Source organism: Candidatus Saccharimonadales bacterium, assembly GCA_040903985.1.
In the GTDB taxonomy this organism is placed as follows: domain Bacteria; phylum Patescibacteriota; class Saccharimonadia; order QS-5-54-17; family QS-5-54-17; genus JBBDUI01.
This window is the reverse complement of sequence record JBBDUI010000002.1, coordinates 634,388-747,367: the sequence shown is the minus strand read 5'-3', so window position 1 is coordinate 747,367 and position 112,980 is coordinate 634,388. Positions and strand designations below refer to the sequence as shown.

Sequence of the window (112,980 nt, the reverse complement as noted above, 5' to 3'; positions counted from 1 at the left end):
AAAGTAAAACAGCTTCCGCTGTTTTAGAGGAAGCTGTAGGTTTAGTCTGACGTGGAGCCGCCCGCGGGAATTGAACCCGCGACCTCTTCCTTACCATGGAAGCGCTCTACCCCTGAGCTAGGGCGGCATAATAATTCTAAAAACTATTGTTATTTAGTAAGCTTCTAAGCTGTTAAAGCAACTAAAATAGTAGCAGATATACGACGCTTAAACAATTTAGAGACCAGCACGGGCGGAGTCTAAGCCACCTCTCCAGTATCATCTCCATCCGGACTCGAGATTATGGCCTCACCTCGCAACCGTTGACGTACCTCTTCTGCTTTCTTATACTGTTTAGCCGCTTCGTAGCTCTCAGCTAAGTACTCAAGATTGCGACGACTGGGCTCCTCATCGACCACCCGCTGCAAAATGTCGACCACCTTTTTATGGTTACCGAGCTGCTGATGTACCCGGGCGAAAACCAGTAAACGCTTACTAGTCGGTTCTAAGTCGATAACTCGCTCTAAAGCTGAAGCAGCCTGGGTGAGGTTACCGCTCTGAAGCTCGACGATGCCTAGGTTATACAGACTTGCTACAGATGGGGCTAAGCTAGAAGCAATATCGAAGCAGGAAACTGCATCCTTAGCTCGATCCATTCGCACATAGAGTAGCCCGAGTCGGTTGTAGGCTGCCGTATTCTTAGGGTCATTTTTTAATATCTTCAGTAGCGCTTTCTCTGCTAACTCGTAGCGCTGCTTGCCGATAGCGGTCTCTGCATACTCCCATAATCGTTTAATGATTTGCGACTGCTTTGGGGTAGTGACATCGTGCAGACTCTGCTGACGATAGCGGAAGAGAATAACTACTACTGGTATGAAGGCTAGAACGATTAAGCCGATTTCTACCATGCCGGCCTCAAGCTAAGGGCGATAGCGTCTAGAATATAACGCTTGTTGGCGTTAACGGAGAGTAGATCCTGAGCATAACGGCAAGACTGGATGGCATCTTCCCAATAGCGCCCGGATTGCAAACGGAGCTGCTGACGGGCATAGGCAATACAGTCCTCTAGCACTTCGATCGTTTCTGGCTGCAAGATTCGAGCAGATCGCAGCGCCTCATAGTGATTGGTACTAAATAGTTTTTCGATCAACTCATAGCGTCGTTTAGTAGCTGCTAGAACTTCCGGATCGGCAAGTAAATTGGTTACTCGCGCCGGCAGGTTGCGGGCGAACAGTGCAATCTCTTCGCTATTTAAACCATGTTCCTGCTCGGCAAGCCAGGCGGCCACCTGGTCTGAAGTAGGGGCCTGAAAATAAATCTGATGACAGCGCGAACGAATGGTCGGAAGTAAACGACCAAGCTCATCGGCTATCAGGACTATCTGGGCTTGAGCCGGAACTTCTTCTAGGGTCTTAAGGAGTGCATTCTGCGCCGCCACGGTCATGGTATCGGCCCTATCTATCACAATAATGCGACGTTCGCTCACACGACCTTTTAAATGAAAATGAGATGATAGCTCACGAACTGCTGCCAGCTTAATCGCAGTCGGCTCAGGAACAATAACCTGAGGACGGTGAGGCACCAACCTCTCTAGTACAGCAGTAGTCTTTCCTACACCAGCAGGACCATGAACAACAAACGCCCCAGTTGTATCGAGTAGGGCCAGCTCTTTAACGGTTTTGGGATGTAGAAGTAGTTGCATCTTGCGCCTTATTATACCAAAACTGCTGTAAATCCCGAGATAGATCGGCCATGAACGTTCTCTTCTCCCCATTCTGGGCAATGGTAAAAGTAAGCTCTAGGGAGTGGAGGAACTGTCGGGCTAATAGGGTCTCGCTGCTACCATAAAGTCGATCTCCCACTACCGGATGGCCGAGGTGCTGAAGATGGGCTCTAATCTGGTGGGTGCGGCCGGTCATAATCATAACCCGCAACAAACTATAGCCAGGCAGCTCCTCTACGACTTGGTATTCGCTAACGGCCATACGTCCGTCTGGACGTACTGTACGTTTCATCGGATTCTTATAGTGTCGCCCAAGTGGCCACTCTAGCCGCGCCTGTGGGTGCTTTAAGTGGCCATGTACGGCGGCTAGGTAGACCTTAGTGACCTGTCTTTGCTTGAACTGAGCCTGCAAGTAGTCCCGAGTAGCCGCTGTACGAGCTACTACCATTACTCCGGAAGTGTCTTTATCTAGACGATGTACTATTCCTGGTCGCTCACTACCGGGGTCATCAATCAACTCTGCTAGTTCGCTCATTACAGTAGGTTCACTATCTGGAGTGCCGTTACCTGGGTGTACCAGCATACCGGCCGGTTTGTTTACGACTAGTAGATCATCATTTTGATAGATTATAGCTACGGACATGTTAGCCCCTGGTTAGGTTGAGGGCGTTCCCGCCTGAAGTTAAGAATAGCTAACGCTTGGTAAACTGCGGTGCCTTACGGGCGCGTTTAAGACCGTACTTCTTACGCTCCTTAACTCGAGCATCGCGCTTCAGGTAGCCGGCTCGCTTGAGGGTTGGTCGTAGGTCTTCACTCGACTCAACTAAAGCATTCGCTATAGCTAATTTAGCAGCATCAGCCTGACCGCTGAGACCACCACCTTTAATATGCAATGAGATTCGATAGCTGCTACGTTTATCGAGTAGTGTGAGCGGCTGCACCACCCGCTCTTGCTGCTCCGGGTGATTGAAGTGCACTTCGAGCGGTTGATCGTTTACACTCACCTCACCATCACCGCCGCTATAGAGACGGGCAGTCGCAATTGACTCCTTGCGTCTTCCGACGCCGTAATAGTACTTATCTACTGCCATTAGTTAACTCCTAACTTCTTCGGTTGTTGTGGATCATGCGGATGCTCAGTACCACTATAGATCTTTAATCGTAACATCCGATCTGACTTCAAGCGGTTATCCGGTAGCATGCCATTTACAGCCGATTTGATAACCTCCCGCGAGTCTTGCTGCATCTGCTGCTCCAACGTCTTGCTGTAGATACCGCCCGGGTAACCGCTATGACGGTAGTAACGCTTCTGCAGAAGCTTATTACCGGTAATCTTAATCTTATCGGCATTAATAACGATAATAGTATCTCCTCCATCTATGTGGGGCGTGTAGGTCGGCTTATGCTTACCGAGCAGATAGCGAGCAGCCTGGTTAGCCAGTCGGCCCAACGGTACGCCCTCAGCATCGATCACATACCAGTTACGAACTACTTCAACCGGTTTTTGAGAATAAGTTTTCATGCCAATGCCTCCTTAGGCTTCTTAGCAGCGGATTTAGCTGCTGGCTTAGGCGCGGCCTTTTTAGTAGCGGACTTCTTGGTCGCAGCTGGTTTAGCCGGTGCCGGTTTAACTGCTGGCTCTACGGGATCGGTAGTAGCTGGAACACCAACTGTACTCTGGCTTTCTTCCGTGTCGGTCGAGACAAAACTAATTCGGGCCATAGGGGCATCATCGCCACGCCGCCAGCCAGCGGCTTCGATACGAGTATAACCACCGGCCCGATCTGCAAAACGAGGGCCGATCGTTTCAAATAGCTTGCGCAAGCTATCATCGGTTGATATCCGACTGCGTACTAGGCGACGAGCGTGCTGATTATCTACTCTAGCCTTAGTCACAAGCTTTTCTACATACGGTCGTAATGCCCGAGCCTTAGGCTTAGTAGTAAGAATACTCTCATGAATAATCAGAGATTCAGCCATCCCTTTAAGCAGAGCGCGTCGTTGGTCGCGAGTACGTGATAGTTTGTGGCGTTGCGCAGGACGTGACATTACTTTAGCTCCAGCTCCTTTAACTTACCAATAACTTCCTCGAACGCCTTACTGCCGAAGCCCTTAAGGTTCTTAAGTTCGGACTCACTCATTCCGATCAGTTGCTTAACAGTAGTAATATCGTTCTTCTCTAGCGCGTTAAGGGTGCGCTGAGATAGCTCCATGTCGGCTACGCTAATATTTAGCTCGTCACTTTCTTCTACCGGTACATCGCTTGCAGAGTTAGCTTCGCCACCGGCGATGGTGTTGAATTGGTTAACGAGAATAGTGGCTGCACTACGTAGAGCCTCGCTAGCTAATACTGTACCGTCGGTTTCGATATCAATAATCAGCTTATCAAGGTCAGTAACCTGCGCCACACGAGTGTTCTCTACCTTGTAACGTACCCGCTCAACCGGAGAGAATAGAGCGTCTAGACCGATCATGCCGATCGGTAGTTGGTTGCCCCGGTCTTCTACCGGGGAGTAACCGCGACCTTTCTCGACCTGGATAGTCATGTCGATACTGGCCTTGTCGTTGTCTAGGGTTGCGATAGTTTGCTCGGGGTTGGCTATCTCAACATCGGCATTAGTGGTAATGTCGGCAGCTGTGACTATACCCTTCCCCTTTTTCTTCAAAGTAATAGTCTGGGGCGCATCGGAGAAGACGCGTAAGCGCAGACGCTTTAGGTTAAGCGTAATTGTGACGACATCTTCCTTAACACCCTCTAGGGTAGTGAACTCGTGACTAGCCCCTGCAACGCTAAAAGCCGTAACGGCAGCTCCGCCCAGCGATGAGAGTAGAACTCGTCGCAGTGAGTTGCCGATAGTTACACCGAAACCACGGTGCAAAGGTTCGATTACGAAAGAGCCTTTGTGTGGATCTTCGCTGGTAGTGATAATATCTGGTAAGTGAATGTTGTGCATGAATGTGCTCCCTTTATCTTGAATAGAATTCAATTATTAACTGCTCGCTGATCTCTGGTTCGGCCTCTTCCCGCTGTGGTATCCCGGTCACCTTTGCCGTCATCTTACTCTTATTAAGTGACAACCAACTAAGGTTAGGTTCCTCATCGATCTCGAGGGCTTCAAAATAAGCGTTCTTAGCGCTTTTAGGCCTGACCGCGATCTCATCTCCCGGCTTCACTCGAATCGATGGAATGTCGACCCGACGTCCGTTAAGCATAATGTGGCCGTGTGTCACGAGCTGTCGGGCAGCTGTACGGCTAGGTGCTAGATGTAGTCGATAGACGGTATTGTCCAGACGGCGTTCTAGGTACTCAAGCAGGAGCTCTCCGGTCACGCCATCACGCCGTTCGGCCTCTTGGACTAGACGGCGGAACTGCTTTTCGAGTAGTCCGTACATACGCTTAACCTTCTGCTTCTCACGTAACTGCTGGGCGTATTGGGTTACCTTGCCGCGACGGGCGCCGGCCCGTTCACCAGGTAGAGCCTTACGCCGCGCCATAATCTTATGAGCCTTCGGGTGTAGGGCGACGCCTTCACGGCGACTGCGTTTTACGATTGGGGTTAAATCTCGTGCCATTAGACTCTCCTTGCCTTCCGTGGGCGGCAACCGTTATGAGGGACGCCGGTTACATCCTTGATGCTAGTTACCATAATCTCGGTATTCATCAAAGCTCGAATAGCGGCTTCGCGCCCTTGACCGATGCCACGGACGAAAACCTCTACTTGTTTAACGCCATAGTCTTTCACCTTCTCGGCAGCAGTCTCGCTAGCTAACTGAGCGGCGTAGGCCGTACCCTTGCGTGAGCCTTTGAAACCGTTAGCTCCAGCACTAGACCAGCCCAACACATTACCTTTAGGGTCGGTAAAACTGATGATCGTATTATTAAAACTAGCTTGAATATGAACCTGTCCGTTCGGTACTGAACGTTTGCGGCTCTTCTTAACGGTAGTCTTCTTAGTAGCTTGGGCCATATTATTCCTTATACCTTCTTATTTCCACCGACAGTTGCACGACGACCACGCCGAGTTCGGGCGTTAGTCTTAGTGCGTTGTCCGCGAACCGGTAGATTAGCTTTGTGGCGTAACCCGCGGTAACTGTTAATCTCACGCAGGCGGTTGATGCTGACGCGACGACGCTGGGCTAGATCACCCTCTACCTCATAGTCAGCATCGATGGTCTCTCGAATCTTAGTTAGCTCAGTCTCGGTTAAGTCCTTGATGCGAGTATCGTGATTCACTCCGACCTTATCTAAAATCTTTTTCGAGCTGGTCAGCCCGATACCTAGCACGTAAGTCAGGGCGATTACCGCCCTTTTGTCGTCTGGAATGTTTACCCCTGCTACACGCGCCATCTATCCCTGCCTCTGCTTATGTTTCGGTTTCGAGCAAATGACTCTTACCACGCCTTCGCGGCGGATAATCTTGCAGTCAACACACATTCTTTTGACACTTGCTTGAACCTTCATTGATAATCCTTATTTATGCCGATAAGTTATTCGACCCTTGGTCAGGTCGTAAGGGGTCATCTCGACCGTCACCTTATCTCCTGGGACGATCTTAATGTAGTGCATGCGCATCTTACCGGCGATGATGCCAGTAATCTCGTGGTCGTTGTCTAAACGCACACGAAACATAGCATTGGGAAGGGTCTCTAGGATCGTTCCCTCAAATTCAATGACCTGCTTATTGCTCGCCATAAACTACAAGCTCCTATTATAAGTAGTGATGACAGGCTTGTAAACCCCCCCAACACTAAATCGAGTTAGAAAATTATATATCATATGCATTCTAGCACCCATATCTGTTTTTAGCCACGCCACTATTGGTATGAAGCGTTAATGATTTGCGAGTCGAGCTGGCGCAAGGTTTCGATGCCGACGCTGACAACAATCAGCAACCCGGTACCACCAAAGGTTAGAGCCTGGCTACCGGTAATCGCCTCCCCGATAAACGGTAAAACAGCGATAATACCGAGGCTGATCGAACCAAACAGAGTGATACGATTAACGATTTTGCGTAGATACTGTTCAGTCTGCTGACCTGGACGTATACCTGGGATAAAACCACCCTGTTTCTGTAGGTTCTCAGCTATATCCTTAGGGTTAAAGACTACACCGGTATAGAAGTAGGTAAAGGCAACCACAAGAGCGAAGTATACAAAAGCATAGACTAGATTCGATGGATCAAACCATACCGTCAAGTTAGTAGATAGATTTGCTAACCATGCTGCCTCAGCGTTAGCAAACACCTGGCCTAAGAAGGTAGGAACGGACAAGAAGGCGACAGCGAAAATAATCGGGATAACCCCGGCCGTTAAGATTCGGATCGGCAACTCGGACTCCACACCGCCGTAGCCACTGGACTGCATCCGCTTAGCATAAGAGACCTTAACTGTGCGCCGGGCCTCATTAAGCTTCACTATGAAATAGGTGATTAGGAGTGAGGCAAGAACAAAGACTACTATCTGCATTATCTCGGTGGGAGAGGCTTGAATGATCGATAACGCCTGGCCGAAGATTCCCGGTAGTTGAGCGATAATACTAGCCGCGATTAAAATTGAGATACCATTACCAATACCCTTCTCACTGATTAGCTCTCCCATCCACATCAGCAACATACTACCGGCCGTCATTACGGTAATCATTAAGGCCCACTCTCCTAAGGAAGGTGAACCGATAATATCGGTTTGACCGACCTGAATAGCTAACTGGCGGATAAAGAAAACGGTGCCGATCGACTGACCGATAGCCAGTGGCAGGGTCAGATAACGGGTATACTGGTTAATCTTACGACTACCCTCTTCACCCTCCTTCTTAAGCTCGGCAAATTTCGGCACTACCTGGGTTAAGAGCTGCATGATAATCGAGGCATTAATGTAGGGTCCTAGGCCCATAAGGGCGATCGAGAAGTTAGCTACCGCACCACCGGAGAATAGATCGACCAGGCCGAAGAGTCGGTTAGAAGAGAGGAGGTTCTGCAGAAAATTACTTAAGGTCGTCGTATCACTGATCGGAATCGGTACATGGGTCATAATCCGGTAAAGGAAGATCATAAAAAAGACACTCAGAACCTTAGTCCTAATGTCTTTGTTACGAAGGATGTGTCGCCAGCGCGATTGCTGCATAAAGCTTATTCGTCCTTCTTGAAACTACCGCCGGCGGCCTCTAGGGCAGCAATGGCGGCGGCTGAAGCGTAATCTACCGAAACGGTTATGGCCTTACCGACTTCGCCCCGATGCAGCAATTTAACTACTTTAGTTGGCTTAGAGATAAGTCCGGCACTATGAAGCTGTTCTTTCCCGATGGTGCTATTAGCCCGAAAGTCATTCAACTGGTCAGTATGAACCAGGGCGATTTTCTTATTAGGTGCCTTAAATCCACGAACTTTAGGTAACCGCTTTAACAGCGGATTCTGGCCACCCTCAAAACCTGGGCGCACGCCACCGCCAGTACGAGAATTCTGTCCCTTCGTACCGCGACCGGCAGTCTTACCGCGACCACTACCGATACCACGACCGACTCGCTTCTTGGTCTTGCTACTAGTTATATCTAACTCGTGGTATTTCATGCTTCCACCTTCTTAACTTTTACTAGCTGTTCTAGGGCCGCAAAAGTGGCATAAGTACAGTTTATCTTATTAGAAGAACCGAGTGACTTAGATAGAATATCGGTCACACCGGCTACTTCCAGTACATCACGTACTGCACCACCGGCAATTACTCCCGTACCTGGTCCGGCTGGCTTAAGTAATACCTTGCCTCCGGAGTGTTTTGCATAAGCTTCGTGCGGAATAGTACCGTTAACAACCGGAATTTTGACCATGCGTTTCTGAGCCTGTAGCGCGGCCTTGCTAATAGCGGTAGTTACATCAGCACCTTTAGAAATACCCATGCCGATCTTTCCCTTCCCGTCACCGATAACTACTAAAGCACGGAAGCGGAAACGCCGACCACCCTTTACCACACGGGCAACCCGGTCGATATTTATTACGCGTTCATTAAACTCAGATTGGTTTTCGTTACGTCGATCCATCTAGAACTCCAGTCCTTCTTTACGGGCAGCTTCAGCTAAGATCTTGACTCGACCGTGATACAGTCGGCCGCCACGATCGAATAGCACCTGGCTTACTTTAGCTTTCTTAGCCTTCTTAGCGATGTCGGCTCCGACCCAAGCGGCCTTCTCGCTTAAGCTTCCCTTGACCGCGGCAGCAGCCGAGGAGCTGTAAGCCAGAGTTGTACCGTCAATATCATTAATCACTTGGGCTATAACATGGCGATTGCTGACATATGTGCTTAAGCGAGGACGCTCAGCTGTACCGGTCATACGAATCTTTCGAATAGTCTTACTCATTTTCCTGCTCCTGCTGCTTTTCCGGCCTTACGGATTATCCGCTCACCAACATACTTAATTCCCTTGCCCTTATACGGCTCCGGTTTTCGAAGCTCGCGAATGTTGGCTGCGATCTGACCGACTAGCTGTTTATCGATACCACTTAGAGTTAGGCGATTACCTTCGAATTTGGCCTCAATCCCTTCCGGTAGTGTCACTACTTGAGGATGTGAATAGCCGAGATTCAAGGTAATCTTGTTACCGCTCACGGCTACCTTGTATCCGACACCGTTGACCTCGAGTTCTTTACTAAAACCTTCGCTCACACCTTGAACGGCGTTAGCAATCAATGTGCGCTGTAAACCATGCTGCTCCCGGGCAGGACGAGATTCATTCTTACGACTCACCACAATGCCCTCATCAGTTGAATCGACAGCCACATCGGGTAACTGAGTCACCTTGAGTTCACCCTTGCTGCTGCGAACGATAATCTCCGTAGCAGTAATATCAACGGTGGTACCGCTAGGAATTGTGACCGGTAGGATACCTATTCGACTCATACTACTACCAAACTTTACAGATTAATTCGCCGCCGATGCCCTTTTTGCGAGCTTCGCCACCACTCATAATACCACTCGACGTAGAGATGACAACGATACCGCGTCCCCGTAAGACAGTTGGAATTTCGCCGGCCGTAACGAATACTCGCCGACCAGGCTTAGAGATACGATGGATTTCGGTTATACCGACTCCTTTACCGCCCTCTACTAGCTGCAGCTGTAAGGTCCTCTTGGCTTCTTTATCGGCCTTAACGCCAGCTAGAAAGCCGTACTGCGACAGTACATCGGCTACTGCCTGCTTGGTTTTCGAGTGCGGCAGGCTTACCTCGGTCTTATTGACCGCTAGAGCGTTTCTAATTCGAGTTAACATATCAGCTATCGGATCTACCATTACCAACTCGCTTTCGTGACCCCAGGGATCTTACCGTCGCTTGCTAACTCACGGAAACAGATACGGCACAGACCAAACTGGCGCATAAAGGCTCGAGGACGGCCACACTTATTACAGCGATTGACCTGCCGAGTACTGAACTTCGGAGTGCGTTTTGCTTTTGCGATCATTGATTTCTTAGCCATTTTCACTCCTTTCAAAGGGTAGTCCCAGTGCGTGCAGTAAAGCTTGGGCTTGGGCTGGATTACTGTTAGTTACTACGTTAATTTGTAGACCGTGTAAGACATTGGCATCTTCGTAAGACAGTTCAGGAAAGACGCTCTGATCGGTTAAGCCTAGGCTGTAGTTGCCGTGCGGATCAAACGCTTTTACCGACAGGCCACGAAAATCACGCGTACGGGGTAGAACGATACTAATCAGGCGGTCGAGAAACTCGTACATATTCTGTCCACGTAGTGTCACCTTGGTGCCGATAGCTTGACCCTCGCGCAATTTAAACCCAGCGATGCTCTTACTGGCAGTAGTCACAACTGGCTGCTGACCGGTAATCTTACATAGAGTATTCTTAGCAGTCTCGAGAATTCGACTGTCATTAAGAGAACGACCAGCACCCACGTTGATCACCACCTTCTCGATGCGTGGAACTTGATGGACGTTGGACAGCTTCAGCTCTTTCTGGAGCTGACTGACTAACTCATTCTGATATTTAGCTTGGAGACGGTTCACTTAACTTCCTTATCATTAGACTGGCGATAGACGCGTACTTTCTTATCACCTTTAATTACATAGCCGATCCGGCTGGCTCGTTGCTTATCGTCCGGATGGACCAAACCGACGTTACTCACATCTAGTGGTGCTGGCGATTCAACGATGCCACCCTTGGGGTGCTTCTGTGTCGGCTTCAGGGCACGCTTTACTATATTTATACCATCCACCACTACCTTATTCAACTGAGGCAACACCTCGGTCACGGTACCGGTCTTGCCCTTGTCGCGGCCAGAGCGAATGATAACAGTATCGCCTTTTTTGATTTTCATGCTTGTACCTCATATCCATTAGGGGCTTTGGTGGCTAATTTGCAGGGAACAGCAGGAGATATTACTTCCATTACGCTAAAACCTAAAACCTTGAATTTTGCTGCTGGCATTACAGTACCTCCGGAGCTAAGGATATAATTCGGGTAAACTGCTTATCACGTAGCTCACGAGCGATCGGACCAAACACACGAGTACCGCGGGGATTGTTACCGGCATCGATGATAACGGCAGCATTATCGTCAAACCGAATAGTGGAACCGTCTGGGCGGCGATTAATTCGTACCGAACGGACTAGTACGGCCCGAACTACTTCTTTCTTCTTCACAGTAGCACCCGGCGTAGCCGATTTAACACTAGCTACAAAGACATCGCCCAATTTAGCATAACGACGACCGGTACCGCCGAGCACTCGAATACACTGAATCTGTTTAGCGCCGCTATTATCGGCCACTTTAAGTTTTGTCTCTTGCTGAATCATACGTTCGGGCCCTTTTCTACAATCTTACTGACACTCCAACGCTTACGCTTACTAGTCGGTCTAGTCTCCTGTAGCTCGACGACATCACCGATATTGCAAGCATTAGCCTCATCGTGAGCGAGGAACTTCTTGGTTATCTTGTACTGTTTACGATAGAGAGGATGATTACGCAGGCGCGTCACCGCGACGTTAACGGTCTTATCCATCTTGTTTGAAACTACCGTTCCGATTAGTGTGCGTGCCATTAGTTTAGCTCCTTTTCCCGAATGACCGTTTTAATACGAGCAATATCCCGGCGCAATTTACGGCCCCGACGATTATCACTCACTTCCTTAGTACGGACATCAGTCATAAATTCTAACCATTCCCCCTGGGTCTTGGCAAGCAGTTTCTCTAATTCCGTAGTCGATTCTTTACGTAGATCGGCCAACATCATTCACTCTCCCCAGGTACGTGACGAACTAAAAAGCGCGTCTTAACCGGTAACTTATGGCTCGCCAGACGCATTGCTTCCCGCGCGATCTCTTCCGTCACACCAGACATTTCAAACAGCATAGTACCGGGACGGACACGAGCCACAAAGAACTCTGGCGCGCCCTTACCCTTACCCATTGCGGTCTCGTTCGGCTTGCGACTGACAGGCAGATCCGGAAAGATCCGAATCCAGATCTTACCACCCCGCTTAATATAGCGAGTCATAGCCCGACGGGCGGCCTCGATTTGGCGAGAGGTTACCCGGTCGGTGCCGAGCGACTGTAGGCCATAACTACCGAAACTGATAGCATTGCCTCGCTGAGCTACACCATTAATCCGTCCCTTCATCGCCTTTCTATATTTGGTCTTCTTCGGTAATAACATTACTTACTCCTCGCCCTGGTAAACCCATACTTTAACGCCGATAACGCCGTAAGTGGTGACCGCAGTAACCTTAGCGTAGTCGATATTAGCTCGGATAGTGTGTAGCGGAATCGATCCGAGTACTTCTTTCTCGGTGCGCGCCATCTCTGACCCGTTCAGACGGCCAGACACGATAATCTTCACCCCTTTAGCACCGGAACGCATAGTGGCATCGGCTGTAGACTTAATCGCCCGACGGAAAGAGATACGCCGCTCGAGCTGGGAAGCGATATTATCAGCCACTAGTTTGGCGTGTAGTTCCGGCTTCTTAACCTCTTCGATGTTAAGAGTGATAGGAGAGTCGATCAGCTTGGCCAGCTTTTGCTTTAAGGCATCGACATTTTCGCCCCCGCGGCCAATTACTACCCCGGGACGAGCAGTGAAGAGATTAACGGCTATGGCGTTTGGTGAACGCTCGATCTCAACTCGATCTACAGCGGCGCGGCGGTCAAGCTGGCGCTCAATTAGATCACGAATCTTAATATCTTCATGTAGTGCACTGGCATAATCGCGTTTGTTAGCAAACCACTTGGACTTCCAGTCCTTATTCACTTGCAGACGCATGCTGATGGGATTAACTTTATGACCCATTACTTATCTCCTTTCGTCTGCAGTGAGACGGTTACATTACTTAGGCGGTGACGATAGGGACGAACGCTGAGACGCGCATTGGGCCGCATCCGCTTAATCATACCGCCGGTACCGACGTTTATAGCGGCGATCTCTAACTTGGATGGGTCGACCTTATCGTTGTGTTCGGCATTAGCGGCGGCACTCTTGATAACTTCACGTAAAGCCTGAGCGGCCCGACGGGGGGTATGGTCCAGAATAACTAAAGCGTCCGTCACGTCGCGCTTACGCACCAATGCAGCTACCATATTCATCTTGCGTGGTGGAACCCGGAGACCGTTAGCAATAGCTTTCACGACTACTCTCCCTTGGCGAGTTTGCCGCCATGACGTTTAAATTTACGCGTAGGGGAGAACTCACCAAGTTTGTGACCTACCATGTTCTCACTGACAAAGACCGGCACGTGGACCTTACCGTTGTGCACGGCTATAGTCTTACCGACCATCTCTGGCGTAATGGTACTGGCTCGCGCCCAAGTCTTAATAATGGTACGGTCGCCCGTATCCATCGCCTCAATCTTGCGCTGCAAGCGCTCATCTATATATGGTCCCTTTTTCAGTGAACGACTCATCTATCTCCTCTTCTTGCTGCGTGAGCGAATAATCATATCATCGCCACGTTTACGACGGCGGGTTTTACGGCCAATGGCTTTCTTGCCCCAAGGTGTAACAGGGTGGCGACCAGGACTTGACTGGCCTTCTCCACCGCCCATACCGTGATCGGCTGGGTTCATTGCTTTACCACGTACACTCGGACGTTTGCCTTTACGGCGATTACGACCAGCACTACCAATCTTTATATTTTGGTGCTGCTCGTTACCAACGCTGCCTAGTGTAGCGTAACAGTTCTGGTGAATCAAGCGCACCTCACCACTGGGCAGGCGGACGTAGGCCCAGTCGCCTTCCTTTGAAGTTAGTTGGGCTCGCGCCCCGGCACTACGAACGAGCTGGCCGCCGCGACCGATCGTCAACTCGATGTTATGAATCGTACTTCCGAGCGGGATGCTGCCAAGTGGTAAACGGTTGCCGGCCGTAATGGCTACTTCAGGTCCAACCTCGATCTTATCGCCGACTCCCATCTTACTAGTGGCTAAGACATAGGCGTAGGCATCATCAGCACTCTTCACTAAGGCGACGTGAGCGCTACGATTAGGGTCATACTCGATCGATTCGACCGTAGCTACCACACCATCGTTCAGCTTGAAATCTAGCTTGCGGTAGCGCCGTTTAGCACCTCCACCGCGGTGACGGGTAGTAATCTTTCCGGTGTTATTCCGCCCTGACTGCTGTTTCTTGGCCACGGTCAGTGACTTCTTGGGCCGCTGCGCCGTAACGGCGGCGGTATCGTGCGTAGTCATGCCGCGTCGGGCTGGCGAGGTGGGTTTATAACTCTTAATAGCCATTATTCACTCCCCTCAAATATAGTGATACTGTCGCCTTCCTTCAGTGTGACATAGGCCTTCTTCTGGTCACTGCGACGACCGGTAATGACGAGTCGTCCCCTTTTCACCGGCATCTGTTTCGACTTGCCCTTAACTACACTGGTACGCACTAGCTCAACTCCAACGCCGTAACGCTCCTCGATAGCCTGCTTAATAGTGATTTTGTTAGCTGTCTTGGGCACGAAGAAAGCATAAGTATTGTCGTTATCAGTTAAGGTGATTGCTTTCTCAGAGATTACTGGGCGTAAAATCATTACTTCTTCTCCATCTGTGTAGCTAAAACTTCCATAGCCTTACCAACAAATAACAGTCCGTCGGCATCGAGCACAGTCTTTACGTTAAGATAACTAGCCTGCATCAAAGAGACTTCTGGTAAGTTATTTGCAGCACGGGTTAGTTCCGGTGTCTTGTTCTCGACGACAACGATGATCCGACGACCCATATCTAGCTTGGCCAGCAGCTGGGCTAGCTCTTTTGTCTTGTTCTCCTTCAGCTCGATCGTCTCGATGGTATATACCGACTTAGCCGCGGCTTTAAGCGATAAAGCCTGTGTTAAAGCCCGACGTTTAGCGGTAGTATTGAGTTTCTTGGTGTAGTTCTCCTCACCGGTAGGTCCGAACGTAATACCACCACCACGCCAGATAGGGCTACGAATCGATCCAGCCCGCGCATTACCAGTACCTTTCTGGCGCCATGGTTTACGGCCACCACCCCGAACTTCACCGCGAGTCTTAACCCGAGCAGTACTGCTGCGGCCATTGTGCTCATAAGCTTCGTAGGCTTGACGTAGCAAAGTATAGCTCTTCACCTCATGGTCAAATAGCTCTTTCGGCAGAGTAGTCTGCTTGGTCGCCTTAGCCCCGGTTTTAGTAAATGTAATCGCCTGAGCCATTAGTTCTGCCCCTTCACTAAGAGTAAGCTACCCCGGCGACCCGGAACAGCGCCGGCAATAGCTAAAATATGATTTTCACTATCCACCACCTCGATAGACAGGTTCTTAAGGGTGACGTTTTCATTACCCATCCGCCCAGCCATCTTCTTACCTTTAAAGATTTTCTGCGGATACATCGAGCCGATACTACCGGGACGGCGCTTGTTACGAGAGCCGTGGCTCATTGGGCCGCGGCTAAAATTATGGCGCTTTATTGTGCCGGCGAAACCTTTTCCCTTACTGACCCCACTCACTGTCAGCTTCTCCCCAGGTACAAAGGTATTTACATCGAGAGTGTCGCCAACAGCGCACTCGAACTCACCGCGAATTTCGCGCAAGACAGCCGAGTTAGCTCCACTTTTAGCTAAGTGTCCGCTCTGGGCTTGGTTGAGCCGCTTGGCCTCTCCGTAGCCGATCTGTACCGCCTGATAACCGTCCTTGAGTTGATCACGAACAGCAGTTACCACACAGGGGCCGGCCTGGATTAAAGTCACGGCCTTAGCCTCACCGTTAGCCGTGAATATCTGCGTCATACCGAGTTTACGCCCGAGTAGCGCCTTTACCCCATTAGCTGCTGGCTGGGCGGCGGTAGTAGTTGAGCTTTTGGTCTCAGCTGAATTGTCTAACTGGTCTGCCATAGCAAATAGTTCCTTAGTTGCAGCAAGCAAGCTGCTTACGGGGCTCATTTAAGTCCACTTTACATAAAAATACTGCTACGAATTATACCCCTTGAATAGCTGCAGGATATCTTCTAGCAGTTTTCGCAAGATTACATAGCGAATACGTACCGATTAATTGTACCAGCGCTCCCTAAGGGGTGTCAACTTAAATTGCAGCTAGTTCGAACGGCAACGGCCAGGGGTTAAACTTACAGCCATCTAAATCGATCGACTGCTGTTGCATCACAGGGGCGCGAGCACCTGGAGCTGGGCAGCCATAATGACCATGACCTAAGAAATGTCCCACCTCATGGTTAATTACCATATGACGGTAGTCACGCAAACTACCACCAGCCGAGTTCCAAGCCGACGTAGCGTTTTGCCATCGTGCATCGTTAATTACCACGTTCTGCCCCACCCGACAGCTGTATTCGGCCGAACAGGCGGATGAGAAGCTAGTCATAGTATCTGGTGCAGCTAACCATAAAATGAAATCGCCACCGCTCGATACAGCTGTAGTTGAAACCCCGGCCTGTGCCCAACCACGTGCATCATTCAAGGTAGCGGCCGCTTGAGCCTTAAACTGGCTCAAATCAGACTCCGTCTCACCCCGGGTATTAACACTATAGGTAAAGTGTGTTGCGAGTGATGCTGGTGAGGTAGGTTCAGGATCCGGCGGAGTAATGCAGTAGTCAAATCCAGTTATAGATCGATTTTCCGTAACACCAGTAAGAGCTAACTGTAGCTGGTAGCAGGCTCCGCGCTCAGCAGTTGGAGCAATAGTGACCGGAAATGTAAGTTTAAGCACATCGGTTTGATTTAAGGTCGCTAACTCTGTGGCTGTTAACACCCGGGTTGAGGCCGGGGAGTCGGCAGGTTGTTCGGCTGTCTCTAGCTGGAGCTGTCCCTCCGTAACAAGAGGTCCTACCTTAGAGATATGAGCGGTGAGGTCGAAACTAGCACCTGGATCGAACGTATCACTCTCAGCATTCAAGGCTACATCTAACTCTACTTCGGTAGGGTAGGCAAAGACCAACAACATTTCAGTCCCGATAGTCGGGGCCCAGGTTGAAACAGCCGAGAGTCGAAGATCGAAAGGTGCTACTGGGGTAGCCTCAGCTGTAGTGAGGCGGGAAAGAATAGTGGCATCGTACCATTCAGCGTTACAGCTAATTGCCGCCGGACAGTTATCGGTCACAAACTGATAGCCCTGCCCTTTCGCTGGATACGGAGCGGCCTCATGGTCGATAATATCGTGACAGTCTGAACCATTAATGCACCAGAGCGGTGTCGCCTCGGCCTCTATTAGTATCTCGGCACTCCCTCCATCATCAACCCAAACTGCGGCCGCTGTAGGATGAGTGGCATAAACCGGAACGCTTAAATCAGCCCTACTCTCTGCTCGGCTGATCGGACGGAAAAACCTGCCACCCGTATTGGTATCACCCAGATCGGGCACACCGAAGCGAATAGCCTGAGTGCGGGCTCCGTTGTAGCGATAGAACTCGGCCGTCGTATCTATAGTTTCGTCGAACTCCTCGATACAGCCATCCCCTCCTCCGGTACTAAGTCGGGACGGTACGGCCTCAATTGTATTGGGCCGAGCCACATCAGGTGCATGCGCCTGGAGTGAGAAACGGCGCACTTGATAGTGCACACCGGAACGATCCCACTCGCTATCCTCGCTACCACTCCATTCACCTACCACCTCACCATAGCTAATATCACAGGCGGTGTAGTCGACTTCGGCTCGCACCGGTTGGTAGTAAACCCATGTCAAGGCTAAAGCTGCTATGAGTAAAGCTACTGCCGCTAGGACAAGCCGAGTCGATCGTCGGCTTAAATAATTGGTAAACAGCCGCCCGATTCGTTTCATAGAGCTGTAGCGTCGAGTACAATCCCTATCGGAGCTACCAGACTTAAGATAGCAGCTACCAATAATATGGCATATTCGATTTTCCGATCCACCTGGAAGTGGTCATGACGGGCAAACAGCACTCCCAGCACAAAACCGATCGGAAGCGGGACGGAGGTGAAAGGTAGGTAGAGCCAGATAGCCCCCAAGATAAAGAAGAGTAGTAATTTTAAGAAGTAGACACTGTCCGCTTCACTTGGTTGAACTCTACTAGGCGTTTTCATTACTCCTATTTAAGCAAAGACCTGGCGATTATGCGAGCATGGACTAGCCAGAAAAGTAAAAAGGAGAGCTAGCGCTCTCCTTTTTACTTAAACAACTTAAGACTACATCTTGATTTCGGTGTCGACCCCGCCGGGCAAACTTAGACTCATCAATGAATCGATAGTCTTGTTTGTCGGGTCAGTGATGTCGATCAAACGTTTGTGAACGCGCATCTCGAACTGTTCGCGCGAATCTTTAAAGATGTGCGGGCTCTTAATCACCGTGTAACTACTACGATCGGTCGGCAGCGGTACTGGACCGGCTACCGTCGCACCGGTCCGTAGTGCCGTCTCGATAATCTGCTTAGCAGACTGATCTATCAACTTATGATCGTAGGCTTTAAGCCTAATACGAATGCGCTGTTTGTTAGGTGTATCAGCTGCCATTGATGCTACTTATTGATCTTCGTTACCACACCGGCCCCAACCGTCTTACCACCCTCACGGATAGCAAAGCGGAGACCCTCTTCCATGGCAATCGGCTGGATCAGTTTAACCTTAAAGGTAATGGTGTCACCCGGCATCACCATCTCAGTGCCCTCTGGGAGCTCTACTTCGCCAGTAACGTCTGTGGTACGGAAGTAAAACTGTGGCTTGTAGCCTTTGAAGAATGGAGTGTGGCGTCCGCCTTCATCTTTGTTAAGAATGTAGACTTCCGCATCGAACTCGGTGTGTGGAGTAATCGAACCAGGCTTAGACAGCACTTGGCCCCGCTCGATATCGTCGCGTTCAATACCACGAAGCAAGATACCGACATTATCGCCGGCCTGTCCCTGATCAAGGGATTTATTAAACATCTCAACCCCAGTAACGGTCGACTTGGTGGTGTCGCGTAAACCGACAATCTCGATCTCGTCACCAACGTTAACGATTCCCTGCTCGATTCGTCCGGTAGCAACAGTTCCACGGCCCTTGATTGAGAAAACATCCTCAACTGGCATTAAATAGTCTTTCTCGATTTCGCGCTTCGGCTCGGGAAAGAATTCATCCATTGCCTTAACCAGCTCCATGATTGACTCTTGAGCATCAGCGTCACCTTCGATAGCCTTCAGGGCAGACCCCTTCACAATTGGTGCGTCGGCGTCGTATTCGTACTTCTCAAGGAGTTCACGGACTTCCATCTCGACTAATTCGACAAGATCTGGGTCGGCAAGATCGGTCTTATTCAGGTAGACCACGATACTTGGCACACCAACCTGGCGAGCCAATAGAACGTGCTCTCGAGTCTGTGGCATTGGGCCATCAGCAGCCGATACTACTAGGACGGCACCATCAATCTGGGCAGCTCCAGTAATCATGTTCTTGACGTAGTCGGCGTGACCCGGCATATCGACGTGGGCATAGTGTCGGTTTTCACTTTCGTACTCCTGGTGTGAAGTAGCGATAGTAATTCCCCGCTCTCGCTCTTCCGGTGCCTTGTCGATCGCATCATAGGCGACCATCTTGTTGATGTCGCTAGGAACTTTCTCTGCTAAAACTGTGGTAATGGCAGCGGTTAGAGTAGTTTTACCGTGGTCGACGTGACCCATAGTACCTACATTAATGTGCGGCTTATCGCGCTTAAAATCAGCCATCTGCTAACTCCTTAAAATTTACTTATATTAAAGTGTGCCCTAGGCACACCGAATTATCATCAGCTTTTGATTATACTGATCCTACATCTGTTTGGCAAGCCCTCTTAACTGGCAAATGTATGTGGTAACGAATCGAGGTGTCGATCAGAGATCACGACACCCCACTCAGTCGCTACTTCGATCCGCGTTCGCCGATAACTGCCTCGGCCACCTGGGAAGGGACCGGCTCGTAGTGGGATAGCTCCATTGAGCTGGCAGCTCGCCCCTGAGTCATAGAGCGTAGGTCCGTAGTGTAGCCAAACATCTCAGCTAACGGCACATAGGCTTCGATGATCTTGGCCTTAGCACGGTCCTCCATCTTCTCTACCCGGCCTCGACGTGAATTCACATCTCCCATTACATCTCCCATGAACTCTTCCGGAGTGATGATTTCAATCTTCATCACCGGTTCAAGCAGAACCGGTCCGGCTCGCTTCACGGCATCTTGGATAGCCATAGAGCCGGCGATCTTAAAGGCTACTTCCGAAGAGTCGACATCATGGTATGAACCATCATGTAGCTTAACGCCCACGTCTACTACTGGGTAGCCCGCAATGATACCACTGGCTAAGGCCTCTTTGATGCCTTCTTCCACTGGTTTGATGTACTCGCGGGGAATTGAACCACCGACGATAGCGTTCTCGAAGTCGAAGCCCTCCCCACGTTCACGTGGTTCGACATCGATGATGACGTGCCCGTACTGACCCCTACCACCCGTCTGACGAATAAATTTAGTCTCGACGTTAGCTATCGGCTTAGTGATAGCCTCCCGGTAAGCTACCTGAGGCTTACCGACGTCAGCTTCGACTTTAAATTCACGCTTCATTCGATCGATGATGATCTCAAGGTGTAATTCACCCATACCTTCAATAATCGTCTGGCCGGTCTCTTCATCGGTGTGGACCCTAAAGGTCGGATCCTCTTCCGCTAGGCGCTGCAAGGCGGTCGACATCTTCTCCTGATCAGCCTTAGTCTTTGGTTCGATCGCTACGGCTACCGGCGGGTCTGGGAAAGTAATGTTCTCTAACATTACCGGGTTATCAACATCGGACAGGGTGTCCCCGGTAGTTGTACCTTTCAAGCCGACGGCGGCTGCGATATCACCGGCAAAAACCTTGTCTACATCTTCGCGAGTGTTAGCATGCAGACGAACGATACGGCCTAAACGCTCTTTACTGCCGGTATTAGCATTTAGGACATAGGAGCCGGCCTCCATGGTACCGGAATAAACCCGGAAGAAAGTTAGTTTTCCGACGAACGGATCGGTGGCGACCTTAAAAGCTAGGGCCGTAAACGGCTCATCATCAGAAGTCTTCCGCGTAATCTCTTCACCGGTTTTCGGTGATTCACCCTTGGCAGGTGGAACATCTAACGGGCTAGGTAGGTAGTCAACTACGGCATCGAGGACTTTCTCCATGATGACACCGCGACCGTCACCGCCAGATACGGCATAGAACTTACCGGTTAGTACCGATTCCCGCACGGCAGACTTAATCTCTGCTTCACTTAGCTCTCCGGTCTCCAAGTACTTCTCCATTAGCTCGTCGTGGTGCTCCAATGCACCTTCGATCAAGTGCTGGCGGTAGCGCTCTACCTTCTCCAGCATATCTTCCGGTACTTCACTAACTTTTAGTTCCTTATCGGTAAAATCATCGTAAGTGTAAGCCTTCATCTCGATGAGATCGACGATACCGGAGACCGACTGCTCGAAGCCTATCGGTAAATGAATCGGATAGGCATGTTTGCCTAGACGCTCATGTATCGTCTCTAGACTCGAATAGAAATCGCCACCGGTCTGGTTGATCTTATTGATAAAGCAGATGCGCGGCACCTTGTATTTATCAGCTTGGCGCCAGACGGTCTCTGACTGAGGCTCAACCCCCATCTTGCCGTCGAAAATCACCAAGGCACCATCAAGTACACGTAAACTGCGCTCAACCTCGACGGTAAAGTCGATGTGGCCCGGAGTGTCGATAATGTTAATCCGATGATCCTTCCAGAAACAGGTCGTTGCAGCTGAGGTAATCGTAATACCTCGCTCCTGCTCCTGCTCCATCCAGTCCATGGTAGCTTCACCTTCATGCACGGCCCCGATCTTATGGGTTAAACCAGTGCGATAAAGTATGCCCTCAGTGACGGTAGTTTTCCCGGCATCGATGTGGGCGATAGTGCCGATATTTCTAGTTGATTCTAATGCATGCTCACGTTTAGTCATATTTAATTCCTTATCAAATCTATTAGCTTAAATTTATAAATATTGTCCTGGATGATGCGGTATCCTAGATTTTGATCCAGTAGACCCTGATTCATCCATGATATCCCGGCCTATCTTCATTCAGGTCAACTTGCAGATCCCATTTACCTAAACCGTAGTTACGAGCACCGAGGGCGGAGTCCCGCAAGGGGCAGTCGAGCTGATCTTTGGTAATCGGTCCCGGGCAGTTCAATCGCTTAGCTACCCGCTCTAAGCTACTCGCGGTAACCGCTATACCACCCAGAGACTGCTCCTGAGTCGGATGCACATCTTCTGGATAGTGCTCGACCAGTTCCTGAGCGCTATCCAGCGTAGCCTGCAAGGGGCGCTCTTCGCAAATACCACTCATGCTTGAACCCTAGAACCGCGCAAGGTGGGCGAAAGCACGGTTGGCCTCTGCCATCTTATGAGCATCTTCCTTCTTCTTGAAGGTTTCACCGGCATTGTTATAGGCGTCTACCAGCTCATCGGCTAGACGCAGGCTCATCGGCTTACCCTTCTTCTTTCGTGTCGCCTGCACCATCCACATCAGTGTAAGGTGTATCTGGCGACTACCTTTAACCTCGTAAGGAATCTGATAGTTAGCACCGCCGACGCGACGCGATTTAACCTCAACCTGAGGGTAGACGTTCCTTAAAGCCGCTTCAAAAACCTCGAGTGCCGGCTGCTTAGTGCGGCGCTCCACTTCCTCTAAGGCATCATAGACTACTCGTTCGGCTTTAAGCTTCTTGCCATCCAGCATGACCTTGTTAATCAAACGGGCTACCAGTACGCTATTGTACTTGCGATCCGGCTGGATATTACGTTGGAGGGATTTAGTCTTCTTGCGTGGCATTAGCTTTCCTTCTTAGTTCCATATTTAGAGCGCGACGTAGACCGTCCGCTGACACCACCAGTATCGAAAGTGCCGCGCACGATGTGGTAACGCACTCCCGGAAGGTCCTTAACCCGACCACCGCGAACGAGAACTACGGAGTGCTCCTGCAAGTTATGCCCTTCACCAGGAATATAGGCTGTGATTTCCTTGCCGTTAGTTAACCGAACTCGGGCAATCTTACGCAAAGCCGAGTTAGGCTTTTTCGGTGTTTGAGTCGTCACCCGCAAACACACACCGCGCTTAAACGGCGATGGTTTAGTGTAGTTCTTGTTACCAAGCTGATTGTTTACATGGTGCAGGGCGGCCGATTTGGATTTCGACTTGCTCTTCTTACGCGGCTTGGTGATGAGCTGGTTAATTGTAGGCACAGAAACTCTCTTTCAAATATTCAAACAGTAGTTAGTTAATCAGATTGACTCTCGTCAGTCAAATCCGCTTCGGGAGTGTAGCCGGTTCCGACTGGAATCTTACGACCGATGATCACGTTCTCTTTCAGGCCGTAGAGTTTATCGACGCTACCGGAAGTAGCAGCGGCAATAAGAATCCGGGTCGTGTCCTGGAAAGATGCAGCCGATAGCCAGGAGTCGGTACTGAGCGAGGACTTACTGATTCCTAGCAGTAGCTGCTTATAGGTAATGGGCTGCTTGCCTTCGCTACTTAAGCGCTGGTTTTCTTCGACGATGGTAGCCCGGCTAACCACGTCGCCGGTTACAAATAGACTATCGCCGGGGTCTTCGATGTGTACGCGAGAGGTCATCTGCTGCACTACGGTTTCGAGGTGTTTGTCAGCAATTCCCGCACCCTGCAGACTAAATACCCGTTGAACTTCGTTCATCACGTAGCGTTGCACCTCGGCGGTACCGGCCAGTTTAAGCAGATCCTGCAGGTTGACCGAACCAGTCGTTAGCTGCGCTCCGGCAGTGACCTGATCTCCGTCCTTAACTAACAGATTACGATAGCGCGGGATGGTGTACTCTTGGACGCCAACTTTCTCGGCCTTGATAGTAATCTTGGTTTTATTGACCTTAGCAGTACCGTCCAAAGTAGCAGTAATGGTGTGCTTGTGGTCCTCACTGGTAGCGAGAACGTCACCAGCTTTAACAGATTGGTTAGTCTTGATCGTCGGCTTCAGCCCTTTCAGCGGATAGCTCTTCTCATTGCTACCTTCCGGTGAGAGTCGGACTACATAGCGCGACTCTTCCTCGGTAATAGAGATGGTGCCAGTAGCATCGGCCAGTTGAGCCTGTCCTTTCGGGTTACGCGCCTCAAACAGCTCATCGACACGAGGTAGGCCCTGAGTAATGTCATCGCCGGCAACTCCACCTTTATGGAAGGTGTCGAGGGTAAGTTGCGTACCGGGCTCACCGATAGCTTGAGCGGCCATAACTCCCACCGGAACTCGTAAGTCGACCATACGGCCGGTCGAAAGATCGACACCGTAGCAGTGTTGGCAGACACCGCGAATCGATTGACAGCTTAGTAAGCTACGGATCCGGAAGCGTTCGATCTCAGTCTCGGCTGCTATAGCCTCGGCCTTATCTCGCGTAATCAGCTCACCGACCTTGATCTGACCCTTTAGAGCCTCAGCCGCTACTCGACCGGTAAGACGATCGGCGAAACTAACACCCAACTCTTCACTCTCATGACGATCAACTATCAGACCGATGTTATCACCACAATCCTCTTCGATCGTGAAGGTGTCCTGGGAAACATCAACCAAACGGCGCGTCAGATAACCGGAATCGGCGGTCTTCAGGGCGGTGTCGACTAGACCCTTACGTGAACCGCGAGCAGCTGAGAAGTATTCTAGAGCGTTTAAGCCCTCCTTATAGTTACTCTTAACCGGTAGTTCGATGGTGTTACCGTAAACATCGATCACACTACCTAGCATACCTATGATCTGGCTGACAGCACTTAGCTTAGCTCGAGCCCCAGAGACTACAGTAACGGTGGTCGAGTTATCTTGCTCAGCAAAACGTTCTTTTACCACTGCCTGAAGTTCTTCGTTAATATTACGCCAAGACTCGATGGTTAAGCGGTAGCGCTCCTCCTCCGTGATCAGACCTTGATCGTACTGCTCACTAATCTCACTCACCCGTTCGTCACCGCGTTCTAGAATCGCCCCTTTCTCACTTGGTACGATGTAGTCGTCCATTCCAGTGGAAAGACCGGAAACTGTAGCGTACTCGAAACCTAGCGTCTTAATGGCGTCGGCCACTTCAGCCAGAATCTCCATGCCGTAAAGCTCAAAGATTTTAGTTGATAGTCCGGCTAGCTCACCTTTATCGAAAGTCATGTTCTGGAATGGTAGATCCACCGGTAGAATATCATTGAAAATAATCCGCCCGATAGTAGTAGTGGTAAGCTCACCCTCGATCTCGACTTGAATCGGAGTATGTAAGGTAATAGTCTCATTGTCATAGGCGTGCATAGCTTCGGCTGCGCCAGTATAGATATAGGCTGGATTATCCATACCTAATCTCTCGTAGGTCATATAGTAAGCACCCAGCACCATATCCTGCGCGATGTATACGTAAACCTCACCACTAGAGGGGTAAAGTAAGTTTTTACTAGCAGCCATGATGTTCTTAGCCTCAGCCTGAGCCTCATCACCCAACGGCAAGTGAACGGCCATCTGGTCACCATCGAAATCAGCGTTAAAGCCGATACAGACCAACGGGTGTAGCTGGATGGCCTTACCCTCAATTAGTTTCGGACGGAAAGCCTGAACTCCGAGACGGTGCAAGGTAGGCGCACGGTTAAGTAGAACGTATTTGCCTTCAATCACTTTGTCCAGTGCATCCCAGACTACAGGTTCACCACTCTCAATCATCTGGCCGGCAGCTTTAACGTTATGAGCCGCCTCCTCTTCAATTAGCTTACCGATTACGAAAGGTTTGAATAGCTCGAGAGCCATCATCTTCGGTAGGCCACACTCGTCTAAGCCCAGAGTAGGGCCAGAAACGATAACGCTACGTCCCGAGTAGTCGACCCGCTTACCTAGCAGGTTCTGTCGGAAGCGACCCTGCTTACCGCGCAGCTGATCACTCAGACTTTTTAACTTGCGTCTTCCACCGGTAGCACTGACCGAACGGCCGCCACGTGCATGAGAGTTATCGATTAAAGCGTCGACTGCTTCTTGGAGCATCCGCATCTCGTTACGACGAATAACTTCCGGCGCATTAAGGTCGACCAGCTTCTTCAAGCGGTTGTTACGGTTGATAACCCGACGATATAGATCGTTGAGATCCGAAGTAGCAAAACGTCCACCGGTCAACTGCACCATTGGTCGTAGTTCCGGTGGGATGACTGGAATGTGGCGCATCACCATCCAAGAAGGAGTGATGTTGGCTTTTTGCATACCCTCAAACTTTTTCAAGCGCTTAATTAGCTTACGACGTCGTTGACCTTGTGATTCTTCAGTAGCGACCTTTAGCTCGGCTACGGTAGCGTCGACATCGATCTGACTTAGTAAGTGTTCGACCGCCTCAGCCCCGATCATAGCGGTGAATATATTGCCATGCTCGCGCTTAATATCGCGGTACTCGCCCTCAGTTAGGAGAGCTTTAACTACTAATGCTTCGATCCGAGCCCGTTTGGTGGTGTACTCATCCTCCAATTGATCGGTCTCAGCCGTCTGCTGAGCAGCCAACTGTTTGATGTCGGACTCCTCCTGCTCGGCTAAAGCCTCAAACTTTTGTTTCAATGCCGCTCTGTTGTTCTCGAAAGTCGACTCCAGCTCGTGCAGCAGCTCTTCCTTCTTGTCCTCATTAACTTCAGTGACAACGTAGTTGGCGAAGTATACAACCTTCTCTAAATTCTTGGCGGTCATGTTAAGAATGAGTCCAATACTCGAAGGGGCACCGCGTAAGAACCAAGTGTGTGTCACTGGTACGGCTAGACTGATGTGGCCCATGCGTTCTCGGCGGACGATCGAACGTGCAACCAACACGCCACAACGATCACAGGTAACGCCACGATAGTGAGAGCCTTTGTATTTACCACAGTAGCACTCAAAGTCTTTACTCGGTCCGAAGATTCGCTCATCGAACAAGCCATCCTTCTCCGGTTTTTGGGTACGGTAGTTAATAGTTTCCGGCTTAGTAACCTCACCATGAGACCAGTCTAGGATGTTCTCTGGGCTGGCAACACTGAGACGGATAGCGTCAAAGTCGGTAGCGGTCTTCTCGTATAGGTTGTTGTTCATATTCTACTCCTCGTCCTTATCGTCGCTACTTACGCTCACTGACTCCTGCTCTTCACTCGCTTCCTCTTCATCTAGCACCGCTTCTTCATCAGCCGCAGCGGCATCTTCGGTAACATCCACGGTTGGGCCGGGGTCATCACTAATGATAGGCGCAGTCGAGTCTTCATTCTTGTACTCCCGCTCCAACATCTCCTCGGCATCGATCAATTTGTCATCCTGAACTAGGTCGACGTCTAAGCCTAAGCTCTGCAGTTCTTTGACCAGCACATTAAATGACTCTGGCAAACGTGGACCGTGAATCTCTTCATTCTTAATGATAGACTCATAGGCTTTAGAGCGGCCGATCACATCGTCGGACTTAATCGTCAGCATCTCTTGGAGGATATTAGCAACACCGTAAGCTTCCAGCGCCCAGACCTCCATCTCACCGAAGCGCTGACCACCGTTTTGGGCCTTTCCGCCCAGCGGTTGCTGGGTAACCATCGTGTAAGGTCCGGTCGAACGAGCATGTATCTTGTCATCGATCATGTGCTTGAGTTTGTTGATGTAGATGTAACCGACAGTAGTGCGCTCTTTGAAGGACTCACCGGTGCGACCGTCGAAAAGCTGGGTCTTGCCGTCTTCCGGTAGGCCGGCCCGCTTAAGTTCTGACTTAATCTTGTCGATTGAAACACCATCGAATGGTGCGCTAGCTACAGTATAGCCAAGGGCTTGAGCCGCCCAACCCAAGTGAGTTTCAAAGATCTGTCCGATGTTCATTCGCTGTGCCACTCCAAGTGGGTTAAGCAAGATGTCAACTGGAGTACCGTCGGCCATGAAAGGCATGTCCTCTACCGGTAGTATCCGGGCGATTACACCCTTGTTGCCGTGACGACCACCGAGCTTATCTCCCACTGAAACCTTGCGCATCTGAGCCACATAAACGTGGATCTGCTGTAAGATACCGGCTTTCAGATCGTGACCACCTTCGCGGCTAAATATCTTCACTCCGACCACTTTACCGTGCTTGCCGTTCGGCATCCGGCGAGAAGAATCACGCACGTCTTTAGCCTTCTCACCAAAGATAGCTCTGAGGAGTCTCTCTTCGCTGGACAGCTCCTGTTCACCCTTTGGAGTAATCTTTCCAACCAGTACGTCGCCAGGATGAACTTCAGCACCAACCTGAATGATACCGTCCTCATCCAAGTTAGCTAAGGCCTCTTCGGAAACGTTAGGAATATCTCGAGTAATCTGCTCCGGTCCTAATTTAGTCTCCCGTACTTCAAGGCTGTACTCTTCGATATGAATCGAGGTTAACGTATCGTCCTGCACTAACCGGCGCGAGATGATAATAGCGTCCTCAAAGTTGTATCCGCCCCAAGGCATGAAACCGACCAGCAGGTTAGCGCCGAGCGCTAGCTCACCATGATCAGTACTCATTCCGTCGGCCAGTACGTCCCCACGCTTTACCTTCTGTCCAGACTCAACGATCACCCGGTGTGTTAGTGAGGTGCCTTCGTTGCTACGTACAAATGACTGTAGCGGGTAGGTCTTCTGAATCTTATCTTTGTAGTCCACTGTGACTTCTCGAGCGGTAGCACTGCGTACTACACCATTGTGTTCGGCCACTATCATGTGACCGGAGTTATGGGCCGCCGGGGCCTCCATGCCAGTTCCGACAATCGGAGCCTCTGGACGAAGCAGGGGAACAGCTTGGCGCTGCTGGTTTGCACCGGTTAGGGCACGGGTTACGTTGTCTTTCTCCATAAAAGGAATCAAACCGGCTGAGATACCGATCGTCTGCTGAGCCGAAATATCCATATGAGTCACTCGCTCCACCTCGTCTTCGCCGGGTCGTCCGTTACGTCGGACGGCGACACGATCTTCAACAAAGAACCCATTCTCATCCAGCTCATTACCGATAGAGGCGATAACCGTATTGTCTTCATCCTGAGCGTCGAGATAAACGACATCGGTTGTTGCCCGAGGCTTGACCGGAACGGCTTCGACGTTAGCTGTTCGTAATTTGGCGACATCTGCCTTAGCGACCTTAGTACCGTTCTTTAGCAAAATCTTGCCCTTGTCGTCAGTTAAGTCGCCCCTGACAGCACTACCGATCGCCTCTTCTAGAGGGAGCTCGGTAATCACCCGTCGGTACGGTGTTTCTATAAAGCCATACTCGTTAACGCGCGAGTAACAGGTCAGGGTCAACACTAAACCAATGTTCGATCCTTCTGGTGTCTCCACCACACAAGCTCGACCGTAATGAGTTCGGTGTACATCACGAACCTCGAAACCGGCTCGCTCACGACTCAGTCCACCTGGTCCGGTAGCGCTAAGCCGCCGCTTATGCGTTAGCTCAGCCAATGGGTTTACCTGATCCATAAACTGACTAAGCTGGGAAGAGGCGAAGAACTCCCGAACACTAGCAACCACTGGTCGGGCATTAAGTAGCTGCTGGGCAGTTACTTCCTCGATATCGTACACACTCATACGATCTTTTACGTTCCGCTCCATGCGCAGTAGTCCGATTCGAAAGGCCCGCTGCATCAGCTCACCGACCTGCTTCAGGCGGCGGTTAGCAAATGAGTCCATCTCATCAGGATCATCCTGAGTATTATTGAGACGAATAATTTCTTTCATTACAGCAGCGACATCCTCGACCCGCATCACACGGTGCGCAGTATCGTTCGGCACGTCCATTCCTAGCCGACGGTTAAGTTTGTAGCGGCCGACTTTAGAAAAATCGAAACGCTTATAGTCGAAAAAGGTGTTATCAATCAGGCTTTTAGCGTTCTCAACAGTTGCTAAATCGCCCGGGCGGAGGCGACGGTAGACCTCAATTAAGGCGTCGGAAGTATTTTTAGCAGTATCTTTAGCGATAGTGTTCTTGATGTAATCGACATCATTCGCCTCGACCTCGGCAAAGGCTGCCTCAATCTGCTTATTAGTACTCATGCCTAGTGCCCGTAGAAGCGTAGTGGCAGGTAATTTACGCCGACGGTCAATCTTTACGAAGATCTCACCGTTAGCCGAAGTCTCAAATTCTAGCCAGGCACCGCGAGCCGGGTTGACCTTAGCTCCATATAGATTACGGTCACCGCCACGGTCGGCCGTAAAGATTACGCCCGGACTGCGAATTAGTTGAGAGACTACCGCTCGTTCAGAACCGTTAATGATAAACGTGGCCCGTTCGGTCATCATCGGATAGTCACCCAAGTAGATCTCCTGTTCCTTGACCTCGCCGGTGACCTTGTTAATCAACTCAACCGTTGCATACAGAGGGGCGTCATAGGAGATGTTGTTTTCCTTAGCTTCGGCTTCTGTGACCTTCGGGTCATCAAAACGGTGACCCTTGAAAGATAGTTCCAGTTTAGTACCGGTGTAATCATCGATAGGATTGATTTCAGTAAAGAGCTCGCTCAGACCCTCTTCAAGGAACCACTGGAATGAACGGTGTTGACTCTCCAGTAGATTCGGCAGTTCGATTAGCGGCGTTTGGTTCGAGAATGAGACACGATTGGCATTTGCACTCATAGACAGAGCTACTCCTTATATAATCCTTAGGTTGATTTCCCAATCCATAAAGCAATAGTGCTTATTTTTTTGGGTATGGTTGAACGTTTTCTTGAGGAACTACTAAGGCCCGGCTACATGCAGGAATAAACGCTTATTCTGCCTCATTTAATCCCATTATCACGGCTCAGCGTCAAAGAGTCAACCCCCATACCACCTAAATTAAGGCCGCGGTCGACAGCAAATACGAGCTACTGGGACTAATCTTAAAGCTTAAGCTATCTGATTCTGCCACTCAAAATCGGTGCTGTTTCGCTTTCATTCCTAAGTTATTTAATGATCGTGTCGATAGCCCCGTACTTAAGCGCTTCATCGGCTGTCATCCATTTGTCACGATCCATATCGCGCTCAACGGTCTTTACTGTCTTTTTAGTATCCTTAGCAAACAGCTTAATCAGCTCTTCCTTAATGCGGATAGTCTCCCGAGCGCTGATCTCTATATCGGAAGCTGTGCCTTCGAAACCATGTGAAGGTTGGTGAATCATCACCCGCGAGTGTGGTAAAGCTAAGCGCTTACCACGCGCACCACCAGCTAGCAAAATCGCCGCCATACTAGCCGCCATACCGACGTTAATAGTAGATACGGCCGGTTTAATAAACTGCATCGTGTCGTAAATCGCCATCCCAGCACTGACGCTACCGCCCGGGCTGTTAATATAAAGCTTAATGTCTTTCTTCGGGTTCTCATGAGATAAGTGCAGCAGTTGCGCTACCACTAGGTTAGCGACATGATCATCGATTGCAGTACCAAGAAAGATGATGCTGTCTTTTAGTAGGCGCGAGTAAATATCATAGGCTCGCTCGCCGTTGTGCGTTTTCTCTAGCACTGTGGGTATTAGAATCTGGTTAGTGGGCATAATCATAGTATTAATTGTAGCTACCTTAGCACTCCAGAGTCAAGAGTGCTAAAACTACCCACTCCTTACCTCTACTTGGTCTTAGGCGAGGTAGATTTATCCGCTTGGTCAGACTCGGGTACGCCGGTAGCATATTCTACTAGCTTAGCTACCGTCTTCTCGGCTAGCATCTGGTTAGCAATCTCACGACGGACTTCCGGCTTCTGTAGCTCGGCTTGAACTTTCTCGTCTTGATACTGACCGGCTAACACTTGCAATCTGATCTCCAACTCTTCCGGGGTGATCTCGATAGCTTCAGCATCAGCTACAGTAGTTAGTACTAGGGCAGTCTTAACCCGCCGCTCGGCTTGCTCATCCAAAGCAGACTGATGTTGCTTCTCAGTCTGTTTGGTTTGCTTGAGGTACTCATCCTCAGTTAGACCTTGCTCGGTAAGGCTACGGTCGAAATCGGCGGCGATGCGTTCGCGTTCAGCAGCCAACATGCTCTGAGGTAACTCGACTTTGGCTGATTCAACCACGGCCTCAATCACTGTGTTCTCAAACTCTCGTTGCAACCCTTGCTCCTTCTCACTCTTCAAGTGAGCAGTTACATCGTCACGAAGCTGCGCTAAGCTCTCAAACGGACCGGCATTTTTAGCTAGCTCGTCATTAACTTCTGGCGCTATGAGTTCAGTTACCTTATGTAGCTTAATACTGAACTCGACTTCCTGACCCGCTAATGAAGCTTCACCGTATTCGACCGGAAACTTAATCTTAAACACTTTCTCTTCACCCGATTTAAGCCCAACTAATTCGGTCTCAAAACCCGGTATAAAACGATTACTACCTAGCAGCAAGGGGTAATCCTGAGCCTGAGCCCCGGCTACATCGGCTCCGTCCTTACGACCATGAAAGTCAATTACGACCTCATCGCCCTCGCGGGCGGCCCGCTCGACTTCTTGACGTTCGGCCAATCGATCGCGAATGGTAGTTACAACTTCGTCAACCTCGACGCTACTCACCTCGGCCTCGGGCGGTTTCTTCGAAATACTCTTATAATCACCTAGCTTAACCTCAGGCATGACAGCTACTTTTACTTCCAGCTCCAGTTCGGTGTAGGGAACAAATTTTTTCACATCGACATGCGGATTAGCAATGGGACGGATATCGTGTTCGACCAAAGCCTGACGGTAAAACTTCTCCGCTGCAGCATCGATTACTTCGGCCTGAACCTGTTCGGCGCCTAGCTCGCGTTCGATGATGTTATTTGGGGCCTTGCCCGGGCGAAATCCTTTAGCAGAAACACTGCCGCGGAGTCGGTTAAAGGTAGATTTAACCGTCGGAGCTAACTCATCGGTGTTAGCGGTAATATTAATGACAACTTCGTCTTTGGTGCGATTTACTTTAACATTCACAGTTGCTTACTCTAACATACCTTAACTTAGTCGGGCAATTACCTGCTCTAAACTACCGTTAAACTCATCACCTGTCTTAAGTTCTTTCAAACTATAACGCTGATTAGCCACTTCCTCTGGACCCAGCACTAGCACATAGGGAATTGCCTGCTTATCGGCCACTTTAATCTTAGTCCCCACTTTGCGTTCAGTCGTATCGACTGCCACCGCGATCTGCGCCTGACGCAGTTGATCAGCAAGAACCAGTGCATCCTCATTATGCTCCGGCTCTAGAGCAACGATCGCTACCTTTGTAGCCGAATCAAGCTGAGGCACTAGCTGATGCACTTGCAGGAAATCAGCCATTGTCACATCACCCACCCCGAAACCGACGGCAGGAACGCGTGGTGATTTAAAGATCTGTAGTAAATCATCGTAGCGACCGCCACCAAAAAGTGAGCGCTGGTTCTCTGGACTGGTGTCGAATATCTCGAATACGATCCCGGTATAGTAATCAAAACCGCGCTGAATAGTGAGATCAAAGCTAATGTTGCTCACTCCGCGACGGTGTAGGGCCCGGGCCAGTTCAGCCAGCTCAGTAGCTGCCTGACTGTTACGCACCTCATCCGGTAGGTCGTGTAGCTTGCTGGATTGAATTAAATCTAGAAATAGTTCCAGCTTTGCACCTAGTATGGCATCGGCCTGATTGATAAAAGCCTCATCACTCATTTTGCTCTTCCGATCGAGCAGTTTACCGACCCGATGAGCTGCGTCTACCTGCAGAGAGAGGTACTCACCTAAGATATAGCTCATCAGTTCCCGGCTGTTCAGCTTAATCGAAAACATATCCTCAGTCGCTCCAAACTCTAGCAACAGAGCATGGGCTAGGCTAATTATCTCTAGTTCAGCAGACGTATCATCTAATCCAAAGATATCGGCGTTCAACTGCCAGTGTTCACGGAGCCGACCGTGCTGAGGGCGTTCGTAACGCCACAGATTCGGAATTGAGTACCAACGGAGCGGGAAGCTAAGTTCCTGCTGTCGGGCCGCCACCATGCGAGCCACTGAAGGTGTCATCTCGGGCCGAATCGTCACATCACGGCCGCCCCGGTCCTTAAAACTGTAAGTCTGCTCACTCACAATCTCCTCTCCGGTCTTGGCCCGATAGAGATCGGTAAACTCTAAGATCGGAGCCATCACTTCAGCATAACCGTAGCGCTCACTAACCCGACGCCAGGTGGTGAAAATATAGTGCTGCAGGCGCATCTCTTCCGGATAAAAGTCCCGGGCGCCCTTATAATTTTGAGTAGATATAGCTGTCATTGCCTCTATATTACCAGATGAGCCTATGGTAAGGAATTTTCGCTGGCATCGATTGGCCATCCAGATGGTGCCGCGGGAGAGACTCGAACTCTCACGAGTGTAACCTCACTAGGTCCTAAACCTAGCGCGTCTACCAATTCCGCCACCGCGGCATCAGCTGGATAGTTTCTGTGCAGTGTCTTAATTGAGAACTGCTTTAAAGTTAAGTTGCAACCTGTATTCTACTACCTAGCCAATATTTTACCAACGCTGGGGAGTAAATCATAACTGAAGCTTGATACCCGATCACTTCTTTAGCGGTAGAAGGAGAGTACACTATCACCGTATCGGCGACTACGCACTAACTCACGCTCGGGGATATCGATAGGTCGAGTACGACGGGCATGCTTATAAATAAATAGTTGCTCTGCCCGTTCTGCTAGTCGCAGCAACACCACCTCATCGACCGCCTGAAAGGGAGGATCGGCAAAGACGATATCAAACCGTCGCGCGTCAGCCGCTAGCCAAGACTCAACTGCAAGTTGCCGCACCTCTAGCTGGTTAGCCACTCCCAGGTGCTGGGCGTTAACCTGAATAGTTGCAACTGCTTCTCGACCGCTCTCAACCGCTACCACTGGTTCGGCAGCACGGCTGATAGCCTCCAGACCCACACTACCGCTGCCGGCATAGGCGTCGACAAAACTGAGCCCTGCTATATCTCCTAGCATATTAAACAGTGATTCCTTAGCTCGATCCGAGATGGGCCGCGTAGCAGCGGTCTTCGGACCCTGAATCTTGTAACCGCCGTATTGTCCACCGATGATCCGCACTACTTACCGATCCCGGCCTCTTCAGCCGCCAGTATCCACTCGATAGCTACTGTCTGAATAATGGCTGGGGCTAACTGATGCCGCACCAGCCGAGCCAAGCCGATCGTCCAGCTGGTCCTATAGAACTTATCGTAAAGCTTCAAGCGATGGATAGCTGCAGCTTCACCCTTAAAGAAAGCGAGTGGACCCTGCAACCGCGCCTGTTTTAGTTTCATGGGGTTAATCGCCTCCGGAAACTTACCGGTTAAAACCGCCGCCGCTACGCCAGCTTCAAAGTGCAGGTGAGTTGAGAGTAAACCCTTGCTCCCCCACATCTGCCAGTTATTACGCATGGCCTGGCGGCGGTTGTCACCTTGAATAACTACCTTATGTCTACGCTTACTAAACTCCTGTTTTCCGGCGGCATACATCACATGGAGCTCTTCCTCATAGGGATAATGATGGGCCGGAGTGAGACCATCTACGACGGCATGTGCCAGCCAAGCAGACTCAAAAGCCGCCCTGGTTACGGCCCCACTTTTCAGTGCCTTGACTAAGGAGTGGTAGTGATTATCAATGTGCTCCACTATTGGGCCGGACTCTTGCGTCGGATCGTAGAAGTGACTAGGGTCTTCGTGCCGGTGTAACGCTTTAACTTTAATACCGTCCGGACCGTTATAGCCCTCGAAATGTTGAATCTTATCTAACGGTGGAAATTTAGCCAGCTCGATATGGGGCACAACCTTACGGTAGGCCATCTTGTTAAACTTTTGATGGGCGCCTAACCAATCAGCGGTATATTTGGACGTGATAAAGCCAGCATACATGTATTTGGACTGCTCTCCTTAGATTATTAGTTTGTATTTATTGGTGTCGATATAGTAATTATCGACGCGGGAATTACTCAATAGTATAGCAAAGTTTAACGGCAGCTAGTTAGTGCCGAGCCTCGTCTGTAAGCGAGCCAATGTCTGTCGTAGGGTCGCATCTCTAACTGGCAAGGGGGTATCTTGAGCGGCCGTCTTGGCCGCGGTTAATAACTCAAGGTCATTCAAGCGAGCCATGCGTAAATCTAAGGCGCCGTGTTGATGCTGTCCATAGATCTCCCCAGGACCGCGCAACTCTAGATCTTGTTCGGCGAGAATGAAACCATCCTGATAGCGTTCCATTAGTTGCAAGCGCTGCCTGGCTTGACCGCTAGCTGAAGTCTTCAGATAGCAATAGGACTGAGCCCTCCCTCGACCAACCCGGCCCCGTAACTGATGTAAGGTAGCCAATCCGAAGCGCTCGGCCCCCTCAATTAGCATGATAGTAGCATTACTGACATCAACTCCGACTTCTACCACAGTCGTGGCCACCAGAACATCGATCTTACCCTTACTAAAGTCACGCATAGTAGCCGCTTTCTCCTCGGCCTTCAGGCGACCGTGCAAGGGAGCAATCCGCACATCACGCCAGTATTGCTTAAGCTGTTTGATTTGCGTAGCCACACTTGTAGCTTCCGACTTGGCAGAGTCTTCAATTAAAGGGCAGACCACATACACTTGTCGACCGGACTTAATCTGCTCATAGATATGAGCGTACACCTGACGGGCATTAGTGCTCACTTCAGTCTTAATCGGCTTTCTCCCAATCGGTAGTTCACGAATACTGGAGATATCGAGATCACCATAAGCCGTCAGGGCTAAACTACGCGGGATCGGCGTAGCTGACATGCTGAGCAGATGCGGTGCTGTAGGCGACATCTGTTGAATAGCTTGACGCTGCCTAACACCAAAGCGATGTTGTTCATCGATTATTACTAGACCGAGATTAGCGAGCACTACCTCTTTCTCTAGCAGGGCGTGCGTGCCGACTACTATAGCGGTACGCCCCTCACTTAAACCCTGCAATACTTCCCTGCGCTGGGCTCCTTTAATACTACTAACTAAGAGGTCGACCTTAATCTCCTCTCCAGAGAGGGTAGAACATAACGTTTCGAAGTGCTGACGAGCTAGCAGTTCGGTCGGTGCCAGCAATACCGTTTGCCGACCGGCTCGGGCTACCTGCTGAGCCGCCAGGGCCGCTACCACCGTCTTACCACTCCCTACATCACCTTGTAGTAAACGGTTCATGGGCCGTTCGCTGTCTAAGTCCTGCATAATGCGCCAAGCCACCTTGCGCTGGTCATTGGTTAGTTTAAAAGGCAACTGTGTTAGCAGGTTAGTGGTAGCTTCTAAATCAAACTTAATGCGTGGGGCAATCTCATGTGACAACTTATCCCGCAGCGAACGTGCGACCAGCTGTAACAAATAAACTTCCTCAAACCCCAGCCGGTACTTAGCCGCCTCCAGCTGAACTACTGAACTAGGAAAATGGATCTGGGCTATAGCCTGGTTAATCGACAGCAGACGGTATTGCTGCCGGATTTCAAGCGGTATTACCTCCGGTAGGGCTACCTGTAGGGCTTGAGCCAGTAAGCGACGGAGCTGCTTTGAACTCAAACCGGCCGTCTCCGGATAGACCGGTACTATTCGGGCCGTATCCTTAGTGAAATTACTAACTCGCTCCACTACCGGATTCTGCAAAGCATACTGTTGGTACTTAAAGGCCAACTCACCAGAGAGATAAACGGCCCCATCGTGCGGTAGTTGCTTAGCTAGGTAGGGCTGGTTAAACCAAACTGCCTTAACCTCGCCGCTATCATCACTAATCAAGGCCTCGGTTAAGGTAGTAGAGCTTCTAGTTCGGCGATTGGTGACCTGGCTGATTCGACCTTTTACAGTCACCTGACCTGGATGAAGTAGGGCGACCGGAGTAACTTGGGAGTAGTCGTCGTAGCGACGTGGGTAGTGTCGTAATAGATCGGCAATCGTTTCAATCCCCAATTGGGTAAGTTTGCCAGCGACAGCCGCCCCAACCCCACTGAGTTCACTGACAGATGAATCCATTTTCATATGCTCATACTAACAAACTTAGATTATAAGTGATTAGCTCAGGATAAGCCGCACGAAACGACGTTTACCTGCTTGCAGTACATCCCCTGGTGTAACGTTCACAGTAGTAGACGTCAACTTTTCGCCATTTAACCGCACACCGCCCTGTGCCAATAATCGACGAGCAGCCGATTTAGAGTCGGCTAATTTAGTAGCTAACAGTAGCGCTTCTACCTCCCAGCTGGCGTGATCCAGCTGAACTTCAGGTATATTCTCTGGAAGCTCTCCTTGGCTAAACTGACGCATGAAAGCCGCAGCAGCGTGGTCGGCCGCTGCCTCATCGTGATAGATAGCTACTACCTCGCGGGCTAATCTGGCTTTAACGTCGCGCGGATTACCGGACTCGAGGGCCGTTTTTAACTCATCAAGCTCAGCCACCGGTACGTCAGTACATAGCTCGAAATAGTGCATAACGAGCTCATCGTTAATCCGCATCAGCTTGCCGTACATTTCGGCCGGCTCATCATCGATCCAGATGCAGTTAGCCCAAGATTTGCTCATCTTGCGGCCGTCATCAGCTAAGAGCAGCTCATAAGTTATCGCATGCTGCGGAGCCTGCTTATAGGCTTTCTGCAGTGGTCGACCAGCAAGTAGGTTAAACAGCTGATCGGTACCACCGATCTCGACATCGGCGCGCACGGCCACCGAGTCATAGCCCTGCAACAGTGGGTACTGAAACTCCTGCAGACCGATCCGACTACCGGCCTTAAACCGTTGCGCGAAGTTATCACGCTCAATCATCTGCGCTACCGAGAACAGCTGATTGATCCGGAGCCACTCATCCAAACCCATCTGGTTGAACCACTCATGGTTATAGTGTATCTCTGCCGCCGAAATATCAAAGATACGACCCAGTTGCACCTCATAGCGTTGCATATTACGTTCGACGGCCTCAGCGGTTAAAATCTGTCGCTCGCTGTCTTTATCAGAAGCATCTCCGATGCGTCCAGTAAAACTACCGACAATCAGTACGATCTGATGTCCGGCGGCTTGAAAATGTTTCAGTTTACGGATCGTAGCGGCGTGACCGAGGTGGATCCGTTCTCCAGTAGGATCGATACCAAACTTAATCCGCAGTTTTCGACCCTCTGCCAGGGCAGCCTCCAGTTCAGAACGGACTACTATCTCCTTGCTGGCCCGAAATATTAAATCATTCATATATGACATCATAGCTTACTGACTGGCAACGGAGCAAAATTTTAACTAAATATGCTTCGGCTTATTTGCTATAATAAGTCACGAACGTTTCTTATGGGGAGGAAGCCAGCTAGTTATGACTAAACTTAATCGAAAATTAAAGCAATTATTCTCAAACGGCACCAAGCAGAAGGGTAAAAAAGCAAAAGCTGCACCTCGGAAGCGCACGGCGGCGCATAAGTCTGCCACCCCGCCCGATTTGTGGTGGCGACGTTGGCTGTGGTACCTCCACCCGCAGCGTTTTCGAGACTGGTGGTTCACCAGACCAGGCGCACTGGCTGCACTCAAGATAGCTGGGGTGGCGACTGGGATAATCTTACTAGCTATCGTCGGCCTGTTCCTCTACTTCGCTAAAGACCTGCCCAGTCCAGGTCAGATTAATGCCCGACAATTAGATCAAACGACTCGTTTCTATGACCGCACCGGCGAGCAGGTTCTATATGAGGTCTATGGTGACCAAAATCGTACCTATATTGATCTAGAGGACATGGGTCCCTACGTCGCCGACGCCACTATCGCGGTAGAGGATAAGAACTTTCGTAACCAAGGGGCCTTCAGCTCACTAGGCATTATCCGGGCCGCCATCTACAACGTCCTAAGTATCGATCGGGGCGGCTTGCAGGGGGGCTCTACCATCACCCAGCAGTACGTCAAGAATGCACTTCTAACTAAAGAGCAGACTATTACCCGCAAGATTAAAGAGCTCATCCTTTCTATCCAAATCGAACAGCTCTATGAGAAAGACGACATTCTCGAACTATACCTAAATGAGATCGGTTACGGAGCGCAAGCCTACGGTGTTCAGGCCGCCTCACAAATGTACTTCTCTAAAGATACGGCCGAATTAAGCCTAGATGAGGCTGCACTACTAGCAGCCCTGCCCCAAGCACCGACCTATTACTCACCCTACGGCCAGAACACCGAAGATCTAGTTTTTAGAATGCACATAGTGCTCGACTTAATGGCTGAACAAGGCTATATCACCGAGGAGGAAGCTGCCGCCGCTAAGGAAGTCGACACGCTTGCAAACGTAAATGAGACTCCAGATGCATTCCGAAATATCGAGGCACCTCACTTCGTCATCCGGGCTCAAGAACAGTTGGAAGAAAAATACGGTGCTCAAGAAGTAATCCAGGGTGGACTACAAATCATCACTACGATCGATCTCGACCTACAACATAAAGCTGAAGCAGCCGTAGAGGCCGGTATAGCAGCCGTAGAGGCCGGCGGCGGTAACAACGCCGCTCTTGTAGCCTCAGACCCAAATAATGGGCAAGTATTAGCCATGGTTGGCTCTCGCGACTTCTCCGAACCGGGCTATGGCGCCTACAACGCAGCTACTGCTAAGCGCCAGCCCGGTTCCAGCTTTAAGCCCTACGCCTACGCTCAAGCCTTTGCTGAGACTAAAGACTGGGGGCCAGGCAGCATCATGTACGACGTACGCACCGATTTTGGCGGTGGCTACATTCCTAACAACTACGATGGTGGTTTCGCCGGCAATATGACTATTCGCTCCGCCCTAGCGCGTTCACGTAACATCCCGGCCGTTAAGATGCTCTACATCGCCGGAATCGAGAATACGCTCAACCTAGTGGAGCGTATGGGTATTACCACCTTAGGCGATCCAAGCAACTATGGCCTCAGCTTAGTTCTCGGGGCCGGTGAAGTGCAGCTTAATCAGCATGTGAGCGCATATGAAACGTTCGCTAACGGTGGTCTGCACCACGAGCAGGTTACGATACTGAAGATCACCGACCCAGACGGAAATATCATCGAAGAATGGGAGGAGAGTGAAGGCGAACGTATCTTCGACCCACAGGTCCCCTACCTCATATCTAGCATCCTCTCCGATGATTCAGCGCGGGCTCCGACCTTCGGTGCTAACTCTCCCTACTTCAACATTCCTGGTCACACCGTCGCGGCTAAGACCGGAACCACCGATAACTTTAAAGACGGCTGGATCATGGGCTACACTAAGAGTCTAGTTACCGGTATCTGGGTCGGACATAACGATAATGAGGCCATGCACGCTCCGACCGATACCATGACCGGACCGATCTTCTCCCGTTTTATGGCTACTGCCCTGGAGGGTCAAGCGAACCAACCCTTCGAACGACCGGAAGGCATAAAGACCGTCACCCTAGATCGCTACACTGGGGATCGGGCCAGTGATAACTCCTCATCTACTGTTACCGATATCTTTCCTAGCTGGTATACCCCCCGCGGTGGGAGCGATCTAGAATCGGCTCTAGTCAACACTGCTACTAATCGCCGCATCAACGACAGCTGTCCGGCGCACGAGGATTTTACCTCCCGTATCACCAGCTACGGACTACGGGCTGAGATTCCACCTGCAGACCCAGCCTTCTCTCGCTGGAATCCCCCGGTCCAAGCCTTAGCTAGTCGTCTGGACATACGCGGTGGCGGTGAGATACCGGAACGCGAAGATAACTGCAACAGTCAACCTCAAATCAACGAGAGTGAATCCAGCGCCGAATACGATAACGATGAGATTACTATCCGGGTCGCACTCCAAGGTGGGGTGGCCGACGAGGTAAGACTAACCTACAACGGCAGTACAGCCGGCATCTCGGCCGACGGTAATTCTGGTGGGGCTTACATCTTCCGTTACACTCCTGAAGGTGGCAGCGGCAGCTACACCTTCGAAGCAGTGGTCATTCGCGATGGCTTGTTCGATACCGCTACTATTACCTGTCCTGAGAGTGGTAGCTGTAGTGAGGTAGGTGATGGCGGGAGTGGTGGTGGACTAAGCTGGTGGCGGCGCTTAAGAAACTAGCCCTCGTTTAATCGCCTCTTTGAGCGTAACCACAGCCTCTATGTACTCTGCATTGGTGCCAGATGGAGCTAGCGCAGATTTGAATTTCAATTTCCGCGCCTCTTTCACTCGTTTAGCGGTGTCACTCACTGAACGAATCTCACCATTAAGTCCGACCTCCCCGAAAACCACCAGTCCATCAACTAGCGGCTGGCGCTTAGCGGCTGAAGCAATCGCTAGTGCGACAGCTAGGTCAGCGGCCGGCTCGACCAGCTTCATACCACCAACAATATTAATATAGACATCCTTGTCGGCGAGTTTTATACCGGCCCGCTGGCCTAAAACCGCTATTAATAAATTGAGTCGATTAAGATCAAAACCAGCCGCCGTACGTTTGGGGTAACCAAAAGGGCTAGTACTCACTAAGGCCTGAACCTCGACCAGTAAAGCCCGGGTCCCTTCTACCGTAGCCAAGACCACTGAACCATCTCCAGGTGCACGCTCCTGCAGAAAACGGGCTGAAGGATTATCTACCGGCACCATCCCACCTTCTTCCATCTCAAAGATACCGACCTCATGGGTGGAGCCGTAACGATTCTTCACCCCCCGCAGTAGTTTGAAGCTACCAAAACGTTCACCTTCGAGATAGAGCACTACATCTACCAGATGCTCGAGAATTTTCGGGCCGGCGATGTTACCTTCTTTGGTCACGTGGCCAACTACTAGTACAGCGGTCTGACTGGCCTTGGCCACACTCTGTAGACGATGGGTACTGGCCGTAATCTGACTCACGGTACCGGCGCTAGCACTCAACTCACTGGTCTGCATGGTCTGAACCGAATCGATTACAACGAAATCATACTGGCCGTGCTTCAGTGTAGCGGCGATAGTATCGATATCGATCTCGGCCAGTAGCTCAAGCTTAACCTCCCGCAGCTTAAGCCGTTCAGCTCGAAGCTTAATCTGTTGTAGTGACTCCTCACCACTAACGTAGAGCACCTTATGGTTGACAGCGAGATTAGCCGCTAACTGCAGTAGCAGAGTCGACTTGCCCACTCCCGGCTCTCCCGCCAGTAAAGTGATGCTGCCGGGTACAATCCCGCCACCGAAAACCTTGTTTAACTCTGTAACTTGAGTATCGAGTCGACCGACGGCTTGTGTGTCCGGGATATCAGCTAACTTCTGCGTTGCGCGCGCACTAACGGAACTACCCGCCCTAGAGCCACCACTCTTTACTTCCTCGATTAAAGTGTTCCAGTTTCCGCAACCACTACACTTACCACTCCACCGCGGAGCAGTAGTGCCGCACTCCTGACAGACGAATATCGTTTTAGCCATATAAGATCAGTATAGAGTATTTGTTATACAGTATTAAGTAGGCTGCTGACCACGAGTAGCATCTACCCCATACCCCTAAGTTCCTACAGCGACTCGAACTTGCTATCCAAGCTGTTGACTAGATCCTTTTGCAACAACACGGTACGGTTAAGCCCATCGACTAACTGGTTATGCCGACTGACTAGTCCGCGATACTGATCGACATAGCCGTTATAACGATCAACCGCGGCGTTTTGCCGGGGGACGAGCTGGTTGTAGGCCGCAATCTCGCCTTCGTCCTCCAACCGACTCATCTCGCGATTTAGCCCATCAACTTCAGCTCGAGTAGTCACAATCTGGTCTTCCAAACTGGCCAACTGATCCCGCACTGCGGTGACTTCGGCTTGCAGGCGATCTATATCACGATTCAATTCGCTAAATACACCTTCGTACTCGGCGTAGATTTCGGCTACTGCCTGACGATCACTGAAATACTGACCGTAGTAAGTCTCTATCTCATTTGGCAACTCGATGACCTGAGTCGCCATAATTGAATGTAATTCGTTTTGACGAACACTCTCACCCCCTGTCTCCTCATAACTGCGAATTAAGCTCCGTAACTTATCGTTGTCGATATCAGCATAGGCCGCTTCTAGTTGCTCAACCACGCGATCACGTTCTCGCGTACTTAACCGATCATAGGCGGCGTGTAGCATCTCGTGCGCCGCCGTTACCTCCATAATGCCCTCAAGCTCTTGCCGCTCTACCTCGAGAATATATATGCGCTGCTGAGAGTAGCAACCCAAAACATAGCTTTTCTCAAAAATCGGACAGTTGATGTTAAACTCTTGTTTGTCGTTCACGGCAGGGTCGGACAGATAGAACAGACGCCGCCCGGTCTCACTGAAATATGAGCTATCAGCTAGCGTCTCTACCTCTTGAGGAGGATCATAACTACGTAAGAACCACCAGTCCACTACTGCCTGGTGGTTCCAGGCTAGTCCTAGGAATAGTGTTAGTACCGTAACTACTAATATGCGTCTCTTCATAGATTTCAGTATAGCAACTCGCAGACTAGCTCGCACTGAACCCCAGTGCGTCGGTAGAAGCCATGAAGTTACTTCTTGCTAGTCACCACTTCCTCAGTCACTAAACTAAACTTCAACTCGCCAGCTTCCGCGCTGACCCGAATGACATCACCACTACTAAACTCATCACTTAAGAGCTTGGTAGCAATCGGGTCTTCCACCATTTCCTCAATGGCTCGGCGTAGTGGTCGTACCCCCATGCTTGGCTCATAACCGGCCTCTACTAGGTGGCGACGAGCACTATTGGTAAAGATTATGCCTAGTCCTTGCTCACTTAAGCGACGCTCCAGCTCGGTAATACGCAACTTAAGAATACGCTTTACCTCTGGACGACTCAGCGCCTTGAAGACGATAATCTTATCAATCCGATTTAACAACTCAGGACGCATCTGCTTACTTAGATCCTCCTTGACGCGAGTGGCCACCTGCTCGTGATAGCCAGCAAGATCCTGCGCATCATCGGTAGCAGGCCTGAAACCAAGTACCGCTTCTTTCTGTAGCCACTCGGCACCGATGTTAGAGGTCATGATGATAACGGTATTAGTAAAGTCTACCCGACGACCCTGGGCATCGCTGACGGAACCGTCTTCGAGAATTTGTAACAACATATTAAATACATCCGGATGGGCTTTCTCAATCTCATCGAAAAGAATTAGTGAGTAAGGTTGACGACGAACCTTCTCCGTTAACTGACCTCCTTCTTCATAACCGACATAGCCGGCCGGTGCGCCTAAGAGGCGTGACATATTATGGCGCTCCATAAACTCACTCATATCTATCTTTATCAGAGCATCCTCAGAATGGAAGAGCTCACGCGATAGTACCCGAGCTAACTCAGTCTTACCAACACCGCTAGGCCCCAGAAAAAGGAAGGAGCCGATTGGGCGGCGCGCGTCGGCCACTCCGGACCGATTTCGACGAATGGCTCGAGCTACGGCATTCACTGCCTCTTCCTGACCGATAACCGACTTCTGTAAGGTGCGCTCAAGGTTAATTAACTGACGAGCTTCCGACTTAACTAACCGCTTGAGCGGTACACCGGTAATGGTCGAGATCACCTCGGCCAAGTCTTCATCGGTCACTTCTAGTACTTCACCGTTTCTAGCCTCGGCCGCCTCCTGCCGCTCTAGTTTCTGCTCCAGCATACTAATCTCGGTCTTCAGGCGAGCAGCTTGCTCATAATTCTCATCCGTGGCTGCCTCATCGACGGCCGTATGAAGTTCTCGAATTTGGGCCCGTATTTCGCGCGACTCGCTACCGGTCTCGCTGCCCCGTAAGACCCGCACCTGAGCCGCAGTTTCGTCAATCAGGTCGATCGCCTTATCCGGCATGAAACGGTCGGGTAGATAGCGCCGAGACAACTTAACGGCTTCGGCGATGATATCGTCACTGATCTTCACTCGGTGATACTTCTCATAATGACTCCGTAATCCCCGTAGCACCTGAAGTGTCTCTTCAGTCGTCGTTTCCGGGACGATAATAGTTTGGAAGCGCCGCTCTAAGGCAGCATCTTTTTCAATGTGTTTACGGTATTCATCGGTCGTAGTAGCCCCGATAACCTGAATCATACCGCGAGCTAGAGCCGGTTTGAGTATATTACCGGCATCGATAGCCCCCTCAGCTGCACCGGCTCCAACGATTAAGTGCAGTTCATCCACAAAGAGAATGATGTCATCCACACTTTGTAGTTCCTCTAATATCCGCTTCAAACGCTCTTCAAACTCACCGCGATACTTAGTGCCGGCGATTACACTAGAGAGATCGAGCGCTACGATACGCTTATCTAGCAAATCTTGGGGCACATCCTCCGTCACTATCTTCTGTGCCAAACCCTCTACAATAGCTGTCTTACCCACGCCGGGGTCACCGATTAGAACCGGATTGTTCTTAGTCCGCCGGTTAAGGATCGTCACCATACGCTGAATCTGACCACTGCGACCGATTACTGGATCCAATTTGCGGGCCTCGGCCTGCGCGGTTAGATCTATACCGAAATAATCCAAAGTTGGTGTCTTACTCTTCTTCCGAGCTCGTCGCTGTTTTGTGTGTTCTTCATAGTGGTACTGCTGATTGCGCAAATATTCCTGTAGCTCTTCGCGCACCTCACTTAAGTCGATATCCATATCGCGGAGCAAGATGGTAGCCCGTGTATTCTTCTGACTCAGAGTGGCAAATAGAATGTGTTCAGTACCGCACATCTTCTGTCCGAAATCTCGGGCGATTTTCCACGACAGCGTTAACGTTAACTTAGCTGTTTCGTTCAGACCTCGAGAAGTCAGGGTTTGGCCCTCGAGATTCTGTAGTGACTTCGGGGTCAAACTCAGCGCTAAACGCGCCTTGTCAAAGGTTACGCCGGAGTTTTTTAATACCTTAGCTCCTATAGAACTATTCTGACGCAACACACCAAGTAGAATGTGTTCGGTGCCAATATAAGTGCTACCCAACGCTCGAGCGATCTCATTCGCCTGAGCCAAGCTAGCTTGCGCATTTTCAGTTAAATTATCTTCAAAAAATTGCTCGTCCACATGGACCCCCTATACCTATATATTGTATCGAATCGTCACGGCTGTCACCACTTTCTACTATAGGCCAGCTAGCACTCAATGGTCAAGAGTGCTAATTAAGGTGAGCAGCCTCGGCTCCGTATTTACTCTTCCTCGGAGGCATCGCTGCCGTTGCTGAGTGACTCCAGTAATGAAGCTTCCAGCTGGGCCTTAGTGACGTATTTCTTCTTCCGTTCCGGTGTCTTCTCTGGTACCGATTTGGCCGGCTTCTTAGTAGCAGCGGTCGCATCTAGCTCCGGCTTAACTATTGGCTCAGCCGGTTTAGATTGCGTACGCAGTTCTCCACCTTCACTAATGATGTCGATCTGCCAGCCGGTCAATTTTGAAGCTAAGCGAACGTTCTGACCGGCTCTACCGATCGCAATTGAGAGCTGGTCTTCGGCCACTTCGACGATAGCACGTTGCTCGGCTTCATCTAGCTTGACGTTTTTAATCTGAGTCGGCGCCAGTGCATTAGTGATGAAAGTAGCGGTGTCTTCAGCAAACATGATGATGTCGATCTTTTCCTCACCAACTTCATTCATGACGGCTTGCACTCGGGTACCGTGACCACCAACAAAGGTACCGACCGGATCGACATTCGGCACAGTAGAGGCAACCGCTAGCTTAGTGCGCACGCCGGCCTCACGAGCAATTGCCCGAATCTCAACCGCACCGCTCTCCATTTCCGGCACCTCTCGGGCAAAGAGCAACGCGACGAAATCTGGCGTAGCCCGGGAGAGAATCAACTGCGGTCCGCGGGGTGAACTCTCTACTTCACGAAGGTAGACTTTGAGACGCTGAGTAGCACGATAATGCTCACCCTGAATCTGTTCTGATTGGGGTAGGATACCCTGGGCCTTACCGACATCAATATAGACCACCCGCGGCTCGACCCGCTGTACGGTACCGTTTAGGATGGTCCCGACTTTGTCCTGGTATTCAGCGAACACAACGTCGCGCTCAGCTTCCCGCAGTTTCTGTAGGATAACTTGCTTGGCGGTCTGAGCGGCTACCCGACCGAAGCCGTCGTAGCTAACCTGCTCCTCAACCACGCCTCCGACCTCGGCCATTTTGTCTTTCTGCTGAGCGCTTTTTAGATCAAGCTGAGTGTACTCATCCTCTACCTCATCGACTACGTCATAGACGATGAAAATAGTGAACTCACCGGTCTTAGCGTTTAGCTCGGCTCGCACGTTCTGTTCCCGCTCGCCATAATCCTTACGATAAGCCGCCGCAATCGCTTGCTGCAGAGCATCCTCAACTACCTCATAAGGCAGATTCTTCTCCTCGGCGATCTGTTTCATCGTCATAATAAATTGTTTGGTGTCCATCGTTCCGTCCATTCTAGGTCTCCTTTGGGGTTATCAAGTAAAGAAGCCGACCCGGGAGGCCGACTTTTATCACTTACTATTGTAGGCTATCTAACGCAGAAGTCAAAAGGACGTCGATCAATCCACCGCCTCATCACTCGAGGTGCCCGTAGATACTCCTATACCATCACGCTCTAGCATAGCGGCACTACTACTGCTACGGCCCAGGAAATCTTTAATCAATATTTGAGGGTTTACCTCGTCGCCCCGGGCCAAGACCAGACGCCTATAGTCGGTACCGGTCTGTGGGTTGAGTACTCCCTCCTCCTTAAACCGAGAAAAGAGATCGGCCTCGATCGCTTCGGCCCACTTGTATGAATAGTAGGCGGCGGCATAACCGCCGGCAAAGATATGGGAGAAGGTGGTGATCGAACTATCTTCAGCGTAGACCTCTACTGGCAAGAAGTTAGCCTTAACCGACCGAGCGTAGGCTAATACATCCTCGTCCTTCATAGGATCGAAATCGATATGTAGGGATAAATCGACTGTGGCGAGACCAAACTGCCGCATCGCCTTAGAGGCCACCATAAAGTTTTTGTCCCTAATCAACGTATCTACCTGCCGGTCTGATAGTCGCTTGCCGGTAAGGTAGTGTCGCGACATACCGGCTAAAATCTCCGGCTGCCACACCCAGTTCTCCATAATCTGCGACGGTGCCTCGACGAAATCCCACTTACAGCTCATCATCGACTGCTCTTCCAGCTCTGTCTCGCCGGTCGCAAGATGGATAAAGTGCCCGAACTCGTGCCACAGCGTCTCGACATCCTGCAGTGACAGCAGGCTCGGTTTAGCTCCTCGGGGCGGGTCGAAGTTAGTGACTACATAACCTAAATGCGGCTTACTAACTACCCCTCCAGCCCGGTCAGCCACATAGTAGCTATTCATCCAAGCGCCGCTTTTTTTACCTTTGCGGGCGTACCAGTCGCACCAAACGGTCGCTATATGACTTCCGTCGGCCCGACTGATTTCATATACCTCAACGTCCTCATGCCAAGTCGACTGATCACCGAGTGAAAACCTTAACCCATATAGAGTAGTAAGGGTCGCAAACATATAGTCCCGCACTGCCGCCAAGGGAAAATGCTGTTTAATGGTGCCTTGATCCAACCCTGAGTTCTGCTTCTGGAGGCGGAGGGCATAGTAGAAATTCAGTCCGGTATCGATATCTGCCGCGTCCAGTACCAGCTCTGGATTAGCCTCATCGTCGCGGGCGAAACGCTGCAGCGCGGCAAATTCCGCCCCAGCCTGGCGGCGATACTTTTGCGCTAGCTCAGTGATAAATCGCCACGCTACTACGCCCTTGTCGGCCATGCGTTCTTCGAGGACAAAATCGGCATAGTGCTTATAGCCGAGCAGCTGGGCTTGGCGACGGCGCAAAGTTAAGATCTCTTTAGCTAGATCTCTGTTTAACTCCGCTGCGCGCTGAATCGATAGATGATACATCCGTTGTCGGGTAGCACGCACCTGACACTCGGACATAACTTTGATGTAATTAGGCGGATTAAAATCGATCCGGTAGCTCGCTTTATCCTCGCCGCTAGCTGCCTGGGCGCACTCAATGATAAACTCCTCATCCAGACCGGCCAGGTCCTGCTTAGTCTCTACCCGTAGCTCGGCCTCGTCTGTCGCGGTGACGACGTTCTGATCGAACATAGTGGTAGCCGCATCGAGAGCTGCACGAATCGATTTTAGCTCGCTCCGCTTTTTCGGCGCTAAAGCTATCCCGTTCCGTTCGTAGTCAAGAATCGTCTCATCCAGTAGCTTTCGCCGAGGCGCAGAAACTGTGGCTAGATAGTTTCGGCGTGCCCTAAGCTCTACCAGTGCCTTATAGATACCCTCGTGAAAACTGATCTCATTACTGTAAGCTGCCGCACGTTGGGAGGCTAGCTGAGCCGGAGCGTTCCACTCTTTTCCCAGTACACTCATATGATGAGAGCAAATACTGACGACTGCATTGAACTCTTCGGCCGCCCGATATAGAGCTAGGAGGGTATTCTCGATCGTGCGTGCGCCTGTCTCGAACGCCAGCAACTGCTCAACTCGTTTCCAGGCGACCGCTTCGGTCGCATCCAGAGACTCTTTTACCATTTCCGGCCGATACTGTCCGAAACGCAGTTCGTCTACCGGACCGAGGAATGCATTCTTCAAGGTAACCTCTCTAGCATAAATAACAGCTCCTACTATACAGCTGGACATCGGCAAATCAAACCGTTATTCCGGCTCGATAACGTTAGCGCGATAGTCGATCTTAAACTCAGCGCCCGTCACTGCCGCCACATCTATTTGCATATCCCCAGTCCAATCGTTATCTAGCGCCCAGGCTGCAGCCGCTCGACGCAAACGCCGTTTCTTCTCGGTCGTAATGTAGTCGAAGCCATCACCATACTCTAAGTTGCGGCGGTACTTCACTTCCACTATATATATCCGCTGTCCCTGACGGGCTACGATGTCGATCTCACTGTACTTATTTCGCCAGTTCCGATCTAATATCTTATATCTACGCTCCTGAAGGTAGGTTGCAACTTCAGCCTCGGCTCGCTCCCCCGCACTAGCCATACCTTTAACCTATCGCTGCTACTCTTCGGCGCACCGGTGCAAATGAGTGACGGTGCAAGAGACAGGCGCCATACTGCGCTAAAGCCTGCGCGTGTGCTGATGTGCCGTAACCAACGTGCCGCTCAAAACCGTACTCAGGATAGAGGTGAGCTAGATGCTTCATATACTGATCGCGGTAGTGTTTAGCGATGATCGAAGCCGCACTCACGGCTGGGATCGTTTGATCGGCGCGCACTAAAGTCTCAGTCAAAGGAATATCCGGCAGATAGTTGATCGAGCCGTCGATAATAATCCGCGCTCTCAACTCACCTAGCTGGGCGTAGGCCCGGCCCATGGCCAAAGTGGTGGCGATACGAAGGCCAAGCTGATCGATTTCGGACGGGGAGGCCCAGCCTAACCCGACTGCCTGAGCAGTACGGGCGATGACCGCAGCTAACCTGCTCCGCCCATCTATAGTTAACTGCTTAGAGTCTTTGACTCCGTTCATTACACACTCCACAGGTAGCAAAACTGCTGCTGCCGTCAGTGGGCCTGCCCAAGGACCGCGCCCCGCCTCATCTATTCCGACTATTAAATTCTCCATCATACTTATACTTTAACAAAAGCGCATACAGCTATAAAAAAGCCCCGACAGTAGTCGGGACTTAATTTTAAGCCTAAAGACTTAAGTTACTTCTTATCCGAGCCGGGCTGCTCGGAAGCTTCTACGATCTCATCTACTTCGGCCGCCGCTCGATCAAAACCGACTTCCTGCAAACGGGCTGATTTACCAGAGCGTCGTCGGAGGTAGCTCAGATAATTACGGCGTACCTTAGAGCGACGCACAACTTCGATATTCTCGATATTAGGTGCATGAGTCAGAAAGGTCTTCTCTACCCCGATACCACTGGCCACTCGACGCACCGTGATAGTAGCGGTAAGTGAGCTCTTACGATGAGTACGGATCACTACGCCCTCAAAGACCTGAACGCGTTCTTTACTGCCCTCAACGATTCGTTGGTGTACCCGTACCGTGTCACCAGAACGTACATCGGCCACTTGCGGCTTCTGGTAGGTCTTCTCAAAATTTTCTAATAATGTCGACATAACTATACAACCTTACCACGAGAAATGGCGCTCATCAAGAGGATTAAGCGCAGCCTTCCTCACTCTTTGCAGCTGCCATATCATGAATTAGAGTATCTAACGCCCGCTGCATCAGGCGAATTCGCCACAGTCGCATCACCGTTGCCTCATCCCTAGCACTATCACCGACGATCTCAGCCGCTACGGTTGCCTTATCCAGCTGGTAAAGCACCGCTTCAAGCTTATCGCCGTTTGAGAGTACAATCTCGTCCAGTTCTACCACATCTTCGCCATTTTTATAGATGCGCCGAACTATATGGTGCAGATTCGGTCCATTCTCCGGTAGATTAGTTTCAAAATACGACTCATCAACTAAGCCGAGAACCTCTTCCTTTACTGTATCACCGCCATCATCTGGCACTTTGACTCTGCGTATATTAATCAAATCCGAGTAAGCCTGTCGCAACTCCTCTGCCCGCTCTGTTACTCCATATTCCGCGGCATACAGGTATGAAGCAGCCGAAGAATAATCTTCGGCTGTAATCTCTGGTCCTAAATCTGGTGATCGCTGTTCCATTGGGGCTACCCCACCTTACTGGGTTAAGTTTATTATATAATGAACCCCATCATGGAACAACTAACGCTTATCTTGGACAATATCCGCAGTGCCCATAATGTCGGCGGCATCCTGCGCAACGCCGTGGCCTTTGGGGTTCAAGAAATTTACTGCACTGGCATTACTCCTTACCCGCTACTCACAAGCGACCATCGTTTACCCCACGTCAGTCGCCGAGCGACAGAGCAGATCCGTAAAACCGCTCTTGGAGCAGAAAAGTTGTGTCATATCCACCACTTCGAGGCAATCACAACTGCCATACACACTGCCCGGAATAAGGGGGCAGCGATCTACGCTCTGGAGTTGCAGCCTCAAGCTCGCGATCTAGCCGGTTTCCAGCCTGAGTTACCGGCCGCTCTTATCCTTGGTAACGAGGTTGATGGTATTCACTCAGATCTGCTAAAGACAGTCGATGAAGTTATTCAAATTGCGCATACAGAGGCCAAAGAGTCTCTTAACGTCACTACCGCGAGCGGTATCGCCCTCTACCACTTCTCAACTCAACTTAGAGGATAAAACTAAACCCAACCAACAGCAGTGCCGCTAGTGCCAACTGCTCGCTCACCGTTCCTGGCGGTAAGTGCTTCCGTGCCCGGGCGTGTTCATACAGTATAAATCCAGAATAGATCCCTAGCACTACCACTCCAGCCAAGGCCGAGCCGGGATATGGCACATAACGCCAACTGAGCCACAGTAAGACCGGGGTTAAAACGGCTAGTAACCAGCCGAAGTAAAGCTGCTGCCGACTCATCCTACTGCCCCCCATCCGGCCTGAAGAACTAACACCGCTAGTCCCAGCAGCACTAGGCTACGCAGCAGTGGTCGTGGATGCACATGCTGATCCCAAAGCAAGTGCCGTTTACGGATAACCAGATGCTGAAAGAGATACAAAGTGGAGAAACCAAAGGTCGTAAATACGGTAAGCTGGGTTGCAATCGGTAGAATAGCCACCGACATAAGTGGATTCACAAGCGAGTAGGCAGTAGCTGCCGGGAGCACCTCGCCTGGTGCCGCTGCAACTTCACCAACATGCAGCTGTAGCGGCTGCGGATCGGCATAAAGTGCTACTACTACTGTAGTAGCAGCGCCATTCAGACGACCGCTAGCAGTGGCAATACCGATCTCGCTAAAGCGATCGTCTAGCAGGTTGTCTCGATGAGCCGGACTCTGAATCCAACCCTGAATTACCCCCTCACTGGTACTGAACTGTTTGGCTAGGTTCTCGCCAGCATAACGATAACCGTACTCATTCTGCTCCAGGAACATCCAGGGTGAGGTACCATCCGGAGCATAGTGAGCCCAGTAATCACGCACCAGCATGTCCTCGGCCTTGGCCTGAGCGGCGGCTTGTAGCTTTCCGTTAACTTCTAACTCTCTTACGCCAGATTCAGATCGCAAGCGATTGGTCATATCTACCAGCTGTTGGCTCTCGATCGTGCCGTTAGCACCCAGTATACGGCCGCTGTGCTCCTGAATATTTACTACCACTTGAACCAGTAGTAAGCTAGCTGCTACCGTTACCAACGCCGGGGTACGCATTAGATAAGGATGCCATGAGTTTTGCAGGTTAGGGACTAAGCTGTTTTTAATAAATTTTATGATTTTCATGAATAACTGCGATAAGTTTAGTACCATTGTAGCAAATTCGACTCCACCCGGAAACGCTCACTCCTACACACCAGAACCCTCTCTCACTCGCAGGCGGCCTTCCTTTCTAAATGCCTTCGCTAGCCTTTAGCTCGTGCTAGCATCAAATCCCGTAAATCATCGGCTTCGGCCGCCGCCACACCAGGAATATAGCCCTCTGATGCTGAAGTTGTACCGCCTAAAATCATTCGGCTCTTAGCTCCCCCGGTTCCGGCCGTCTCAATTTCAATGTGCGAGAGACCCAGCATCCGATCGATTAAGTTACGACTGATGTTAACGTTTTCTATCTGCTCTAGTGGTATCGTTGCCGCTTGTTTATGAATGATGCCATACTCCTTAGTAAAGGCTACCGGGGTGATCTCAAACCGATAGTTTTTATAAGTAATTCGGGCGGCTACATAGTGCACTACCAAATAAACCCCGAGTAAAACGACTAGCCAAGGCTCGAAGAACGCACCGATGAGGATTAAAGGTAATAAGAAGACCGAATGGCCGATATAGTAGATAAAGAACAGCCAGATCGCATTCGGGTGTAGATCACCAAACTCAATAGTGGCGTCCTGAACCAAGCTGCCGCTATTAGGAGTGTGTTTAACGATCCGGGAGTGCCGACCCTGATCGGTATAGTCGAAGACCGCTCTAGTCGGAGCACCGTCGACCGCTGCGCTTATTTTATGGCCACAGCTTGTGCAAAAATTACTATCGGTCGTTATGGATTGGCCGCAGTTTCCACAGTATTTCATCGTGCTATTACTATACCATGCCTCTGGTCGTCGCAACGCTAGCGACGTTACAATAAAAGTATGAGTTCACTCGATATCTTCATTATCATCCTAGCGCTACTCCAGGCGGCCTGGTGGGCACGAGCCGGTTTCATGCATAGTCTTTTCTCTCTTAGCGGATTTTGGCTAGGCTTCGTTATCGGTACCCTGCTGGCCCCTGTGCTGATGACATTGGTTGCCGGCGCTTGGGTACAAATGGCGCTGGCTATAGTGGTGATACTTACAGTTGCCTCCCTCGGCGGATCACTAGGACAGCTAATGGGGCGTAGACTCGGTCAGCTCACACATCGCTTACGCCTCGGTTGGTTAGATACCAGCTTAGGTGCGCTGCTCGGCGTAGTGATAACCCTCGCTACGATCTGGCTCGGTGCCTCTCTGCTAAGTGGTTCACCATTTACTGGCTTAAACCGCCAACTACAGCAGTCGACCATCATACATCAGCTGAACCGCGCCCTCCCACCGACCCCGGCCATACTGACTCGTATCGGAGGACTAATCAATCAGCAGATATTTCCCCGGATATTCATCGGTCCAGCGCCGCGCCCAGTCGAGCCCGTAAATCAGTCGACGAGCGCGGAAGTCGAAGCCGTCTTGGCCACGGCCGGCGCCTCCACCGTCCGGATCGAAGGGCTAGGCTGTGGCGGAATCATCACTGGCTCTGGTTTCGTGGCTCAGGAGAATTTAGTAGTAACTAACGCCCACGTGGTGGCCGGTATCACAAGCCCTACCATTATCGATGCAAACGGATCACGATCAGGTGAAATAGTTTACTTCGACCCTGATCAGGATATTGCCATGGTCCGAACCTTAAGCCTGGCCGGTTTACCACTCCCGCTTGCCAGCCAACTTGAACCCCGCAGCACGACGGCCGTAGTGTTAGGCTATCCGGGTGGCGGTCGGCTTAAAGGTACGCCGGCCGGTATCTTGAGACAGATAGAGGCACGAGGGCTTGATATCTATGGTCGGCGCGCCGTTACTCGTTCGATGTATGAGCTGCAGGCAGAGGTTATTTCCGGTAATTCGGGCGGACCCGTTGTTTTACCGAATGGCACCGTAGTTGGCCTAGTTGTGGCTCGCTCCGAAAGCGTAGCGGAAGTCAGCTACAGCCTGACCTCGAAAGTGATAAGTGCTGCTCTGGAGTCGGTTACAGCTACCAGCCAACTGGTGACTAGCGGACGTTGTCTGCCACGCTAAACGCCCCTTGCCTCACACCTCTAGAGGAACACCGGGGAAACAGTGGCGGCGATAAAGATAATCGTCACAATTATCAAAATAGTATTTCTAATCTTCTCGCGTTTACTCATACCTTAGTATATATACGGGATAGCTCTCCCCAGTTCAAATCACCATCATCCCTAACTAGGTGCTGGCGGCATCGCGACGCAGAAAAGTAAACCATGTAATTAACCAGCCGACTACCAAGTAGATGGCAAACACTCCGGCCGCAACCCAAGGACTGAGACTGCCTTCTACCATAATCACCTGTCCTAAAGCGCTAAACGGTAAGTAGTGTGGCTCGAGGTTGGAGATAAGATTAGCCAGCAGAGCCTCTAAGGGGGAGCCGACCACGAGCACTATCACTAAAGGAACGACTAGATTACGAAAAAGCACAGCTAGTAGAAGCCCGATCAAGGCATAGCCGACCACATAGATAGCCCCTTGAGCGGACACGGCTAACCAAGCTGTATTCTGGAGGGGGACCGCACCGCCGCCACCCAGTTCAATCCCAAGGTACATACCGACATAGGCTACTCCGATCGCTACACCAGTCAATACTAAGCTGTAGCCAGTTATCTCGTACCGATCTTAGCCACTAGCACTTGTGATCGGGTCTTCGCTACGGTCAAGGTGTGATAGATCAAGTTATAGCGGTACTCATGTGAAAGGACAAGTGCGGCATAGATCGCAGCAAACATAGCTGCTGCGTTTAAGGCCGACCTAATCAAGCCCTCGAGTAGACCAGCTCCGATCGATTCGGTCGCTAGAGCGGCATTGCGAGCCGTCATTACAACATCTAATCCGGCTAATAGTATGACCAGTAGCACAATGACGTAGCTCGCACGTATGGTAAGCAGCTTACGTAATTCGGACTTAAACATCACTATCCTCACTGTCGGCGCCCACCTTGGCCTTATACTCCTCTGATCCAGCCGTAATCTCTAGAAACACTTCTTCCAGTGAAGCGGCTTTTTGACTCAGCTCCAACACGGGGGTAGCTAACTTAAAGGCTAGCTGACCGACCGCATCGATGTCTAAACCACGAACTAACAAACCGGAATTGCTGTTTTCCACCTCAGCTCCGGCCTGAATTAACGCTCGCTCTAACCGCTTGGGTGCCTTAACTCGTACAAACGTAGTGGTAGCGCCGCTACCACTAATTAACGCCTCGATCGACGTATCAGCTAGCAACTTACCCTTACCGATCACTATGACATCGGTAGCCATCTGTGCCATCTCACTTAGTAAGTGGCTGGAGACGAACACTACATTACCCGCAGCAGCATAGTCCTGCATGAAACGTCGCAGCCAGGATATACCCTCCGGATCGAGGCCATTACCAGGCTCGTCCAACAGCAAATACTTCGGCTTACCTAGAATTGCGGCCGCTATCCCTAGACGCTGACCCATGCCCATCGAGAAACTCCCTGGACGTTTATCGGCCACATCCGTAAGACCGACAATACTCAACACCTCATCTACTCGAGTATCATCTATGCCGCCGGCCGCGGCTAAAACACGCAGGTGGTTGCGGGCCGTACGTTTAGGATGAAATGCCTTGGCATCGAGCAGTAAACCCACGACGTGTACCGGTGACGCATACTCACGCAGAAGCTGACCATCATAACGCGTCTCTCCTAGCCCTTTATCTAGCCCTAATATTAGACGCATAGTAGTAGTCTTACCAGCGCCGTTAGGACCCAGGAAACCGGTCACAACACCAGGTCGGACCTTAAAACTGACATCATCGACAGCCAGTTTCTTCTTATAGCGCTTGGTAAGCCCGTTAGCGATTAACATTAACGATCATTATATCGCTCCTCCTCCAGCCTGCCAAACGTATCAGAAATACCTACACCCTTGATTTATATGATATATATGATATAAACATATAATCAGGATTATACCTGGTAGCCCTTTTACAGCCCTCTGTTAAGCTACTGCTATCACTAGCCTTAAGTTGACCCTTTAAGGGCGCCGGTTTAAGGCTAGTGATAGCGCGTCCGGGAGAGTCCCGGATTCAGTATGGGGAGCATACGATGTCGGAAACGCTTTACCGAGTGGTAGAACTCGAAAGCGGGATGAGCGAGGTACTATACCTCGGTTCACTCGCAGAAGTGACCAGTGGCATCAGTAGCGAGGATGATCTGGGAGAGATCGCCTTCGAACGGTACGACCAGGACGGCGACTGGATTCAGGTGACTGACCCCAGACCGACCTACGTCGAGATCCTGTTCGCGCCCTACGGCGCCACCGCCGATGCGGACGAACCACACGACGGCAGTCCGATCGATCCGGACCTCGAGCCGTGGGAGCTCCTGAACTTCGATCCGTTCGAAGGAATGGAGTGGGAACCACCCGAGCTCGACGAACCGGTTGAGCCCCGTCCACAACTGGTCCTGCTCAACGGCTGCCTCAGTTGCTGTGGCGGCGCGGGCATCTGCGGCGAGAAGTGCTTCAACAGCTGTGGTGAACCCACCTGCAAGAACCTCACAGCCAGTGGCGAAGACTGCTGCCCCTACCACGTTCGACTGTTTGAACTGATCGGAGAAGAGATCCTGCCGGATCTCCGCCTGGTTCGGCTCACCGGCTAACAGAGGACTAGCCCGACGGGGATGACGACAGGGTGGCTTCGGCCACCTAACGTCACCCCGTCGGGACAACTCCTGAACCGGTAAGATAACTGCCGTTTCAGGAGTTGCTTAAATAGCGCCCCCTAGCTTATATAATTCTCGGTTTAACGTATAATGCTTATTAGATTACTGATGATTATGGTGGGAAGGTAGCCGTGCTTAAACAAAAACTTAAACTAGTAACCACACTACTACGTTCAGCCCCGCAGACCCTGCGTAGTTTCACCCGACAGCGACCACGTTTGGTACTGGCCCTACTGCTGGCACCGATCGGCTTACTGATAGCACTGAGCTACTTCCCTCGCCAGCTCACCTTCACCTACGCCCAACCCAGCTGCATTACTAACCCGCTACTACTTCCAAACCTCCATCGTACTACGGCCAGCGCAGCTTATGAGCTCACCCATACCCCCTTAATCTCAATCGGCTCTTATCCACTACTGTCACTCGACAGCTGCGCCACAGCCCTCGCACCGCCACCCCTACAGACCGAAACGGTCAAGCTACACTTCCTGCATTTACCCATCCTACATAAATCAATTCAGCTTAAGGCAGAAACAGCCCCGCAGCTAACCACCGCTACAGACTACTTAAAGCAAATTTCCGTCATCGATCCTTTGGTACTGGAACTAGATCAAGCCGACACTGTATCTGACTATACCTTGCAGGTGGGTGAGGATGAGGTCACCTGTACTACGGTTATGACCGAACTTATCTGTCCGGTAGAACAGCTGAAACTTAAGCAGGCTAGTCGCTATAGTATTTCAATTACTCGATCGGTCCAGGACCAAATAGCAGCTATCCTGCTTAGCACTGAGGTAGAAACGGTTACACCTATAGCAGTGGAGAATGCATCGGTAGAACATAAGTCAACTGTCCATCAAATAATCGATGCTATTACTATAACTATGAATAAATCAGTCGCCTCAGTTGGTCAGTTCGAACTCCGGCGCACCGATCAGACCGAGCCGGAATCTATTCCGCTGGATATCAGTGCTGCCGATAAGAAGATAACTATAGCTCTAAGTGCGCCATTAGCCCGTGAAGCCACCTATGAGTTAAATGCCAGTGATATTACGGCTACCGATAAGGGTTTCTTGATCTCACCCCTAAAACTACAGTTCACCACCTCGGGTGGTCCCCAAGTGGAGAACGTTAACATTAGTCGCTACGCCGTCTCTCGTAACGCCGACCCTCTCATCAGCTTCGACTACCCTCTGTCTGAGGAGCAAGATCTAAAGCAGCACCTCACTATTGAGGTGGGCGGCAAGAACCTGCCGCTGCACTCCGTAGTCGTTAACGGTGCCCGCGTCACCCTTATTCCCGCCGCCCTCTTGCCGCACTGTAGCCCAATCACAATCAAAGTTTCAGATAACCTAGAAAACCGTCATGGTGTCAGCGGTAGTACCGCCTACGAATACAAATCACACACCGTCTGTCAGCAGGTCACAAATATCGGTAGCTCTATCGCCGGTCGAGCGATTCCAGCCTACAGCTTTGGTAATGGAGCGGAGAAGATTATCTACGTCGGCGCCCTGCACGGTAATGAGGCCAGTTCAAAGTACATCCTCGACGCTTGGATAGCCGAACTTGAGGCCAACTACTCTCAGATACCGGCCAACCGAACCATCATCGTAGTGCCGCAAGTTAATCCCGATGGTATCGCCGCTGGTCGGCGCACTAACTCTCGTGGTGTCGACCTCAACCGTAACTTTCCCGCTAACGACTGGAAGTCAGACGTTACTGTGCCTGGTGGCCAACTAGTTGAAGAGGGTGGTGGAAAATCTCCACTTTCTGAGCCAGAGACCAGCGCCTTAGCTAATTTCATCTTAAACCAGAACCCTAAACTCGTGCTGTCCTACCATGCTGTTGCCTCACTCGTAATAGCCAATGAATCCGGCAACTCTCGCCAACTGGCCAGCCAGTACGGTCAAGCCGTCGGCTACCACAGCCTGGGTGGCTACGACCAAGGGGACACCTTTGCCTATGACACTACCGGCTCACTGGAGAGTTGGCTGCACGACAAATATGGTCTACCCAGCCTCCTGATAGAACTAAGCACCTATAGCGGCAGTGAATTTTACTACCACCGCTCGGCTATGTGGCAGATGGTAAACCACTAGCCTCTTAGCTAAATAATAAGTTAGTTACGAGCGAGAGCGGTTGCGTTTTTGCCGAGAGCGCTTATTAACGGCAGTAGCTGAAGCGGCTTTGGGCGACACCACAGTAAGTCTGGATAGGCTGGGCAGGATTACGCTTTGTACGCAGTTAAAGTCGAGGTGATGGTGATCATAACTTTGAGCTGACTGGACTCGGCCAAGTATGGCATGCTCGCTACCGATTGGAATGTCATCCTGACAGCTCGGACAGCGATACCGTTTGCGGGCTATAGCATGTCGCAAATAGACCGACCCGCCTTCGGCATCCCGACCCCAGACTGCTTCACGTCGGTTCGGTAAATCAGCGAACCGCTCCCCTATATCTGCGAGTTCATTGTCCTCACGACGGTAATCAATCCGAGTCGGATCATAGCCGCCGATACGCGATAAGTCTCGGGGTTGGTCTTGAGATCGATTCTCCATTAATCATATTATATAAAATAATTATCGATATATGTAACCTATACTCCTACCTCACCGCCTGACTTGCTTATGCTTGGGTCTGATTGCTACTATAACGGCATAATAAAACTACTAAGGAGTAGACATGGAAAGCTTGCTTATCTTCGGCGCCCTCGGCGGTATCGCTAGGGGATTAGTTGGTTACGTCAAATACTTCCTCTCCTACAAGGGAGTGGTCTTCAGCTGGTCATACTTCTCAATGACAGTCGGTATCTCGGCTGCTATGGGGTTGGTGGTTATCTGGGCCATCGATAGTGCCGGTATTAGCTTCGCTGAAGGGCTAGGAATTAACCCGGGCATCGCCTTCATCATCGGTTATGCTGGTGGTGACGCTCTCGAGAATCTATATAAGATTGTGGCTCAGAAACCGGTACTCGGCCCCTTGCGTGACCTCCTGCCTCGCTAAACTATCGGGGTCTTCCTAGATGGAACTCACACTATCGACCAACTCTAGCCCCTCTATTGCCCGAATCAACTCGTCGCAAACCTGCACTGCAAACGGCAGTTTAATGCGCTGACCAGCTACCGCAATAAAAGCGGAACCCTCACCGGAGTACCTGTCGAGTATCCGTTTGATAGCTTGCAGCGTCGCCTGATCCCGTCCTCCGGCAACCGGTAAATTAATCTCGATCGAGGTGGCTCCAGTTGATACGCTCGGCGCCTCGGTCGGCTCGGAGTCATCATTATCAAGCTGTTCTACCGCTACACTGGGAGCAGGTGGCTCCGGTTCTGCGGATGGTGAGAGGGCAGGTTTAGCGTCACCGTTCTGTCGCTCGCGCTCGTTAATCTCTCGTACTTTATCGGCCATGATCTTAATCTCTTCGCCCCGTTTACCGTCCCGGTCTTTAGTATTAACCTTACCCTGTACTAACAACACTTTATCAACCTCCCAGAGACCATGCGATCCCTCATAGGTCTTCGGGAAAACGATTATCTCCAGCTCTCCACTCTTATCTTCCATCTTGACGAAAGCCATCTGGGCGCCGTTACGAGTTGTAATCTCGCGAACCGCTGTCACTAAGCCACCGATCTGAACATTATTACCATCCTTGTCCTTCGTAATCCGTTCGATCGGCATCGCCTTCTCAGCCAGATAGTCGCTAAACCCATCTAAGGGATGCGAAGATAAGTAAACACCCAGTAGCTCCCGCTCCCACTGCAAGTACTCCCGTTCGTTTAGCTTCTCTTGGGGCGTATCGAGGTCGAGTCGTGGCTGCAATGAAGTATCGACCACTGAGTCACCAAATAGGTCGGTCTGGCCGTTGGCCGCATCTTTCTGTAGTCGCTGAGCAAAGGCCACGATCTTATCGAGATTAAGAAGGAAAATAGCTCGATCGCCTAAAGTATCGAATGCGCCCGCCTTAATCAATGATTCCCACGCCTTACGATTAACACTCCGGACCGAGACCCGTTTAGCAAAGTCCTCGACCGAATTAAACTTACCTTCCTCCCGCGCTCGTAAAATCTCTTCTACTGCCCCAATACCGACGTTCTTAACTGCACTAAGGCCAAACCGGATAGCCCTCCGGCCAGAATTATCTTCATGCGGACGCACGGCAAACTCGACGAAGCTCTCGTTCACATCTGGTGGGAGTACGTCGATTCCCATATGACGGCACTCGGCAATCTCGATAGCAATCCGATCGGCGTCATCGAAATCGCTGGTCATCAACGCCGCCATGAATGCGGATGGATAATGAGCCTTGAGATAAGCCGTTTGATATGCAATCAGTGCATAGCATGCGGCATGGGACTTATTAAAGGAATAGTCAGCGAAAGGTTGGATTAAAGCCCAGAGACCATTGGCCTGTTCTTCACTTAGCCCTTGCTTAATACAGCCCTGGATAAACTTGGGCTCTTCGGCCTCCATGATCTCACGCTTTTTCTTACCAATCGCTTTACGGACCAGGTCGGCCTCGCCAGCTGTATAGCCGGCGATCAACTGCAACATAGCGATAATCTGCTCTTGGTAGACCATCACCCCATAAGTATCTTCCAGGATAGGCTCTAGTGACTTATGTGGGTAGGTGACCTTATCCGGTTTGTTCTTTCCTTCGATATAGCGAGGTAGTTCGGCCATCGGACCGGGACGATATAGTGCGACCATCGCGATAATATCCTCAAACTGGTTCGGGCCCAGCTGTTTAAGATAACGCTTCATACCGGCCGACTCTAACTGGAAAACGCCGGTAGTATCACCCCGACTGAACAGTTCGAATGTCTTCGTATCATCCATGGGAATACTTGAGATATCGATCTCGACCTCATGCACCTTACGGATGATCCGCAGTGCGTTTTTAATAATCGTTAAGTTAGACAGACCGAGAAAGTCCATCTTTAAAAGTCCTAGCTCTTCTATCGGATTCATCGGATATTGGGTCGAGACTACCCCCTTTTGGGCCATCTCGAGTGGAGTGTATTTAACTATCTCATCCGGTGCAATCACGACTCCGGCAGCATGGACACCATGAGAACGGATAGTTCCCTCCAGCCTCACCGCCAGATCGAAAACTTTCTTCGACTGCGGATTACCGGCGTACTCCGCCTTCAATTCATCGACATCTACTAGACTTCGCTTGAGCGGTATGTGACGACCTTGAACCGGAGGCGGAATCATCTTCGCGAGCCGATCGGCATCACCGTACGGTACACCTAAGACTCGGGCCGTATCTCTAATAGCATTTCGCGCTGCCATCGTACCGAACGTAACGATATTGGCCACCCGGTCGGCGCCATACTTAGCAATCGTATAATCGATTACTTCGTTTCGCCGCGTGTCCTGAATGTCAATATCGATATCCGGCATCGAAATCCGGTCTGGGTTGAGAAATCGTTCAAATAGTAGATCGTACTTCAAAGGATCGAGGTCAGTGATATTCAACGCATAGGAGACGATTGAACCGGCAGCCGATCCCCGACCTGGACCAAAAATAATGCCCTCCGACTTACCCCACTGGATAAAATCGGAAACGATTAAGAAATAGCCGGCAAAGCCCATGCTGTTAATTACACCCAGTTCATACTCGAAGCGCTCGATGATGTCTGGTTCCAGTAACTGTTTAATCTCTTCAATCGTCAACTGTGCCGCCTCTTTAATTGTCCGCTCACTGTAGCGCCAAACCAGCCCCTGATAAGCCAGTTTAGCCAGATAGTCCTTCTCACTCTCACCCTCTGGCGTGTCAAAGCGCGGAATTAAAATCCCGCCCAGCTCGATCTCAACCTCACACCGATCAGCGATAGCTCGAGTATTAGTAAGCACCGCCAGATTATCGCTCCAACGCACGGCGACCTGCTCCGGTTCCGTAACATAGAGATGCATGTCTTTGAGACTCATCCGACTAGTATCGCTTAGTTGCGAGGCGGTCTGCACACAGAGCAGCACCTCATGAGCTGCCTGATCCTCTGGCAAACAATAGTGGGCGTCGGCTGTCACCACCAGCTCGATACCAAGCCGACTACCCAATTTAAGCAACTTGTCATTCACCCGTGCCTGTTCCGACCATTCGTGGCCGTGATCCTGCAGCTCGAGATAGTAGCGATCACCAAAAACCGACTGGTACCACTTGGCCGTCTCTTCCGCCTCTGTATCGCGATCGTTGCGCAGGGCCTCCCCGACCTCACCACCAATGCAGCCGGAGAGCACGATGATTCCCGCACTGTATTTCTCTAGTAACTCCCGATCGATGCGCGGCTTATAGTAAAAACCATCTAGGTGGGCTACGGTAGAGAGGCGCATTAGATTCTCGTAACCCTGATTGTTCATAGCTAGCAGGATAAGGTGGTAAGGACTGGCGTCTTTCCTGCCCTCCTTATCGGTATGTTTACGTGGGGCCACGTAGGTTTCGATACCGATGATCGGCTTCACATCCCGCTTTTTCGCCTCTTTATAAAATTCGATTACACCACTTAAGGTGCCGTGGTCGGTAATCGCGACCGCCTCCATGCCCAACTCCACCACTCGATCCAGCATCTCCGGCACTTTCTGCAAACCGTCCAACAAACTGTAGTGGGTATGGTTGTGTAGATGGACAAAATCGGCCGGTTTAAAACTGTTTACAGACATAGCGCTCCTGTTAATTTTCGCTGTGCCGTCTTATTTGAACTGGCACCTCACATGCTTACGCTCTATTGTATCATCTCTAGCTTCACCGGCCCGGTTCTTAAACCGCAGTCATTCTAGGTGTCACTACGATTATAGTCGTGATTTTCAATCTAAGTCTAGAAATTTACTTTGTTCCAGCTACATAACCTTAGCAACGAAAATGAGGTAGCTAGGAAGTCGAAGATTGCCGGATCGATTCGCGCAGAGCATCGAACCACTCACCGAAAACCGGTAGACCACCAAAAATATTAAGTAACCAAACGATGAGTGCTACTAGCAAGGTAGCGCCGATAATGCTACCTAGACCCATAAAAAGACCCCGGACAAAACTAAGTGCGATAAACTTACCCCAGTGACGCGTAACCTGTAAATTATACTGCAGGAGCACTTTCTCAAGTGTCTTGCCGAGACGGGCATAGTCTTTCTCGCTCGGAGTTTTAGCGTTAGCCATAAGTATGGAATCTACTTCTTAGTTGTCTTTTTAACCGTACGCTTAACGTCTGACTTGAGGTCTTTTGCTCGAGCTTCCGCTTCCTTCTGCCGCAACTTAGAGCCGGTCTTAGTCTCAGCCGTGATAGCTGCCTTAGTGGCGCTAGCTACGCCTTTGGCTTTTTTGCCTAAACGACTACTGTTCTGCTTAACCTCTGCTGCAGTGCCCTGCACCTTAGCGCGGGCGGTGGTACTCCGCTCCTTAATTTCGCCTTCGGCCTGACGGGCCTTCTGCTTCAGCTCGGCTCGGGTTTCATCGCCGCGCTTAGGGGCAAACAGTAAGCCGGTAATCGCTCCAGCGGCAGCGCCAAACAGGGCACCCAGGGCGAACCCTCCTTTTTTCTTAGTGGTGTCGTCTTTACTCATCATGCACCTCCTTAATTATCATCTTTATTTTGTTCACGCTTACGGTAAACCTTACGGCCGGCGGCAATCATCGCTGAGAAAACGGCCGACATATCGAGATTGTTGCGTAGCCCCTTAACGATACTGCTACCGAAGTTACTGCTCAGCTTATCGATGCGTTCAGTAATCTCTTGTGCCTTACGAGCAACCTTCAGAACTAATACTAATAGTACTATGGCCAAAATCAAAAAAACGGCTAGCAAGATACTGAGGACTACAACTAATATTTCGAATGCTTCCATATCTTATATAATAGCAAATTCTCCTCCTTTTTCAAGCCATAAGTTATCGATTTTAGGCTGTTTAGTAAGTATAAATTCATCAAATCGAGCTAAGGGTCAGGGTTAAACTTAAAGCCATCTCAACTACCGCTTGAATGTAGCCCGACCTATTACCGCTGCCGTAGCAGATTGTGTCTCCCTGAACCGATAGCCGTTGTGATGACCTATGTGCCGGCCGGTCTACGCACGGCCGAGCCGCTCTCGGATAATCTGCTGTACTTTCTGTGGATTAGCCTGACCGCGGCTAGCTTGCATAATCTGTCCAACCAGAAACCCGATCGCCTTCTCCTCACCCGATTCTACATCCGCGGCAGCTTGGGGATTGTCGGCTATAACCGCATCGACTATCTTCTCCAGTTCGGCTGAATCCGACACCTGAAGCAGACCTAGCTCCTCAGCTTTCTGCGTTAGATCTTTAAAATCGGTATAGTAGTCAGCTAATAGGCGCCTAGCCCCAGTAGAGCTGATCTGGCCTGACTCCACCATCTCGGAAAGTTTAGTCAACTCACCCGGATACATGAAATAGTTAGTCGGCTCCGCGATAAACTCGCCGGGTTGCTCGCCTAATTCAGCGATTACTACATTAGCTAACCAGTTGGCGATCCGCGCTAGATGCTCACTAGCTGCCTGCGCCTCATCCCGCTCAACAAACAGTTTAGTTACCAATGTCGGATAGTTTAGGAGACCGTTAACTACACTAGCCGATACACCTAGTTTGGCTAATTGTTGACGAATCGTACCAAGGAGTGGGGGGGCGGTATCGATGATCTCCTGCTTCATCACCGGGGTGATTACTAGTGGCGGCAAATCTGGCTCCGGAAAGTAGCGGTAATCCATCGCCTCTTCCTTACTCCGCTGCGAGATAGTAGTACCGCTCGTCTCATCAAAACCGCGCGTCTCTTGTACTACCGACCCGCCCTGTTCTAGCAGTTCAGTCTGTCGCTTGATCTCATATTCACAGGCTCGCTCGATACTACGGAAAGAGTTTAGATTTTTCGTTTCGCTCCGAGTACCCAAGGTGGTGGTGCCGGTCTTACGCACGCTAACGTTAACATCAAAACGCATGTTGCCATGGTAGAGATCGACATCGCTGACACCGGCGTAAAGCATGCGTAAGTATAGCTCCTGAGCATAGGCCTTGGCTTGAGCTGGGCTATGTATATCCGGCTCAGAGACTATCTCCAGTAGTGGGGTACCGGCACGATTAAGATCAACCAATGAATAATCTGCTCCCTCGGGATGGGCTAGTTTACCGGCATCTTCTTCGAGGTGAGCTCGAGTCAGACCGACCGTGAAGGAACTACGATCACTATCACTAACCTCGATTTCACCCCTACCGATAATTGGCTGATCAAACTGAGTAATCTGATAACCTTTCGGCAAATCGGGATAAAAATAGTTTTTACGATCAAACTTAGTCTCCGTAGCGATCTCAGCATTCAGTGCCTGACCGGCAATAATCGCCAATTCAACCGCGCGTCGGTTCAGGACTGGCAAGGTACCAGGCAGTCCGAGGCAGACCGGACAGACTAAGGTGTTGGGCTCGGCCAGACGAGCATCATTACTGCAGCCACAGAACAGCTTACTGGCTGTTTTCAGCTGCACGTGACACTCGATACCGATATCTACCTGCCAGTCATGCCGAGCCATTTACAGTGCCCCCATGTCTTTTAGGGCGCGCTCGAACTGCGTGATTGAGCGATTGATCAAATGACTCTCAAGTTCGTACTGTGCCTCATGCACTAGCTTATTACGTAGCTTATGCGCCTCCCAAACATCATCGGTATAACTGAAATCAGTGGCGGCCGAGCGCATCCGCTCTCCCATCGTCTCACCACTATAACCACGGTTTTTCAAAACGTAATCGAGTAGCTTATCGGCCTCGATAATAGCGTACCGTGCTGACTGATCAGGCTTAGCCGCAATAGTAGTAATCTCATCCCAACGCCGTCTAACAAGAGCTTTATCGATAGACTTGATTGAATGACCCCTAGCTCGAGGTACGGCTAAGAGCATTAAACCAAACAGTAGTGCTGCGCCTAATACTATCGGTACTGTCTCCATCATAAGATGTCCTCCAGCGCCGCCGCAACTTCAAGTAACCGCTTATCCTGACGCTGGGCCGCCTGCAACTGCAGACCAACTGGTAAACCGTCCGATTCACCAGCCGGTAAGCTAATCGCCGGAATTCCGGCTAAGTTAGTAGCAATCGTCATACTGTCACTTAGATACATACTCAACGGATCCTGTTTAGCCCCCAACTCAAACGCCGTAGTCGCCACCGTCGGACCGAGAATAACATCATAATCGGAGAATATGCGCGCGTAATCTTCACGGATTAATGTTCGTACCTTCTGCGCCTGCTGGTAGTAAGCTTCCTGATAACCGCTGGAGAGAACGTAAGTCCCGGTCAGAATTCGGCGCAAAGGCTCAGCCCCGAAACCAGCCCCACGCGTCTGTAGGTAAGTCTCAAGCAGATCGTTAGCACTATCGACCGATAGGCCGTACTTCACCCCATCATAACGGGCTAAGTTAGAACTAATCTCGGCCGGCACGATAATGTAATAGACCGCTAACGCCAGCTTGTCCAACGGTAGTTTGATATCGCTCACTACTGCACCGTTAGCCTTTAGCTTATCAACGGCTTTGCCTAACTCTTGCTTGACCCCGGGCTCGACCGTTTCAGATAAATGCTCGGCGATGACACCGACCCTTAATCCTCGCAAATCGGCCGGTCGCGTCACAGTGTAATCGACCTCGCGCTCAATAGTGGTAGAATCTCGCGGATCAGGGCCAGCCAGAACGTCTAGCACATAGGCTGCATCACTCACCGAATTAGTGATAGGACCTACCACGTCACAGGAGGAAGCCATCGCTACCACGCCATAACGTGACACTAGTCCATAGGTCGGCTTGTAACCGACCACTCCGCAAAAGCTGGCCGGCTGTCGAATCGAACCACCAGTATCGGTGCCTAGCGCGAAAGGCACAATACCGAGAGCTACTACTGCAGCTGAACCGCCAGAAGAGCCACCCGGCACTCGACTCTTATCGTGGGGATTTTTCGACGGACCGAAGGCGCTATTCTCGGTCGAAGAGCCCTGGGCAAACTCATCCAAGTTTGCCTTCGCGATAACGATAGCTCCGGCTGCTTCTAATCGCTCGACCGCGGTAGCCTGATATGGCGCCTGAAAAGTTTCTAGTATCTTACTGGCCGCCGTCGTCTTAGTATCAGAAGTTAAGAAGTTGTCTTTAACAATGCAGGGCACACCGAACAGTGGTCCCGGCACAACCCCGGCGGCCAAATCCGCATCAAGACTCTTCGCTCGCTCCAGCGCAGCGGGATTAAGCTCCAGTAAGGCGTGGAAATCAACAGCTGCCTCGGCTCGCTTTAAGCTCTCGCTCACTACAGCCTCCACACTTCGTTGGCCGGCTTTAAGCTCAGCTACCAGTTCACTTAAAGTTGGCCAGCTCACTGTATCACCCGCTTTACCTTGATATAACCGTCCTGCGTTTGGGGGGCATTTTGTAACAACTGTTCCCGAGTCAGTAAAGACGGCTGCACCTCGTCTACCCGCCAGATATCACTAAGACCGGTGACTTGATTGGTAGTGGGGGTGTCAGTGGTGTCGACAGAATCAAGCTGGGCTACGTAGTCGAGTATCTCCTTTAGCTGGGGGGCTAGCTCGGCAGCTAACTCATCATCTATGCCGAGACGCGCCAGCAGGCCAAGTTTCAAAATAGCTTCGGGGTTGATTTGTGACATATCAATTAGTATAGCGCTTACTCGACAACACGGCCAAACCAATTTACCGCCCAGCCCACACCACCTACTATCTCATTATCTTCAAAAAGTGTCCGATCGGACACTTTTTGAAGATAATGCTCGGTTCTCGATAGTACCTCAGCGATCAGCTCAAATGGAGATTACTGAGCGGTTTTAATCTGCTCTATCAGGTCTCGCAGTTCGGCCGCTTCCTCAAACTGTAGGTTAGCGGCGGCTAGCTTCATCTGAGCCGAAAGATCCCGGATCACATGGGCATGCTCGCCCTTAGGAATCTTCTTAACATCGACTTTCGGGGTCGCACTCTCCGCCTCCTCTTCATGCATGCGAGCTTCGATCGCCCGTTTGATACCCTGGGGCGTAATACCATGCTGCTTATTATGTGCTACTTGGATCTCACGCCGCCGGTCGGTCTCATCGATAGCACGCTGCATCGAATCGGTCACCCTATCGGCATACATAACTACCCGACCTTCGACGTGACGAGCTGCGCGACCGACAGTCTGAATCAGTGCCTGAGCGCTACGCAGAAACCCTTCTTTATCGGCATCAAGGATAGCTACCAGACCGACTTCCGGTAGATCGAGTCCCTCACGTAACAGATTAATGCCAACTAAGACGTCGTAAGTGCCGAGCCGCAGATCGCGCAAGATATCACTACGCTCAAACGTATCGACTTCGGAGTGCAGATACTGCACCTTTATATCCAGCTCGGCCAGGTACTCGGTTAAATCTTCCGCCATACGTTTAGTCAGGGTCGTAATCAGCACCCGATGTCCTTGAGTCACCGTATCTCTCACCTCGGCAATCAAATCATCGATCTGACCCGTCGTAGGTCGAATCGAGATGGCTGGATCGATCAGTCCGGTAGGGCGAATGATCTGCTCCACTACCTGCTGTGAGCGCGACAGTTCAAATTCGGCCGGCGTAGCGGAAACATAGATAGTCTGGTTCATGTGGCGTTCGAATTCCGTAAAGGTCAGCGGTCGATTATCCAGTGCACTGGGCAGACGAAAACCGTGTTCAACTAGCGTCTCCTTCCGGGCCCGATCGCCATTATACATACCCCTCACTTGGGGCACTGTCATGTGCGACTCATCGATAAACATTAAATAATCGTCCGGAAAATAGTCCATGAGTGTAGCTGGCTGTTCACCTGGCTCACGATTAGTTAAATAGCGAGAGTAGTTCTCGATTCCTTTAACGAAACCGGTCTCTTCCATCATCTCTAGATCATAATTAGTTCGCTGTTCCAACCGCTGGGCCTCGAGCAACTTACCGTCGGCCTGCAGTTGTTGCAAGCGCTCACTTAGCTCAGTCCGGATCTTACCCATCGCCGCTTTCAGTTTCTTTTCCGGTGTGACAAAGTGACTTCCCGGAAAGATCGTCACCGTATCCAGACTCTGGCCCAGCTCCCCAGTTAAGGGGTCGATGCGGCGAATGTTCTCGATCTCGTCCCCGAAGAACTCGAACCGAAAGGCCGATTCGTCACCAATCGGAAAAACATCGACGATATCACCTTTAGCGCGGAAGGTGCCACGTTTGAAATCGATATCGTTTCGCTCATACTGGATGTCGGTCAAATGACGTAAGAACTTATCTCGTTTGCGCAGCTCACCCCGCTTCAGTTTTATCGCTAGTGAAGCGTAATCATCGACCGCCCCCAGTCCGTAGATACAACTGACACTAGCGATGATGATGACATCCTTGCGCTCTAGCAAGGCCTTGGTCGAAGCATGGCGCAGTCGATCGATCTCCTCATTGATCTGTGAATCTTTCTCGACATAAGTGTCGGACTGCGGTATATAGGCCTCTGGCTGGTAGTAGTCGAAGTAACTGATGAAATAGTGCACCGCATTATCAGGGAAGAAGCGCTTAAACTCACCGTACAGTTGGGCGGCTAAGGTTTTGTTGTGACTCAATACCAACGTCGGACGTTGCTGCTCGGCAATGATGTTGGCCATGGTAAAGGTCTTACCGCTACCGGTTACACCAAGCAGGGTCTGCTCAGTATCACCGCGGGATACGCCGGTGTTGAGCTGTTCTATAGCCGCCGGTTGATCCCCGGTCGGTTGATAGTCCGAAGCTAGCTTAAATTTCTGCATACTTAAACCAGTATATCAGTTGGCCGCAGCCAGTAAGGCACCTACTATCAAGTCGATCTAAGTCGAGACGCGCCAGCAACTTTCCGCCTTTAATTTTACTTGAAGTCGGTAATCGTCTCTGGCGCGATCAGGGCGTTGTCGAGGCGTTTAAGGATACGATCTTCGAGATTCTTCTGCCCTAGATAACGCACAAACACCTCGTTCCACAACGACTCCCGGAAGTGATACAGGTAGCGGTCTTCAAACTCTAACTGATTTGAATAGCTGAGTGAGACATCCATTAGGTTGAAGGTTACCGGCTCGTCATCATTCATAAACAACCCGACGTAGTCGAGCTCTCGCCAAAACTCGAGCTCGGGGTCGACCTCATAGAGAATATCCTCGGCTTTTCGCCAGTGCAGATCCTCGGGCTGAACGTGTGGCTCGAACATCTCTGGATGATACTCGTCTTTGAGCTTACCGAAATAGCGTTGGATTACCCGCCAGTGGATAAATTCACCTTGAGTAACCTCAACCGGCGAAGGGTCTGCTATCAGTGTGTTGACGAAGATCTCGCCGAAATTTTTCTTTTCGCGCATTAATTTGAAGAAAGCTGAATAGAGTCGAATCTCATTAAAGTAGTGTAGAATAAGGGGCATTACCTTGAGCGTAATGCCTGGCATCGGCTGTGAACCGAGTACCGGCATGGTCATGATCACTCCCAGTTCTTTAAGATGAGTGATGTTGTGCAGTTTTTTCTCGATGAAATGGGAGGCTATATCTCCCCACTTATCCGCATCGAACTGCACCACCTCGATCCGGCGTGGTTCGAAGTCAGACGCCGTTAAGGTCTCATACTGTTGGTTGTACTCATTCAGCCAATCGGCCTTCTCAGCAAATCGCAAAGCACCGTAAATCTCATACAGATTCTCCTCCTTCATCATCTGCTTAGCGCTGGTATAGCCTAGCTTAGCCATGATTGTCTTAGGCGGCATACGAAGTAGCATCTGCTCCGCTACTTCATGCTTTAAGAACCAGCCATCCCGTGGTATATCAAGCTGCTCGATGCGCTTAACTATTAAGGGCACCATCTCGCGGATATCACTAGTATTTACACCGCCCAGCTCCCGCGCCAGATGTTCGTCATGAGTAGCTACGGTGTTAACTAAAGTGCGATATAGCTCAGGTCCGGTGGTATCGGCCGGATCCAGCTTCAGGACGCGCATCTTAGCATGTGCCGTATGCAGCAGCTCGGCTACTAGCGCCGCATCGATCGAACGGTTATGAGTCTGAGCCTCCAGTTGAGTGATGGTACGATCGAACATCGGCTGTTTAGCGAGTAAGAGACGACTAAGCATCGGGGGCCTTCTGAGTATTAATCTTGGTTTCTCTAATCTCCATCTTCTTGTACTTGGCCGTAGCCGTCAGAATTCCAGCTTTCGCTCCGATCTGCCCGACGACAGAGGTAGAGTTAGCACTGGCAAAGGTGAGGGCGGTCGGAATGTCAGTACCACGAGCGATGCTAGCCACAAAACCGGAGGTAAAGGCGTCCCCCGCTCCGGTCCGATCTAACACTGGAGTGTCCTCGTACAGTCCGGCTTGATAGATCGACGTCCCGTCACTAGCAGCCGAGCCCTTAGCTCCGTCGGTCACCACTGCTATGTCGGCAAGACGAGCGATATCTGCTGCCCGTTGTGCGCTCGTCTTTGCCTCACTCAACTCACCGGCCTCTTCCTTGTTCAGACTCACTACGGCGAAGTTCGGTAGTAGCTTCTTCAGCCGCGCAGCCTGCTTTAATTCGGCTGAACCTGGGTTAATAGCTAGCTTGACATCACTCTTCTGTGCAAAGGCCACGATTGCCTCTAGTAGTGGGAAGTTACCGCTCAGTGATGAGACGTATAGCCAATCGGTCTTCAGTCGAGCGAAGTTATCGAAATCATCCGCACTGAGCTCTTGTGATACACCGCGGTAAACCAACACTGTCCGTTCTCCGCGCGGGGCCAATAGTAACGTCGAGTAGCCGGTCGTGCCATCTAAGTCACACTTTATCCGACCGGTCTTCACCCCCTCCCGCTGCAAGTCCTGAAGAATGTGCGCTCCAGCCGGGTCATCGCCAATCTTACCTAAAAATTGAGTCTCAAAACCATGTCGGGCGAATGTGACGGCTGCATTTGTGGCCCCACCCCCGGTGTCAAAGATGACCTTATCCAGTTCTAGCTTGGCCCCCAAGGGAAACTGTTCGACAAAATCATGGGTCCTGACGTCCCGCCGGGCGCGTAACACCTCACCCATAAGGAATACATCCTGGACGGCGGCTCCGATCGTAGTGATTTTCACGGTTTTTGCTAGCTGCATTATGCTTATGATAGCACGTCAGCTGCCCCTTGTAGACCGGTCACACAGCTCTCGGGGACTGCCAATTCGCACAGTCTCGATTTTGAACTTGCCAGACGACCGACAAATCATCTATTATATATAGCCAGTAATCCACCAATTGCCCGGGATTACTTAGTAGTACCTTTATAGTTAAAGTGCACCCGACTGAGTAGGGGGGCGACGTACCGACGGCAGAAGCTCGTGATCCGAGTGACCTGTTGAAAGTCGTTACCCTCAGAGAGTCGGATAGGTTCGAATCGGAAGGTAGTGGGGCGGCCCGCACTTTCCATACCCAACATCCGGACCTAACCAGGAGCTAGGACGCCACACGCGTCTACCGTTTGTGCAGCGGTACGCCCCTCTAGTATGGGCGTAAGCTCTTGGTAAACTGTCCGAACTGAGGTGATATCTGCCTCGGCTCGGCGCTCGGCGCTCCTATGCAGCGGACACCTTCACCCCGGGTGTCCGCTACTGAGGACGACGAGCTAGGACCGCCCCTAGTGGGCGGTAGGCAGGTGACCGTAGCTATCCGCATACTAGGCCGCCCGGTCTTTTGTGTGCTCCAGCCACGCTCCATCTGCCCCGGTGGGGCGGCCGTTCTAGTACGCGCGGTGTCCGTAACCGTAGCTGTGCACGTCGGCTGCCCCACCTGTCCTACCCTTACGCCAAACTTGAGACGCGAAGGTCACCCTTCGCCACCGATCACGGTGTACGTCTCAAGTTTTTTCTTTGCCTTTATTTTAACTTTCGCGCGCCCCAGCACCCATTTTCTTCGGTCTAAATCTTCAAAAATTGTCCGATCGGACAATTTTTGAAGATTTAGACCCGAGCTTAAGCCTAAGAGTATCTAGTTTAAAACGGCCTTACCACTAGCACCGAACATCTCGATCTTCTCCTCCACTACTGCCTGGACGGCGGCTATCACCTCTGGCATTAGCTTGACCACAGCATACTGATCCGGATTATCGTTCAAGACTGCTTCTAAGGTTTTCCGGAAGGCGTAACGCATATCGGAATTGATGTTAACCTTACTGATGCCGTTACTAACTGCCGCCTGATAAAAATGCTCCGGTGTGCCAGAGCCACCGTGCAGACTGAGGTAAGTATCTTCTGGTAGCTGAGCATTAATTCGTTGCAACAACTCAATATCGAGCTGTTTTGGTACCGGATACTTACCGTGTAAGTTACCGATCGCTACAGCAAAGGTGTCGATACCGGTGGCTTGGATAAACTCGACCGTAGACTCGGGAGTAGAAAAAGTCTGTTTAATCTCTTCGTAATCGATCTCGGTATCGTGCACATTAGAACTTCCACCAAAGTAGTGTGGTTCACTCTCTACCAGAGCTCCGGTAGTCTTAGCATGCTCAACCACTTCTCGGGTGGCGGCAATGATTTCTGCATCACTAGCCTCATGGTTAGCTTGGGAGATATCGATGTGGATAAATTCAAACCCGGCGTCGATACCGGCCTTAGCCTCGGCTACCGATGGCGAATGATCGAGGTTAATGTAAAGCTCGATACCATACTCATCACGGTAGTTGTCGACCATAGCACGGATATTCTTCAGTCCCATCGCCTTCACCTCTCCAGCTGAGACCTCCACCATAACTGGAGCTTTCTTAGCCTGAGCTGCCCGGGCTACGGCAATCAACGTCTCCTGATTGTCGATATTAAAAGCTCCGATTGCGTAGCCCTCGTTGCGAGCGCGTTGGTAAGCCGCTCGGGCGGCGTGAATATTACTCATGATTTACTCCTCTTTTTAGTCTTAGCTTTGCTAGGGGCTGCCTTGGACTGAGTCTTAGCCTGGGCCGGACGAGTCTTAATAAACTCTTTTACCTGCAGCGTGATACCGGGGGTATCGAGCTTAAACTCTCGTAGCAGTTCGTCTGGTGCTCCCGACTCACCGAAGCGATCATCCATACCGATCCTAAGTAGCGGCACAGGCAAGTGTTCGCCTAACAGTTCGGCCACTGCCCCACCGAGTCCGGCAACCGCTTGAGCCTCTTCGACAGTAACGACTCGACCGGTTTTCTTAACGCTAGCTAGGATCGTCTCACTATCGAGCGGTTTAATGGTAGAGCAGTTAATAACCTCGGCACTGATCTTAGCCCGAGCAAGTGCGGCGGCGGCCTTAAGGGCGGCGTGCACCATAGTACCACAGGCGATTATAGTAACGTCACTGCCCTCACGGTAGACATAAGACTTTCCAATCTCGAACGGTGAATCCTTAGTAGTTACAATCGGACTCTTAGCCCGTGACAAACGCAGATACATCGGCCCAATCTCAGCCGCCATCTCAATAGTAGCTGCTTCCGCCTGCAAACTATCACAGGGCACGATTACCTGCATGTTGGGTAGCACCCGCATAAGGGCAATGTCTTCTAACATTTGATGGGTCGCCCCGTCTGGACCAACCGAAATGCCGGCATGCGAACCGATAATCTTGACGTTGCGCTCGTTCAGACAAATAGTAGTTCTGATCTGTTCCCAGTTTCGGCCTGGACTAAAGGCGGCATAGCTACTAGTGAAGGGGATCTTATCTAAATGAGCCATGCCACTGGCTACCGTAACTAAGTTCTGCTCGGCCACACCGACTTGAATAAAACGGTCGGGAAACTCTTCGGCGAAAGCCTGCATTCGGGTCGACTCGGTGAGGTCAGCGCAGAGCGCCACCACTTGCTTATCCCGCCGGCCAGCCTCAACCAACCCGCGTCCGAAGCCATTTCGAGACGGCTCTTGTTCGACCGTCTTATTATACAGTTCGGGATTCAATCTCATCTCACTCATGCTCACTCCTAATCTGCCCGCTCAGGGTACGAAGTTGGTGCAATGCCGCCTTCGCCTGCCCGGCGTTGGGTGGGGCACCGTGCCAGTGGTAATCGTACTCCATAAAATCTACCCCTTTACCGGGAATCGTATGAGCCAATATCATAACCGGCTTATTTACGATGGCCTTAGCCTGTTGGGTGGCGTCGACAATGGCCGGAATGTTGTGACCGTCGATCTCAAGCACATGCCAACCAAAGGCCTCCCACTTACTCCGTAAATCTTCCAGGGGCATTACGTCCTCGGTTGGGCCGTCGATCTGAATATTATTACGATCAGTAATCGCCGTTAAGTTATGTAGTTTGTATTTAGCAGCAAATTGAGCTGCTTCCCAGACGTTACCTTCGTTTTGCTCACCGTCACTCATCATGCAGTAAACCCAACGTTGCTGCACGCCATCCATCCGCAGCGCTAACGCCATGCCGGCTGCCTGGCTTAAACCGCTGCCGAGAGGACCAGAAGTTGTCTCGAGACCGGGCAGGCGAGTTCGCTCCGGATGGCCCTGTAAGTTACTACCGAGCTGACGCAAAGTCTTAAGCTCGCTGCTCGCAAAGTAGCCCGCCCGTGCCATAGCCGCATAACGTACCGGGGCACAGTGGCCGTTAGAAAGCACCAGGATATCGCGCTCATTCCAGTCCGGTTCATCCGGACGATGGTTTAAAATTTCGAAATACAAAGCGGTAAAGATATCGCTCATGCCGAGTGGACCGGCCGAGTGACCACTCCCAGCCTGCAGCAACATACCGATAATATCTTTGCGGATGCTTGTAGCGATTAGCTGGAGTTCGGACTGTGTGTGTTTCATGTCTTATAAGGCTGCTTTCAGTGTAGCATAAGCGGCTTCCGGATTATCAGCACCCTGCAAGTAGCCACCAACATTCAATACATCCGCTCCAGCCGCAACTACGGCTGGAGCCGTATCGGGATTAATCCCGCCATCGACTCCGACTTCGAGTTGGCTATCGATCTGTTTGATTTCTCCGATTTTAGGTAAGCAATCTGCGTTCAGCGTACCGCCATAGTGACCCAACTCTCCAGTAAAGACTAGGACATGATCAAACAGCGACAGACTAGCCGCCACACTCACGACTGTCGTGGTTGGTAGTAGAGCCAGACCAACCTTGATTCCAAGTACATGCAACTGCTCACTCGCCGCGCGCAACTCTGGTGCATCTAGCGTGAGTGTTTCAGCATGAAATATTACCAAATGCGGGTTTAGCGCAATTACTGTCTCAAGCTGAGAAAGCGGTTCGGTAACCATTAGATGTAGATCGGCCCGGATCGAATCCGGCCAGTAAAGCTGCACTAAGTTCAACGTTTTATTAGGTGCGAACTCTCCATCGGCGATATCGAACTGGATGCGGTCACCTAAAGCTGCCGCCAGAGCTAAATCGTGCGCAAACGCCTCCGGCGTCTCGGCCAGCACAGCGGTAGCGATCTCAACCATTGGTTTTTCCTTTCTTTACCATTAGCCGTAAAGCTGCTCAATCTCCTGTAGTCGCCGTAGGTGGCGTGGCGCCTGAGAGAACTTAGTCTTTAGCCAGGTATCGGTAATTGCGAAGGCTTGAATCGAATCGATAAAGCGAGCTGGTAGAGCCAGTACATTACTGTCTTCATGCTCACGGGCTAAGGCGGCAATATCTTCATTCCAGGCTAGAGCCGCCCGAATCCCAGCCACCCGGTTAGCGGCCATCGCCATCCCCTGACCGCTACCGCAAAGTAGAATACCGCGCGCATCGCTGTCCTCGCTACCTAATATCTTCGTTGTTAATGCGTAGGCGTAGTTCGGATAGTCATCTTCCTTATCCAGCGTATACGGCCCAATATCTTCGACCTCGTAACCCTGGTGCACTAGATGTTCACTCAGCTTAAGCTTTAATTCAAAACCAGCGTGATCAGCAGCTAGAAAGATGATCATGTCTGATTACCCAGGCGAGCTACCAGCTCTACCAGTCGATTACAGTAACCCCACTCATTGTCATACCAAGCCACTACCTTCACTAAGTTACCCCCCACGGCATCGGTGAGAGAGAGGTCGACGATAGCGGAGCGGCTGTCACCAACAAAATCTTTCGTCACTAACGGTTCATCGGTCACCCCTAATATACCGTCCCAGTTGGGCTGTTGCGTCGCAGTAATGAAAGCCGCATTTATCTCTTCGACCGTAGTTTCTCGCTTCAATAAGTAGGTAACGTCGATTAGACTTACGACCGGGGTCGGTACGCGAATGCTCAGACCGGTAAATTTGCCCGCCAGCGATGGTAGCGCTTCTGCTGCCGCAATAGCTGCACCGGTCGTAGTGGGAATGATGTTTTCTGCTGCCGCTCGCGCTTCACGTAAGTCTTTAGCCGGTCCGTCCTGTAGCATCTGAGAAGCAGTGTATGAGTGAACGGTAGTTAGCATAGCACGGTCGATACCGAAACTCTCCTCCATCACGGCCGATACGGGAGCTACGCAGTTAGTTGTACAGGAAGCATTAGAAACCACTTCTCCGGCCTCAGCTAATTCGGCGTCATTAACTCCCAAGACATAAGTTTTAGCCCCTGCACTTTTAGCTGGCGCAGAAAGCACCACTCGCTTAGCGCCGGCCATCACGTGCTGACGAGCATCCTCAGTCTTAGTGAAGCGACCTGTGCTTTCAATTACTATATCTATTTCCATTTCACCCCACGGAAGTTTAGAGGGATCACGTTCGGCTAAAATGCGTACTACTTGACCATCGACTACAATGCCGTCGTCGCTCACTTCAACCTGTCGGCCATAACGTCCGTAGTTAGTATCGTATCTAAGTAGATGCGCCAAGGTGGCGGTATCGGTCAGATCGTTGATAGCTACAATCTCTAAGTCCTCTCGTTCCCGGGCAATCTTAAAGGCGTTACGACCGATACGGCCAAATCCGTTGATGGCAATTTTTGTTTTCATATGTTCCTCTTGTGGTTATTTCTAAGGTGTATTATAAAAGCCATTATCTTATCCTGCAAGGTAACGTAGCGCCTTATCGGTATATGTAGGCAGCTGCCCGGCGTGGCCTTAGCCGTGGGCACGCTTAATAGAATCGGAGATTACCGTACGGGCTGCCGCTGCATCGCCCCACCCATTAAAATCGACTTTAGTACCCTGCCAGTCGTTTTTCCAGGCCTTGTACTGTCGGTAAAAGTGCTCAACCATCGGCTGAAAATTAGCCCCGAGATCCTCGAGCGAATTAACGTGACTTTTAGTTACGTCATCTGAGGCGACGCAGATTAACTTCTCATCGGCCTCACCGTCATCAACCATGTACAGCACACCTATGGCGCGAGACGGGACAACCACACCTTGCGGTACCGACTCATCGATAATCAGTAGTGCATCCAACGGATCACCATCTTCGCACAGCGTATTCGGTACGTAGCCATAATCGGCCGGATAGCCGAGGCTGGCAGTACCGTTAACACGATCGAGGAACAGCCGCCCGCTATCTTTATCGAGCTCATATTTATTTACGCCCCCTTTGCGGATCTCGATCACAACATTTATCTTATCGGGCGCATCATTGCCATAACTTACCTCGGACATAGCGGCTACTCCTTGCTAATTGCTTAAATTATCTCTATTTAATCACGAGTGAGCGGCTTTGAGCCAGCCAGACAGTCTTTAAAACTGGTCTGGGTAGCGTTCGAGTGTAGCATCGCTCAGCATATCGGCCAGTGCAGCAGCAGCAGTGGCTGCCTCTCGCCGAGCCATGTATGCTTCAGAATAGTTAGCGGCCGCAAAACTAGTCAAGAACTGAACTAGATGATCACCATACTCGGTGATGCTTTTATCCCATACGTCGCGCTCAATATCGGTCACCTCGCTTAACTGCTCAGCTACCGCTGCGATGGCTTCCGCTAGTGCGACCTCACCGGAACGTAAATTTACGGCCTCGTCTTCTCGCGCCGCTACAGCATAAACCTGCAGTTGATCGGTATATTCCGACCATGCTGTCGTAAAGTCGGCCGCTACCTCTTCCCCGTAGTAAGTTGCTAATAAGCCACCCAGCTCGGCACTACTTTCGCTCACACTGTCCCGCACAGCCGCACTATCGGCCTGCTCGGTATAAACATTTGTCAGCATAGTAGCGTTCAAACCGGAAAGCTCTACCCACTGATCGTGCAGCGCGGTACGTAAACTAACCGCGGTAGCACTAATCTCTCCGGTGCCATCGGTATCGATTGGGTCATCCACTTCATACGCGCCAGAGCCAACAATACCGATTAATATGCCGGCTAACAGCGCAACTACAGCTAAGGCGACCGAGTGGCCGCTGGCTTTTTTCTCGTCCATAAGATTTACCCTCCTTAAATTTATGCATAAGCCTCTACCCACATGGTACTACATGCGCCACTCTACGGGCTAGCCGATTTCCTCCAGATACTCGCGGATCATCAAAGCGGCGGTAGCTCCTTCACCGACGGCACTGGCAATCTGTTGTGTAGCTCCAGCCCGGACATCTCCAGCACAGAAAATGCCGGAAATATTAGTCTGTAATGTCCGATCGGTCTCGACGAACCCATGTTCGTCAAGCTTAACTCCGCTATCGGCTAAAAAGGCGGTGTTAGGATTAAGGCCGACGAAAACAAATACACCATCGGTCGCAATAACCCGTGACTCTCCACTCTGCTTATCGGTAGCACGGACTCCAGTGACAAATTTACCTTCCTCACCTAAGATCTCATCTGTCGTAGTATTAAAGTGGACGGTAATCTTATCCGAACTCTCAATCTTCTTAATTAGTACCTCGCTAGCTTTGAGGTGATCACCACGGACCAGCATATCGATATGAGAGGCAAACTTAGTTAAGAACATGCCTTCCTGAGCAGCCGAATTACCGCCACCCACGACTACTAAACGCTTATCGCGATAAAAGGCTCCGTCGCAGGTAGCGCAAAAGTGTACTCCACGACCGTAGAACTCAGTCTCACCAGGCACATTAAGTCGCTTATAGTCGCTGCCGGTCGCTATCAACACTGCGCGCGCGCCATAGGTTCCATTGCTAGTGATGATCTTCTTATACTGTCCTTCGTCTTTAATCGAGCTAACTTCTGCTAATTCTATCAACGCTCCGAAGCGTTCGGCCTGCTTTTGCAGATTCTGGGCTAAATGTAGACCTTCGACCCCCTCATCAAAACCGGGATAGTTCTCGATCAGATCGGTAGTGGCAGCTAAGCCACCCACCACACCTTTCTCCAGGAGAACGGTATCGATATCCTCACGGGTAGTATAGATAGCAGTGGCAAGAGCGGTCGGTCCAGCTCCGATGGTAATTACATCGTGATAGTTAATCTCGGCTTCCTCCGGTTCGTGCAGAGCCGCCGCTAGCTCATCATCACTAGGGTTAACTAGTATAGTGCCGTCGATATCAAGGGTTGGTATCAGGTTAGTGTTATCGGTCTTACTTAACATTTCATCGACAATGGCTTGAGAATCGTCAACGTTTTTCCAGACATAATTTACATCGTGTTCACCCAGCCAGTGCTTAACCCGCTGGCTATCTGGACACCAGTGAGCACCATATATAATGAGGTTTTTCTGAGCCATATAGTTACCTACTTAGACGCCTAGAGCGGAGGCTAGTTTCGGCATATCGAATCCGACAGTCATCTCCCGACTGCCGTCTTCTTGGGTGATCAAGATTACCGGTACTGCCATCTGTCCACTCAGCTCCACCAACTGTTGCCGGGCTTCCGGCTGCTCGTCGAGATTTATTTCAGTGTAGGTTACATCTTTCTGCTTAAAGTACTCCTTCGCCGCGTGACAGTAAGCACAGGTATTACTCGTATAGATAGTTACGTCTTTAGCCATAGTGTGCATCTCCTTTTTGTCTGAGTATATAGGAGCTCATTAGTATTATCAACACGGCATAAAACGCTATATATAGCGTTTTATGCGTTTGCACAATCGAATTTGATTGGGTATACTATGTTTATATCGTTGTAAATTAAACATTAGGAGGAAACGATGCAGGAAGTACAAAACTTCACCGATCTCGTTACGGATTCAGCCAACGAATTCTGGCAATCAATCGGCACATTCATGCCGAAGTTGCTAGGAGCGATCCTACTTATTATCTTAGGTGCGCTAGTGGCTAAGCTAGCAGAAAGCCTAACTAAGAAGGTGCTCGAATTTATTGGAATTAACAAACTAAAGACTAACAAAACTGTAGCTCAAACGCTTAGAACTACCGGTCTTGAAGCTGACTGGGTAGGCCTAGCCGCTCGAGTAGTCTTCTGGGTAGTAATCGTCATCTTCGCCCTCACTGCCGCTGATGTGCTCGAACTGAACGCCATGCGCGATGTGATCCGCGAGCTACTAAACTACCTGCCTAACGTTCTAGCTGCCGCTATCGTATTGACTGTGACCGTAGCTGGTGCGCGCTTAGTACGGGACGCCGTTGCGGTTGGACTAGCCCGCATGAGTGTCGACTTCGCCTCACCGATTGCCACTGTAGCATTCTACTCACTAGTAGCATTCGGTTCACTGATGGCCGTCGACCAGCTTGGCTTCGACACTACCATCCTAACCGCTAACATTACGGTTATCGTAGCCGGTGTAATGTTAGGACTCGCTCTCGCTTTCGGACTCGGTGGACGCGACACCGCCGCTCGAATCATCGAGCGAGCCTACACACGTAGCGAAAAGTCTCCGCGCCGCAAGTAACCTGCGCGCTAGCACTTTAGAGAACCGCCCAGTGGCCATCAAAGCCTCGGGCGGTTTTTCTATAAACAAAACTTAATTGCAACGGATCTCAATGCTATAATTGTGGGGTTTATAAAGCTAAGGAGAAAATCACTATGGATGGACCTGTAATTATCATGACCTTAATTGTCGGTGGTCTAGCCGGATGGCTAGCCTCACTGATCATGAAAACGGCCGCCCAACAGGGCTTAGTAATGAACGTTATCGTTGGTATTATCGGTAGTTTTATCGGCAGTATCGTCTTTGAGGCACTCGGTTTCGAGGTAGATGCTAATATTATCGGTAGGCTAATTGTCGCCACAGTCGGTGCGGTGATCCTCCTAGCTATCGTTCGCGCTCTCCGGCGCTAGGACAACCAACTCTAACTACAGACGTAAAACTCCCACGGAATAATTTCGCGGGAGTTTTCTAGCTGGCGGCAAACTTAGAACTTAGAGTTCGCTGGCTTGAGATTCTAACTCGCTATCCTCCTCTAGGCCGGCCTCTGGATCGATCTCGTCTAAAGTTTGAACGGCAGCATCGAGATCTTGTGCCGACTCTACCTCTGGCGCATCCGGGACGCGATCGGCCGCATCATCGCGGGGGGCTATCTCCGTCTCTTCTAGCGGCTGTTCGGCAATCTGCTGGGTCTGGTAGACCGCATAACCGACAAACCCAACCACAAAAACGGTAGCCGCGATAAGAAACAGCTCAATCGGGGTAAGACGATACTTACGCATCCGGGCTGTCCGTGGCATTGATAACTGGCTCCTCCGGAGCGGAATCATTCTCTCCTTCGGTCTCGCCTTCAGTGGCGGCGGCTTGAGCAGCCGTTCGCACCACCACTACTAGCTCCCGGGCTGTACGTCGGTATTCACCTACCCGGGTCACAACTGTTTGCAGCTGAACACGTAAATCCCTTAGCTGCTCACGCAGAGCAGCCTCAGGGCAGGCTAGCTCTGTTTGAGTGGCAGTAATCTGTGCGATCGCTGTCTCCAGCTGTACCCGTCGCTCTTGGTTGGCAGCCAAGTAGTCAGCGTAACCATCCGCCTCTAGACCACTTTCTCTGTAGTAACCATCCACTCGCTCAACGATCGTGCCTATCACTAAAAGCTGGCGTTCACTTAAGCGCACAAATCGTTCAGCGATAGTATTAACTGCGGTGGCCCTGTTGGTGCAGCTTGATCGATTATCACGCGCGTCCGTTTGAGTTGTGCGCATCGGGGTGGTCGCAGGTGATTCGTCTTCTGAGGTTACTGGTGTATCTGGTGCCAAATTACCCCTCTGCAGTGGGGTCTGTTGAGCTCGCCGGTCGACTTCTTGCTGAAGCGCTTCAGACGACTCAGCTGCTCTATCGATTAGCTGAGCCTGAGCGGTTACGGTAGAAAAAGTCACGGTCGTAACAAATAACGCTCCGACTACTGTTGATACTATAGCGATCTTGTTCATCTCTACTACCAGTTAAACTGGTCTTAATTATATGCTTATGGTTTACGCAGTCAACTACTAGTTCCGCTGAAAATAACGGCGTCCAATGAACTTATGTAGTTCGCTTACGGCTAATATAGCGGTCAGAGCCACCCCACCGCTAATAATAATATCTTCTAGTGTAATCAGCTCAAGATGCAGAATCGGCCCTAGCGGTCCACGCAGAGAGAGAACGTGCAGGCCGACAGTCAGTATGAGTCCGACATAAAATTTAAAGTTCATCACTCCTAGGCGCGCGAAAACTGACTGCCACTCACTCCGAGCATTAAAGGCGTGGGCCAGCTGGATCACGATTAAGATATTAAACACGACCGTGCGCGCATAGTCAGCGCTCTCGGTCTGTAAATGATACTGGAAGAATGCAATTGCAACGATAGCCATCGTTACCCCGGCTAGAGCCATCCTTGAGATCATAGCTTTTGTAAAAATCGGCTGCTTAGGTGGACGCGGTGGACGACTCATCACATCATACTCAGCCGGCTCCAAACCCAGCGGAATTACCATTGACGTATCGGTAGCTAAGTTAATCCAAAGTATCTGCACCGGCAGCAGCGGTAACGGTAGACCTACCACTAAGGCCGCTACAACCGTTAGAACCTCACCCAGATTACTAGATAGCAGGTAGTAGAGCATGCGCCGAATGTTGTCGAATATAACGCGCCCTTGCCTCAGCGCCGCTGTAATACTGCTAAAATTGTCGTCTAAGAGCACGATATCACCAGCCTCCTTGGCTATCTGCGAACCACTACCCATGGCGATACCGATATGAGAATTGGTTAGGGCCGGTACGTCATTAACGCCATCACCAGTCATAGCTACGATCTGGCTCGTCTTTAGAATGCTGAGAATACGATGTTTATACTCCGGTAGCACCCGAGCGAAGACCTGGGCATTATTTACCTTCTCTTTCAGCTCCGATTCGGACAGCTGGTCAATAGCGGTACAGTCAAACACCTGGCTGCGTTGTTCGACTAGGCCGAGCTCTTTCCCGATCGCAAAAGCTGTCTCCGCATGGTCACCGGTAACCATACGAACATTCACCCCAGCTGCTTGGGCATCCAGCACCGATTGTTTAGCTTCGGCTCTTAACTCATCAGCTACCGCAATTAAAGCGAGAAACTCTAGCCCCTCTTCGCGGACGGCCGTTAATGTCTGAGGCACTTCCTTACCCCGATGGATACGGGCTAAGGCAATCACTCGATAACCTTTTGCCGTGAGGGCGTGCAGGCGCTCCTCGATTGCCTGGCGGCGTTTGTCACTTAGAGAACTAGCGGCCACTATGCGTTCCGGTGCACCTTTGACATAAGTCTCATACCCTTTAGCATCTTGCCAGACATTACCACTCATCGCCTGTTCCTGCTCAAAAGTCAGGCTAGACACCAGATCATGTCCGGTAACGCTGGAGACATGGTAGGAAGTCGCAAACGCCATTAGGGCACTATCCAAGGGATCAAACAACTCCCCTTTGCCCTGATTAACCGACAAATAGACAGCCTCCGCCACCTGACGTAACTCAAGCGGTTCACTCGGCAACCAGACATCTTGGATCGATAGCTTGTTCTGAGTTAGAGTACCAGTTTTATCGGTAGCAATCGTAGTAATGCTGCCGATATTCTCAATGGCACTCATACTCCGGACTAACGCCTGTTGTTTGGCCATTCGCCGCATACCAAGCACTAGAATGACCGAGATAGCGATCGGTAGCCCCTCTGGAATCACCGCAACCGATAAGGTTAGTACTAGACGAATCGACTCAGCCAGATCTAGCCCTCGATAAAAACCCAGCCCAAATACACCCAGAGATATCAGGGCTACTACACCGACTATTTGCGAAATAAGCCGGTCGATTTTAGCCCGAACCGGACTAGTTAAGTCGGTACGCCGAGAGAGGGCTGCGATTTGGCCGAACTCTGTAGCGTTTCCAGTGGCTACTACTACTGCCACAGCCGTCCCAGAAACTATGAAGGCACCGCGAAACAACATATTGGTCTGATCGTACACCTGTTTTTTCGCCCGGGCTGGCTGGATGACTTTTGCGACCGGTGCCGATTCGCCGGTGAGTAGCGCCTCATCACTCCGAACGTTATCGGCTGTGACTAAGCGCGCATCGGCCGGCACTTTCTCTCCTTCATGTAGCTCGACCACATCCCCGGGCACCAACTGCTCTACCGGCAGTTCATGCTCGACTCCGTCGCGGAAAACCTTAATCAGCTGACGGTCAGTCTGCTCCAGTGCTCGCAATACCCGATCGGCCGAGAACCGCTGTAAGTAGTAGATTACGACCGATATCACGATAATGGCAAAAATTATCACCGCATCGAGCTGCTCATTAGTCGCAAGACTGGCTCCGGCTGCAATCGCTAAGATCAACATGAAGACACTCCGAAACGGTTCGCTGAGCTTATGCCAGAGCGATTCCGTCTCTACCTGAATAGTATTAGGACCGTACTCAGCTAGCCGTGCGGTAGCCTCAGCGCTGCTGAGCCCATGCTCGCCGGTCTTAAGCTGCTCATAGAGCTCAGTAGTAGACTGTTGGTAATAGGCCTTCACGGATGAGTTCACTTTTCTGCTTATGTTTACTTCTCACCCCATATTAACGCATTCAAGTTATTGAAGCGAGAAAAGACTCTTTTATCTTAGGACGGTAATCTGCTACCATAACGCTAGCTAACCTAAAGTGTAAAAAATAGATATGAAGAAAAAACTCAAACAGATTTTCCAGCCCAGTAGCCGGCGCCACTCCTCCCTTCGCACCGTAGCCGAACGTGAGGATCGTGAGATTCGGGCACTCAGCAACGATGACATTCGTATCCGTATGAAACGGATCCACTCTGACTTTGAAAGCGGCTTTCGCATCATCCAGAACCACCCCAATACCGTATCTTTCTTCGGCTCGGCCCGTTTCGACGAGCATAACGAGTACTATCAGCAAGCACGTCACCTAGCTAAGCGAATCGCTCAAGAGCTAGGCATCACTATAGTCAGTGGTGGTGGTCGCGGTATTATGGAGGCCGCTAACCGTGGGGCACACGATGTTAACGGCGACTCGGTCGGTATGACGATAGAGCTGCCTTACGAACAAGTGACAAATGAATTCGTCACTCACTCCAGCGACTTCTACTACTTTTTCAGTCGTAAAGTCGCCCTCGCCTTCGCTGCCCGAGCCTACGTTTACTTCCCGGGCGGATTCGGTACTATGGACGAATTCTTCGAAATTTTAACTTTGAAGCAGACTGGAAAGATTAAACCGATTCCTATCATTCTGGTGGGTAGTAGTTTTTGGCAGCCGCTACTAGATTACATCGAAACCACTCTGCAAAAACAAAATCAAACCATCGGAGAGAACGACACTCAGCTCTATACCTTAACCGATGATTTCGATGAGATCATTAAGATTATCGAACAGACTAAACCGAGTTCAGCCGGAGCAGCAAGCTAGAAACGCAGCGGCAGTGTGACTTTATCGGCTTGGGCAGCCAAACCGCTCGGATTACTCTTCTCAAGTACCAGGGTACCGCGCTCGCTCTCAGGTGCATCAAATTCCAGCTCAGCACTAAAAGATACTAGCTCTTCCGTCATCCAGTCATCTTCCAAAGTCGCGATAGCGGTTGCCAATTCAACGCCCTCCTCATCCAGCAATCGCACTGGAAAACTGGCTTCAAACGACCAGTTACCTGGAACTTCGCCTCGGACTACTAGCGGGGAGGATACTACTACCCCACTCTCCGGGGCAGTCACCCGAACCTTCACCCCAGACTCTGACGTGTACTCGGTAGCTAAGGTAGTATTCTCGCTGGGAGTGTTATCGACTTGACGACTAGACTCGGCCGCCTCAAGCCACATCCAGCCCACCACTGCTAAGACCACCACCGTCATGAGAATAAGGATAATGCCGATAATCTGTGTGCTCTGACTCGGTCGATTCATAAGACGGACTCTTTTTGTTATTGAAACTAGGCTGAAATATAGCAAAGAACGCTGAGTCAGTCCAGCTTAAGCGTAATAAATTAGTTATAAAGAAGTAAGCATAAAAAATAAGGTTATGTAACTTAAGTAGTTCCGCTAGTGCGGACGAGTACAGACTCAAAGAGCCGTCTCGTCCGCACTAGCGAGGGTCTCAGGCCGACTGATCGACGATCCGGGAGCCAGAGGTGTCGCGCCGATGTGACCCACTGCGAGGAGCGATCTGGGAGTCTCGACTCTGTCGTTGCCGGAAGTGGACCAAGAGCGTCGCAAGCCCCAACAGAAGCGCCAACCACAGCAGCAGGTTGGCCAATGCCACCGAGCCCATACCTACAGGCAGTAGCTCAGCCAGCATGGCGGCAGTAACCAGCACCATGAAGAAGGTCACCATCAACCCGATCAGCTGTTGGTTCACAGACTCGTGCACGAGTCTGCCGCCAAGCACGACCAACAGGATCAGCAGTAAGACTGCTACTCCTGGGATAGGCCCGAGCGGTGATCGCATCCTGAACGCGGACAGCTCGTAGGTAGCGAGGCCCATGACGCCGGCGGCACCAAGGTAGCTGACGGACAGAAGCGTGACCTTCCTCTTCACCCATAGGGCGCGCAGGAATACGACCACCAGGGCGATAGCGATGACACCTGCCAGCTGACCGGTGCTATAGAACAGCAGCCAGAAGGGATTGGTAGCGAGATCAGTGATGGGCATGATCGATATCCTCTCCCTAGATTTTCACCTAGGATCGACTAACCCTCCTAATTTGAAGAGGGTTGGGTGACTTTAAGCCCAAAACCACTCAACCCTCTTCAAATTTCACTCACCTTAACTCTATTTCAAGCAGCACTATATCAAGTATAGACTTACTTTTTATACATATTTCTCTCTATTATGTCAACTACACACCGCTTGCAGGCTGGCTTCAATCCCCTATAATCTAACTCCATGCGCCCACCAATCAAACAAACAAAAACCAGATCGCATTTTCCTTTAGTCATCGGACTAATTGTCCTACTTGGACTTGTAAGCTGGTACTTCGTCGAGCGCGCAGCTTCTCCGAACTCTGACCCTAATAATCCAGACGCCGAGAGTGCAGCGTTTGACCGTGAACTTTACTCACTCGATGAACCAGGTAGCCTCTGGTTCATCGTCAACAAACAGCGCCCTCTACCGGAAAGCTATGTCCCTCACCTCACCACACCCGATATCCCACTCTACGGCCCAAGTGACGCAGAAAACATGCAGGTCGACAGCCGGATTACAGATCACCTCAAAGCTCTGGTAGCCAGCGCTACCAGCGAGGGACTTCAACTCGCCCTCGGTAGTGCTTACCGCTCCGCTAGTTACCAAAGTGGCATCTATAATCTATATGTCGAACGCGAAGGCCAGACAGCGGCCGACACTTTCAGTGCTCGTCCCGGCCACAGCGAGCATCAGAGCGGCCTAGCCGTCGATTTTGTCCGTCGTGATGGCGAATGTTTCATCGAAGCTTGTTTCGATGAAACCGCCGAAGGTCAGTGGCTAGCTGCTCACGCCCATGAGTACGGCTTCATCCTCCGCTACCGTGAAGGGATGGCCGACATTACCGGCTACAGCTACGAGCCATGGCACTTCCGCTACGTTGGGACTGAACTAGCAAGAGAGCTACACCGACAAGACAACCCAACTCTGGAAGAGTTCTTCGATCTACCACCGGCTTCTACCTACTAGATGGCCGCTCAATTTGAATTATAGTTACCTAGTACTCCATAATATTAGTAAGGTAGCTAACGAGTACGATCGCTCATTATGAACGATGATCAATCCACCTACATTGCCCGACGCCGGCGTTTCTCAGCCGTTGCACTGCTCATGCTACTGCTACTCATCTACATTAGCCTTACAAATCTCAACTCGCTTGACTGGTTCTCTAGCGGTGAGAATGCACCCGCATCCGAGTTACCGCTTGATCCTGATACACCCTACCAGCTAGCCAGTGATGCGCTCCAAACCCTACCTGTAGCCGACCCTCTCTCGCGTCACGGCTACAGTCGGGAACGGTTCAGCCCAGGCTGGGCCATAGTCGACGGCTGCGATATGCGTAACCGTATTCTTCAGCGTGATCTGAGAAATATTATCTTAGATGCTGATAATTGCCAGGTTCTAGCCGGTACACTTAATCCTGACCCTTATACCGAGACTGAAGTCGGGTTCATCTACGGTAATCAGACCGATACGGTACACATCGACCATATCGTCGCCGTTTCTGATGCCTGGCGCAAGGGAGCCCAGGACCTAAGCGCGGCCGAGCGTCACACCTTTTACAACGACCCCCTAAACTTAATCGCTACCTCAGCAGAAGCTAATATGGATAAAGGTGATGCCGATGCCGCCCATTGGCTGCCGCACCCAAACTATCGCTGCCGTTACGTAGCCCGTCAAACTGCCATCAAGCTAAAGTATCTACTCTGGATCACTCGAACTGAACTAGCTGCGATGCGGCGCGTACTTAACACCTGCCCGCTCCAGGTACTACCAATCGAAGAACCGATAGATGCGGCAGGTTGAATTAAGCACTCTACTCAATAAGCCCCTGCACTTTTCATGGCATCTAACGGGCCTAGCGGCCGGCATCCTAGCTGGGACGGCATTAATTCCAGTGCTAACCGACTATACTTTTACGGACAGTCGCTGGCTCTTAGTGGTGATAGCTCTACTATTACCACTGTTGCTAGGGCGCCAGCGGTGGTTAGTTATCGGCGCATTCATTAGTGGCCTCATTCTCGGTCTATACTCCGGCTCTGTAGCAGATAGTCGTCTAGCTAAGTATGAACCTTACTTTGGCCAGATGGTTCATCTCAGTGGACATATAGCCGATGACACCACCTACAGTAGTCGCGGCGAGCTCCAGCTCCGTCTCAACCACATAACTATCGACGGCCGCCGGCTCCCAGGTGAGGTCTGGACAAGCACCATGACCCAAATAGAACTCAAGCGCGGTGATCACATTCAGCTCAAGGGTCAGCTCGAGCCTGGTTTCGGTTCGATGTCCGCCACCCTCTTCCGCGCCACTCTAATTGAAGCTATCAGGCCTAGCCCTGGAGATATTGCGCGGCGTGTCCGAGATCGATTCACCGACTATGTCCGGCTAGCTATTCCCGAACCACAGTCCCTGCTCGGTGTCAGTTACTTAACCGGGCAGCGGGGACTACTGCCGGGTGATATAAGCCAGCAGCTACGACTACTTGGACTGGCCCATATCGTCGTAGCTAGTGGTTTTCATCTCACGATTGTGACCCGCTACTTTCATAAACTACTCCGGCCGATCTCAAAATACCTAACCACTTTCTTTAGCCTCACGGTGATCGCTAGCTTCCTTTTGCTAACCGGCTTTAGTACCTCGATGGTACGTGCTTCTCTCGTAGCCAGTTTAAGTTTACTAGCTTGGTACTATGGCCGACAGATTCACCCGATAGTATTACTACTATCTGTTGCAGCCACAACTGTCTTGATCGATCCGGCGGTTATCTGGGGTGACATCGGCTGGTTCCTCTCTTTCACCGCTTTTACCGGCGTAATCATCCTAGCACCTTTATTGCACGACTTCTTCTGGGGTTCGGACAAAGAACCTGGAGCCGTTCGCCATATAGCTGTCGGCACAATTGCAGCCCAGATTACAACCTTTCCTGTCGTAGCCCTCGTCTTCGGCCAGTATTCACCACTCGCACTACTGGCTAACCTCCTACTCCTACCCTTCATCCCAATTACAATGGGACTGACCCTACTCAGCGGTCTCGGAGCGGCCTTCCTTCCCTCTCTAGCCTCTATCTTTGGTGCTCCGGCCTACGCCTTACTCCTCGGCATGACGACCGTAACCGACTGGCTAGCCCTATCACCCTATGCCACTAGCGAACTAAACTTTTCCGTCACAGCTGTAGCGATTAGCTACGTCCTAATCACACTACTCATGGTCTACCTCTGGCGGGTGACCAAACATAACTTCCGTCGCTACAACCCTATAGTGTAACCCTTCTAACTAGGTAATTCATTTGCAGAATTTGACCGATCGGACACTTTTTGAAGATAATAAAGTATGAAGCGCTTAAGCCCCAGCACGGCTTATATACTCAAAGCTTTAATCCCGTATACACGGCCTAATCTTCTGTTGTCTTTCACACCCAATAAGTTCTTTAATGAACTGGAAAAACACTCGAAATACAAGAAAAAGACCTTACAGTCGGCTTACTACCGCTCGGTAAAATCAGGACTGATAGAGCTCGACTTGCAGCGCAGACCGTCACTTACCAAAGAAGGACGGCGTCAGCTGCAAGCAGGTGAACCAGCTAAGCTTAAAGACGGCCGCTACTTGGTAGTGGCGTTCGACATTCCGGAGACGGACCGGCATAAACGACGCTTCATCCGCACTTTACTCCGCGAGCTTGGATTCGAACAAGTACAGAAAAGTGTCTGGGTGTCGCGCTACCGCTATGGCCAATATTTGAAGCAGGAGTGTAGGGCCTCTGACTTAGAAAAATACGTCCGCATATTTGTAGCTCGGATCTTGCAATAATAATCTTCAAAAAGTGTCCGATCGGACACTTTTTGAAGATTATTTGACCCAGTTCTTAACGGTGCCATACGCTAAAAGTAAGCAGGTAGATTAAAAAGAGTAGATTACGCTGTGAAGTTTATGGGGAAACTTATACTGCCTATATTTGCTGTCTTAACGCTGGGGCTTATGCCAGTGAATAACCAGATTTATGCCAGTGAAGACGTCACCGATCCGCTGCCTGAGGATCCCGTCGTATTAATTAGCGGCTTACAAACTCGTGGCGTGAATAATGCTGGCGGCTCAGTTGGTACGGATGAATTTGTCGAACTGTACAACGCAAGTGAGATGACAGTATCGCTAGACGGTTGGCGGCTTAAGTTCACTAATAAAAGTGGTAGTAGCAGTCGGTTCATCGCCGAATTTAACGACGACCCTGCGCTTGAACTACACTATGAGATAGAGCCGGGTGAGTACTTTATCGTCAGTCGAGAGAGCTACTTGGCTGAGGCGGACTTTTTTATCACGCTCGGGTCGACTTTAGGGCTTAATTATAACGACGGTACTCTACAGCTATTAGATGAGTCCGCTGCTGTTGTCGATATGGTAGGTTATGGTATGCCGGAATATTACCTCGGAGCTCCAGCCCCTCCACCAGCAGCTGGTCAGTCGATCCATCGCTGTTTTAATGGAGACGATATAGTCGATACTCGAGATAATTCACACGATTTCCATGTTAGTGAAACCCCGCAGCCCGGCCTCAAGCAGGCCTGCACGACGGCCCAGGACGAAATTGAGGACGATGAAGAGACTGATACAGGGAGTAGCTCCGACTCACCCTGTGAAGAAGTCGTAATATCGGAGATCTTCGCTAATCCGGAAGGGGCAGCGACCGGCCGGCAGTTCATAGAAATTTATAACCCCACCACGGACATTATTGATCTAGCGGGCTGCGGACTCCAAAGCACCCACAACGATAATATCTATTGGTTCAACGATATTACACTGTCACCGGGGAGCTACCGCGCCTTCTACGATTACGAAACCGACGTCTGGCTTACTATTTCTTCTGGCGGTACGGTATTTCTACTTAATTCCGATACGGACGAGCTATACAGTGCCAGCTATCCGGCTGCCATGCCGGACGATGCAGCCTGGGCTTGGCTGGATGGAGATGACTGGGCACTAACATATACTCCGACACCGAATGCACTAAATGAGATATTACCACTCCGCCCTTGCCCAGAAGGACAAAGTCGAAATCCGGAGACTAACCGTTGTAGAAATGTAGTAACTGCGACCTCCAGTTTAATCCCTTGTGAACCGGGACGGGAGCGCAATCCGGAGACCAACCGCTGTCGTAATATCGCTCCTACTACCTCAGAGCTAGCCGATTGCGGTCCCGGTAGAGAGCGCAACCCAGACACTAATCGCTGTCGAAAGATTGCAGCCGCTACCTCTGAACTGGTGCCGTGCGGACCCGATCAAGAGCGTAATCCGGAGACTAATCGCTGTCGCCGAGTCGGAGCTCCCAATGACGGCACTATAGCTGGCGTTAAAGATATAAAAGTCGAATCAACAGGTACGCCACTTTCCTGGTGGGTGGCCGGGGTAGTTGTACTCTTAGCCGCTGGCTATGGTGTCTGGGAATGGCGCTACGATATCCGCAGCCTCATCTCTCGGCGGCGCAGACCCCAAGCAACTAGTCTTAACTAGCTCCTTTGGCTACTGTCCAGACTCGTCGTTACGATGTAAATAGGTAATCTTCGAGTTCTCTAGACGGTGGTGAAAGATAGCTCGGATAAAGCCACCGATAATGCCGACACCGATAAACATGTAGAAAGTCGTGAATATCTTCCCCAGGTCGGTGCTAGGTGCTAGATCGCCATAGCCGACAGTAAACATCGTACCGACCGTGAAGTAGTAGGCATCCACCCAGGAGAACTGCTCAAAAAAGTGATAGAAGCTAGCACCTAGAGCAATCGTAATAATTGTGAGAATCACTGGCGTACGATAAGGGTGCTTTTCTAGGCTCATAGACTAATCATAGCAGTACAGCTGGGCGAAATCACGCTCAATCTGTACAATGAGATAAATGAATAGAGTCTACTCTCGGGCCTACAGTATCATAGCTGCACCGAAATTCTTTTGGTTCATCCTAGCTCTTTTCCTCGTCCAAGCCTTGTGGTTTGTCTTCTCGGCTCGCTATCCCATGGCCTTTGATGAAGCCTACCACTTTAATTTCATCCGCGTCTACTCCGAACAATGGCTACCCTTCTTAGGTGAACATCCGGAGGGCTACAACCTTAACTCAGTCACCCGTGAGCCCTCCTACTTCTATAACTACCTGCTTAGTTTTCCCTTCCGTATAATCACCCTCTTTAGTGAATCCCCAACCGTCCAGATAATCACACTACGACTGATCAATGTCGGTATCTTCGCCTATACGATCGTGCTGTATCGGAAGATATTTACCCTTACCGGTCTATCTCACGCTCTCACCCATGTCGGTCTGCTGCTCTTTACCTTAATCCCTATTGTGCCTATGCTAGCCGCCCATATTAATTACGACAACGGCCTGATGCTGCTCATCGCTTGGCTACTGCTTGTCTCTCACTCCGCCTTAAGTACTCTAAAAGCGCACCAGCTGCCCCTGCAGCAACTGCTCATTATCGGTATAGTCGCCCTCTTTGCCTCTATCGTTAAGTACGCCGTACTGCCGATTCTTCTCGGTGGCGTCGGCTTCATCTTGCTCTATACCTACTTAACTTTTCGTTCCTATTCACTGCGATCAACCATCGCTCTAATCCGCAGAAGTTGGCACCGAATCGCACGACCACTGAAGGTTATACTCCCTATCATGCTACTTATCGGTGGTCTCTTATGCTTTGAGCGTTTCGGTCTGAATCTCCTCCGCTACCACACGCTAGTGCCTGATTGTGATCAGGTTATCAGTGTGGAACAGTGTCTGGAGTTTGGCCCCTATGAGCGGAACGCTGGCTACCGACAAACGGCAGACCCAAACTTTGAACCCTCGCCCCAAACCCACATCGGTACATGGCTCAGTGGGATGTGGTACCGCCTTTTCTTCATGATTAACGGTGACCTAGCTGCCGACCGCTACCACAACTTCCCACCCCTCCCGCTACCGGCTCTCTCAGCTGTAGCCATATTTAGCTTCGGCCTACTCTCTGTGTTAAGACGGCCTCGCCAGATCTTTCGCACTAAACCTTTCCTCGGCTTTCTAGCTGCCATAATAATAAGCTACATCCTAATATTGTGGTACCAAAGCTATGCTGGCTACAGTAGCCTGGGTCGTATATCAGCCCTTAACGGCCGTTATTTACTGTTAATTATCCCAGCCGTCATCATTATTTTCGGCCACGCTATGACGCCAATATTCACCGCTAAACCCAAGCTCAAAATCGCCCTAGCCACCCTAACGATCCTGCTTTTCCTCCAAGGCGGGGGTGTAGTGAGCTTCATCGTGCGCAGCAACCCCAACTGGTATTGGCCCAACCAAAGCGTCGAGCAGATTAACGTTACTACTCAAAAAGCACTGCAACCGCTCATTTTCGGGAGTGAATCCCGTCACCTCCAATTTGTGCCGCGTTAGGCGCTAGCTTTAGGCTCGTGCATAACGGACGAAAACCGTCAAATCCGCTCCCGGAGTAGATGAGCCAACCGTATCGATATCTACTGTTAAATGATCACCACTAGCCACGGCAGTGACATCCGGTGTAGTCTCAGCAGCATCGTTAGTTCCATCACTTACACTAGGACGGTTGCCCTGAGTGGTGTAGATAGTGGTGCCGTTCTTGTTCACATCGATCGTTATCCCGGATCCAACCGGCGCCGTATCGACGGCGGCTGAGACACCCAAGATAGTAGCAGTATAAGGAAAACGGTAGCGGCCACGTCCACTAGCCACCGATAGAGTGCCCTCCCTAGCAAACTGCGCTATATCGGCGATCTGGTACTGGAGATGATCATCAGCTCCAAGATCGCTTAAGCCGCTATGACTGGTTATCCCGACTGCTGGAGTCTCTGGCTGCCAACCGTTGGTGGTGTCAAAGGTTAAAACCTGCCCATCGCTTGCAGCAGTCTCAACCACATCGGCGAGGTCGGCTAATTGAGTGCTGGATAACGTAGTTACTAACTCATCGATAGCCGCTTGGCTGTCAGTAGCAGTTAGACTTGAGGCCGTATTATCATAAGAGATAGCTGTAGCAGCATGGGCATCAACGCCGTCTCCAGTATGTACGTCTACCTTAGCCTGTGCTCCAGTGGTCGTCTCTAATACTGAAGTATCGGCAATACCGTGCACGGCGGTAGTGTCTCCAGCATGGGCGTCAACTTTAGTCTGAGCACCGGTACTAGTCTCAAGTACTGATGTATCCGCAATACCATGCACGCCAGTGGTAGCAGTAGTATGGCTATCGAGAGCCGTCTCAGTAGCTAAACCGGTATCGGGATGGACATGGTCATGGCGAGATATCTCATTTGACACACCAGCAGCTGCGGCCGCTGCTAGGGCTGAAGGGCTAGCATCAGATAAAGTGATCGAAGAGCCTGCTTCCGTTGCCACTTCTTCAATAGCCGCCTGCACCGTAGTAGCCGAGATAGCACCAGCTGGCGCAAATGAAACAGCTGAAGCAGCATGGGCGGCCGAAGTGTCGTTAACATGATCATCCAAAGCCGATTGTGCCGCTGCGGCATCGGCCGCATCAAGTGAAGACTGAACCGGGGCGGCTAGATCTGACTTCGGAATACCGGAAGTGGGCTTCACATATTTACTAGCTATAGTATCGGTGAGTTTTAGAGTACCGTCAGCACTATGTTCTACCTCAAGAAACTCATTGAGGAGGTCACCCCATGTTCCTTCATCAGAACCCGGTATCGGTAAACGTGGCATCTCTATCCCTTGCTTTTAGTTTTTAGTAAATATTATTGGAGCGCACTACCAGAAGAATATGTAGGTCTTCACGCTTGCGTCTATTTTACTATGTATAACCAACACAAACAACAGATAAGTACCTTAAATCTGTACCGCTCCCCACCGTTCAAACTTAATGACTTCTAATGTCCGCTGCGAAGAATATGCACTAGTAGCATTCATGCTGTCACGAGTGGCAACGCTCCATGTATACACACCTCTCTCAAACGTTGATGCATCAATAGTGGCCGACCCTGTAGATGAGCTAACAAATGTTTGAGTAGCAACCCAATTAGACCCATTCCACCACTCATAGCTATCACCAATCTTTTGACGACGAAGAGCATAGGCGGCTTGTGGGTTGCCATCTGGATCAGAATGAGACCAACTAAAGTCTACATTCCCGCCCTGCTGTCGAAGATTGTCAGCCGGGGTAAGAAGAGTTGGTGTGTCTGGGTTAGAGTTGGTGCCTAGTAACTCTACCGATACAGCCGCGCTTCTGTCTGATGATGCGGATATTGTCGCTGTCTTTGCCCCTGAGGAAGCCGCTGAAAGGTAATCTTGCGTAGATGCCCCTAGCGTAGTCGGGTAGTTGTTATTTGTGTGGGGCGCATCGATTCTCTCTGTCATACCGGAAGGTGAAGAGACCGATCCATTACCCTTAAATCCAAATCCAGCTACAAGTACCGAATTAGCATTCATCGCAAGTGAGGGCGCACTGACACTAACTGTCGTACCAGAAGTATAATTTTTTGCACTACTACCGATAGAGCCGACCGAAGAGAAGGTCAGGATTCCGCCTACACCCCATCCGTTGCTATTCCAACTAAACTGATAGGATGAAGGTTCTGATGATCCTGCCCACCTATAGAAGCACGCAAATCCTACGTACTGAGCGAAATGACTTTGTAGTGTCGACCAGCCAGACGGAGCAGTTATGCTAGTCGGGTTGTCACCCCCGGTATGAATAAAAGCGAGCATTAGGTGTCCCGAGCCAGTACCGGTAGGCTTATTGACCGTGGCATTCAAACCGCCACCGCTATTATAGTAAGCTGAGTTTACGAAAGAGGGTGCTGACATTTACTGTATCTCTTTTCTCACATAATCAATACTTATTCTACGGTGATAATGAACGATTAGTATCATATCTGTACCGCTCCCCACCGCTCAAAGCGAATAATCTTAAGGTTCTGAGGTATTGAGTAGCCGGAAGTTGCACCGGCCTGATCCTGGGTAACCACACTCCAACTATAGGTACCAGACTCGAAAGTGTCGGAATGAATAGACACTGTAGTACTAGCAGTTGAGACAAATACCTCGCTACCCACCCAAGTGCTACCATCCCACCACTCTTCACTCCCACCATCGAGCTGTCGCCGAAGGGCATAGGCACTTTGAGAGTCTCCGCCGTCAGGATCGTTAAAGCTCCAGGAGAAGTCTATACTGTTATGGTGAACTCGCTCATTTACTATCGGTGTAAGAATAGTTGGGGTAGTGGGCGCAGTGTTAAGTAGGATTGAACCGTAAGTAATATTATATGGGGATGAAACGCCATCGGTGTAGATGTACTCGATACGGTTGCTAGAGTGGCCGCGTTTCGTTGATACCCAAGCCGCACTATTACTTATATTAGTGCTGTCAATAATAACTTCTGCTTCAAATGTGGTAGTAGCTCTAACCCACTTACGGTAGATTAATTCACCGTTATTTACTCCAAAATAATACACATTGCCTTCACCGTCATAGGTATATGAGCCGACCAAATGCCATTGATTAGAATTAGCATTATCTAATAAAATACGAGTAGTTGTAGTAGTGTCTGCTACATCACGTTCATATAGTACGATATCATCATTACCGCTAGCATCATACACGTGACCAGCAATAATAACCCTTGTGCCGTCAAATAAGCATACTGCATTTCTATTAGAGAATGGGAAGTACCTAGTTGAATCAATCTCCCGTTCAGTGCCCCACGTCCATGAGCCACCGGAATAGGTAGCTTTCTTGAACCGAACACCATTACCAGTGCCGGTGGCTCCAGCCGACCAAGCCATATAAATATGTGGAGTGCTCCCAGCCACAGTTTTCCCGTCACCAGTATGATTAAAATCGATGGAAGGAAAGAGCTGTACACCACTATTATAGTTATTCGTTATGACACCCAATGATACCGGAGTAATAGTTCCCCCTGAGTCAATATCGAAACGGTGGCCGTACATCTGGGCATAGCCTGTAGTTACGTACCCCGCCGCTAGATGAACAGCCCAGCCACTCCCCTCCCGGTGAGCGACAAGATCGGGATAGTTGAAGGATGCATGACCAAAAACTTCATGTGCACTCGTCCAAGTCCAGGCAGTGCGTCCAGCGTTTGGTGTTCCTCGTCGATATTCAATATACCCAGAGTTACCGTTCTTATACACAACATGGCAATAATCATCTAAATCAATGAATACTGAGAAATTAGGAGTATATGAAGCGTTGTTGGTAGAGAAATTAGCGCCTCCGTTCGTCCAAGTAACCCCATCATCTTCTGAATACCAAGGTTCAACTACTCCAGAACCATTATTAAAGAACGACCAAAGTACACCATTCTGACATCGATCAACCTTACGCTGATTGCTGTAAGCTGTGGCGGTAGATACGGTTGAGGTATCAATAACTGCCATTACAGACTCTCACTCTGTGTATAAAAAATGCTGCCTCATCTCTCATGGTGAGGCTAGCTGCAGTAGTACGAGAAACCCAGCTGATACTGATAACATTTGCAGTAATCCTGGCCAAATCAATTTTAATTTCAAGAGTAATCGCTGCAAGTTTGTGTATATCAGCAACTATCACTTCATCAACCTTTCATTACGCACCACATTCTAGCATAAGTACTAAAGTATGCCGCTACTTCAAGCTGAAGCCTTTATAGCAATTTTTCGCTTAGTGCTGGAAGGTAAGATAAACCAAATTGTAATTTTAATTCTCTAAGCTAATAACATATAAGAGTCTTAACGCCAGGTAAATCTTTAATTTCTACCCTCGCTATGTTTACGCTTGTTTCGTAAAACGTAGAACAATCTGCTACGACTAGGCGCCGTAAGCGCTACCGCCGTAACCACTAGTTACAGTACCTATACCTCTTTTGTTGCCACTAAATAGCTTAAGTCCGGCATTAATGCCCGATACCGCTACTGCGCCGGCGCCGACATAGGTCAGGAACTGTTTTCGATCCATCGGAGTGTTAACTATATTAGTAATAGCTTGTTTGGTGTCGTTGGAATTCATTGTTGTTTCCTTTTTAGTTTTTTATTTTGCTTCAATTTTGCTTTACGCTTATTCTTATAATACTAGTCTGGCAGGCGCTGTCAAGCTAGCTGCGCGGATCAAGCACGTGAGACGACCCTATTCGCGGTCGGAGTGGCGGTTTTACAGTTGGCCCAGAATCACTATCTGCAATATGCGGGGCAAGAGGAGCGCCCGGCACTACCAGGGGTAAGTCCACAACAGTTTCTGCTGCTTGAAGTTTCGCTCGGGGTCGGCTCGTCAAATCAAGTAAGTTAGATGTCTCGGTTCGTAACTCAGCGTTAGCCTGAGAATAATCTATTACTGAAGTAGAGTTAGCACCGCAAAGGCTTGGACCGATTACCGGAGTCTCCGGTCTTAATTCACTAGCCGTCTCAGTTAGATTGTCGAAATAACTGGGGTCAATATCAGGGTCAGTAACCGACACTGCCTTACTCCGATTAATCAACCAGACAGCGCCAACACCGATGATATACATAATTATAATTGGACCAGCCATTAGGGCCTGGTTCATAGGATCCGGTGTAGGGGTGATAATAGCGGCTACGATAAAACTGATAACTATCACATAACGCATAGTCGACCATAACTTCTGTGGCTGTAGTGGGTTAATTCGATTGATAAATATCATCAGCAACGGCAGCTGGAATATCAGGGCGAAACCGGCGACGTAAATCATGACAAATGATAGGTATTCATTCGTCGAAAGCAACGCCTGTAGTTGATCAGTATTAAAACCGGTTAGAAAGTGCAGCGCCGCCGGTAGGCTGACGAAATAGGCGAAACTGGCCCCCAGGACCATCAGTATAATAGAAACACTGATCAAAGTGATCAGTGAGCGCACCGACTGCTTAAATATCATCGGCTCGATAAACTTAATTATGTGGTACAGCAGGACCGGTATTGTCAGTAAAAAGCCAAAAAATAAGCAGATCTTAAACAGAAACTCCAATCCACCGGCCGGAGAGGTGTAAATTAGCGGCTGGTCAGTGGCCAGAGGACTCATCAATACATCTATTATCTGATCCAATATCAAATAACCCGCTGCAGATGCGAATACTAACGTCAATGCCACCCAAAACAGACGCTGACGTAGCTCAACTAGATGGTCAAGTAACGTCTGTTGGTATGTCCCACTACTCATACCCATACTCTCCTTTTATCTTTAGGTAGAGCTATAGAGTCGTATCGTCTTTAGAGTCGTCGCTCTTAGGCTCCGTACTCACTCCCTTGCGTAGTTCTTGGACTGAGCTTCCTATGCTCTTCGCTAATTCCGGCAACTTCTTAGAGCCGAAAAGTAGCATCAATATACCTAATATTACTAGTAATTCTGTTAATCCTAATCCTGGCACTTTATCCCTCGCTTGTTCTTAGTTGCTATGCTAACATAAGTTTAATACAATAACCTTCAAGTAACAACGGTACAGGGTAGAAAATAAATATGGATCAGATAACACTTTTAGCACTTCGTATGATTTCCCAGTATGGCACCAGCACCTATGGGGCACAAGAGTACAATGAGACTACCGAATCGGGTGGTATTACTCTACCGGACTCCCTGCCGACTACTGGTGGCGGTTGGCTGATAATGGTTGTCGTAGTGGCAACTCTAAGCTACTCCATATATAGATATGTTAAGCTTACCCAGAAAAGAAAACAGTCTTTTACTGAGTCTTAGCGGCGTCAACCTCATCTAGCCGCGACTCTATAGTTTCCGCGACGGCAGTTTCTAAGACAGAGCTGACCGGTATTCCGAAAACTAGGTGCGCAAACCCTTCAGCAAATGCTTCATGATCCTTCTCATCATGCCACTCATCAGGTACACGGCCATACGCTGTGGGACTTTCACCCGCATCTACTCGATGGCGGGATTCACCGGTCAAAGTTCTCTCATCTAATATGTGCCCCATCTCATGTACTAATGTGTACTGCAGTGCTCCACTAGGATCGTGCTCATCTATACTTCCACCCGTCAGTTCATCGTCACTATACGAATCGAGAGTATTGCGCATGTCAGCTATGCTCATCGATAGCTTTCTACCATTAAGCAAAACTCGATTTTCTGCGGGTAACGCTTCCGCACCACCCGAAGTCAGATCCTCCCCTAGAACTATATGTAGTCCCTGAAATACCTCGCTCGCCCGTCCCTCCATGTAATTATCGATAGCAGACAGAGCCTGCTCTACTGAAGTTGCTAAAAACTCTTCCTCAACATCGGAATACTCGGCGGCAATCTGCGCTAAAACCGAGCATTCGTTATCATGCGACATACAGACAATAGCCTCACCATTATCCTCATGGTGTAGCTCAAAATGCTGAGCTGACTGATGACGTGAGTTAGTTTCTGACATAGTGACTTTGTTTATACCGGTATCATAACCTAGTAGACTCTGTGGTGTACACACCCCAGCCATAAGAAAGTAGCTTCAAGTATGTAGCTACTTTCTTATGGCTGGGCTTGTGGTCCGATTTTCGAACCTTGCCAGACAAGGTTAATCCAGCAACGATTTCGACCATACGATCACTTATTTCCTAAATTATTAAACTAGAAGGGACGTAGCAGACGCTATCGTAACCATAGTTACTGTTCTAACTAAAAATTAGGTGAGTTTGTGGTGACTAGCAATTTCTTTTGCTGCTTGTTGCGGGCTCATGATAGATGTATCGATCTTTAAGATATTGCCGTATGGAACGGATGAGTAGGCTTTTGTATTGAGCAATGACGCCAGTAATTCGCGGTCTTCAATCTTTTTATGTTGCTTACGAGACTCATTGGAGACTCGCTCAAGCAAAATATCGTGTGGAGCAGTTAATTCGACAAAGAGTACGCTTCCTCCATTCTCAATAACTGTATTAACTCGCCTTGCTACTACCTCATCGTCTTCTGGGCCATCATACACCATTGTAAAAATTAGATTTGTACCATGGATAGTGCAATGCTTCATCACCTCTTCACGCAAAGTATCTACAAGGTCATAATGATCATCTACTTTGCCTGGATATAGGCTCCGTACAAGGTCGCGAGTCAAATGATTATGAAATACTGGATAGCCCGTTAGTTTTGACAGCTCTTTTGCTACGGTTAGCTTCCCAGATGCAGGCGGACCATAAATAAATATCAAATTCATGCAGTAACTATACCAACAACATGCTTCTCATGATAGAGGAGTGCATAATGCTTATGCTTGGCTGGCGCGCTAGGACTCGAACCTAGAATCCCCTGGACCAGAACCAGGTGCCTTACCATTTGGCCACGCGCCAACACTATATAAGTTTTAACAAATTATTACTGAATTAGCCAGTTATTAATGTCCGCTTGCTGTATAGGCTGCTCATGTCTTAGTTTGTAGTCTTCTCTTATTCGTACCACTCAATCAAGACTTCTCCACGACCTCCTGCTCCACCAGCGTAGACACTCCCGCTACCTGTTGAGTTATGCCCACCGCTTCCACCGGATCCTACTCCACCAGCATTGCCCGAGCCTCCCGACGTCTTACTCGCTCCACCTAACGGACCTCCGCCTGCACCAGAACCACTGCCGTTCTGAACGTAGCCTGCACGTCCAGCCGCCCCACCCCGCCAAAAGTGACTAGAACCTGTGCCAGACCCAGGATTGCCTTCAGCAGCACCATTACCCGCTGCTCCTCCGCCAGCAGTAATTGATACTCCCGTGCCAGAAACTACAGTACTACCACCGGGGCCAGGGGAAGAATTTCCACTAGATTGGCCTGCCCCGCCCGAGCCAATAGTAACCGTCAGAGTGATACCTGGCGTAACGGTGTATCGAGTCTTTGGAAAGTAGTAACCACTACCTCCGCCGCCGCCTCGCATCGACCAGCCATATCCTCCATTATGGGCATACCCGCCACCCCCGCCAGCGCCAATAGCAGAGATTAATATCTCAGTAACTCCGCTAGGTACGACGAACTGTCCAGATACAGTAAATGCCTGACTCATTAGAACTTTCTCTGCATTACCTCCGCCGCCAACGATGCCATGTGCGTCGAGCATACTAATCATGCGAATATCTCCGCAATAAGATCACCGTCACCATCGTAAGAAAGCGTGTAGGTCGTGGTTTCCAACACATCGACACCATTTGCTGCATATTCCGTAACTGTTCGAGCAGTATAGGTTGGTGTTGTTCCACCCGACAGTACCGACTGAACGGCAAGGGTGTCGTCAGGACGATGCCAGTTAACCGTAGTGAAAATACCGTTTTCATCCTTTCCGGTTCTCGACATCCTGTACGCCACTGGGCCTAGCGTTGAGGTATGCGGGCGAAGGCTTGTAGGGTGCGTGTTTTGCTGCGGTGCAAACGTTCCATCAGCCTGCTGAGTAAGAGAGTCGCCCTCGGATCCGCCCGAAGTATCAACATCAGACAAGTCATTTAATGCTGAAGGAATATTGGTATCTACATAATCTTTTGTTGCGGCGTCCTGAGGGCTGGATGGGTCGATTATATTTGTGATTCTGCTCGAACCGGCATCCAGTGATCCGAGGTCTGATAAGGCGGCTGTAGCAAGTACAGAGGAGTGGTCTAAAGCCTCATGGCGAGTCGTATCTAAGTAATTAGAGTGAGGATCACTTGCCTCGGTGTGTGCATCAATTTTTGCTTGAGCACCGGCTGAAGTCTCGAGGACCGAAGTATCGGCTATGCCGTGGACACTTGTTGTATCGGAGGCATGGGTATCCACCTTACCTTGAGCACCGGTAGTAGTTTCAAGCACTGAGGTGTCAGCGATACCATGCACACTTGTAACCTCGGAAGCATGAGTAGAGACTGCTCCGGCGACTTCGTAATCGACATCGTGGTTATGATCGCTAGCTGCAGCATCCAAGTTTGTTCTAGCGGCAGAAGCGTTGATAGCACCGGTACCGCCCCTGGAAACAGGAACTGTTTTATGCGTACCATCCTCGTTATGCTCGTGCTGGAGGTATTCGTTTAGAATGTCTCCCCAGACTCCATCGTCAGAGCCGGGAATAGGAAGTCTAGACATAAGTTAACCTTATGCTCAGAAATAAATTACTGTTCATAATAGGCAGATTAGCCTCCGTGGTAACGATTGATTACAATATCTCAATTTTACCATTTATGGTTAAGGGGTGCAAACAACTACACCCTCACTTAGCTAATGGACCAAGTACAGTTTACAGAATATCTGAGTTATATCCGTTTTATGGTCAAACTATACTACACGCCCGCGCCTAATAAGGCGTACGTCTAGATACCTTGCATAGATTATAATTTTTAATTTAACTTTCACCTACTTACTACCCGAAAAAAAATTATAGCCTCTATCTGTTCTCTCTTTACCGGGCCGTAAATTCGGCTATCGGTACTGGCTGATTTATTGTCACCTTCTACCCATACTCCATCGGTGTCGAGTGATTTTATTCGCTTAATGCTCAGAGGTTTACGCTTGATAACAACTATATGACCAGCTTTCGCAGTAATCAGCCCAGAGCCTAGGAACAGAACTCCGGGGCGAAGAGTAGGGGACATTGACTCTCCTTCCACCCGGTAGAGCTTAAGCCAAGGCCAACCAAACATAGGTTACTGCTGCTGTTTGGTAGCGGTAAAGACAGACTCAACTTCTGCCACAAGATCAAGTAACTTCTGCCCGGTAGCTGGGTCGGTCGATTTCTTGCACTCTCCAGCCTGCTTAGTCGCTCGCCAAAACAGATCGTGCAGATCTGGATACACCTCTAGATGCTCCGGCTTAAAATAGTCGGTCCACAGTACCCAGAGGTGCTCCTTCACTAATTGGGCCCGCTCTTCTTTTATCAGTACGCAGCGCTGCTTAAATGTCGCATCATCTGAAGCTTGATATTTCTCCTGAATCGCCTTGACCGATTCGGCTTCTACTCTAGCCTGGGCTGGATCGTATACTCCACAGGCTAAGTCACAGTGAGCCTGGACTGGAGTCGCTAATTTCATAAGTAAACGTTTCATGTCCCCTCCGATTATCTTTCGTTTTAGTATATCACTCCTGCTCAACGTACTGTCGGTGCGTATCGATAATAAAGACATCGTCAAAGGCAAACGCACTAGCCTGGTGTTCTGTTAATGCATTTGCCTGTTGCTGCAAGTCCTTATCGGACACACGCTCTAGATATTTACGCAGTTGAATATCCTGGATGTTATCGACAGTAGTGGTCGGATACTGATCGCCTAGCTCATAGCGTAAAAAACTGAGGCCGATTCCGGCCGCATAGGCGGCCACTCTGATATGGCTATAGTACGCCGACTCGAACTGGGTCTGCCCCCGGGCTTGCGTAGGTAGTAAGTCCGTCGGGATACGGTCTAGACGTGGCTTGACGATCTTATCCTGCCAGTCTGTATAGCTCGCTACCGAAGAAAGCTGCGCTCCGATGTGCCGTTGTGCGGCCTGACGGACCACTTGATCAACCCCGAACCAGTTCAAGAGTAGCTGGCTCAGCCACTCCCTATCTATATCCTCTAAAGTTAAGCTAACCTCAGCTAATGGTTCAGCGAAAAGAGCGTAGTAGCGTCGAAAATTATAACTACTTCTATTCTGCTCACTAATCACCCCTAGCTCGGCCTGCCCCCGAACTCCATCCAGTAGCTCCTCCGGTGCCTCTAACCGTGCCAACAAGCTGGCGGCTCTGGCGGCATGATCGGCTATCCGTGCGCTGAGCTCCAGCTCTAGCTTTTTTCCGGCTGCGGCCGGGTGAGATAAACGGCTCTCTGAATCTTCACTCATTCTGAAGCCTCCTAACTTCGACTATCCCCACTAATTATACGGTGTTTAAGCTAACTGTTCTTGCGTCGACTCTTTTGCTTACGCCAATCATCGATCTTTTGGTGGTGACCGCTGAGGAGCACATCCGGCACAGACATACCGCGAAACTCTTCTGGCCGTGTATAGTGCGGATGCTCTAACGTTACGCCGTCACTAAAAGATTCATCGAGCGCCGAGCGCTCACCCCCGAGCACTCCGGGGATAAGTCGCACTACAGCATCGGTTAGAACCATTGCCGGTAACTCGCCACCCGTCAACACATAATCACCGATCGATATCTGATGATCGGCCAGCGTGCGGATACGTTCGTCAAATCCTTCGTAGTGGCCGCAAAGTAAGATCAAATGGGGCAACTGACTGAAGTCTTGGACCAGCTCCTGCCGCAGAGTATCACCTTGTGGACTCAATAAGATGACTGTGCTCTCAGATGTTCTGACCGATTCAACCGCAGCAAACAGTGGCTCTGGACGCAGTACCATACCGTCACCGCCACCATACGGTATATCATCGACCTGCCGTCGCGGTCCGATGCCGAAATCTCGCAGGTCGATCAACTCTATCTCCGCTAGCCCCTTCTCCTGCGCCTTAGCTAACATACTCATCGCAAATGGCCCGGCAAACATGTCAGGGAAAAGGGTAACTATACTTATCTTCATTAGGTATCCTAAATATCGAGGTCGTCGGTCAAATCAGCGATTTCCCGGCGGCTGCGACTTAGGCTATCACTTTCGGCGTCGCTTTCTTCAGAATGGTCTGGAATATCCATCGGTTCATCCGTGGCTACCGGCTCAGCCGGCGGAGTTGCATCTACATCATCATGGCTTACCGCATCGTCACTCACGCTAGCAACTGGATCGCCCGAATCAACAATCTTTAAGTTATAACGAGCATCGTTTTTCACACTTAACGCCCGCAGAAGCGTACGCATACTCTTAGCCGTACTACCAGCCCGGCCAATAACTCGGCCAAGATCTTCCGGCGCTACATGGAGCTGAAGTAGTACACCCCGCTCATCAATAGTGCGCTCCACCCGAACGGCGTCTTCGTTTTCGACGAGAGTTTTAGCTATATACTCGATAAACTGTTGATCTATAGTGTCTGCCATACCCGGAATCTCCTGCTTACTTAACTCATCTCATCATAGCATATGGTCAGGCCGCCGGTTCAAGCGGTGATCTCAGCCTTTTTACGGGCGAAAAGGCTACTCTTTTTTACTGTCGTCAGTAGAGGCTTCCGGCTCAGCCGCCTCACTGGCGGCATCTTCTTCTGATGCGGCCTTATCAGGCTCCGTAGTCTCAGCTGTGGACTCGACTTCTGTTTCCGGCTCAGTTGTAGCTTCAGTGGTTTCAGCCGGAGTAGTCTCAGCCGCTTCAACTTCGGGCTCGACTTTGGCCTGTTCGGCTTTAACCACCAGATTCTTCAGAGCCCACTCAGGTAGTTTCACGCCCTTGTTATTCTGCAGTAAACGCACCACTCGACTGGAAGGTTGAGCCCCCTTATCAAGGTAGTGTTGAGTGAGAGCCTCATCGAGGACCAGCTCTTTAGAGTGTGGATTATAATGACCGAGTTGAGCGACAAACTTCCCGGTAGCCGCGCGGCGCGAATCGGCCGCTACTACACGATAGTGAGCGAGCTTCTTACGACCGGTACGGGCAAGTCTAATTGTTAGCATGTCACCTCTTCAGAATTAAAATCCGCTCTGATTTTGAGAGCGGATAAGTGTGAAATATCATAATTTCTTATCACAACCTGCTCTATTGTACCCATCTGAAGCACAGGTGTCAATTACTCAGACACTTCGACTTCGGCTAACGCCGCGGTCGCTGCTTCCTGCTGGGCGATCTGCTTACTAGTGCCGTCTCCCTGCCCCCGTAATTGGCCGTCGACATAAACTCCAACCGTAAACCGCTTATCGTGATCTGGTCCAGTTTCGGATATCACTTCATATTCCGGCGTGTGTCCTTCTCGCTCCTGCACTAATTCCTGATACTTTGTCTTACTATCCTGCCAACTACCCTCAGCCAGGATCTTTGGCAGGGTAGAGATAATGTTGTTAGTAATGAATAGCTGAGCCGGTCCATAGCCCTGATCGAGATAAATAGCACCGATAATAGCCTCTATGGTGTTGGCGAGAATCTGCCGTCGGGCTCGACGACTGCCCTTCCGTTCACCCCGACTCAGCCGCAGCCACTGCTCGATCTCTAAAGTCTCAGCTACGCTACTAAGCGACTCGGTCTTAACCAACGCGCTGCGCCAGTTAGTTAAGATACCTTCTGGCTCTTGATAGTTACGATAGAGGTATTCGGTGACTACCAACTCCAGCACGGCATCACCGAGAAACTCCATCCGCTCGTTATGCTCTACTTGGGATCTACCCTTCTCGTTCAGGTAAGAGCGATGGGTTAAGGCCGTTTCATACAAATCCACCTGAGTGAACGTCACCCCGATAACAGCTTGTAAATCTTTAATATCCGGCATGGCGTATCTTCTTTAGGGCGATTAGAAATAGCTTACCGATGTCGTCGTACTCGATAAGATCAAGTGCTTTATTAGCTGGGAACCACTCGACGTCCTTAATCCCCTCGTTCTCTTCCGGTACGTAATCCTCTGTGTTCTTAAAGGCATGAATCAGGAAAATATGCGTCGTCATCAAGATAAGTTTGTCTTGTTTGCGATAACGAAAATCGATCTTACCTAGTCGATCGAGAATACGTAGATCACCCAATCCAGTCTCTTCTTCAATCTCCCGCACCGCTGTTTCTTCAATCCGCTCACCTGGCTCGACATGTCCTTTGGGGATGGTCCAACGGTCCTTGGCATCCTGGATCATTAGTATTTCGATCCCTCGCTCAGTGCGCCGAAATACCACTCCACCCGCCGTCTCTTCCGGTACGGTCTTGCGAATACGCTGACGAATCTGCCGAAATTTATTCAGTTTCGGCTTATGACCGCGTGGCCGTGAGCCAGAACGAGGTTGATTACTTCCGTTTGATGAATTCTGCGGCTTACTCGGCTGCTGTTGGTTGGTCTGATTTGGTTTCGATTTGTTCACGATAAATAGTTCCTAATACTCCGTTAATAAATTTTGATGAGCTGTCACCGCCGAATCGTTTGCCGAGTTCGACAGCCTCGTTAATGGCTACTTTCGGCGGGATCTTCTGCTGCACGACCAGCTCATATACTGCCATCCTAAGCACAATCTTGTCGATCCGGGCGATTTGAGCGATCGGCCACTCTGGTGCAGCTGGCTGGATGATGGCATCAATTCGCTCTTGCTCGACTAAAACCGACCGCGTCATATCATAGACAAACTCAGTGTCGTCGATCACACCATCGTACTGATCTAGATTGCGCTGAGTTATGGCATCAATATCGGGCTTTTCGTCTACCCGAAAATCGTATTCATACAAACTCTGAAGTGCTACTATCCTGCCAAGGTGCCGATTTGAAGCCATGTTTTAATGTACCCGTACTTTAAATT

At 50.4% G+C, this 112,980-nt stretch carries 124 protein-coding genes, 3 tRNA genes and 1 pseudogene (1 of these 128 running past the window's edge); 15 read left to right on the top strand and 113 right to left on the bottom strand.

Annotated elements, in window-relative coordinates; genetic code table 11:
- Nucleotides 1-52: 52 nt before the first annotated feature.
- The 51 genes and pseudogenes from WD467_04065 to tyrS form a co-directional block, all read right to left on the bottom strand.
- A tRNA-Thr gene (locus WD467_04065) sits at nucleotides 53-127 on the bottom strand.
- Nucleotides 128-239: 112 nt separating this feature from the next.
- On the bottom strand, nucleotides 240-887 hold the full coding sequence (locus WD467_04060) for a tetratricopeptide repeat protein (GenBank protein ID MEX2453048.1): 648 nt from the start codon (nucleotides 885-887) through the stop codon (nucleotides 240-242).
- The gene (locus WD467_04055; protein MEX2453047.1) at nucleotides 881-1,681 is read right to left on the bottom strand and encodes a hypothetical protein; all 801 of its coding nucleotides are present in this window, start codon (nucleotides 1,679-1,681) and stop codon (nucleotides 881-883) included. Before WD467_04055 ends, WD467_04060 begins: the two co-directional genes overlap by 7 nt.
- Complete coding sequence (locus WD467_04050) at nucleotides 1,650-2,345, bottom strand: RluA family pseudouridine synthase (protein MEX2453046.1); 696 nt, start codon at nucleotides 2,343-2,345, stop codon at nucleotides 1,650-1,652. The genes WD467_04055 and WD467_04050 overlap by 32 nt, the downstream gene beginning before the upstream one ends.
- Nucleotides 2,346-2,394: 49 nt before the next feature.
- Nucleotides 2,395-2,793 carry a 30S ribosomal protein S9 gene (gene rpsI / locus WD467_04045; GenBank protein ID MEX2453045.1) on the bottom strand — a complete coding sequence of 133 codons (399 nt, stop codon included), beginning with the start codon at nucleotides 2,791-2,793 and terminating at the stop codon, nucleotides 2,395-2,397.
- Nucleotides 2,793-3,224 carry a 50S ribosomal protein L13 gene (rplM, locus tag WD467_04040; protein ID MEX2453044.1) on the bottom strand — a complete coding sequence of 144 codons (432 nt, stop codon included), beginning with the start codon at nucleotides 3,222-3,224 and terminating at the stop codon, nucleotides 2,793-2,795. The genes rpsI and rplM overlap by 1 nt, the downstream gene beginning before the upstream one ends.
- Nucleotides 3,221-3,751 (bottom strand): 50S ribosomal protein L17, encoded by a 531-nt coding sequence (gene rplQ / locus WD467_04035; GenBank protein ID MEX2453043.1) that lies wholly within the window; start codon nucleotides 3,749-3,751, stop codon nucleotides 3,221-3,223. Before rplQ ends, rplM begins: the two co-directional genes overlap by 4 nt.
- Entirely contained in the window at nucleotides 3,751-4,689 is a 939-nt protein-coding gene (locus tag WD467_04030) for a DNA-directed RNA polymerase subunit alpha (protein MEX2453042.1), read from the bottom strand. The genes rplQ and WD467_04030 overlap by 1 nt, the downstream gene beginning before the upstream one ends.
- Entirely contained in the window at nucleotides 4,670-5,275 is a 606-nt protein-coding gene (gene rpsD / locus WD467_04025) for a 30S ribosomal protein S4 (GenBank protein ID MEX2453041.1), read from the bottom strand. Before rpsD ends, WD467_04030 begins: the two co-directional genes overlap by 20 nt.
- Nucleotides 5,275-5,670 carry a 30S ribosomal protein S11 gene (rpsK, locus tag WD467_04020; GenBank protein MEX2453040.1) on the bottom strand — a complete coding sequence of 132 codons (396 nt, stop codon included), beginning with the start codon at nucleotides 5,668-5,670 and terminating at the stop codon, nucleotides 5,275-5,277. The genes rpsD and rpsK overlap by 1 nt, the downstream gene beginning before the upstream one ends.
- An 8-nt stretch (nucleotides 5,671-5,678) precedes the next feature.
- Nucleotides 5,679-6,050 carry a 30S ribosomal protein S13 gene (rpsM, locus tag WD467_04015; protein ID MEX2453039.1) on the bottom strand — a complete coding sequence of 124 codons (372 nt, stop codon included), beginning with the start codon at nucleotides 6,048-6,050 and terminating at the stop codon, nucleotides 5,679-5,681.
- The gene (gene rpmJ, locus WD467_04010) at nucleotides 6,051-6,164 is read right to left on the bottom strand and encodes a 50S ribosomal protein L36 (GenBank protein MEX2453038.1); all 114 of its coding nucleotides are present in this window, start codon (nucleotides 6,162-6,164) and stop codon (nucleotides 6,051-6,053) included. It abuts the gene before it with no gap.
- A 9-nt stretch (nucleotides 6,165-6,173) separates the two neighbouring features.
- Complete coding sequence (gene infA / locus WD467_04005; protein MEX2453037.1) at nucleotides 6,174-6,395, bottom strand: translation initiation factor IF-1; 222 nt, start codon at nucleotides 6,393-6,395, stop codon at nucleotides 6,174-6,176.
- 122 nt (nucleotides 6,396-6,517) lie between these two features.
- A complete protein-coding gene (gene secY / locus WD467_04000; protein MEX2453036.1) occupies nucleotides 6,518-7,822 on the bottom strand; it encodes a preprotein translocase subunit SecY in 1,305 nt (434 codons plus the stop codon).
- Nucleotides 7,823-7,827: 5 nt separating this feature from the next.
- Nucleotides 7,828-8,265: a 50S ribosomal protein L15 gene (gene rplO, locus WD467_03995; GenBank protein ID MEX2453035.1), complete on the bottom strand. Its 438-nt coding sequence runs from the start codon at nucleotides 8,263-8,265 to the stop codon at nucleotides 7,828-7,830.
- A complete protein-coding gene (gene rpsE / locus WD467_03990; GenBank protein ID MEX2453034.1) occupies nucleotides 8,262-8,729 on the bottom strand; it encodes a 30S ribosomal protein S5 in 468 nt (155 codons plus the stop codon). The genes rplO and rpsE overlap by 4 nt, the downstream gene beginning before the upstream one ends.
- Complete coding sequence (gene rplR, locus WD467_03985; GenBank protein MEX2453033.1) at nucleotides 8,730-9,047, bottom strand: 50S ribosomal protein L18; 318 nt, start codon at nucleotides 9,045-9,047, stop codon at nucleotides 8,730-8,732.
- Nucleotides 9,044-9,586 (bottom strand): 50S ribosomal protein L6, encoded by a 543-nt coding sequence (gene rplF / locus WD467_03980; protein ID MEX2453032.1) that lies wholly within the window; start codon nucleotides 9,584-9,586, stop codon nucleotides 9,044-9,046. Before rplF ends, rplR begins: the two co-directional genes overlap by 4 nt.
- Nucleotides 9,587-9,590: 4 nt before the next feature.
- A complete protein-coding gene (gene rpsH, locus WD467_03975; protein ID MEX2453031.1) occupies nucleotides 9,591-9,977 on the bottom strand; it encodes a 30S ribosomal protein S8 in 387 nt (128 codons plus the stop codon).
- Nucleotides 9,977-10,162, bottom strand: coding sequence for a type Z 30S ribosomal protein S14 (locus WD467_03970; GenBank protein ID MEX2453030.1), 186 nt, complete (start codon nucleotides 10,160-10,162; stop codon nucleotides 9,977-9,979). The genes rpsH and WD467_03970 overlap by 1 nt, the downstream gene beginning before the upstream one ends.
- A complete protein-coding gene (rplE, locus tag WD467_03965) occupies nucleotides 10,155-10,703 on the bottom strand; it encodes a 50S ribosomal protein L5 (protein ID MEX2453029.1) in 549 nt (182 codons plus the stop codon). Before rplE ends, WD467_03970 begins: the two co-directional genes overlap by 8 nt.
- Entirely contained in the window at nucleotides 10,700-11,014 is a 315-nt protein-coding gene (rplX, locus tag WD467_03960; protein MEX2453028.1) for a 50S ribosomal protein L24, read from the bottom strand. Before rplX ends, rplE begins: the two co-directional genes overlap by 4 nt.
- 109 nt (nucleotides 11,015-11,123) lie before the next feature.
- Nucleotides 11,124-11,492, bottom strand: coding sequence for a 50S ribosomal protein L14 (gene rplN / locus WD467_03955; GenBank protein ID MEX2453027.1), 369 nt, complete (start codon nucleotides 11,490-11,492; stop codon nucleotides 11,124-11,126).
- Nucleotides 11,489-11,737, bottom strand: a complete 249-nt coding sequence (rpsQ, locus tag WD467_03950) for a 30S ribosomal protein S17 (protein MEX2453026.1) — start codon at nucleotides 11,735-11,737, stop codon at nucleotides 11,489-11,491. The genes rplN and rpsQ overlap by 4 nt, the downstream gene beginning before the upstream one ends.
- Nucleotides 11,737-11,928, bottom strand: a complete 192-nt coding sequence (rpmC, locus tag WD467_03945; GenBank protein MEX2453025.1) for a 50S ribosomal protein L29 — start codon at nucleotides 11,926-11,928, stop codon at nucleotides 11,737-11,739. Before rpmC ends, rpsQ begins: the two co-directional genes overlap by 1 nt.
- Nucleotides 11,925-12,350 carry a 50S ribosomal protein L16 gene (gene rplP, locus WD467_03940; GenBank protein ID MEX2453024.1) on the bottom strand — a complete coding sequence of 142 codons (426 nt, stop codon included), beginning with the start codon at nucleotides 12,348-12,350 and terminating at the stop codon, nucleotides 11,925-11,927. The genes rpmC and rplP overlap by 4 nt, the downstream gene beginning before the upstream one ends.
- A 3-nt stretch (nucleotides 12,351-12,353) precedes the next feature.
- The gene (gene rpsC, locus WD467_03935; protein MEX2453023.1) at nucleotides 12,354-12,980 is read right to left on the bottom strand and encodes a 30S ribosomal protein S3; all 627 of its coding nucleotides are present in this window, start codon (nucleotides 12,978-12,980) and stop codon (nucleotides 12,354-12,356) included.
- The gene (rplV, locus tag WD467_03930) at nucleotides 12,980-13,315 is read right to left on the bottom strand and encodes a 50S ribosomal protein L22 (GenBank protein MEX2453022.1); all 336 of its coding nucleotides are present in this window, start codon (nucleotides 13,313-13,315) and stop codon (nucleotides 12,980-12,982) included. The genes rpsC and rplV overlap by 1 nt, the downstream gene beginning before the upstream one ends.
- Nucleotides 13,316-13,317: 2 nt before the next feature.
- Nucleotides 13,318-13,590 (bottom strand): 30S ribosomal protein S19, encoded by a 273-nt coding sequence (gene rpsS / locus WD467_03925; protein ID MEX2453021.1) that lies wholly within the window; start codon nucleotides 13,588-13,590, stop codon nucleotides 13,318-13,320.
- Entirely contained in the window at nucleotides 13,591-14,421 is an 831-nt protein-coding gene (gene rplB / locus WD467_03920) for a 50S ribosomal protein L2 (GenBank protein ID MEX2453020.1), read from the bottom strand.
- Complete coding sequence (rplW, locus tag WD467_03915; protein ID MEX2453019.1) at nucleotides 14,421-14,714, bottom strand: 50S ribosomal protein L23; 294 nt, start codon at nucleotides 14,712-14,714, stop codon at nucleotides 14,421-14,423. Before rplW ends, rplB begins: the two co-directional genes overlap by 1 nt.
- The gene (gene rplD / locus WD467_03910; protein ID MEX2453018.1) at nucleotides 14,714-15,352 is read right to left on the bottom strand and encodes a 50S ribosomal protein L4; all 639 of its coding nucleotides are present in this window, start codon (nucleotides 15,350-15,352) and stop codon (nucleotides 14,714-14,716) included. Before rplD ends, rplW begins: the two co-directional genes overlap by 1 nt.
- Nucleotides 15,352-16,029: a 50S ribosomal protein L3 gene (gene rplC / locus WD467_03905; GenBank protein ID MEX2453017.1), complete on the bottom strand. Its 678-nt coding sequence runs from the start codon at nucleotides 16,027-16,029 to the stop codon at nucleotides 15,352-15,354. The genes rplD and rplC overlap by 1 nt, the downstream gene beginning before the upstream one ends.
- A gap of 187 nt (nucleotides 16,030-16,216) precedes the next feature.
- Complete coding sequence (locus WD467_03900; protein MEX2453016.1) at nucleotides 16,217-17,926, bottom strand: DUF3152 domain-containing protein; 1,710 nt, start codon at nucleotides 17,924-17,926, stop codon at nucleotides 16,217-16,219.
- Nucleotides 17,923-18,189: a hypothetical protein gene (locus WD467_03895; GenBank protein MEX2453015.1), complete on the bottom strand. Its 267-nt coding sequence runs from the start codon at nucleotides 18,187-18,189 to the stop codon at nucleotides 17,923-17,925. Before WD467_03895 ends, WD467_03900 begins: the two co-directional genes overlap by 4 nt.
- 102 nt (nucleotides 18,190-18,291) lie before the next feature.
- A complete protein-coding gene (rpsJ, locus tag WD467_03890) occupies nucleotides 18,292-18,615 on the bottom strand; it encodes a 30S ribosomal protein S10 (protein ID MEX2453014.1) in 324 nt (107 codons plus the stop codon).
- Nucleotides 18,616-18,620: 5 nt separating this feature from the next.
- Entirely contained in the window at nucleotides 18,621-19,802 is a 1,182-nt protein-coding gene (tuf, locus tag WD467_03885; GenBank protein MEX2453013.1) for an elongation factor Tu, read from the bottom strand.
- A 172-nt stretch (nucleotides 19,803-19,974) separates the two neighbouring features.
- Nucleotides 19,975-22,056, bottom strand: a complete 2,082-nt coding sequence (fusA, locus tag WD467_03880) for an elongation factor G (protein ID MEX2453012.1) — start codon at nucleotides 22,054-22,056, stop codon at nucleotides 19,975-19,977.
- Between the two features lie 91 nt (nucleotides 22,057-22,147).
- On the bottom strand, nucleotides 22,148-22,444 hold the full coding sequence (locus tag WD467_03875; protein ID MEX2453011.1) for a hypothetical protein: 297 nt from the start codon (nucleotides 22,442-22,444) through the stop codon (nucleotides 22,148-22,150).
- 9 nt (nucleotides 22,445-22,453) lie between these two features.
- Nucleotides 22,454-22,930: a 30S ribosomal protein S7 gene (gene rpsG, locus WD467_03870; GenBank protein ID MEX2453010.1), complete on the bottom strand. Its 477-nt coding sequence runs from the start codon at nucleotides 22,928-22,930 to the stop codon at nucleotides 22,454-22,456.
- Nucleotides 22,930-23,340 (bottom strand): 30S ribosomal protein S12, encoded by a 411-nt coding sequence (gene rpsL, locus WD467_03865; GenBank protein ID MEX2453009.1) that lies wholly within the window; start codon nucleotides 23,338-23,340, stop codon nucleotides 22,930-22,932. Before rpsL ends, rpsG begins: the two co-directional genes overlap by 1 nt.
- 233 nt (nucleotides 23,341-23,573) lie before the next feature.
- Nucleotides 23,574-27,179 (bottom strand): annotated as a pseudogene (gene rpoC / locus WD467_03860) (DNA-directed RNA polymerase subunit beta').
- Between the two features lie 3 nt (nucleotides 27,180-27,182).
- Complete coding sequence (locus WD467_03855; GenBank protein ID MEX2453008.1) at nucleotides 27,183-30,695, bottom strand: DNA-directed RNA polymerase subunit beta; 3,513 nt, start codon at nucleotides 30,693-30,695, stop codon at nucleotides 27,183-27,185.
- Between the two features lie 308 nt (nucleotides 30,696-31,003).
- A complete protein-coding gene (locus WD467_03850; protein ID MEX2453007.1) occupies nucleotides 31,004-31,591 on the bottom strand; it encodes an ATP-dependent Clp protease proteolytic subunit in 588 nt (195 codons plus the stop codon).
- 71 nt (nucleotides 31,592-31,662) lie between these two features.
- Nucleotides 31,663-32,985 carry a trigger factor gene (gene tig / locus WD467_03845; protein MEX2453006.1) on the bottom strand — a complete coding sequence of 441 codons (1,323 nt, stop codon included), beginning with the start codon at nucleotides 32,983-32,985 and terminating at the stop codon, nucleotides 31,663-31,665.
- A gap of 21 nt (nucleotides 32,986-33,006) precedes the next feature.
- Complete coding sequence (gene hisS, locus WD467_03840; protein MEX2453005.1) at nucleotides 33,007-34,287, bottom strand: histidine--tRNA ligase; 1,281 nt, start codon at nucleotides 34,285-34,287, stop codon at nucleotides 33,007-33,009.
- Nucleotides 34,288-34,352: 65 nt separating this feature from the next.
- Nucleotides 34,353-34,439 (bottom strand) — tRNA-Leu (locus WD467_03835).
- 141 nt (nucleotides 34,440-34,580) lie between these two features.
- Nucleotides 34,581-35,096 (bottom strand): 16S rRNA (guanine(966)-N(2))-methyltransferase RsmD, encoded by a 516-nt coding sequence (rsmD, locus tag WD467_03830; protein ID MEX2453004.1) that lies wholly within the window; start codon nucleotides 35,094-35,096, stop codon nucleotides 34,581-34,583.
- A complete protein-coding gene (locus tag WD467_03825) occupies nucleotides 35,096-35,833 on the bottom strand; it encodes a hypothetical protein (protein MEX2453003.1) in 738 nt (245 codons plus the stop codon). Before WD467_03825 ends, rsmD begins: the two co-directional genes overlap by 1 nt.
- Before the next feature lie 174 nt (nucleotides 35,834-36,007).
- Nucleotides 36,008-38,011 (bottom strand): ATP-dependent DNA helicase RecG, encoded by a 2,004-nt coding sequence (gene recG, locus WD467_03820; protein MEX2453002.1) that lies wholly within the window; start codon nucleotides 38,009-38,011, stop codon nucleotides 36,008-36,010.
- Between the two features lie 33 nt (nucleotides 38,012-38,044).
- Nucleotides 38,045-39,208 carry a tyrosine--tRNA ligase gene (gene tyrS / locus WD467_03815; GenBank protein ID MEX2453001.1) on the bottom strand — a complete coding sequence of 388 codons (1,164 nt, stop codon included), beginning with the start codon at nucleotides 39,206-39,208 and terminating at the stop codon, nucleotides 38,045-38,047.
- Nucleotides 39,209-39,323: 115 nt separating this feature from the next.
- Here tyrS and WD467_03810 point away from each other — a divergent pair, with 115 nt between their 5' ends.
- Nucleotides 39,324-42,044, top strand: coding sequence for a transglycosylase domain-containing protein (locus WD467_03810; GenBank protein ID MEX2453000.1), 2,721 nt, complete (start codon nucleotides 39,324-39,326; stop codon nucleotides 42,042-42,044).
- Here WD467_03810 and radA read toward each other — a convergent pair.
- From radA to WD467_03765, 9 genes are all read right to left on the bottom strand, one after another.
- Complete coding sequence (gene radA, locus WD467_03805; GenBank protein ID MEX2452999.1) at nucleotides 42,033-43,361, bottom strand: DNA repair protein RadA; 1,329 nt, start codon at nucleotides 43,359-43,361, stop codon at nucleotides 42,033-42,035. The two genes, WD467_03810 and radA, sit on opposite strands and share 12 nt — an antisense overlap.
- Nucleotides 43,362-43,444: 83 nt before the next feature.
- Nucleotides 43,445-44,389 carry a hypothetical protein gene (locus tag WD467_03800; protein ID MEX2452998.1) on the bottom strand — a complete coding sequence of 315 codons (945 nt, stop codon included), beginning with the start codon at nucleotides 44,387-44,389 and terminating at the stop codon, nucleotides 43,445-43,447.
- 68 nt (nucleotides 44,390-44,457) lie between these two features.
- Entirely contained in the window at nucleotides 44,458-46,953 is a 2,496-nt protein-coding gene (locus WD467_03795; protein ID MEX2452997.1) for an ATP-dependent Clp protease ATP-binding subunit, read from the bottom strand.
- A 122-nt stretch (nucleotides 46,954-47,075) separates the two neighbouring features.
- On the bottom strand, nucleotides 47,076-48,305 hold the full coding sequence (nusA, locus tag WD467_03790; GenBank protein ID MEX2452996.1) for a transcription termination factor NusA: 1,230 nt from the start codon (nucleotides 48,303-48,305) through the stop codon (nucleotides 47,076-47,078).
- 117 nt (nucleotides 48,306-48,422) lie between these two features.
- Entirely contained in the window at nucleotides 48,423-50,540 is a 2,118-nt protein-coding gene (locus WD467_03785) for a M3 family metallopeptidase (GenBank protein ID MEX2452995.1), read from the bottom strand.
- A gap of 15 nt (nucleotides 50,541-50,555) precedes the next feature.
- Nucleotides 50,556-50,900, bottom strand: a complete 345-nt coding sequence (locus WD467_03780) for a YraN family protein (GenBank protein ID MEX2452994.1) — start codon at nucleotides 50,898-50,900, stop codon at nucleotides 50,556-50,558.
- A 4-nt stretch (nucleotides 50,901-50,904) separates the two neighbouring features.
- Nucleotides 50,905-51,486 (bottom strand): ribonuclease HII, encoded by a 582-nt coding sequence (locus WD467_03775; GenBank protein ID MEX2452993.1) that lies wholly within the window; start codon nucleotides 51,484-51,486, stop codon nucleotides 50,905-50,907.
- Nucleotides 51,487-51,569: 83 nt separating this feature from the next.
- A complete protein-coding gene (gene rplS, locus WD467_03770) occupies nucleotides 51,570-51,986 on the bottom strand; it encodes a 50S ribosomal protein L19 (GenBank protein ID MEX2452992.1) in 417 nt (138 codons plus the stop codon).
- Between the two features lie 43 nt (nucleotides 51,987-52,029).
- A complete protein-coding gene (locus tag WD467_03765) occupies nucleotides 52,030-52,542 on the bottom strand; it encodes a hypothetical protein (protein MEX2452991.1) in 513 nt (170 codons plus the stop codon).
- A 51-nt stretch (nucleotides 52,543-52,593) separates the two neighbouring features.
- Here WD467_03765 and WD467_03760 point away from each other — a divergent pair, with 51 nt between their 5' ends.
- A complete protein-coding gene (locus WD467_03760; protein ID MEX2452990.1) occupies nucleotides 52,594-53,097 on the top strand; it encodes a TrmH family RNA methyltransferase in 504 nt (167 codons plus the stop codon).
- On the opposite strand, the gene WD467_03755 is transcribed toward WD467_03760, so the two are convergent.
- The 3 genes from WD467_03755 to WD467_03745 form a co-directional block, all read right to left on the bottom strand.
- Nucleotides 53,087-53,332, bottom strand: a complete 246-nt coding sequence (locus WD467_03755) for a hypothetical protein (GenBank protein ID MEX2452989.1) — start codon at nucleotides 53,330-53,332, stop codon at nucleotides 53,087-53,089. The two genes, WD467_03760 and WD467_03755, sit on opposite strands and share 11 nt — an antisense overlap.
- The gene (locus tag WD467_03750; GenBank protein MEX2452988.1) at nucleotides 53,329-54,189 is read right to left on the bottom strand and encodes a CAP domain-containing protein; all 861 of its coding nucleotides are present in this window, start codon (nucleotides 54,187-54,189) and stop codon (nucleotides 53,329-53,331) included. Before WD467_03750 ends, WD467_03755 begins: the two co-directional genes overlap by 4 nt.
- A gap of 119 nt (nucleotides 54,190-54,308) precedes the next feature.
- The gene (locus tag WD467_03745; GenBank protein MEX2452987.1) at nucleotides 54,309-54,971 is read right to left on the bottom strand and encodes a PH domain-containing protein; all 663 of its coding nucleotides are present in this window, start codon (nucleotides 54,969-54,971) and stop codon (nucleotides 54,309-54,311) included.
- A 60-nt stretch (nucleotides 54,972-55,031) separates the two neighbouring features.
- Between WD467_03745 and WD467_03740 the strand changes: the two genes are divergently transcribed.
- Nucleotides 55,032-56,204, top strand: coding sequence for a MarP family serine protease (locus WD467_03740; GenBank protein ID MEX2452986.1), 1,173 nt, complete (start codon nucleotides 55,032-55,034; stop codon nucleotides 56,202-56,204).
- A gap of 165 nt (nucleotides 56,205-56,369) precedes the next feature.
- Here WD467_03740 and WD467_03735 read toward each other — a convergent pair whose 3' ends face one another.
- Genes WD467_03735 through WD467_03725 form a run of 3 tightly spaced genes read right to left on the bottom strand, consistent with a single transcriptional unit; the run spans nucleotide 56,370 to nucleotide 58,028 of the window.
- Nucleotides 56,370-56,783 carry a hypothetical protein gene (locus WD467_03735; protein ID MEX2452985.1) on the bottom strand — a complete coding sequence of 138 codons (414 nt, stop codon included), beginning with the start codon at nucleotides 56,781-56,783 and terminating at the stop codon, nucleotides 56,370-56,372.
- Between the two features lie 17 nt (nucleotides 56,784-56,800).
- Nucleotides 56,801-57,109 carry a hypothetical protein gene (locus WD467_03730; protein ID MEX2452984.1) on the bottom strand — a complete coding sequence of 103 codons (309 nt, stop codon included), beginning with the start codon at nucleotides 57,107-57,109 and terminating at the stop codon, nucleotides 56,801-56,803.
- Entirely contained in the window at nucleotides 57,102-58,028 is a 927-nt protein-coding gene (locus WD467_03725) for an ATP-binding cassette domain-containing protein (GenBank protein ID MEX2452983.1), read from the bottom strand. The genes WD467_03730 and WD467_03725 overlap by 8 nt, the downstream gene beginning before the upstream one ends.
- A gap of 239 nt (nucleotides 58,029-58,267) precedes the next feature.
- Here WD467_03725 and WD467_03720 point away from each other — a divergent pair, with 239 nt between their 5' ends.
- The gene (locus WD467_03720) at nucleotides 58,268-58,822 is read left to right on the top strand and encodes a hypothetical protein (GenBank protein MEX2452982.1); all 555 of its coding nucleotides are present in this window, start codon (nucleotides 58,268-58,270) and stop codon (nucleotides 58,820-58,822) included.
- Between the two features lie 194 nt (nucleotides 58,823-59,016).
- On the top strand, nucleotides 59,017-60,984 hold the full coding sequence (locus WD467_03715) for a M14 family metallopeptidase (GenBank protein MEX2452981.1): 1,968 nt from the start codon (nucleotides 59,017-59,019) through the stop codon (nucleotides 60,982-60,984).
- Nucleotides 60,985-61,008: 24 nt separating this feature from the next.
- Here WD467_03715 and WD467_03710 read toward each other — a convergent pair whose 3' ends face one another.
- Nucleotides 61,009-61,443 carry a hypothetical protein gene (locus WD467_03710; protein MEX2452980.1) on the bottom strand — a complete coding sequence of 145 codons (435 nt, stop codon included), beginning with the start codon at nucleotides 61,441-61,443 and terminating at the stop codon, nucleotides 61,009-61,011.
- Nucleotides 61,444-61,567: 124 nt separating this feature from the next.
- Here WD467_03710 and WD467_03705 point away from each other — a divergent pair, with 124 nt between their 5' ends.
- Entirely contained in the window at nucleotides 61,568-61,888 is a 321-nt protein-coding gene (locus WD467_03705) for a hypothetical protein (GenBank protein MEX2452979.1), read from the top strand.
- A gap of 15 nt (nucleotides 61,889-61,903) precedes the next feature.
- Here WD467_03705 and WD467_03700 read toward each other — a convergent pair whose 3' ends face one another.
- The 21 genes from WD467_03700 to WD467_03600 form a co-directional block, all read right to left on the bottom strand.
- Nucleotides 61,904-65,545: a DNA polymerase III subunit alpha gene (locus WD467_03700; protein MEX2452978.1), complete on the bottom strand. Its 3,642-nt coding sequence runs from the start codon at nucleotides 65,543-65,545 to the stop codon at nucleotides 61,904-61,906.
- Nucleotides 65,546-65,753: 208 nt separating this feature from the next.
- Complete coding sequence (locus tag WD467_03695; GenBank protein MEX2452977.1) at nucleotides 65,754-66,035, bottom strand: DUF5665 domain-containing protein; 282 nt, start codon at nucleotides 66,033-66,035, stop codon at nucleotides 65,754-65,756.
- An 11-nt stretch (nucleotides 66,036-66,046) separates the two neighbouring features.
- A complete protein-coding gene (locus WD467_03690; GenBank protein MEX2452976.1) occupies nucleotides 66,047-66,442 on the bottom strand; it encodes a YtxH domain-containing protein in 396 nt (131 codons plus the stop codon).
- An 8-nt stretch (nucleotides 66,443-66,450) separates the two neighbouring features.
- Complete coding sequence (locus tag WD467_03685) at nucleotides 66,451-66,720, bottom strand: hypothetical protein (GenBank protein ID MEX2452975.1); 270 nt, start codon at nucleotides 66,718-66,720, stop codon at nucleotides 66,451-66,453.
- A 219-nt stretch (nucleotides 66,721-66,939) separates the two neighbouring features.
- The gene (gene gatB / locus WD467_03680; GenBank protein ID MEX2452974.1) at nucleotides 66,940-68,409 is read right to left on the bottom strand and encodes an Asp-tRNA(Asn)/Glu-tRNA(Gln) amidotransferase subunit GatB; all 1,470 of its coding nucleotides are present in this window, start codon (nucleotides 68,407-68,409) and stop codon (nucleotides 66,940-66,942) included.
- Nucleotides 68,410-68,826: a hypothetical protein gene (locus tag WD467_03675; protein MEX2452973.1), complete on the bottom strand. Its 417-nt coding sequence runs from the start codon at nucleotides 68,824-68,826 to the stop codon at nucleotides 68,410-68,412.
- Nucleotides 68,823-70,235, bottom strand: a complete 1,413-nt coding sequence (gene gatA, locus WD467_03670; protein ID MEX2452972.1) for an Asp-tRNA(Asn)/Glu-tRNA(Gln) amidotransferase subunit GatA — start codon at nucleotides 70,233-70,235, stop codon at nucleotides 68,823-68,825. The genes WD467_03675 and gatA overlap by 4 nt, the downstream gene beginning before the upstream one ends.
- Complete coding sequence (gene gatC, locus WD467_03665; protein ID MEX2452971.1) at nucleotides 70,232-70,525, bottom strand: Asp-tRNA(Asn)/Glu-tRNA(Gln) amidotransferase subunit GatC; 294 nt, start codon at nucleotides 70,523-70,525, stop codon at nucleotides 70,232-70,234. Before gatC ends, gatA begins: the two co-directional genes overlap by 4 nt.
- 161 nt (nucleotides 70,526-70,686) lie before the next feature.
- Nucleotides 70,687-72,648: an excinuclease ABC subunit UvrB gene (uvrB, locus tag WD467_03660; GenBank protein MEX2452970.1), complete on the bottom strand. Its 1,962-nt coding sequence runs from the start codon at nucleotides 72,646-72,648 to the stop codon at nucleotides 70,687-70,689.
- Between the two features lie 95 nt (nucleotides 72,649-72,743).
- Nucleotides 72,744-73,985 carry a hypothetical protein gene (locus WD467_03655; GenBank protein MEX2452969.1) on the bottom strand — a complete coding sequence of 414 codons (1,242 nt, stop codon included), beginning with the start codon at nucleotides 73,983-73,985 and terminating at the stop codon, nucleotides 72,744-72,746.
- Nucleotides 73,978-74,982, bottom strand: coding sequence for a carbohydrate kinase family protein (locus WD467_03650; protein ID MEX2452968.1), 1,005 nt, complete (start codon nucleotides 74,980-74,982; stop codon nucleotides 73,978-73,980). Before WD467_03650 ends, WD467_03655 begins: the two co-directional genes overlap by 8 nt.
- Before the next feature lie 868 nt (nucleotides 74,983-75,850).
- Nucleotides 75,851-76,747, bottom strand: a complete 897-nt coding sequence (locus tag WD467_03645; GenBank protein ID MEX2452967.1) for a class II fructose-bisphosphate aldolase — start codon at nucleotides 76,745-76,747, stop codon at nucleotides 75,851-75,853.
- A complete protein-coding gene (locus WD467_03640; protein MEX2452966.1) occupies nucleotides 76,744-77,790 on the bottom strand; it encodes a transketolase C-terminal domain-containing protein in 1,047 nt (348 codons plus the stop codon). Before WD467_03640 ends, WD467_03645 begins: the two co-directional genes overlap by 4 nt.
- Complete coding sequence (locus WD467_03635) at nucleotides 77,783-78,634, bottom strand: transketolase (GenBank protein MEX2452965.1); 852 nt, start codon at nucleotides 78,632-78,634, stop codon at nucleotides 77,783-77,785. The genes WD467_03640 and WD467_03635 overlap by 8 nt, the downstream gene beginning before the upstream one ends.
- Nucleotides 78,635-78,637: 3 nt before the next feature.
- Nucleotides 78,638-79,276 carry a hypothetical protein gene (locus WD467_03630; GenBank protein ID MEX2452964.1) on the bottom strand — a complete coding sequence of 213 codons (639 nt, stop codon included), beginning with the start codon at nucleotides 79,274-79,276 and terminating at the stop codon, nucleotides 78,638-78,640.
- A 21-nt stretch (nucleotides 79,277-79,297) separates the two neighbouring features.
- A complete protein-coding gene (locus WD467_03625) occupies nucleotides 79,298-79,747 on the bottom strand; it encodes an RpiB/LacA/LacB family sugar-phosphate isomerase (GenBank protein MEX2452963.1) in 450 nt (149 codons plus the stop codon).
- Complete coding sequence (gap, locus tag WD467_03620) at nucleotides 79,744-80,751, bottom strand: type I glyceraldehyde-3-phosphate dehydrogenase (GenBank protein MEX2452962.1); 1,008 nt, start codon at nucleotides 80,749-80,751, stop codon at nucleotides 79,744-79,746. The genes WD467_03625 and gap overlap by 4 nt, the downstream gene beginning before the upstream one ends.
- 108 nt (nucleotides 80,752-80,859) lie before the next feature.
- A complete protein-coding gene (locus WD467_03615; protein ID MEX2452961.1) occupies nucleotides 80,860-81,384 on the bottom strand; it encodes an inorganic diphosphatase in 525 nt (174 codons plus the stop codon).
- 78 nt (nucleotides 81,385-81,462) lie between these two features.
- Complete coding sequence (locus WD467_03610; GenBank protein MEX2452960.1) at nucleotides 81,463-82,134, bottom strand: hypothetical protein; 672 nt, start codon at nucleotides 82,132-82,134, stop codon at nucleotides 81,463-81,465.
- 69 nt (nucleotides 82,135-82,203) lie between these two features.
- Complete coding sequence (locus WD467_03605; GenBank protein ID MEX2452959.1) at nucleotides 82,204-83,388, bottom strand: FAD-dependent oxidoreductase; 1,185 nt, start codon at nucleotides 83,386-83,388, stop codon at nucleotides 82,204-82,206.
- 12 nt (nucleotides 83,389-83,400) lie between these two features.
- A complete protein-coding gene (locus WD467_03600) occupies nucleotides 83,401-83,652 on the bottom strand; it encodes a glutaredoxin family protein (protein MEX2452958.1) in 252 nt (83 codons plus the stop codon).
- Nucleotides 83,653-83,808: 156 nt separating this feature from the next.
- Between WD467_03600 and WD467_03595 the strand changes: the two genes are divergently transcribed.
- Nucleotides 83,809-84,507 carry a hypothetical protein gene (locus WD467_03595; protein MEX2452957.1) on the top strand — a complete coding sequence of 233 codons (699 nt, stop codon included), beginning with the start codon at nucleotides 83,809-83,811 and terminating at the stop codon, nucleotides 84,505-84,507.
- Between the two features lie 134 nt (nucleotides 84,508-84,641).
- Nucleotides 84,642-84,896: a GlsB/YeaQ/YmgE family stress response membrane protein gene (locus WD467_03590; GenBank protein MEX2452956.1), complete on the top strand. Its 255-nt coding sequence runs from the start codon at nucleotides 84,642-84,644 to the stop codon at nucleotides 84,894-84,896.
- An 81-nt stretch (nucleotides 84,897-84,977) separates the two neighbouring features.
- On the opposite strand, the gene WD467_03585 is transcribed toward WD467_03590, so the two are convergent.
- The 3 genes from WD467_03585 to WD467_03575 are packed head-to-tail and all read right to left on the bottom strand — an operon-like array spanning nucleotide 84,978 to nucleotide 88,563.
- On the bottom strand, nucleotides 84,978-85,283 hold the full coding sequence (locus WD467_03585) for a hypothetical protein (GenBank protein ID MEX2452955.1): 306 nt from the start codon (nucleotides 85,281-85,283) through the stop codon (nucleotides 84,978-84,980).
- On the bottom strand, nucleotides 85,258-85,974 hold the full coding sequence (locus WD467_03580; GenBank protein MEX2452954.1) for a hypothetical protein: 717 nt from the start codon (nucleotides 85,972-85,974) through the stop codon (nucleotides 85,258-85,260). The genes WD467_03585 and WD467_03580 overlap by 26 nt, the downstream gene beginning before the upstream one ends.
- A 57-nt stretch (nucleotides 85,975-86,031) precedes the next feature.
- Complete coding sequence (locus WD467_03575; protein ID MEX2452953.1) at nucleotides 86,032-88,563, bottom strand: cation-transporting P-type ATPase; 2,532 nt, start codon at nucleotides 88,561-88,563, stop codon at nucleotides 86,032-86,034.
- Between the two features lie 142 nt (nucleotides 88,564-88,705).
- Here WD467_03575 and WD467_03570 point away from each other — a divergent pair, with 142 nt between their 5' ends.
- Entirely contained in the window at nucleotides 88,706-89,452 is a 747-nt protein-coding gene (locus WD467_03570) for a TIGR00730 family Rossman fold protein (GenBank protein ID MEX2452952.1), read from the top strand.
- On the opposite strand, the gene WD467_03565 is transcribed toward WD467_03570, so the two are convergent.
- Both WD467_03565 and WD467_03560 read right to left on the bottom strand, forming a co-directional pair.
- Nucleotides 89,449-89,940, bottom strand: a complete 492-nt coding sequence (locus WD467_03565; protein ID MEX2452951.1) for a Gmad2 immunoglobulin-like domain-containing protein — start codon at nucleotides 89,938-89,940, stop codon at nucleotides 89,449-89,451. The genes WD467_03570 and WD467_03565 overlap by 4 nt on opposite strands.
- A 190-nt stretch (nucleotides 89,941-90,130) precedes the next feature.
- The gene (locus WD467_03560) at nucleotides 90,131-90,685 is read right to left on the bottom strand and encodes a hypothetical protein (protein ID MEX2452950.1); all 555 of its coding nucleotides are present in this window, start codon (nucleotides 90,683-90,685) and stop codon (nucleotides 90,131-90,133) included.
- Between the two features lie 234 nt (nucleotides 90,686-90,919).
- Between WD467_03560 and WD467_03555 the strand changes: the two genes are divergently transcribed.
- The 5 genes from WD467_03555 (at nucleotide 90,920) to WD467_03535 (ending at nucleotide 96,218) form a co-directional block, all read left to right on the top strand.
- Nucleotides 90,920-91,684 (top strand): M15 family metallopeptidase, encoded by a 765-nt coding sequence (locus WD467_03555; GenBank protein MEX2452949.1) that lies wholly within the window; start codon nucleotides 90,920-90,922, stop codon nucleotides 91,682-91,684.
- Between the two features lie 78 nt (nucleotides 91,685-91,762).
- Nucleotides 91,763-92,521 carry an HNH endonuclease family protein gene (locus WD467_03550; GenBank protein ID MEX2452948.1) on the top strand — a complete coding sequence of 253 codons (759 nt, stop codon included), beginning with the start codon at nucleotides 91,763-91,765 and terminating at the stop codon, nucleotides 92,519-92,521.
- Entirely contained in the window at nucleotides 92,508-93,980 is a 1,473-nt protein-coding gene (locus WD467_03545; GenBank protein MEX2452947.1) for a ComEC/Rec2 family competence protein, read from the top strand. Before WD467_03550 ends, WD467_03545 begins: the two co-directional genes overlap by 14 nt.
- Before the next feature lie 66 nt (nucleotides 93,981-94,046).
- A complete protein-coding gene (gene cas2 / locus WD467_03540) occupies nucleotides 94,047-94,523 on the top strand; it encodes a CRISPR-associated endonuclease Cas2 (protein ID MEX2452946.1) in 477 nt (158 codons plus the stop codon).
- A gap of 120 nt (nucleotides 94,524-94,643) precedes the next feature.
- Entirely contained in the window at nucleotides 94,644-96,218 is a 1,575-nt protein-coding gene (locus tag WD467_03535) for a lamin tail domain-containing protein (protein ID MEX2452945.1), read from the top strand.
- A 9-nt stretch (nucleotides 96,219-96,227) separates the two neighbouring features.
- On the opposite strand, the gene WD467_03530 is transcribed toward WD467_03535, so the two are convergent.
- Entirely contained in the window at nucleotides 96,228-96,539 is a 312-nt protein-coding gene (locus WD467_03530) for a potassium channel family protein (protein ID MEX2452944.1), read from the bottom strand.
- A 58-nt stretch (nucleotides 96,540-96,597) separates the two neighbouring features.
- Between WD467_03530 and WD467_03525 the strand changes: the two genes are divergently transcribed.
- The gene (locus WD467_03525; protein ID MEX2452943.1) at nucleotides 96,598-98,118 is read left to right on the top strand and encodes a hypothetical protein; all 1,521 of its coding nucleotides are present in this window, start codon (nucleotides 96,598-96,600) and stop codon (nucleotides 98,116-98,118) included.
- Between the two features lie 9 nt (nucleotides 98,119-98,127).
- Here WD467_03525 and WD467_03520 read toward each other — a convergent pair whose 3' ends face one another.
- The 19 genes from WD467_03520 to WD467_03430 form a co-directional block, all read right to left on the bottom strand.
- On the bottom strand, nucleotides 98,128-99,417 hold the full coding sequence (locus WD467_03520) for a hypothetical protein (protein ID MEX2452942.1): 1,290 nt from the start codon (nucleotides 99,415-99,417) through the stop codon (nucleotides 98,128-98,130).
- Between the two features lie 123 nt (nucleotides 99,418-99,540).
- Nucleotides 99,541-100,518, bottom strand: coding sequence for a hypothetical protein (locus WD467_03515; GenBank protein ID MEX2452941.1), 978 nt, complete (start codon nucleotides 100,516-100,518; stop codon nucleotides 99,541-99,543).
- 62 nt (nucleotides 100,519-100,580) lie between these two features.
- Complete coding sequence (locus tag WD467_03510; GenBank protein ID MEX2452940.1) at nucleotides 100,581-102,107, bottom strand: hypothetical protein; 1,527 nt, start codon at nucleotides 102,105-102,107, stop codon at nucleotides 100,581-100,583.
- Nucleotides 102,108-102,516: 409 nt separating this feature from the next.
- Nucleotides 102,517-102,714 (bottom strand): hypothetical protein, encoded by a 198-nt coding sequence (locus WD467_03505; GenBank protein ID MEX2452939.1) that lies wholly within the window; start codon nucleotides 102,712-102,714, stop codon nucleotides 102,517-102,519.
- Between the two features lie 85 nt (nucleotides 102,715-102,799).
- Nucleotides 102,800-103,876, bottom strand: coding sequence for a twin-arginine translocase subunit TatC (tatC, locus tag WD467_03500; GenBank protein ID MEX2452938.1), 1,077 nt, complete (start codon nucleotides 103,874-103,876; stop codon nucleotides 102,800-102,802).
- Nucleotides 103,877-104,396: 520 nt separating this feature from the next.
- A complete protein-coding gene (locus tag WD467_03495) occupies nucleotides 104,397-105,083 on the bottom strand; it encodes a hypothetical protein (GenBank protein MEX2452937.1) in 687 nt (228 codons plus the stop codon).
- A 249-nt stretch (nucleotides 105,084-105,332) separates the two neighbouring features.
- Nucleotides 105,333-105,860, bottom strand: coding sequence for an AAA family ATPase (locus WD467_03490; protein MEX2452936.1), 528 nt, complete (start codon nucleotides 105,858-105,860; stop codon nucleotides 105,333-105,335).
- A gap of 58 nt (nucleotides 105,861-105,918) precedes the next feature.
- A tRNA-Gln gene (locus tag WD467_03485) sits at nucleotides 105,919-105,993 on the bottom strand.
- Nucleotides 105,994-106,089: 96 nt separating this feature from the next.
- Complete coding sequence (locus WD467_03480) at nucleotides 106,090-106,743, bottom strand: glycine-rich domain-containing protein (GenBank protein ID MEX2452935.1); 654 nt, start codon at nucleotides 106,741-106,743, stop codon at nucleotides 106,090-106,092.
- Nucleotides 106,744-106,748: 5 nt separating this feature from the next.
- A complete protein-coding gene (locus WD467_03475; protein ID MEX2452934.1) occupies nucleotides 106,749-107,732 on the bottom strand; it encodes a hypothetical protein in 984 nt (327 codons plus the stop codon).
- A gap of 557 nt (nucleotides 107,733-108,289) precedes the next feature.
- Nucleotides 108,290-108,688, bottom strand: a complete 399-nt coding sequence (sodN, locus tag WD467_03470) for a superoxide dismutase, Ni (GenBank protein ID MEX2452933.1) — start codon at nucleotides 108,686-108,688, stop codon at nucleotides 108,290-108,292.
- Between the two features lie 31 nt (nucleotides 108,689-108,719).
- Complete coding sequence (locus WD467_03465) at nucleotides 108,720-109,460, bottom strand: hypothetical protein (protein MEX2452932.1); 741 nt, start codon at nucleotides 109,458-109,460, stop codon at nucleotides 108,720-108,722.
- Nucleotides 109,461-109,510: 50 nt separating this feature from the next.
- Nucleotides 109,511-110,155 carry a tRNA (guanosine(37)-N1)-methyltransferase TrmD gene (gene trmD, locus WD467_03460; GenBank protein MEX2452931.1) on the bottom strand — a complete coding sequence of 215 codons (645 nt, stop codon included), beginning with the start codon at nucleotides 110,153-110,155 and terminating at the stop codon, nucleotides 109,511-109,513.
- A gap of 8 nt (nucleotides 110,156-110,163) precedes the next feature.
- Nucleotides 110,164-110,604, bottom strand: a complete 441-nt coding sequence (locus WD467_03455; GenBank protein ID MEX2452930.1) for a KH domain-containing protein — start codon at nucleotides 110,602-110,604, stop codon at nucleotides 110,164-110,166.
- A 96-nt stretch (nucleotides 110,605-110,700) separates the two neighbouring features.
- Complete coding sequence (rpsP, locus tag WD467_03450; protein MEX2452929.1) at nucleotides 110,701-111,171, bottom strand: 30S ribosomal protein S16; 471 nt, start codon at nucleotides 111,169-111,171, stop codon at nucleotides 110,701-110,703.
- Nucleotides 111,172-111,284: 113 nt separating this feature from the next.
- A complete protein-coding gene (gene rnc / locus WD467_03445; GenBank protein MEX2452928.1) occupies nucleotides 111,285-111,977 on the bottom strand; it encodes a ribonuclease III in 693 nt (230 codons plus the stop codon).
- A complete protein-coding gene (locus tag WD467_03440) occupies nucleotides 111,964-112,551 on the bottom strand; it encodes an NUDIX hydrolase (GenBank protein ID MEX2452927.1) in 588 nt (195 codons plus the stop codon). Before WD467_03440 ends, rnc begins: the two co-directional genes overlap by 14 nt.
- A complete protein-coding gene (nusB, locus tag WD467_03435) occupies nucleotides 112,505-112,954 on the bottom strand; it encodes a transcription antitermination factor NusB (GenBank protein ID MEX2452926.1) in 450 nt (149 codons plus the stop codon). Before nusB ends, WD467_03440 begins: the two co-directional genes overlap by 47 nt.
- A gap of 25 nt (nucleotides 112,955-112,979) precedes the next feature.
- Nucleotide 112,980 carries a 1-nt sliver of a hypothetical protein gene (locus WD467_03430; GenBank protein ID MEX2452925.1) on the bottom strand. 125 nt of this gene lie beyond the right edge of the window, so just 1 of its 126 coding nucleotides falls inside the window; its start codon lies beyond the right edge, outside the window — the gene reads right to left on this strand; the stop codon is cut by the window's right edge — 1 of its three bases falls inside, at nucleotide 112,980.

Coding starts and splice junctions, on each gene's coding strand:
- WD467_03655 (MEX2452969.1), bottom strand. CDS start 73,985: ATGCTTAGTCGTCTCTTACTCGCTAAACAGCCGATGTTCGATCGTACC.
- WD467_03775 (MEX2452993.1), bottom strand. CDS start 51,486: ATGATGGAGAATTTAATAGTCGGAATAGATGAGGCGGGGCGCGGTCCT.
- rnc (MEX2452928.1), bottom strand. CDS start 111,977: ATGCCGGATATTAAAGATTTACAAGCTGTTATCGGGGTGACGTTCACT.
- WD467_03855 (MEX2453008.1), bottom strand. CDS start 30,695: ATGAGTGCAAATGCCAATCGTGTCTCATTCTCGAACCAAACGCCGCTA.
- radA (MEX2452999.1), bottom strand. CDS start 43,361: ATGGCTAAAACGATATTCGTCTGTCAGGAGTGCGGCACTACTGCTCCG.
- tyrS (MEX2453001.1), bottom strand. CDS start 39,208: ATGAATGATTTAATATTTCGGGCCAGCAAGGAGATAGTAGTCCGTTCT.
- WD467_03455 (MEX2452930.1), bottom strand. CDS start 110,604: ATGGCAGACACTATAGATCAACAGTTTATCGAGTATATAGCTAAAACT.
- trmD (MEX2452931.1), bottom strand. CDS start 110,155: ATGAAGATAAGTATAGTTACCCTTTTCCCTGACATGTTTGCCGGGCCA.
- WD467_03850 (MEX2453007.1), bottom strand. CDS start 31,591: ATGCCCACTAACCAGATTCTAATACCCACAGTGCTAGAGAAAACGCAC.
- WD467_03585 (MEX2452955.1), bottom strand. CDS start 85,283: ATGCCACGGACAGCCCGGATGCGTAAGTATCGTCTTACCCCGATTGAG.
- infA (MEX2453037.1), bottom strand. CDS start 6,395: ATGGCGAGCAATAAGCAGGTCATTGAATTTGAGGGAACGATCCTAGAG.
- rpsH (MEX2453031.1), bottom strand. CDS start 9,977: ATGGTAGATCCGATAGCTGATATGTTAACTCGAATTAGAAACGCTCTA.
- WD467_03780 (MEX2452994.1), bottom strand. CDS start 50,900: ATGGCTAGTGCGGGGGAGCGAGCCGAGGCTGAAGTTGCAACCTACCTT.
- WD467_03595 (MEX2452957.1), top strand. CDS start 83,809: ATGCAGGAAGTACAAAACTTCACCGATCTCGTTACGGATTCAGCCAAC.
- WD467_03630 (MEX2452964.1), bottom strand. CDS start 79,276: ATGGTTGAGATCGCTACCGCTGTGCTGGCCGAGACGCCGGAGGCGTTT.
- rplP (MEX2453024.1), bottom strand. CDS start 12,350: ATGTTATTACCGAAGAAGACCAAATATAGAAAGGCGATGAAGGGACGG.
- WD467_03900 (MEX2453016.1), bottom strand. CDS start 17,926: ATGAAACGAATCGGGCGGCTGTTTACCAATTATTTAAGCCGACGATCG.
- fusA (MEX2453012.1), bottom strand. CDS start 22,056: ATGACTAAACGTGAGCATGCATTAGAATCAACTAGAAATATCGGCACT.
- WD467_03550 (MEX2452948.1), top strand. CDS start 91,763: ATGAACGATGATCAATCCACCTACATTGCCCGACGCCGGCGTTTCTCA.
- tuf (MEX2453013.1), bottom strand. CDS start 19,802: ATGGCTGATTTTAAGCGCGATAAGCCGCACATTAATGTAGGTACTATG.
- WD467_03555 (MEX2452949.1), top strand. CDS start 90,920: ATGCGCCCACCAATCAAACAAACAAAAACCAGATCGCATTTTCCTTTA.
- nusB (MEX2452926.1), bottom strand. CDS start 112,954: ATGGCTTCAAATCGGCACCTTGGCAGGATAGTAGCACTTCAGAGTTTG.
- rpsC (MEX2453023.1), bottom strand. CDS start 12,980: ATGGGTCATAAAGTTAATCCCATCAGCATGCGTCTGCAAGTGAATAAG.
- rplC (MEX2453017.1), bottom strand. CDS start 16,029: ATGGCAGACCAGTTAGACAATTCAGCTGAGACCAAAAGCTCAACTACT.
- WD467_03760 (MEX2452990.1), top strand. CDS start 52,594: ATGGAACAACTAACGCTTATCTTGGACAATATCCGCAGTGCCCATAAT.
- WD467_03685 (MEX2452975.1), bottom strand. CDS start 66,720: ATGGAAGCATTCGAAATATTAGTTGTAGTCCTCAGTATCTTGCTAGCC.
- hisS (MEX2453005.1), bottom strand. CDS start 34,287: ATGACAGCTATATCTACTCAAAATTATAAGGGCGCCCGGGACTTTTAT.
- WD467_04060 (MEX2453048.1), bottom strand. CDS start 887: ATGGTAGAAATCGGCTTAATCGTTCTAGCCTTCATACCAGTAGTAGTT.
- WD467_03710 (MEX2452980.1), bottom strand. CDS start 61,443: ATGGAGAATCGATCTCAAGACCAACCCCGAGACTTATCGCGTATCGGC.
- tatC (MEX2452938.1), bottom strand. CDS start 103,876: ATGAGTAGTGGGACATACCAACAGACGTTACTTGACCATCTAGTTGAG.
- WD467_03755 (MEX2452989.1), bottom strand. CDS start 53,332: ATGAGTCGGCAGCAGCTTTACTTCGGCTGGTTACTAGCCGTTTTAACC.
- WD467_03695 (MEX2452977.1), bottom strand. CDS start 66,035: ATGGCTAACGCTAAAACTCCGAGCGAGAAAGACTATGCCCGTCTCGGC.
- WD467_03510 (MEX2452940.1), bottom strand. CDS start 102,107: ATGGCAGTTATTGATACCTCAACCGTATCTACCGCCACAGCTTACAGC.
- WD467_03720 (MEX2452982.1), top strand. CDS start 58,268: ATGTCGGAAACGCTTTACCGAGTGGTAGAACTCGAAAGCGGGATGAGC.
- WD467_03515 (MEX2452941.1), bottom strand. CDS start 100,518: ATGTCAGCACCCTCTTTCGTAAACTCAGCTTACTATAATAGCGGTGGC.
- WD467_03645 (MEX2452967.1), bottom strand. CDS start 76,747: ATGAGTAATATTCACGCCGCCCGAGCGGCTTACCAACGCGCTCGCAAC.
- rplR (MEX2453033.1), bottom strand. CDS start 9,047: ATGAGTAAGACTATTCGAAAGATTCGTATGACCGGTACAGCTGAGCGT.
- rpsM (MEX2453039.1), bottom strand. CDS start 6,050: ATGGCGCGTGTAGCAGGGGTAAACATTCCAGACGACAAAAGGGCGGTA.
- WD467_03675 (MEX2452973.1), bottom strand. CDS start 68,826: ATGATGGAGACAGTACCGATAGTATTAGGCGCAGCACTACTGTTTGGT.
- WD467_03565 (MEX2452951.1), bottom strand. CDS start 89,940: ATGAATCGACCGAGTCAGAGCACACAGATTATCGGCATTATCCTTATT.
- rplM (MEX2453044.1), bottom strand. CDS start 3,224: ATGAAAACTTATTCTCAAAAACCGGTTGAAGTAGTTCGTAACTGGTAT.
- WD467_03875 (MEX2453011.1), bottom strand. CDS start 22,444: ATGAGTGGTATTTGCGAAGAGCGCCCCTTGCAGGCTACGCTGGATAGC.
- rpsI (MEX2453045.1), bottom strand. CDS start 2,793: ATGGCAGTAGATAAGTACTATTACGGCGTCGGAAGACGCAAGGAGTCA.
- rplB (MEX2453020.1), bottom strand. CDS start 14,421: ATGGCTATTAAGAGTTATAAACCCACCTCGCCAGCCCGACGCGGCATG.
- WD467_03895 (MEX2453015.1), bottom strand. CDS start 18,189: ATGAAAACGCCTAGTAGAGTTCAACCAAGTGAAGCGGACAGTGTCTAC.
- WD467_03495 (MEX2452937.1), bottom strand. CDS start 105,083: ATGTCAGAAACTAACTCACGTCATCAGTCAGCTCAGCATTTTGAGCTA.
- WD467_03490 (MEX2452936.1), bottom strand. CDS start 105,860: ATGAATTTGATATTTATTTATGGTCCGCCTGCATCTGGGAAGCTAACC.
- WD467_03635 (MEX2452965.1), bottom strand. CDS start 78,634: ATGAAACACACACAGTCCGAACTCCAGCTAATCGCTACAAGCATCCGC.
- rplD (MEX2453018.1), bottom strand. CDS start 15,352: ATGGCTCAGGCGATTACATTTACTAAAACCGGGGCTAAGGCGACCAAG.
- sodN (MEX2452933.1), bottom strand. CDS start 108,688: ATGAAACGTTTACTTATGAAATTAGCGACTCCAGTCCAGGCTCACTGT.
- gatC (MEX2452971.1), bottom strand. CDS start 70,525: ATGTCACAAATCAACCCCGAAGCTATTTTGAAACTTGGCCTGCTGGCG.
- WD467_03475 (MEX2452934.1), bottom strand. CDS start 107,732: ATGTCTAGACTTCCTATTCCCGGCTCTGACGATGGAGTCTGGGGAGAC.
- cas2 (MEX2452946.1), top strand. CDS start 94,047: ATGAAGCGCTTAAGCCCCAGCACGGCTTATATACTCAAAGCTTTAATC.
- WD467_03730 (MEX2452984.1), bottom strand. CDS start 57,109: ATGTTTAAGTCCGAATTACGTAAGCTGCTTACCATACGTGCGAGCTAC.
- rpsE (MEX2453034.1), bottom strand. CDS start 8,729: ATGGATCGACGTAACGAAAACCAATCTGAGTTTAATGAACGCGTAATA.
- WD467_03700 (MEX2452978.1), bottom strand. CDS start 65,545: ATGTCTGTAAACAGTTTTAAACCGGCCGATTTTGTCCATCTACACAAC.
- rplF (MEX2453032.1), bottom strand. CDS start 9,586: ATGAGTCGAATAGGTATCCTACCGGTCACAATTCCTAGCGGTACCACC.
- WD467_03545 (MEX2452947.1), top strand. CDS start 92,508: ATGCGGCAGGTTGAATTAAGCACTCTACTCAATAAGCCCCTGCACTTT.
- WD467_03480 (MEX2452935.1), bottom strand. CDS start 106,743: ATGCTCGACGCACATGGCATCGTTGGCGGCGGAGGTAATGCAGAGAAA.
- WD467_03520 (MEX2452942.1), bottom strand. CDS start 99,417: ATGCCACGTTTACCGATACCGGGTTCTGATGAAGGAACATGGGGTGAC.
- WD467_03580 (MEX2452954.1), bottom strand. CDS start 85,974: ATGAACAAGATCGCTATAGTATCAACAGTAGTCGGAGCGTTATTTGTT.
- WD467_04055 (MEX2453047.1), bottom strand. CDS start 1,681: ATGCAACTACTTCTACATCCCAAAACCGTTAAAGAGCTGGCCCTACTC.
- WD467_03525 (MEX2452943.1), top strand. CDS start 96,598: ATGAATAGAGTCTACTCTCGGGCCTACAGTATCATAGCTGCACCGAAA.
- secY (MEX2453036.1), bottom strand. CDS start 7,822: ATGCAGCAATCGCGCTGGCGACACATCCTTCGTAACAAAGACATTAGG.
- rpsD (MEX2453041.1), bottom strand. CDS start 5,275: ATGGCACGAGATTTAACCCCAATCGTAAAACGCAGTCGCCGTGAAGGC.
- rpmJ (MEX2453038.1), bottom strand. CDS start 6,164: ATGAAGGTTCAAGCAAGTGTCAAAAGAATGTGTGTTGACTGCAAGATT.
- uvrB (MEX2452970.1), bottom strand. CDS start 72,648: ATGCAGAAATTTAAGCTAGCTTCGGACTATCAACCGACCGGGGATCAA.
- rpsJ (MEX2453014.1), bottom strand. CDS start 18,615: ATGGCAGCTGATACACCTAACAAACAGCGCATTCGTATTAGGCTTAAA.
- nusA (MEX2452996.1), bottom strand. CDS start 48,305: ATGGACACCAAACAATTTATTATGACGATGAAACAGATCGCCGAGGAG.
- WD467_03825 (MEX2453003.1), bottom strand. CDS start 35,833: ATGGCCTACCGTAAGGTTGTGCCCCATATCGAGCTGGCTAAATTTCCA.
- rpsP (MEX2452929.1), bottom strand. CDS start 111,171: ATGCTAACAATTAGACTTGCCCGTACCGGTCGTAAGAAGCTCGCTCAC.
- WD467_03765 (MEX2452991.1), bottom strand. CDS start 52,542: ATGGAACAGCGATCACCAGATTTAGGACCAGAGATTACAGCCGAAGAT.
- WD467_03740 (MEX2452986.1), top strand. CDS start 55,032: ATGAGTTCACTCGATATCTTCATTATCATCCTAGCGCTACTCCAGGCG.
- WD467_03725 (MEX2452983.1), bottom strand. CDS start 58,028: ATGTTAATCGCTAACGGGCTTACCAAGCGCTATAAGAAGAAACTGGCT.
- gap (MEX2452962.1), bottom strand. CDS start 80,751: ATGAAAACAAAAATTGCCATCAACGGATTTGGCCGTATCGGTCGTAAC.
- WD467_03605 (MEX2452959.1), bottom strand. CDS start 83,388: ATGGCTCAGAAAAACCTCATTATATATGGTGCTCACTGGTGTCCAGAT.
- WD467_03970 (MEX2453030.1), bottom strand. CDS start 10,162: ATGGCTAAGAAATCAATGATCGCAAAAGCAAAACGCACTCCGAAGTTC.
- WD467_03745 (MEX2452987.1), bottom strand. CDS start 54,971: ATGAAATACTGTGGAAACTGCGGCCAATCCATAACGACCGATAGTAAT.
- WD467_03650 (MEX2452968.1), bottom strand. CDS start 74,982: ATGCAGCTAGCAAAAACCGTGAAAATCACTACGATCGGAGCCGCCGTC.
- WD467_03640 (MEX2452966.1), bottom strand. CDS start 77,790: ATGAGTGAGATGAGATTGAATCCCGAACTGTATAATAAGACGGTCGAA.
- rplW (MEX2453019.1), bottom strand. CDS start 14,714: ATGATTTTACGCCCAGTAATCTCTGAGAAAGCAATCACCTTAACTGAT.
- WD467_03705 (MEX2452979.1), top strand. CDS start 61,568: ATGGAAAGCTTGCTTATCTTCGGCGCCCTCGGCGGTATCGCTAGGGGA.
- WD467_03590 (MEX2452956.1), top strand. CDS start 84,642: ATGGATGGACCTGTAATTATCATGACCTTAATTGTCGGTGGTCTAGCC.
- WD467_03750 (MEX2452988.1), bottom strand. CDS start 54,189: ATGAAAATCATAAAATTTATTAAAAACAGCTTAGTCCCTAACCTGCAA.
- WD467_03505 (MEX2452939.1), bottom strand. CDS start 102,714: ATGAATTCCAACGACACCAAACAAGCTATTACTAATATAGTTAACACT.
- WD467_03615 (MEX2452961.1), bottom strand. CDS start 81,384: ATGTCCGAGGTAAGTTATGGCAATGATGCGCCCGATAAGATAAATGTT.
- WD467_03800 (MEX2452998.1), bottom strand. CDS start 44,389: ATGAAGAGACGCATATTAGTAGTTACGGTACTAACACTATTCCTAGGA.
- rplX (MEX2453028.1), bottom strand. CDS start 11,014: ATGAAAATCAAAAAAGGCGATACTGTTATCATTCGCTCTGGCCGCGAC.
- rpmC (MEX2453025.1), bottom strand. CDS start 11,928: ATGATGTTGGCCGATCTACGTAAAGAATCGACTACGGAATTAGAGAAA.
- rplN (MEX2453027.1), bottom strand. CDS start 11,492: ATGATTCAGCAAGAGACAAAACTTAAAGTGGCCGATAATAGCGGCGCT.
- WD467_03560 (MEX2452950.1), bottom strand. CDS start 90,685: ATGCCCATCACTGATCTCGCTACCAATCCCTTCTGGCTGCTGTTCTAT.
- gatB (MEX2452974.1), bottom strand. CDS start 68,409: ATGGCTCGGCATGACTGGCAGGTAGATATCGGTATCGAGTGTCACGTG.
- WD467_03810 (MEX2453000.1), top strand. CDS start 39,324: ATGACTAAACTTAATCGAAAATTAAAGCAATTATTCTCAAACGGCACC.
- WD467_03530 (MEX2452944.1), bottom strand. CDS start 96,539: ATGAGCCTAGAAAAGCACCCTTATCGTACGCCAGTGATTCTCACAATT.
- rpsK (MEX2453040.1), bottom strand. CDS start 5,670: ATGGCCCAAGCTACTAAGAAGACTACCGTTAAGAAGAGCCGCAAACGT.
- rpsS (MEX2453021.1), bottom strand. CDS start 13,590: ATGAGTCGTTCACTGAAAAAGGGACCATATATAGATGAGCGCTTGCAG.
- WD467_03600 (MEX2452958.1), bottom strand. CDS start 83,652: ATGGCTAAAGACGTAACTATCTATACGAGTAATACCTGTGCTTACTGT.
- WD467_03610 (MEX2452960.1), bottom strand. CDS start 82,134: ATGGACGAGAAAAAAGCCAGCGGCCACTCGGTCGCCTTAGCTGTAGTT.
- rplS (MEX2452992.1), bottom strand. CDS start 51,986: ATGTCGACATTATTAGAAAATTTTGAGAAGACCTACCAGAAGCCGCAA.
- rpsQ (MEX2453026.1), bottom strand. CDS start 11,737: ATGGCACGCACACTAATCGGAACGGTAGTTTCAAACAAGATGGATAAG.
- rplO (MEX2453035.1), bottom strand. CDS start 8,265: ATGAAATACCACGAGTTAGATATAACTAGTAGCAAGACCAAGAAGCGA.
- WD467_03690 (MEX2452976.1), bottom strand. CDS start 66,442: ATGATGAGTAAAGACGACACCACTAAGAAAAAAGGAGGGTTCGCCCTG.
- rplQ (MEX2453043.1), bottom strand. CDS start 3,751: ATGTCACGTCCTGCGCAACGCCACAAACTATCACGTACTCGCGACCAA.
- WD467_04050 (MEX2453046.1), bottom strand. CDS start 2,345: ATGTCCGTAGCTATAATCTATCAAAATGATGATCTACTAGTCGTAAAC.
- WD467_03570 (MEX2452952.1), top strand. CDS start 88,706: ATGAAGAAAAAACTCAAACAGATTTTCCAGCCCAGTAGCCGGCGCCAC.
- WD467_03625 (MEX2452963.1), bottom strand. CDS start 79,747: ATGATCATCTTTCTAGCTGCTGATCACGCTGGTTTTGAATTAAAGCTT.
- WD467_03535 (MEX2452945.1), top strand. CDS start 94,644: ATGGGGAAACTTATACTGCCTATATTTGCTGTCTTAACGCTGGGGCTT.
- WD467_03785 (MEX2452995.1), bottom strand. CDS start 50,540: ATGTCCAGCTGTATAGTAGGAGCTGTTATTTATGCTAGAGAGGTTACC.
- WD467_03465 (MEX2452932.1), bottom strand. CDS start 109,460: ATGAGTGAAGATTCAGAGAGCCGTTTATCTCACCCGGCCGCAGCCGGA.
- rpsG (MEX2453010.1), bottom strand. CDS start 22,930: ATGCCACGCAAGAAGACTAAATCCCTCCAACGTAATATCCAGCCGGAT.
- recG (MEX2453002.1), bottom strand. CDS start 38,011: ATGAAAATGGATTCATCTGTCAGTGAACTCAGTGGGGTTGGGGCGGCT.